General features: G+C 52.8%; 107 protein-coding genes and 2 riboswitches (2 of these 109 running past the window's edge). Of the genes, 28 read left to right on the top strand and 79 right to left on the bottom strand.

From position 1 onward, the window contains the following. From B212_RS0102775 to B212_RS0102760, 4 genes are all read right to left on the bottom strand, one after another. Positions 1–411, bottom strand: partial view of a hypothetical protein gene (locus B212_RS0102775; RefSeq protein ID WP_019908817.1) — the 5' portion only. 618 nt of this gene lie to the left of the window's left edge; only the first 411 of its 1,029 coding nucleotides appear in the window; its start codon is at positions 409–411; its stop codon lies off the left edge, out of view. Between the two features lie 173 nt (positions 412–584). Next, positions 585–1,700: a DUF4367 domain-containing protein gene (locus B212_RS0102770; protein ID WP_019908816.1), complete on the bottom strand. Its 1,116-nt coding sequence runs from the start codon at positions 1,698–1,700 to the stop codon at positions 585–587. Then, complete coding sequence (locus tag B212_RS0102765) at positions 1,682–2,239, bottom strand: RNA polymerase sigma factor (RefSeq protein WP_156830056.1); 558 nt, start codon at positions 2,237–2,239, stop codon at positions 1,682–1,684. The genes B212_RS0102770 and B212_RS0102765 overlap by 19 nt, the downstream gene beginning before the upstream one ends. A gap of 408 nt (positions 2,240–2,647) precedes the next feature. Further along, complete coding sequence (locus tag B212_RS0102760) at positions 2,648–2,872, bottom strand: helix-turn-helix domain-containing protein (RefSeq protein ID WP_019908812.1); 225 nt, start codon at positions 2,870–2,872, stop codon at positions 2,648–2,650. 364 nt (positions 2,873–3,236) lie between these two features. On the opposite strand from B212_RS0102760, the gene B212_RS0102750 reads away from it, so the two are divergent. The 8 genes from B212_RS0102750 to nagA all read left to right on the top strand — a co-directional run bounded on the left by B212_RS0102750 (position 3,237) and on the right by nagA (position 13,252). After that, complete coding sequence (locus B212_RS0102750) at positions 3,237–4,214, top strand: LacI family DNA-binding transcriptional regulator (RefSeq protein ID WP_019908810.1); 978 nt, start codon at positions 3,237–3,239, stop codon at positions 4,212–4,214. Between the two features lie 282 nt (positions 4,215–4,496). Then, on the top strand, positions 4,497–5,384 hold the full coding sequence (efeO, locus tag B212_RS0102745) for an iron uptake system protein EfeO (protein WP_019908809.1): 888 nt from the start codon (positions 4,497–4,499) through the stop codon (positions 5,382–5,384). 5 nt (positions 5,385–5,389) lie between these two features. Then, complete coding sequence (gene efeB / locus B212_RS0102740) at positions 5,390–6,679, top strand: iron uptake transporter deferrochelatase/peroxidase subunit (protein WP_019908808.1); 1,290 nt, start codon at positions 5,390–5,392, stop codon at positions 6,677–6,679. 246 nt (positions 6,680–6,925) lie between these two features. After that, positions 6,926–7,339: a hypothetical protein gene (locus tag B212_RS0102735; RefSeq protein ID WP_019908806.1), complete on the top strand. Its 414-nt coding sequence runs from the start codon at positions 6,926–6,928 to the stop codon at positions 7,337–7,339. 161 nt (positions 7,340–7,500) lie between these two features. Further along, complete coding sequence (locus B212_RS30615; RefSeq protein ID WP_019908805.1) at positions 7,501–9,744, top strand: FTR1 family iron permease; 2,244 nt, start codon at positions 7,501–7,503, stop codon at positions 9,742–9,744. Positions 9,745–10,452: 708 nt separating this feature from the next. Next, positions 10,453–11,328, top strand: a complete 876-nt coding sequence (locus B212_RS0102725; RefSeq protein WP_028530574.1) for a MurR/RpiR family transcriptional regulator — start codon at positions 10,453–10,455, stop codon at positions 11,326–11,328. 2 nt (positions 11,329–11,330) lie between these two features. After that, entirely contained in the window at positions 11,331–12,059 is a 729-nt protein-coding gene (gene nagB / locus B212_RS0102720) for a glucosamine-6-phosphate deaminase (protein WP_019908803.1), read from the top strand. After that, positions 12,047–13,252, top strand: a complete 1,206-nt coding sequence (nagA, locus tag B212_RS0102715) for an N-acetylglucosamine-6-phosphate deacetylase (protein ID WP_019908802.1) — start codon at positions 12,047–12,049, stop codon at positions 13,250–13,252. The genes nagB and nagA overlap by 13 nt, the downstream gene beginning before the upstream one ends. Positions 13,253–13,378: 126 nt before the next feature. Here nagA and B212_RS32935 read toward each other — a convergent pair whose 3' ends face one another. After that, positions 13,379–14,320 (bottom strand): YhcN/YlaJ family sporulation lipoprotein, encoded by a 942-nt coding sequence (locus tag B212_RS32935; RefSeq protein ID WP_019908798.1) that lies wholly within the window; start codon positions 14,318–14,320, stop codon positions 13,379–13,381. Positions 14,321–14,528: 208 nt separating this feature from the next. Between B212_RS32935 and B212_RS0102705 the strand changes: the two genes are divergently transcribed. Then, positions 14,529–15,599, top strand: a complete 1,071-nt coding sequence (locus tag B212_RS0102705) for a glycosyltransferase family 4 protein (RefSeq protein ID WP_019908797.1) — start codon at positions 14,529–14,531, stop codon at positions 15,597–15,599. 141 nt (positions 15,600–15,740) lie between these two features. Here the strand turns inward: B212_RS0102705 and B212_RS0102700 are convergent, their stop codons facing one another. The 8 genes from B212_RS0102700 to B212_RS0102660 all read right to left on the bottom strand — a co-directional run bounded on the left by B212_RS0102700 (position 15,741) and on the right by B212_RS0102660 (position 24,961). After that, complete coding sequence (locus B212_RS0102700) at positions 15,741–16,457, bottom strand: glycosyltransferase family 2 protein (RefSeq protein WP_019908796.1); 717 nt, start codon at positions 16,455–16,457, stop codon at positions 15,741–15,743. A gap of 12 nt (positions 16,458–16,469) precedes the next feature. Next, entirely contained in the window at positions 16,470–17,459 is a 990-nt protein-coding gene (locus B212_RS0102695; protein WP_019908794.1) for an NAD-dependent epimerase/dehydratase family protein, read from the bottom strand. Beyond that, a complete protein-coding gene (locus B212_RS0102690) occupies positions 17,456–18,295 on the bottom strand; it encodes a dTDP-4-dehydrorhamnose reductase family protein (protein WP_019908793.1) in 840 nt (279 codons plus the stop codon). The genes B212_RS0102695 and B212_RS0102690 overlap by 4 nt, the downstream gene beginning before the upstream one ends. Further along, on the bottom strand, positions 18,292–19,278 hold the full coding sequence (locus B212_RS0102685; protein WP_019908791.1) for a polysaccharide biosynthesis protein: 987 nt from the start codon (positions 19,276–19,278) through the stop codon (positions 18,292–18,294). The genes B212_RS0102690 and B212_RS0102685 overlap by 4 nt, the downstream gene beginning before the upstream one ends. Next, the gene (gene wecB, locus B212_RS0102680; protein WP_019908789.1) at positions 19,268–20,362 is read right to left on the bottom strand and encodes a non-hydrolyzing UDP-N-acetylglucosamine 2-epimerase; all 1,095 of its coding nucleotides are present in this window, start codon (positions 20,360–20,362) and stop codon (positions 19,268–19,270) included. The genes B212_RS0102685 and wecB overlap by 11 nt, the downstream gene beginning before the upstream one ends. Before the next feature lie 419 nt (positions 20,363–20,781). Beyond that, positions 20,782–22,329 (bottom strand): glycosyltransferase family 4 protein, encoded by a 1,548-nt coding sequence (locus tag B212_RS30605; protein ID WP_019908787.1) that lies wholly within the window; start codon positions 22,327–22,329, stop codon positions 20,782–20,784. Between the two features lie 369 nt (positions 22,330–22,698). Then, on the bottom strand, positions 22,699–23,832 hold the full coding sequence (locus B212_RS0102665; RefSeq protein WP_019908786.1) for a glycosyltransferase family protein: 1,134 nt from the start codon (positions 23,830–23,832) through the stop codon (positions 22,699–22,701). A gap of 31 nt (positions 23,833–23,863) precedes the next feature. Beyond that, a complete protein-coding gene (locus B212_RS0102660; protein ID WP_442950094.1) occupies positions 23,864–24,961 on the bottom strand; it encodes a CgeB family protein in 1,098 nt (365 codons plus the stop codon). 270 nt (positions 24,962–25,231) lie between these two features. Here B212_RS0102660 and B212_RS0102655 point away from each other — a divergent pair, with 270 nt between their 5' ends. Then, entirely contained in the window at positions 25,232–25,996 is a 765-nt protein-coding gene (locus B212_RS0102655; RefSeq protein WP_019908783.1) for an AAA family ATPase, read from the top strand. Between the two features lie 66 nt (positions 25,997–26,062). Here the strand turns inward: B212_RS0102655 and wsfD are convergent, their stop codons facing one another. The 13 genes from wsfD to B212_RS0102590 all read right to left on the bottom strand — a co-directional run bounded on the left by wsfD (position 26,063) and on the right by B212_RS0102590 (position 38,140). Then, positions 26,063–27,487 carry a glycan biosynthesis hexose transferase WsfD gene (wsfD, locus tag B212_RS0102650; RefSeq protein WP_028530570.1) on the bottom strand — a complete coding sequence of 475 codons (1,425 nt, stop codon included), beginning with the start codon at positions 27,485–27,487 and terminating at the stop codon, positions 26,063–26,065. A gap of 9 nt (positions 27,488–27,496) precedes the next feature. Then, complete coding sequence (locus B212_RS0102645) at positions 27,497–29,395, bottom strand: LTA synthase family protein (protein WP_019908780.1); 1,899 nt, start codon at positions 29,393–29,395, stop codon at positions 27,497–27,499. Between the two features lie 167 nt (positions 29,396–29,562). After that, positions 29,563–30,735 (bottom strand): hypothetical protein, encoded by a 1,173-nt coding sequence (locus B212_RS0102640; RefSeq protein ID WP_019908779.1) that lies wholly within the window; start codon positions 30,733–30,735, stop codon positions 29,563–29,565. Further along, positions 30,732–31,304, bottom strand: coding sequence for an RNA polymerase sigma factor (locus B212_RS0102635; protein ID WP_442950093.1), 573 nt, complete (start codon positions 31,302–31,304; stop codon positions 30,732–30,734). Before B212_RS0102635 ends, B212_RS0102640 begins: the two co-directional genes overlap by 4 nt. A gap of 121 nt (positions 31,305–31,425) precedes the next feature. Continuing rightward, positions 31,426–31,989, bottom strand: a complete 564-nt coding sequence (locus tag B212_RS0102630) for a maltose acetyltransferase domain-containing protein (protein WP_019908777.1) — start codon at positions 31,987–31,989, stop codon at positions 31,426–31,428. A 15-nt stretch (positions 31,990–32,004) separates the two neighbouring features. Further along, positions 32,005–33,204, bottom strand: coding sequence for an MFS transporter (locus B212_RS0102625; RefSeq protein ID WP_051128233.1), 1,200 nt, complete (start codon positions 33,202–33,204; stop codon positions 32,005–32,007). A 57-nt stretch (positions 33,205–33,261) separates the two neighbouring features. Further along, a complete protein-coding gene (locus B212_RS0102620) occupies positions 33,262–34,296 on the bottom strand; it encodes an ROK family protein (protein ID WP_028530567.1) in 1,035 nt (344 codons plus the stop codon). A 116-nt stretch (positions 34,297–34,412) separates the two neighbouring features. After that, positions 34,413–35,750, bottom strand: a complete 1,338-nt coding sequence (locus B212_RS0102615; RefSeq protein ID WP_019908774.1) for a 5'-deoxyadenosine deaminase — start codon at positions 35,748–35,750, stop codon at positions 34,413–34,415. 63 nt (positions 35,751–35,813) lie between these two features. Beyond that, positions 35,814–35,912: riboswitch (purine riboswitch) on the bottom strand. 159 nt (positions 35,913–36,071) lie between these two features. After that, the gene (locus B212_RS0102610) at positions 36,072–36,596 is read right to left on the bottom strand and encodes a GNAT family N-acetyltransferase (RefSeq protein WP_232231460.1); all 525 of its coding nucleotides are present in this window, start codon (positions 36,594–36,596) and stop codon (positions 36,072–36,074) included. A gap of 159 nt (positions 36,597–36,755) precedes the next feature. Continuing rightward, positions 36,756–37,187, bottom strand: a complete 432-nt coding sequence (locus B212_RS0102605) for a hypothetical protein (protein WP_019908772.1) — start codon at positions 37,185–37,187, stop codon at positions 36,756–36,758. Continuing rightward, positions 37,184–37,492 (bottom strand): hypothetical protein, encoded by a 309-nt coding sequence (locus B212_RS0102600; protein ID WP_019908771.1) that lies wholly within the window; start codon positions 37,490–37,492, stop codon positions 37,184–37,186. The genes B212_RS0102605 and B212_RS0102600 overlap by 4 nt, the downstream gene beginning before the upstream one ends. After that, positions 37,489–37,827, bottom strand: coding sequence for a hypothetical protein (locus B212_RS0102595; protein ID WP_019908770.1), 339 nt, complete (start codon positions 37,825–37,827; stop codon positions 37,489–37,491). The genes B212_RS0102600 and B212_RS0102595 overlap by 4 nt, the downstream gene beginning before the upstream one ends. A 25-nt stretch (positions 37,828–37,852) precedes the next feature. Then, positions 37,853–38,140, bottom strand: a complete 288-nt coding sequence (locus B212_RS0102590) for a hypothetical protein (RefSeq protein ID WP_028530565.1) — start codon at positions 38,138–38,140, stop codon at positions 37,853–37,855. 243 nt (positions 38,141–38,383) lie between these two features. Here B212_RS0102590 and B212_RS34900 point away from each other — a divergent pair, with 243 nt between their 5' ends. Then, positions 38,384–38,896: a GNAT family N-acetyltransferase gene (locus tag B212_RS34900; protein WP_198015823.1), complete on the top strand. Its 513-nt coding sequence runs from the start codon at positions 38,384–38,386 to the stop codon at positions 38,894–38,896. 63 nt (positions 38,897–38,959) lie between these two features. Here the strand turns inward: B212_RS34900 and B212_RS0102580 are convergent, their stop codons facing one another. The 5 genes from B212_RS0102580 to B212_RS0102560 form a co-directional block, all read right to left on the bottom strand. Further along, entirely contained in the window at positions 38,960–39,691 is a 732-nt protein-coding gene (locus B212_RS0102580) for a sugar phosphate nucleotidyltransferase (RefSeq protein ID WP_019908765.1), read from the bottom strand. A gap of 47 nt (positions 39,692–39,738) precedes the next feature. Then, a complete protein-coding gene (locus B212_RS0102575) occupies positions 39,739–40,476 on the bottom strand; it encodes a glycosyltransferase family 2 protein (RefSeq protein ID WP_019908764.1) in 738 nt (245 codons plus the stop codon). Beyond that, complete coding sequence (locus tag B212_RS30595) at positions 40,473–41,522, bottom strand: glycosyltransferase family 2 protein (RefSeq protein WP_019908763.1); 1,050 nt, start codon at positions 41,520–41,522, stop codon at positions 40,473–40,475. The genes B212_RS0102575 and B212_RS30595 overlap by 4 nt, the downstream gene beginning before the upstream one ends. Next, entirely contained in the window at positions 41,519–42,367 is an 849-nt protein-coding gene (locus tag B212_RS0102565; protein ID WP_019908761.1) for a glycosyltransferase family 2 protein, read from the bottom strand. The genes B212_RS30595 and B212_RS0102565 overlap by 4 nt, the downstream gene beginning before the upstream one ends. A gap of 398 nt (positions 42,368–42,765) precedes the next feature. After that, positions 42,766–48,885 (bottom strand): WIAG-tail domain, encoded by a 6,120-nt coding sequence (locus tag B212_RS0102560; RefSeq protein ID WP_019908759.1) that lies wholly within the window; start codon positions 48,883–48,885, stop codon positions 42,766–42,768. Between the two features lie 304 nt (positions 48,886–49,189). On the opposite strand from B212_RS0102560, the gene B212_RS0102555 reads away from it, so the two are divergent. Together B212_RS0102555 and asd are read left to right on the top strand one after the other, a co-directional pair. Then, positions 49,190–50,284, top strand: coding sequence for a YheC/YheD family endospore coat-associated protein (locus B212_RS0102555; protein WP_019908757.1), 1,095 nt, complete (start codon positions 49,190–49,192; stop codon positions 50,282–50,284). Positions 50,285–50,374: 90 nt separating this feature from the next. Next, positions 50,375–51,166 carry an archaetidylserine decarboxylase gene (gene asd / locus B212_RS0102550; RefSeq protein ID WP_019908756.1) on the top strand — a complete coding sequence of 264 codons (792 nt, stop codon included), beginning with the start codon at positions 50,375–50,377 and terminating at the stop codon, positions 51,164–51,166. Between the two features lie 447 nt (positions 51,167–51,613). On the opposite strand, the gene B212_RS0102545 is transcribed toward asd, so the two are convergent. Further along, positions 51,614–53,482, bottom strand: a complete 1,869-nt coding sequence (locus B212_RS0102545) for an FAD-dependent oxidoreductase (protein ID WP_019908755.1) — start codon at positions 53,480–53,482, stop codon at positions 51,614–51,616. A gap of 66 nt (positions 53,483–53,548) precedes the next feature. On the opposite strand from B212_RS0102545, the gene B212_RS30590 reads away from it, so the two are divergent. Next, complete coding sequence (locus tag B212_RS30590; RefSeq protein ID WP_019908754.1) at positions 53,549–54,475, top strand: LysR family transcriptional regulator; 927 nt, start codon at positions 53,549–53,551, stop codon at positions 54,473–54,475. Between the two features lie 170 nt (positions 54,476–54,645). Here B212_RS30590 and gpmA read toward each other — a convergent pair whose 3' ends face one another. The 3 genes from gpmA to B212_RS30585 form a co-directional block, all read right to left on the bottom strand. Next, positions 54,646–55,395, bottom strand: coding sequence for a 2,3-diphosphoglycerate-dependent phosphoglycerate mutase (gene gpmA, locus B212_RS0102530; protein ID WP_019908752.1), 750 nt, complete (start codon positions 55,393–55,395; stop codon positions 54,646–54,648). A gap of 67 nt (positions 55,396–55,462) precedes the next feature. Then, positions 55,463–56,248: a helix-turn-helix domain-containing protein gene (locus B212_RS0102525; protein WP_019908751.1), complete on the bottom strand. Its 786-nt coding sequence runs from the start codon at positions 56,246–56,248 to the stop codon at positions 55,463–55,465. A 524-nt stretch (positions 56,249–56,772) separates the two neighbouring features. Beyond that, positions 56,773–58,392 (bottom strand): aminotransferase-like domain-containing protein, encoded by a 1,620-nt coding sequence (locus B212_RS30585; protein ID WP_019908750.1) that lies wholly within the window; start codon positions 58,390–58,392, stop codon positions 56,773–56,775. 146 nt (positions 58,393–58,538) lie between these two features. Between B212_RS30585 and B212_RS0102515 the strand changes: the two genes are divergently transcribed. From B212_RS0102515 to B212_RS35190, 4 genes are all read left to right on the top strand, one after another. After that, the gene (locus tag B212_RS0102515; protein WP_019908747.1) at positions 58,539–59,156 is read left to right on the top strand and encodes a pyridoxamine 5'-phosphate oxidase family protein; all 618 of its coding nucleotides are present in this window, start codon (positions 58,539–58,541) and stop codon (positions 59,154–59,156) included. An 81-nt stretch (positions 59,157–59,237) separates the two neighbouring features. Further along, the gene (locus B212_RS0102510; protein WP_019908746.1) at positions 59,238–59,762 is read left to right on the top strand and encodes a hypothetical protein; all 525 of its coding nucleotides are present in this window, start codon (positions 59,238–59,240) and stop codon (positions 59,760–59,762) included. A gap of 108 nt (positions 59,763–59,870) precedes the next feature. Then, complete coding sequence (locus B212_RS0102505; protein ID WP_019908745.1) at positions 59,871–61,172, top strand: aminotransferase class I/II-fold pyridoxal phosphate-dependent enzyme; 1,302 nt, start codon at positions 59,871–59,873, stop codon at positions 61,170–61,172. Between the two features lie 154 nt (positions 61,173–61,326). Next, the gene (locus B212_RS35190) at positions 61,327–61,437 is read left to right on the top strand and encodes a hypothetical protein (RefSeq protein WP_019908744.1); all 111 of its coding nucleotides are present in this window, start codon (positions 61,327–61,329) and stop codon (positions 61,435–61,437) included. Between the two features lie 199 nt (positions 61,438–61,636). On the opposite strand, the gene B212_RS0102495 is transcribed toward B212_RS35190, so the two are convergent. From B212_RS0102495 to B212_RS0102475, 5 genes are all read right to left on the bottom strand, one after another. Next, complete coding sequence (locus tag B212_RS0102495) at positions 61,637–62,854, bottom strand: ABC transporter permease (RefSeq protein WP_019908743.1); 1,218 nt, start codon at positions 62,852–62,854, stop codon at positions 61,637–61,639. Position 62,855: 1 nt separating this feature from the next. After that, positions 62,856–63,602, bottom strand: a complete 747-nt coding sequence (locus B212_RS0102490; RefSeq protein ID WP_019908742.1) for an ABC transporter ATP-binding protein — start codon at positions 63,600–63,602, stop codon at positions 62,856–62,858. Then, positions 63,599–65,068: a DEAD/DEAH box helicase gene (locus B212_RS0102485; RefSeq protein ID WP_019908740.1), complete on the bottom strand. Its 1,470-nt coding sequence runs from the start codon at positions 65,066–65,068 to the stop codon at positions 63,599–63,601. The genes B212_RS0102490 and B212_RS0102485 overlap by 4 nt, the downstream gene beginning before the upstream one ends. A 98-nt stretch (positions 65,069–65,166) precedes the next feature. After that, positions 65,167–65,943, bottom strand: a complete 777-nt coding sequence (locus B212_RS0102480; protein ID WP_019908739.1) for an SDR family NAD(P)-dependent oxidoreductase — start codon at positions 65,941–65,943, stop codon at positions 65,167–65,169. Positions 65,944–65,971: 28 nt separating this feature from the next. After that, positions 65,972–66,427 (bottom strand): chemotaxis protein CheX, encoded by a 456-nt coding sequence (locus tag B212_RS0102475; protein ID WP_019908737.1) that lies wholly within the window; start codon positions 66,425–66,427, stop codon positions 65,972–65,974. A 414-nt stretch (positions 66,428–66,841) separates the two neighbouring features. Between B212_RS0102475 and B212_RS0102470 the strand changes: the two genes are divergently transcribed. Continuing rightward, complete coding sequence (locus B212_RS0102470; RefSeq protein WP_019908736.1) at positions 66,842–67,744, top strand: LysR family transcriptional regulator; 903 nt, start codon at positions 66,842–66,844, stop codon at positions 67,742–67,744. Between the two features lie 64 nt (positions 67,745–67,808). Then, a complete protein-coding gene (locus B212_RS0102465; protein WP_019908735.1) occupies positions 67,809–68,618 on the top strand; it encodes a histidinol-phosphatase in 810 nt (269 codons plus the stop codon). Positions 68,619–68,716: 98 nt separating this feature from the next. Here the strand turns inward: B212_RS0102465 and B212_RS0102460 are convergent, their stop codons facing one another. The 7 genes from B212_RS0102460 to B212_RS0102430 form a co-directional block, all read right to left on the bottom strand. Then, positions 68,717–69,454 carry an NADPH-dependent oxidoreductase gene (locus tag B212_RS0102460; protein ID WP_232231526.1) on the bottom strand — a complete coding sequence of 246 codons (738 nt, stop codon included), beginning with the start codon at positions 69,452–69,454 and terminating at the stop codon, positions 68,717–68,719. A gap of 273 nt (positions 69,455–69,727) precedes the next feature. After that, positions 69,728–70,270: a GNAT family N-acetyltransferase gene (locus B212_RS32930; protein ID WP_019908732.1), complete on the bottom strand. Its 543-nt coding sequence runs from the start codon at positions 70,268–70,270 to the stop codon at positions 69,728–69,730. Positions 70,271–70,355: 85 nt separating this feature from the next. Further along, a complete protein-coding gene (locus B212_RS0102450; RefSeq protein WP_019908731.1) occupies positions 70,356–71,291 on the bottom strand; it encodes a metallophosphoesterase in 936 nt (311 codons plus the stop codon). Between the two features lie 192 nt (positions 71,292–71,483). Continuing rightward, positions 71,484–72,275: a DUF3891 family protein gene (locus B212_RS0102445; protein WP_019908729.1), complete on the bottom strand. Its 792-nt coding sequence runs from the start codon at positions 72,273–72,275 to the stop codon at positions 71,484–71,486. Positions 72,276–72,467: 192 nt separating this feature from the next. Further along, positions 72,468–73,232 carry a succinate dehydrogenase iron-sulfur subunit gene (gene sdhB / locus B212_RS0102440; RefSeq protein WP_019908727.1) on the bottom strand — a complete coding sequence of 255 codons (765 nt, stop codon included), beginning with the start codon at positions 73,230–73,232 and terminating at the stop codon, positions 72,468–72,470. 466 nt (positions 73,233–73,698) lie between these two features. After that, positions 73,699–75,441 carry a succinate dehydrogenase flavoprotein subunit gene (gene sdhA / locus B212_RS0102435; RefSeq protein WP_019908726.1) on the bottom strand — a complete coding sequence of 581 codons (1,743 nt, stop codon included), beginning with the start codon at positions 75,439–75,441 and terminating at the stop codon, positions 73,699–73,701. Between the two features lie 64 nt (positions 75,442–75,505). Next, positions 75,506–76,171, bottom strand: coding sequence for a succinate dehydrogenase cytochrome b558 subunit (locus B212_RS0102430; protein WP_019908723.1), 666 nt, complete (start codon positions 76,169–76,171; stop codon positions 75,506–75,508). Positions 76,172–76,603: 432 nt separating this feature from the next. On the opposite strand from B212_RS0102430, the gene B212_RS0102420 reads away from it, so the two are divergent. After that, on the top strand, positions 76,604–77,503 hold the full coding sequence (locus tag B212_RS0102420) for a LysR family transcriptional regulator (protein WP_019908719.1): 900 nt from the start codon (positions 76,604–76,606) through the stop codon (positions 77,501–77,503). A 123-nt stretch (positions 77,504–77,626) separates the two neighbouring features. On the opposite strand, the gene B212_RS0102415 is transcribed toward B212_RS0102420, so the two are convergent. Both B212_RS0102415 and B212_RS0102410 read right to left on the bottom strand, forming a co-directional pair. After that, positions 77,627–78,295, bottom strand: coding sequence for a potassium channel family protein (locus tag B212_RS0102415; RefSeq protein WP_019908718.1), 669 nt, complete (start codon positions 78,293–78,295; stop codon positions 77,627–77,629). A gap of 15 nt (positions 78,296–78,310) precedes the next feature. Continuing rightward, positions 78,311–79,678 (bottom strand): TrkH family potassium uptake protein, encoded by a 1,368-nt coding sequence (locus B212_RS0102410; protein WP_051128152.1) that lies wholly within the window; start codon positions 79,676–79,678, stop codon positions 78,311–78,313. Between the two features lie 177 nt (positions 79,679–79,855). On the opposite strand from B212_RS0102410, the gene B212_RS0102405 reads away from it, so the two are divergent. Then, positions 79,856–81,547: a CPBP family intramembrane glutamic endopeptidase gene (locus B212_RS0102405; protein ID WP_019908716.1), complete on the top strand. Its 1,692-nt coding sequence runs from the start codon at positions 79,856–79,858 to the stop codon at positions 81,545–81,547. Positions 81,548–81,649: 102 nt separating this feature from the next. Here the strand turns inward: B212_RS0102405 and uvrC are convergent, their stop codons facing one another. Both uvrC and trxA read right to left on the bottom strand, forming a co-directional pair. Further along, positions 81,650–83,653, bottom strand: a complete 2,004-nt coding sequence (gene uvrC, locus B212_RS0102400; protein WP_019908715.1) for an excinuclease ABC subunit UvrC — start codon at positions 83,651–83,653, stop codon at positions 81,650–81,652. Positions 83,654–83,826: 173 nt separating this feature from the next. After that, positions 83,827–84,144: a thioredoxin gene (gene trxA / locus B212_RS0102395; protein WP_019908714.1), complete on the bottom strand. Its 318-nt coding sequence runs from the start codon at positions 84,142–84,144 to the stop codon at positions 83,827–83,829. 350 nt (positions 84,145–84,494) lie between these two features. Here trxA and B212_RS34275 point away from each other — a divergent pair, with 350 nt between their 5' ends. Further along, on the top strand, positions 84,495–84,650 hold the full coding sequence (locus tag B212_RS34275) for a hypothetical protein (protein WP_019908712.1): 156 nt from the start codon (positions 84,495–84,497) through the stop codon (positions 84,648–84,650). Positions 84,651–84,727: 77 nt separating this feature from the next. On the opposite strand, the gene dnaI is transcribed toward B212_RS34275, so the two are convergent. The 3 genes from dnaI to B212_RS0102375 all read right to left on the bottom strand — a co-directional run bounded on the left by dnaI (position 84,728) and on the right by B212_RS0102375 (position 87,725). Continuing rightward, positions 84,728–85,684, bottom strand: a complete 957-nt coding sequence (dnaI, locus tag B212_RS0102385; RefSeq protein ID WP_019908711.1) for a primosomal protein DnaI — start codon at positions 85,682–85,684, stop codon at positions 84,728–84,730. Between the two features lie 19 nt (positions 85,685–85,703). Then, positions 85,704–87,248: a DnaD domain protein gene (locus B212_RS0102380; RefSeq protein ID WP_019908710.1), complete on the bottom strand. Its 1,545-nt coding sequence runs from the start codon at positions 87,246–87,248 to the stop codon at positions 85,704–85,706. Between the two features lie 180 nt (positions 87,249–87,428). Beyond that, positions 87,429–87,725: a YuiB family protein gene (locus B212_RS0102375; RefSeq protein ID WP_019908709.1), complete on the bottom strand. Its 297-nt coding sequence runs from the start codon at positions 87,723–87,725 to the stop codon at positions 87,429–87,431. Between the two features lie 206 nt (positions 87,726–87,931). Between B212_RS0102375 and hemQ the strand changes: the two genes are divergently transcribed. Beyond that, positions 87,932–88,687 carry a hydrogen peroxide-dependent heme synthase gene (gene hemQ, locus B212_RS0102370; protein ID WP_019908708.1) on the top strand — a complete coding sequence of 252 codons (756 nt, stop codon included), beginning with the start codon at positions 87,932–87,934 and terminating at the stop codon, positions 88,685–88,687. A gap of 93 nt (positions 88,688–88,780) precedes the next feature. Here hemQ and B212_RS0102365 read toward each other — a convergent pair whose 3' ends face one another. Together B212_RS0102365 and B212_RS0102360 are read right to left on the bottom strand one after the other, a co-directional pair. Continuing rightward, on the bottom strand, positions 88,781–89,044 hold the full coding sequence (locus B212_RS0102365) for a hypothetical protein (RefSeq protein WP_019908707.1): 264 nt from the start codon (positions 89,042–89,044) through the stop codon (positions 88,781–88,783). Between the two features lies 1 nt (position 89,045). Next, positions 89,046–90,239 (bottom strand): NAD(P)/FAD-dependent oxidoreductase, encoded by a 1,194-nt coding sequence (locus tag B212_RS0102360; RefSeq protein ID WP_019908705.1) that lies wholly within the window; start codon positions 90,237–90,239, stop codon positions 89,046–89,048. Between the two features lie 324 nt (positions 90,240–90,563). Here B212_RS0102360 and B212_RS0102355 point away from each other — a divergent pair, with 324 nt between their 5' ends. Then, positions 90,564–91,538, top strand: coding sequence for an NAD(P)/FAD-dependent oxidoreductase (locus tag B212_RS0102355; protein ID WP_036668776.1), 975 nt, complete (start codon positions 90,564–90,566; stop codon positions 91,536–91,538). A 127-nt stretch (positions 91,539–91,665) separates the two neighbouring features. Here the strand turns inward: B212_RS0102355 and B212_RS33600 are convergent, their stop codons facing one another. The 10 genes from B212_RS33600 to B212_RS0102315 all read right to left on the bottom strand — a co-directional run bounded on the left by B212_RS33600 (position 91,666) and on the right by B212_RS0102315 (position 97,295). Further along, a complete protein-coding gene (locus B212_RS33600) occupies positions 91,666–91,809 on the bottom strand; it encodes a sporulation histidine kinase inhibitor Sda (RefSeq protein WP_042217282.1) in 144 nt (47 codons plus the stop codon). Between the two features lie 325 nt (positions 91,810–92,134). Further along, positions 92,135–92,797 carry a YheC/YheD family protein gene (locus tag B212_RS0102350; protein ID WP_019908703.1) on the bottom strand — a complete coding sequence of 221 codons (663 nt, stop codon included), beginning with the start codon at positions 92,795–92,797 and terminating at the stop codon, positions 92,135–92,137. A 280-nt stretch (positions 92,798–93,077) separates the two neighbouring features. Then, positions 93,078–93,281, bottom strand: a complete 204-nt coding sequence (locus B212_RS0102345) for a hypothetical protein (RefSeq protein WP_019908702.1) — start codon at positions 93,279–93,281, stop codon at positions 93,078–93,080. A 23-nt stretch (positions 93,282–93,304) separates the two neighbouring features. Next, entirely contained in the window at positions 93,305–93,514 is a 210-nt protein-coding gene (locus B212_RS34270; protein WP_156830054.1) for a hypothetical protein, read from the bottom strand. Between the two features lie 16 nt (positions 93,515–93,530). Continuing rightward, positions 93,531–93,953 carry a macro domain-containing protein gene (locus B212_RS0102340; RefSeq protein ID WP_019908700.1) on the bottom strand — a complete coding sequence of 141 codons (423 nt, stop codon included), beginning with the start codon at positions 93,951–93,953 and terminating at the stop codon, positions 93,531–93,533. Positions 93,954–93,985: 32 nt separating this feature from the next. Then, positions 93,986–94,528, bottom strand: coding sequence for a DMP19 family protein (locus B212_RS0102335; protein WP_019908699.1), 543 nt, complete (start codon positions 94,526–94,528; stop codon positions 93,986–93,988). A 15-nt stretch (positions 94,529–94,543) separates the two neighbouring features. Then, complete coding sequence (locus B212_RS34895) at positions 94,544–95,167, bottom strand: hypothetical protein (RefSeq protein WP_019908696.1); 624 nt, start codon at positions 95,165–95,167, stop codon at positions 94,544–94,546. Between the two features lie 12 nt (positions 95,168–95,179). Beyond that, a complete protein-coding gene (locus B212_RS0102325; protein ID WP_019908695.1) occupies positions 95,180–95,611 on the bottom strand; it encodes a GNAT family N-acetyltransferase in 432 nt (143 codons plus the stop codon). A 405-nt stretch (positions 95,612–96,016) separates the two neighbouring features. Beyond that, positions 96,017–96,457: an HTH domain-containing protein gene (locus tag B212_RS0102320; protein ID WP_019908694.1), complete on the bottom strand. Its 441-nt coding sequence runs from the start codon at positions 96,455–96,457 to the stop codon at positions 96,017–96,019. A gap of 478 nt (positions 96,458–96,935) precedes the next feature. Then, positions 96,936–97,295: a HesB/IscA family protein gene (locus B212_RS0102315; RefSeq protein WP_019908693.1), complete on the bottom strand. Its 360-nt coding sequence runs from the start codon at positions 97,293–97,295 to the stop codon at positions 96,936–96,938. Between the two features lie 370 nt (positions 97,296–97,665). Here B212_RS0102315 and mqnE point away from each other — a divergent pair, with 370 nt between their 5' ends. Further along, positions 97,666–98,772, top strand: a complete 1,107-nt coding sequence (gene mqnE, locus B212_RS0102310) for an aminofutalosine synthase MqnE (RefSeq protein WP_019908692.1) — start codon at positions 97,666–97,668, stop codon at positions 98,770–98,772. Positions 98,773–98,843: 71 nt separating this feature from the next. Next, complete coding sequence (locus tag B212_RS0102305) at positions 98,844–99,905, top strand: NAD(P)/FAD-dependent oxidoreductase (RefSeq protein ID WP_019908690.1); 1,062 nt, start codon at positions 98,844–98,846, stop codon at positions 99,903–99,905. A 16-nt stretch (positions 99,906–99,921) separates the two neighbouring features. On the opposite strand, the gene B212_RS0102300 is transcribed toward B212_RS0102305, so the two are convergent. Continuing rightward, the gene (locus B212_RS0102300; protein ID WP_019908689.1) at positions 99,922–100,176 is read right to left on the bottom strand and encodes a YuzB family protein; all 255 of its coding nucleotides are present in this window, start codon (positions 100,174–100,176) and stop codon (positions 99,922–99,924) included. Positions 100,177–100,259: 83 nt separating this feature from the next. On the opposite strand from B212_RS0102300, the gene B212_RS0102295 reads away from it, so the two are divergent. Further along, positions 100,260–100,508, top strand: coding sequence for a NifU family protein (locus B212_RS0102295; RefSeq protein ID WP_019908688.1), 249 nt, complete (start codon positions 100,260–100,262; stop codon positions 100,506–100,508). Between the two features lie 182 nt (positions 100,509–100,690). Here B212_RS0102295 and B212_RS0102290 read toward each other — a convergent pair whose 3' ends face one another. The 12 genes from B212_RS0102290 to B212_RS0102230 form a co-directional block, all read right to left on the bottom strand. Continuing rightward, entirely contained in the window at positions 100,691–101,566 is an 876-nt protein-coding gene (locus B212_RS0102290; protein WP_019908687.1) for a MetQ/NlpA family ABC transporter substrate-binding protein, read from the bottom strand. 57 nt (positions 101,567–101,623) lie between these two features. Next, positions 101,624–102,292, bottom strand: coding sequence for a methionine ABC transporter permease (locus B212_RS0102285; protein WP_019908686.1), 669 nt, complete (start codon positions 102,290–102,292; stop codon positions 101,624–101,626). Further along, positions 102,292–103,308, bottom strand: a complete 1,017-nt coding sequence (locus B212_RS0102280; protein WP_019908685.1) for a methionine ABC transporter ATP-binding protein — start codon at positions 103,306–103,308, stop codon at positions 102,292–102,294. Before B212_RS0102280 ends, B212_RS0102285 begins: the two co-directional genes overlap by 1 nt. A gap of 98 nt (positions 103,309–103,406) precedes the next feature. Continuing rightward, positions 103,407–103,548: riboswitch (SAM riboswitch) on the bottom strand. Positions 103,549–103,659: 111 nt separating this feature from the next. After that, positions 103,660–104,379 carry a Cthe_2314 family HEPN domain-containing protein gene (locus B212_RS0102270; RefSeq protein WP_019908683.1) on the bottom strand — a complete coding sequence of 240 codons (720 nt, stop codon included), beginning with the start codon at positions 104,377–104,379 and terminating at the stop codon, positions 103,660–103,662. A gap of 12 nt (positions 104,380–104,391) precedes the next feature. After that, complete coding sequence (locus B212_RS0102265; protein WP_019908682.1) at positions 104,392–106,113, bottom strand: UbiD family decarboxylase; 1,722 nt, start codon at positions 106,111–106,113, stop codon at positions 104,392–104,394. Positions 106,114–106,408: 295 nt separating this feature from the next. Continuing rightward, on the bottom strand, positions 106,409–106,753 hold the full coding sequence (locus B212_RS0102260; protein WP_019908680.1) for a thioredoxin family protein: 345 nt from the start codon (positions 106,751–106,753) through the stop codon (positions 106,409–106,411). A gap of 114 nt (positions 106,754–106,867) precedes the next feature. After that, a complete protein-coding gene (locus B212_RS0102255; RefSeq protein WP_019908678.1) occupies positions 106,868–108,496 on the bottom strand; it encodes a putative polysaccharide biosynthesis protein in 1,629 nt (542 codons plus the stop codon). Between the two features lie 26 nt (positions 108,497–108,522). Then, a complete protein-coding gene (locus tag B212_RS0102250) occupies positions 108,523–109,008 on the bottom strand; it encodes a DUF456 domain-containing protein (RefSeq protein WP_019908676.1) in 486 nt (161 codons plus the stop codon). A gap of 12 nt (positions 109,009–109,020) precedes the next feature. After that, positions 109,021–109,800: a Cof-type HAD-IIB family hydrolase gene (locus B212_RS0102245; protein WP_019908675.1), complete on the bottom strand. Its 780-nt coding sequence runs from the start codon at positions 109,798–109,800 to the stop codon at positions 109,021–109,023. A gap of 30 nt (positions 109,801–109,830) precedes the next feature. Then, the gene (locus B212_RS0102240; protein ID WP_019908673.1) at positions 109,831–111,945 is read right to left on the bottom strand and encodes a peptidoglycan D,D-transpeptidase FtsI family protein; all 2,115 of its coding nucleotides are present in this window, start codon (positions 111,943–111,945) and stop codon (positions 109,831–109,833) included. Positions 111,946–111,983: 38 nt separating this feature from the next. Then, complete coding sequence (locus B212_RS0102235) at positions 111,984–114,053, bottom strand: peptidoglycan D,D-transpeptidase FtsI family protein (RefSeq protein WP_019908672.1); 2,070 nt, start codon at positions 114,051–114,053, stop codon at positions 111,984–111,986. 147 nt (positions 114,054–114,200) lie between these two features. Beyond that, positions 114,201–115,343: the 3' portion of a transglutaminase-like domain-containing protein gene (locus tag B212_RS0102230; protein WP_019908670.1), read on the bottom strand. Its footprint extends 3 nt past the window's final position; the window shows 1,143 of its 1,146 coding nt (coding positions 4–1,146); the start codon falls outside the window, past its right edge — the gene reads right to left on this strand; the stop codon is at positions 114,201–114,203.

Here is a 115,343-nt window from a genome sequence, read left to right as displayed (position 1 = left end):
AGTTATAATTTTTTTTGTTTTGTCACAGTAAACATTAATAAATCTTGTTCCATCCGTGATTCTGAAATCCCAATATCCATTTTTCTCGGAGAGACTGTACAGAAAATCCGAGCTGTCTGCTGAGATTCCCTCAAGGGATTTCACAATGAATGTTGGGTAAGTTTTATTATTTGTCAATTCCACTCTTACTAACGTTACATGATTTTTCTTGAATACCTCTTTGACCGGATGTTTCCATTTCGCTAAATCTGTAATGATGACTTTCGGATCTGTATTATTTATTTTATTTAGGGAAGCCACAGTATCAGTGTCGATCTTTCCTAGACTATGTACAACTGCCGTGTCAAAAGTACATCCCATAATACCGTTAATAACCAGTGCTAACATTCCGACAGCTATTATCTTCTTCATCTGGTCCCCCAAAAAATCATCTTCTATATTACCCTATTACCCTTTTTTTCCTAAAATTATATATTCGACGTTTTTCAAACCTTCTCCTCCAATTTTCCCTTTTAGGGATTAGAATGAGGGCTGTCCTGCTATCTATCATAGCGGGGCAGCCCTCAGCGTAATGTCTAGTTCATTCAATTCATCATACTGGCGGCAATGCGGATGACCTCATCCTTGGTCAACTCCGATTTCTCCTGGCGAACCGTTACATGATAAATGATGTGCGCTTCCAGGTCAGGCCAGATCAGGTTATACGTATACCCCAAGTCAATCTTCTCGTTGCTGGAGGGTTCGAGATAAATGAGCTGCTTGCCGCCAATCTCAATATTCTCCACCTTTGTCGTTTTGGTCCACGACAGGCTTTCTGCCGGTTTAGCTTCGTCATCAACACGTGAGGCACCGATTCTCACCTGAACGTCCCCCTTCTTGTACACCAGTGAAGAAAAAAGATAGGCAATATTCTCCGTCTTCTCCACTCTCCAGGTCAGCCGGAAGTTATCTCCCAGGTCTCTCTCGCTTCCGCCTCCAAGCTCCTTCTCATCTGGAACCTTTATGAAAGAAGGCTTGATGATCGCCTGGTCCAAGGCATACCCTTCCGGCATATACCCCGGCTGCTTCACTATCGGAGCGTTGTACTTCTCTACACTGGTCTTATAGGCGGCATAGTCCTTGAACGTGATCGGCGGGCGGTACATGCCAAGATAAGGTTCTTCTTTCCCGCGTGTGATGAAATAGGTGGCATACTCTCCAGGAAGCAGCAGCTTCTCAAGGGTGTTGTAGCCCTTTGAATTTTTCATACTGTAGATTTTATTCTCTTTGCTCGGCTGTACCTGGGCCGGCAAGAGAGTCAAGGGTTCTTTCGCCTTCTCTATCATACCGCCTGATTTCGTTGCCTGAAGCGGCTTATAGGGCAGCACCTTATACTGAAATTGGGCCCCCTGCCGGAGTTCACCGGAAAACTGGGTATAGCCGCCGCCCAGCAGAACAATAACAAGGAGTGCCGCCGCCCATACTCGCAAAGAAACCCGTCGCTTCCGGCTCCGCCCCATTCCGGCCTCGGTCTCCATTCTGCGCATAATATCGGGCGCCATCCTGTCTTGCTGAGGTGACTGCGCTTCTGCAGCAGGGAAGGTCCCGCCAAGCCCGAGCGTTTGCATCACCGGGTCATGAACATCAACGGTGATGAAAGCGGCAGACCGGTCTCCCTCCTTCAAGAACTGCTCCTCCGGTGTCAATTCACTCTTGCCCATAATTGCTTCTCCCTTCTCTCTATCACTTTTTTTAGCTTGCTTCTGGTGCGTTCATACCTTTTGCGCACCGTAACCGTGCTGACTCCCAGAATCTCACCGATCTCCGCAAACGATTTATCCTCATAAATACGCAGAAACAACAAGTTCCGGTCCTCCACATTCAGCTTCTCCAGAGCAGCCGCGACCGGCTCGCTGAACAGCCGGTCCGCAACAATTTGTTCAGCGCTGTTCACCGCCACCTCTTGCCGGAGCAGCTTGCGGAGCTGGAGCTGAAATTTCTGCCGCCGCAACTGATTCAGGCAGTGGTGGTAAGCAATCTTGTAGAGCCATGAGCTGAAATTCGCCTGCGGTTTGAATTGCCCGATGTTCTGATACGCCTTGATCAGGACATCCTGCACGGCATCCTTCGCCTCTTCCTCGCTGCTCAGCAGCCGGAAGCAATAGAGGTAGATACGTTGCTGGTACAATCTGATCACATCCGAGAACAGGTAGGCCTCTCCGGCCTGTATTCTTCTAATCTTGTCTTCAATAGAATCCACGTTGATCTCCTTTCTGCAATTCATATAGATATAACACATGAGGAGATTGCGATGTGACATTTATTTCAGTCTCCACAGCAAAGAGACCAACGGATAAATCCCTGTTGATCTCCCGTGCGGTATCTGCTTGCAGAACCTTTTCTGTTAAAGGGGATGACACGTTTTTTCCTCCATTTGAAGCTAGGCCTTACTAACCACACTGTACCATATAATGGCAATCACCGTACTCACTTCCATTATTCTTAAGCATATTGTTTTTATGATAAGAGCCATATGTAAGGTGAACTTCGATACCATGACAATTCAACATAAAAATTAGACGTTTAAAATTTTTCCCCGCAACAAAAAACCTCCCCTCGCCCCAAGGGGCAAAAGAAGGCTTAAACGCGTCACTCCGAAGCACGGCAGCTAAATTTTCAGCTCCCCAAGCTTAATCAGCTCGACAACCGCTTGCGAACGGCCTTTTACGTTTAATTTTTGCATGACGTTGGAGATGTGGTTGCGGACGGTTTTTTCACTGATGAATAACAATCCGGCAATATCCCGTGTTGTTTTGTCCTGTACAAGAAGCTCGAATACTTCGCGCTCGCGATGCGTCAACAGGAATTTGCTGTGATGTTCGTTCCCCTTCAATGGTGTCACCCCTCCTTGCCCTGGGTTTGTTTGGTATAACAAGGTAAAGGGATACAGTCAAATCATACTATGTAGAGGGAATGTCAATGGTGCGGTCACCGCATGAAAATGGGCGGAGGCTGGAGGCGGAGCATTTCATCAGGCATATACAGCAAAAAAACCGCCTTCCGGCGGTATTCAAGCGCAGCTTACCGGTCCGTCACGCCCTTCTCGGTTACGCCGGTTTAGTCCGGTAATGCTGCTGCACCTTCAGTGTATTTTATGAAATGGATTCCATAGCAAGCTTTTTATTGTGAGAGTTTCCCAAAGGGCAGTGTGGTAAAATAAAGCCATATCATTACTGCACCAGGAGGCGCCGCCGCCGATGGCCAACATTAAAGAAATCGCCCGCATTGCCGGGGTTTCCGTAACCACCGTATCACGCGTGCTGAATAACCATCCTTATGTCAGCAGCAACAAAAGGGCCGTTGTCCTAGAAACTATAGAACAATTGAAGTATACGCGCAACATGAACGCCGTTCATCTGATCACTGGCCGCACCGGAGCGGTTGCGGTGATTCTTCCCTATATCAATTCTTTTTACTTCTCGATTGTGATGGAAGGGCTGGCCCATGAGGCGCTGATTGCCCAGTACCGGCTGATTGTGTGCCAGACGAACTATTCCCGCGAAGAGGAGCTTAAGGTGCTGGACATGCTGCGCAACAAGGAGATTGACGGTGTGGTCATCGTCTCAACAGCGCTAACGCCTGAGATCATCGCAGAATATACTGTTTACGGGCCGATTGTGACCTGCCAAAATAGCGGAAAACACGGCTACTCTTCCGTATATACTGAGCATTATGCCGCTTTCCGTCATGGCCTGCAGTATTTGTACGACAAGGGACACCGCAAAATTGGCTACTGTGACGGCAGACAGAACGGCAGCAGCTCTTCTTTTCGCCAGTCCGCTTATCATGAGTTCCTTGCTGAAAAACGTCTGCCCTTCCATGAAGAATGGATGATCTTTGACTGTGTGAATGAGGAGAGCGGAGCGGCAATAGCACAGCAGTTGCTAACAATGCCTGAACGGCCGGAGGCGATGATGGTTGCCGGCGACCATATCGCCGCAGGTCTTATCATTGAAGCCCGCAAGCACGGCATGAGCATCCCGGGGGATCTGGCGGTGATGGGTATCGACAACCAGCCGATCGGACGGCTGCTGGAAATCACTACGATTGACAATCAGCTCTATGAGATGGGGGCGGCTGCCTTCCGCATGTTCCATGAGCAGATTAACGGCGGCAGCCATTGCCCGGTATACCGTAAGCTGGAGCATCGGATCATCGAGCGGTCTACAGTTTAAGCGGATGAATTACACCGTTGCCGTAAACCCCGGCACTGCCTGCCGGTAATGGCTGCTCATGCCATTGAATGCCAGAGTATGATCAAATTCAGCTAGTTTTTCAGCTAAGCAGCGGTATCAGTTGTGATGCAGCCTCCCGATTATGGGAGGTTTTTTGTTGCGCCGGTATAGCTATGATATAAATCACATTTTTGTGTTGACAGCCTATGTACGGGCATTTATGATAAATCCTATAATTGATAACGATTATCATTTACATACACAAAAAAGGGGTGTTTTTTAGTGAAATTTAGTTATGCTGTTCCTGCCGGTCTGCTTGCGGCTTCGATTCTGTTCACCGGATGTGCGGGCAATACCAACAATAAAGGTGGCAACTCAGAAAGTGCCGGTGCCGTGACGAGTGCTCCGGTTGCTACCGAGGGCAGTGCCAATACCGCTCCCGCCGCTGACTTCACAGCCGCAATCGAACAATACCGCGCCTATGCCACCCAGCAAAGCGACGAGTTCGTCAAACAAACCGAAGCCTTCACCACTGCTGTAAAAGCAGGCAAGCTTGATGAAGCCAAGGCACTCTATGCCCCGGCCCGCATGCACTATGAACGGATTGAACCCATTGCCGAAGCGCTTGGAGATCTGGACCCCAATATTGATGCCCGCGAAAATGATGTAGATCCGGCCGAATGGCGCGGCTTCCATAAGATTGAACAGGCGCTGTGGCAAAACAACACTACAGAAGGCATGTCCGATGTAGCGGATAAGCTGCTGAAGGATGCACAACTGCTGCGGGCCAAGGTGGAGACTGTGGAAATTGACGCCAGCCTGCTCGTTACTGGTGCAGTAGAGCTGCTGAACGAGGTCTCTTCCTCCAAAGTAACCGGTGAGGAAGAACGTTACTCTCATACGGACCTGTATGATTTTGTGGCCAATGTGGAAGGGGCGCAAAAAATTTATGAGCTGCTGAAGCCTGAACTGGCAAAAAAAGATCCCGAGCTGGAAAAGACCATCGGGGAACGGTTCGATGCGCTGCTGACTGAGCTGGCCCCATTTAAATCCGGGGATGGTTATGTGTCCTATGAAACGCTGAAGGAAGACCAAGTGCGTACATTAAGCCAGAATCTGGATGCTTTGGCTGAGCCGTTGTCCAATATGGGGACTATTCTAGGAGTGTGACCGGGATGAAAAAGAAGCCTCTTCTTAAGGACGACAACAAGAGCACTGGAATCTTTGATCACAAACTAAGCCGCCGCGAGATGCTGCGGCTTACCGGCGCCTCAGGCCTCGGGCTGCTGCTGGGCGGCGGAAGCGTGGGCGGTATTCTGGCGGCAGGACAGGCGGCAGCGCCTCCGCAAGCTTCGGGTGCTGACAGCCTTCCGTTCTACGGCACTCATCAGGCGGGTATTCTGACACCCGCACAAAATTTTCTCTGCTTCGCAGCGTTTGACCTCACTGCAACGAAGCTGGCAGATGTGAAAAAGCTGCTGCAAGCATGGACTACAGCCGCCGCAGCTTTAACCTCCGGCAGCCTGATCGGCAGCGTCAACGATAACCCTAATCTCCCTCCTTCGGACACAGGGGAAGCGGATGGACTTACCCCGTCCAAGTGCACGCTGACCTTTGGGGTGGGGCCAGGTTTTTTTGACGGACGGTTCGGGCTGGCTTCGCAGCGTCCGTCCACACTTTCCGATCTCCCGGCATTCGCGGGAGACAGCCTGGAGCCGCAGTGGTCCGGCGGCGATCTCTGTGTGCAGGCCTGCGCCGATGATCTGCAGGTGGCATTCCATGCCATCCGCAATCTCGCCCGCATCGCCCGCGGCACAGCCGTGCTGCGCTGGACGCAGGAAGGCTTCCAGCGTACAGGCGCTGCCGACCCTAAAGGGGCCACGCCGCGCAATCTGCTTGGCTTCAAGGACGGCACAGGCAACCCGGACGTCACGGACGATGCCGAGATGCGCAAGGTTGTCTGGAGCGGGAGCGAAGGCCCCGCCTGGATGAACGGCGGCACTTACATGGCCGTGCGCCGCGTGCGGCTGCGCATTGAGGTGTGGGACCGGTCCACATTGAGCGATCAGGAATCCACCTTCGGGCGGCACCGGCAGAGCGGCGCTCCCATTGGAGCTACCGACGAATTCGCCAAGCTGAACCTGGAGGCAGCAGACTCAGCAGGCAAACCGGTCATCCCACCCGACTCCCATTCCGCCCTCGCACATGGCGACGGTACGGTAAAAATACTCCGCCGCTCCTACTCCTATTCCAGCGGAATGGACCTGACCACAGGACAACTGGATGCAGGTCTCTTGTTCATCAGCTTCCAGAAGGATCTAGTGAAGCAGTTCGTAAGTATCCAGCAGCGGCTCGCCAAGAACGACCGGCTGAACGAATATATGGTCCACACCGGCAGCGCGGTGTTTGCCTGCTTCCCCGGCGTCCGCGAAGGCGGCTATATCGGGGAGGGGCTGCTGGGCTGAGAAGCGGTGGGGAAACGGCGCGGGGTTTGTTGAGCGCGTGGGCTTAGACAACGGCATTTTTGCCGTTGTTGCGGGGTCAGACGGGCTTGGGGGCTCGGACAACGGCATTTTTGCCGTTGTTGCGGGGTTAGACGGGCGCGCGGGCTTGGACAACGGCATTTTGCCGTTGTTGCGGGGTCAGACGGGCTTGGGGGCTCGGACAACGGCATTTTTGCCGTTGTTGCGGGGTTAGACGGGCGCGCGGGCTTGGACAACGGCATTTTTGCCGTTGTTGCGGGGTCAGACGGGCTTGGGGGCTCGGACAACGGCATTTTTGCCGTTGTTGCGGGGCTAGACGGGCGCGCGGGCTTGGACAACGGCATTTTTGCCGTTGTTGCGGGGTTGGACGGGCTCGGGGGCTCGGACAACGGCATTTTTGCCGTTGTTGCGGGGTTAGACGGGCGCGCGGGCTTGGACAACGGCATTTTTGCCGTTGTTGCAGGGTCAGACGGGCGCGCGGGCTCGGACAACGGCATTTTTGCCGTTGTTGCGGGGTTAGACGGGCTCGGGGGCTTGGACAACGGCATTTTTGCCGTTGTTGCGGGGTTGGACGGGCGCGAGGGCTTGGACAACGGCATTTTTGCCGTTGTTTCCGGGCAATTTCGTCCTTCAGCGGATTAACTTTGGGCTTCTTTTTCCTAGTTGTGTGTACACCTTACTTCATTACAAAAAGAAAAATCATTATTTTCTAAATACGAAAAAGCGGGCAAGTAAGGAAATAATAGATCATTTAGGAACAATCCGTGATCGGCTGCCTGGCTATAGTTAAAAGGAGGTCCCCGATGTTATTATTTTTGCAGTTCAAGGAACGTAAGGCGCAAGCTGCTCCGGATTGCAGCGGGCAACGTAAGCGTATGGAGTTGGTTGAGCGTACAATGATGCGAACTGCGGATTGCGGCGCGCCGTTTAAACATTTAGAGTTGGATGAGCATTCAGCAATGGGGACGGCGGATTGCGGCGCGCCGCTTAAGCATTTAGAGCCGGATGAGCATTCAGCAATGCGAACTGCGGATTGCGGCGCGCCGCTTAAGCATTTAGAGTTGGATGAGCATTCAGCAATGGGGACGGCGGATTGCGGCTCGCCGCTTAAGCGTATAGAGCCGGATGAGCATTCAGCAATGGGGACGGCGGATTGCGGCGCGCCGCTTAAGCTTTTAGAGCCGGATGAGCATTCAGCAATGGGGACGGCGGATTGCGGCACGCCGGAGCAGGGGGCGGTGCGGCATCCCCGGCTGGCGAAGCGCCGGGGCTTGCAGGCAGCCGTACTCTTCGGCTGCCTGTTCCTGCTGCTGCTCTGCAGGCCAGCAGCTATCGCGGCGGCGGAAGGGCCGCCGCATGACGAGCTGCTGCCGCCGGTCGGCAGCGCGCTCGTCGAAGCCGGCCAGGGCCGCTGGGACGCGGCCGCCGCCGATGTGGAATCGTTCGCGGCGCTGTGGCGCACCGCGAACGAAGGCACGCCGGACCCGGCACTCGCCGGTCCGGCTGCCAAAGTCGACGCCGCGCTCGCAGACGCGGCGAAGACCCTGGCGGCGGGCGGCGGCACGCCCGCCAAAACCGCGCTGTCCACGCTCGCCAGAAGCGTGGACGCGTATGTGAACGCCGCCTCCGGCACGGGCGGCGTGGATACAGCCGCCGCCGGGCGGAACGCGGCGGCGAAGCTGCTGCCCGCTGCGCAGCGCGTGCGGGATGCGGCGCGCAGCGCCGAGTGGACAACGGCGGCGGCAGCGTACCGCGCCGTTGTCAGCGGATGGAAGCCGGTAGAGCGCGGCATCCGGGGGGACAATCCGGCAGTCTACGGACTGCTGGAGACGAAGATGAGCCTGCTGCGCATCGCATTGCAGGCCGAGCCTCGGCGCGAGGATGCGGCGCTGGCGGAAGCGGAAGCGCTGTATACACTGCTGGCGGATTACAGCGCAGGCAAAGCGGTTGATACCGCGAACGTGTCAACTGAACCTGCAACCATCGAGGGACTCATCGGCTACCTGAACAAAGCCTTGGCGGCCGCAAAGGCCGGTGACAGCGCCGGGGCGGCCGGAATTATGGAGCAATTCATCTCCGTCTGGCCTTCGGCCGAGGGACAGGTACAGATTGCTTCGCCCAAGGTTTATGCCAATATTGAGAATGAAAGCGCAGCGGTAACGGGAGACCTCCTCTCCAATCCGCCTAAGCTTGAACAGGCGCTCTCGGCCATGGACAATATGCTGGCCGAGCTGACACCGCTGGCCGGGGATACAACTTATACGGCCTGGGATGCCGCACTGATCCTGCTCCGTGAGGGACTGGAAGCTATCCTTGTACTCGCTGCCCTGCTGGCCTATCTTAAACGAGACGGCACACCCAAAACACAGCGCTGGGTCTGGTCCGGTGCAGCAGCCGGTCTTGCCGGCAGCATCGGGCTAGCTGTCCTGCTGAGCCTTACGCTCTCCAAAGCGGCTTCCGGTGGAGCACGCGAGCTGATTGAAGGCATTGCCGGGCTTGTTGCCGTGGTGATGATGCTGACCATCGGCCGCTGGCTGCATGGCAAGTCGAGCACTGCCGCCTGGAATAATTATGTGGGCAGACAGGTCGATGGCGCTTTGGCTGGAGGTAATCTGTGGTCGCTGTTCTTCATAGCTCTGATTGCGATTCTGCGTGAAGGGGCGGAAACAACGATTTTCTATGTAGGGATGGCTCCTTCAATTGCAGTCTCTCAGCTCCTGCTCGGGATCGGCGGCGCGCTAGTGGTGCTCATCATCCTGGCTTACGCCATTATCGCCCTAAGTGCAAGATTGCCGATTTCCGCCTTCTTCCGTACAGCAACCGTGCTGATTTATTATCTGGTGTTCCGCTTCCTTGGCGAGAGTATCCACGCGCTTCAGGTGGCGGGCAAGCTGCCTGCACATTCCGAGAGAGGACTGCCAGCCGTAGGCTGGCTGGGCTTGTATCCGACCTGGGAAACACTGGTGCCACAGCTTCTTATCCTGATCTTTATTCTCTGGGAGCTGCTGCGCGGCAGAGCATCCGGCAAATCGCGTACAACCGGATAAGCCTGTTTTTCAGGCGGAACATCTGGATTCCCCCTTTTTATTTAATAGTACAGCATCCGTTCTAAATCTGTGGCTTAGGACGGCCCTTTGTTGGTTCGGAGAGAGGGATTAGTTGTATCAATCCTCCTGTTCCTTGCGGACCGTAAAGCCCTTATTTTCCCCAAAGAGATACATTTAGCCAAGGGAACGGACCGTAACGCGCTTATCGCCTCTTTGTAAGGTGTTTTTTTGGTAAATGTACACCTCTAAAGGCTCTTGAGTCCGTTCACTTGCGGAAAAATGACTTCCAGTGGAAATAAGAGCGACTCAGTCCTTTACACATGGGCAGACCCTTCCGATCAGGAGATAATTCTGTTCATGGGGCCTGATACGCCCGCGGCGTGATCTCTTAACCCTGATCCATTTGGCGGAGAATCGTTTGAACTCCAATATTTAAAGTCTGGCGATCTACTAGTAAAGCTAACCAGCCTCCTTCAGGCTTGCGGACCACAGTTCCGCTGCTAGCTGAAGGAGGCTTTTTTTGCTGCAAGGACTATTGTTCCCCTACCCTGAGAAATACCGGTCTCACATTCCCAGCTTTCTCGTAAAAGTCCCTCTTGCAAGCTCCAGTGTTTTGTTTTATTCTGATTATGAAAATAATTTTCTTTTATATTGTATTATTTGTAAAAATAATTTTACTTCATATTTGGAGAAAAGAAGGTGGGGCTTTTGTCTCCTATCCTGCATGCTCTAGAGCATGACAAGTCCAAGCTCTCGCAAATGGAACGCAAGCTCGCGGAGCGTATTCTGGCCTCTCCCGGGGAAATCGTCCATATGGGCATTACCGAGCTGGCGGAGCAGTGCGGAGTCAGCCCAGCTACGATCACACGTTTTTGCAAGGTTCTGCATTTCAAAGGGTTCCCGGATTTCAAGGTCAAGCTGGCGGCGGAAATCGCCCATGGTGATAGTTCTCCGCAGGCTGGCGGCTCCTCTTACCAGGATATTGTCGCAGGCAATCCGCTCTCAGTCATTGTCGAGGCCATGCAGGCGAATCATCTGGCTTCGATCCGCGACACAACCTCGCTGCTTGACCTTGACCGGCTGCAGAGCGCCATTGATGTATTGTGCCGGGCGCGGCGGGTCGATCTGTACGGGATGGCGACCTCTTCCATCGTAGCCCAGGATTTCTATCAGAAGCTGGTCCGCATCGGCGTGAACTGTACTGCCTTTGCCGATTCCCACATGCAGATCACCTCCGCTTCTTCGCTTACTAAAGGCGACGTTGCGTTCGCGGTCTCTTATTCCGGGGAAACCCCCGAAACGATTGATGCCCTGAGCTGTGCCGCAGCCAGCGGGGCGTCCACCATCTCGCTGACCTCCTATGGCAGCAGCTCGCTGTCCACACTGGCGGACCTTCCGCTGTTCTCCTCCTCACTGGAGCAGGGCATGCGGCGGGGCGATATGGCTTCACGGATTGCACAGCTCCACATTATTGATATTTTGTTCACCGGAATGGTCAGCACGCGGTTTGGAGATTTTATCCCTAAGCTGGAGCAGTCTTACTTGAATGTCCAACATTATCGGCATAAACGGGGAGGTCAATAATAATGAATATTTTAAAATTTAAAAACGATGAGGATTTCGCACAGACCGGAGCAAATCTGATTGTCAGTCTGCTGCAGAGCAATCCTAAAGCGGTTCTCGGCCTGGCTACAGGAAGCTCGCCAATCGGTGTATACGCCAAGCTGGTGGAGATGCACCGCAAGGGCATTGTCAGCTTTGCCAAAGCCTCTTCCTTTAATCTCGACGAATATGTGGGCTTGCCCGTGGATCATCCGCAGAGCTACCGCAGCTTCATGAATGAGCAGCTATTTAACCATATTGATATTGAGCTGGCGAAGACGCATGTCCCTAACGGAAATGCGGCCGATCTGGACGCTGAGTGTCTGGCTTATGATAAGCTGCTGGAGGAAGGCGGTCCGGTGGACCTGCAGCTTCTCGGCATTGGCAGCAATGGCCATATCGGCTTCAATGAGCCGGATGCCAGCCTTAGCAGCGGCACACACGTCGTTGATCTGCTGCAAGAAACGCTGGATGCGAACGCCCGCTTCTTCGACAGCCAGGAGGATGTGCCCCGCAAGGCGGTAACGATGGGCATCGGCGGTATTCTTAAGGCCCGGCAGATTGTACTGTTAGTGCGCGGCGAAGAGAAGGCTGAGGCAGTTAAGAATGCGCTGGAGGGACCGATCACGACACAGTGTCCCGCCTCTCTGCTGCAGAGCCATCCGAATGTCGTTGTGCTCCTGGATGAAGGTGCGGCAAAATGGCTGAAGTAAACAACACGAACAGCACCGCTGGCGAGCTGCTGTTCGGAAAGATCCTGACCCCCGCCGGCTGGATTGAACAAGGGGTTGTCGCACTGTCGGAAGAGGCCATTCATTATGCCGGAGAAGCCGCCTGGCTCCCTGAAGCCTATGCCCACTGGCCTGTAGGCGAAGCAGCGAACAACGGCGGCCTGCTGATCCCGGGATTTATTGACGTGCATGTGCATGGCGGAGCCGGCCATGACTTCATGTACGCAGATGCAGAAGCCCTGGAGAGCATTACTCGGTTTCACGCTTCCCAGGGGACAACAACGATGCTGGCTACCACAATGACCGCGGACAAAAAGTCTATCGACCGCGTTATCGCTGAAGTAGATGCTTTCCGCACCGCCGGGATGCCTTATGCCCAGCTCGCAGGGCTGCATCTGGAAGGCCCGTTCATTAGCCCGAAATGGTCGGGTGCGCAGAACCCGGAACATATTGTTCCCGCCAATATCGGTTGGCTGGAGCAATGGGAGGAGCAGTACCCCGGAATCATCCGTCAGGTTACACTGGCCCCGGAATGTGAAGGCGCGCTGGAAGCTGTTCTATGGCTGCGCAAGCATGGAATTACGGCGGCTCTCGGACATACGAATGCTACCTTTGAAGAGGTTATTGCCGCAGCCGATGCCGGACTGAATCAGGCCGTCCATATGTTCAACGCCATGACCCCGCTCCATCACCGTAAACCGGGCGCAGCAGGTGCCATTATGTTCGATCCGCGTATCCGTGCAGAGATTATTGCCGACGGCATTCATGTGCATCCGGCAGCAATCACTGTGCTGTCCCGGCTCAAAAACGCCAATAATCTCATACTGATTACAGACGCTATGTCAGCAACCGGACTAAGCGATGGTGAATACACCATCGGCGATCTTCCGGTATTGGTCCAGGGCGGTGTTGCCAGACTGAAGGAGAACCCGGAAGCTCTGGCAGGAAGCACGCTTACGATGATTCGCGGCTACCGTTATCTGGTGCAGGAGGTTGGCCTTAGTCTGGAGGAAGCCTCCCGTGCCGCCAGCCTGACGCCGGCAATCTCGCTTGGCATGGAGCGGACCACCGGTTCTTTGGAAGCCGGAAAACGCGGAGATGTCCTGCTGCTGGATGACGCACTTGAATTGCGCGGAGTCTGGATAGGCGGGCGTAAAATTGCTGAACCCTCTTAATAACAAACCCTATGCCAGAACTTAAAAACGCAGCCATCCTTTGCCGGTTATCCCGGAAGGGCGGCTGCGTTTTTGAGAATAAAACCAAACTTTCTCAGGAATACTATCCCAGGTCAAGGTCAGCGGTTAATACCCGCTGCGCGTAGGGAAAATACGCTCCACCATGATGCGGAATTCATTGGCAAAGCCCTTCAGCGGATGTCCGGCACGGACTTCATCGGCATAGAAGTTGGCCCGCTGCACGAAATCGGGATTCGCCGACACGTAGACATTGTCGATGCCCTTGTGATGTTTTTTCACTTCATCAGCAATCTTGTTCTTCAATTCAGTGGTAACCCGATCGTTGTGCGTCACGTTATTGGTACTGTATGGAGCAATGGTATTATTAGGTGTAATGGTACGAGTTCCGGCCGCGGTCCCCATGTTTACGTCAAGATCATGCTTCAAATGGCGGCCATCGACGGTATTATTCCCCACATAGGTTCCAGGGGTTGGGGTAACCATTCCTGTTCCACCAACTGTTCCTCTACCGGTATACTGTCCGGGAACTCCCGTCATTGAACCTCCCATACCGGTCATTCCAGGTGTTCCCGTCACTGTCCCTCTTGTGCCCGGCAGCATGCCGGAAGGGTTGCCCATACCGGTTACTCCCGGTGTTGTCGCTGTTCCTCTTGTACCCGGCAGGATTCCAGAAGGTCTGCCCATTCCGGTATAGTTGTTCAGGTGCGAAGGGCGGCCGGTGATGCTTGTCGCATGCGTCCCTGCTGAGGCTTCATTGAGGGCTACAGCTACATAGGCGCTTTTTCCGGCCAGCATTACATGCGCAGAACGGATCTCCGGCATTGCCGCAATCCGGTTAGCCAGATCCTGGCTCATCTCCATAGAATCGAAGTTGTTTACATTCGTCCCCGGTACGGCTTTTACATTCAGACGCCCGTCATGCATCCCCCGTACACTTTTGGTCTGAACATTCCCCATTGCTGTGTTATTGGCACCGCAGCCTGTAATAGTTACCATACCCAAAAGCAGCGCGGCAGAGACCGACAGGCTGATCTTCGATCGCAACATGTTTCATCCTCCATCTCTAAAGTTGTAATGTGTAGAGCGTAACAGTCATTAGGATGGCCTCCATCCCATTAGGCTATGCTGAAAGGATTTGGTACCGGCGCCTGTTATCGTCACGGATAAGAGGATTTCGCCGTATCCTATAAACATCAGACCGTATTCTGCAAGGAGCACCGGTGTTTCTCCAAAGGGGAAATCAGGAGGGATGAGCATGAGGGTTTTGTTTACGTTTTATGTAGCGAGCGGCGGGGTAGAAACGCTGAACAAGCTGCGGTGCGAGAAGCTTCAGCGCAGCGGTATTGAGTGTCATGTTCTTTATATTATGCCGGGTTCCGCCATGCAGCACGAGCCTGCTTTTCCGGTGTTTATTGCTCCCGGGGATGATGATATCAAAGCAGTACTCGATATGCACAGGTATGATGCCATTATTGTTACCTCGGATTTCCTGATGCTCGAACGTCTACGCCGGCTGGGATTCGCCGGTCCACTGATTTACGAAGCCCAGGGCCTTGGAATCCGCAGTGCGGCACAAGATTTGGTCCTGGAAGCCCTACCCTTCTTGCGCAATTACAGCAATGCGGTACTGATTCCGCCCACAAATCATTTGCTGGAGCTGTTTACAAGCTTTTGTCCTTGGCTGCAGCGTTTTGTCATTCCTAATATTGTAGATGTTGAGTCATTTCAGCTAACTCACGTCGATCACCCTTGTGATCCCGTTATTGCCTGGATAGGCCGCTTGGAGCCTAATAAAAATTGGAGTGAATACCTGAAAATCGCCCATCAGCTTCTCTATACTAAGCCGAATCTGCAACTGTGGATGTTCCATGATCCGGAGCTTGCCGCAGAGGAGCAGAAACAGCAATTCGATGCCGAACTTACGCACCTGGGATTGCAAGACCGGCTGAAGGTTTTTACCAATCTTCCCAATCACCTGATGCCCGAGTATTACTCAGCCATAGCATGTTCGGGCGGATTCCTGCTATCCTCCTCGATTACGGAAGGGTTTGGGTATGCGGTTGCTGAAGCCGTCTGCTGTACCTGTCCTGTACTCAGCACCGATTCCGACGGTGTAAGGGCCTTTATTATTCATAATGTTACCGGTAAGTTCTATCCGCTGGGCGATGTTAATGCTGCTGTAAGTGAAGCGCTGGAGCTGATGGATAATACAGATCTGCGCAATGCCCTCCGGGAGCAGGGCCGCAGCCATATGGTGTCCCAGTTCGGTGCAGGGCAATATGCGGACGCTTTTCGTCAGATGATGAATTATTTTTCTATATACTAAATGTGTAACAAGCAGCAACGGCTACGCCGTTCTCTGGCAGAGGCGGCAGCCGGTTCAGCGAGAAATCGAAGGATAAACAAAGAACCTTCAGCTTCCGGAGAACGTCAAGCTGAAGGTTCTTTTAATGGTGCCTGATTACGCTCAGCCTCCCATTGAGGCAATCAAGGACTGGAGCATAGGTCTGTAGCGGGCATTGGTTGCCGCTGCTTCAGCCTGAATGGCTTCTTGATGCTTAATCGTTCCCATACCCTCATGCCGCCGGTAGGCGGTCAAGGTCTGATTCAGCAGAATCGGCGGATACCCGTTCAGAACGGCACGGAACCACAGATCATAATCATGAGTATAAGGCAGTCCCTCGTCGAACATCCCGATCGCGCTGAGCAGCTCCCGCTTGAACATTACGGTACAGCCATTAATCGGATTGCCGTTCAAATAGCTGTGCAAATAGTGTAGATGGCTTGGAAATGGCGTGACCACATTCATCTGGGTCAATTGAGAATGCCCGTTAATATAGTTGAAATTGGTATAAGAAATCAGCAGCCGGTTGTGTTCCATGAACATCGCCTGGTTGTTGATCTTGTCGTGATAGAACATATCATCCGAGCTTAGCCAGGCTACATAATCGCCCGTCGAATACCTGATGCCGTGATTCAGTGCGGAGGCGGTGCCGCCGTTGCTTTTTCCCAGATAATGGATTCGCGGCAGATATGGCGTTATCCGTTCCGTATGCATGGTAGAACCGTCATCAACCACGATGATTTCATGAGGCTCCAGGGATTGGGCCACGGCGCTTTGCAGCGCCTGTTCAATATAAGGGCAATTGTAAAAAGGAATAATAATTGACACTTTGGGCTTCATAAAGCACCTCCTTTACTGCTTACTCCCGGCCCGGTAATAGTCCACGATATCCGCAAGCGAGCGGGAAAGACCGATTTGGGGACTCCAGCTTAAGGTTCTGGCATCGTCTTCACGGGATGCGGCTAATCCTTCATTTGCAGCAGATAATGTTTGCTGTGTGTCTGAAACGGTAGCTGCCGGATGAACGGCTGCAGGCTGTTCATCCCCTTTCGGGCCCCAGTCCATCCCGACCTTCACCGCTGCATGGGCAAGCAGTTGCTCCGCGATCTCTCCTAAGCCCCGCTGTGTTCCCGAATCAATCCGGTACACCCTTCCGGTCTCTCCTGCACGCAGGATGTAATCATATGCTCTCACCGCATCGCGCACATCCAGAAAATCCCGCAGGGTATGCCGTGAGGAAAGCTTGAATGGCGGCGGAGCCGGAGTGACGCCTGCCGCAGCTTCACTCCGCACAATATGCTGCGCCAGCAAGGAGCAGAAACCGGTAGATGGGCCAGGCCCAATCAGATTGCAGGGCTCCGCCAGCAGTACAGGCTGCTTGAACAGCGTACACCAGGCGAGCGATACCAGTTCCTCCAAGGTTTTGCTCAGACTGTAGGGATGAGGCGGCCCTGCTGATAGGCCCGGGCGGAATTTGAGCCCGGAACCGGCCACCAGGATACGGCTGACCGGCTGGCTGCGCAGCGCATCAAGCAAATATAGTGTAGCCATGACATTCGTCTCCATATAGAGCAAAGGGTCACGCCAGGATTCCGGCACCGAGTTCTTACCTGCCAGATGCAGCACTTCATCCGGCTGAACCTCTTCAATCATGAATTTGACCGCCTTCCGGTCACTCAAATCGCATACGTGCTGCTTCACATCAGCGGGAAAAAGGGCTGAGTCCGCTGCCGGCTGGCGGATCACCGCAGTTACTTCAGCTCCCTCCTCCCTGAAATAAGCTACGGCATGCCTTCCGGTAAATCCGGCAGCGCCGGTAATAAGCACTCTCCGGGCTGTCATGTGGGCATTCCCGGCTGGCTCATCCAGGCCGCAAGCTCCGCCAGCATAATAGGATAGGAAGGAAGCCGCACTTGTACGTCTGCTCTAGTGCTGACCAGCGTGCGGTCCTGAACAGGCGTTGCCTCGGGGATGACCTCTACATCTTTTTTCCCAAACGCTGCCTGCATATGCAGGAGCAGCTCATATTTGCTAAGCGGCTCCGGGTGAGCCAGATGGATCAGGCCGGAAACATCCGAATCCAGCAGGGAATCTACGGCTTTGGCCAGCTCCAGGGTGGTGACACCATTCCACATGACCCGCTGATAGCCGGAGACCCGGCCCTTTTGCGAGAGAAACCACTGCATCAGGCCGATGCCGCCGGAGCGGATCTCCGGGCCGATAATGGAGGTGCGGATGGTCAAATGTCCGGGCTCCCGCACCTCTCCAAGACTTTTGGTTATGGCATAGACGGAGGTTCCGTCAGGTTTATCGTCCTCCGTATAACCGCCGCGTGTCCCTTCAAAAACGCAGTCGGTGCTGATGTGGATGAGCCGTGCGCGGACATTGTCCGCCGCACGCCGCAGCCGGTGGGGAAGGAACCCGTTGACGTGGTACGCGCTGATTTTGTCACGTTCGGCAAATTGGTTCAGCACACCAAGCGCATTGATAATGCAATGGGGCGAGACAATTTCGACCAGTTTCTCTACTCCGGCAATATCATCGGCATCGACATACAGCCCGCCAAGATCGCTTTTATCCCGGGTTGTATAGAAGACATGATGTTTGCCCTGACGGCGGAAATAATCCGCCAGCATATGACCCGCCATACCGTTTCCACCGAGGATAAGCAGCTTCACTCTAGGAACCCTCCCCGGATCAGGATATTTGTGATTTCCTCCTGGTCCATCAGGTTGTTCTCCGAGCTGAAGCTGCTGAAGGATACATGCGGATACACGCTGTAATGGGCTTTCAGCTCAGGCATATCCAGCGTAGGCAGAATGACCAGGTACTGCTCATCGTAGACGACTGTCGTCTGGCTCTCGAAATCGCTCATGAGGATTTCATGGATTTTTTCCCCCGGACGAATACCCGCTTCGATGATGCTCACATCCGGTTTGCCCGAAGCCTTGATCAGCACCTCCGCCAGATCCACAATCCGGCAGGTCGGCATGGTCATCACAAATATTTCCCCGCCGATGCTCACCTCAGTAGCTTTGAACAGCAGGGTAATCGCATCGCGCAGGGTGAAGAAGAACCGGGTCATTTTCATATCGGTAATGCGCACCTGTCCCTTGTCCTTGATCTGCTTCATGAACAGATGGACCACGCTGCCGTTCGTACCGAGCACATTGCCGCCGCGCACAGTTACAAACTGGGTATTCGAGCCAAGCAGGTTGGCATAGACGAACAGCTTCTCGCCTATCGCCTTAGTCATGCCGTAGAAGTTAGAGGGATTGGCGGCTTTATCGGTGGAGATGTAAATCGCTTTTTCCACATGATTAGCAGTAGCAGCTTCAATGACATTCTGGGTGCCGACCACATTCGTCTTAAGCGCTTCATACGGCTGGTCTTCGCAGACCGGAACATGCTTGAGCGCCGCCAGATGGAAAATATAATCGACACCCCGGCAGGCTGCCATAAGCGCATCCTTGTCCCTTATATCACCAATGACGAAGCTGAGGCGGGAATCTTCATATTCGCGGCTCATCGCCACTTGCGCAGACTCGCTGCGGGAGAAAATCACAATTTCCTTCGGATTCTGAGGCAAAAGCTGCCGGATGAGTTCGTGTCCCCAGGAACCCGTTCCGCCGGTGACCAAAATCCTTTTACTATTGAACATGCAGGTTCCCTCCAAGCAGAAATTTGACTACTTTAACTGAGACATCCGGGGTCAAATAACCCTCCGGCGCCTCCCATTTCGGACTCAGCGAAGTCATAAGACGGGTGCAGCGCAAGATGCTGTCACGCTCCACTCCGGATACTACATTGCTGCCGCAGTCAACGGTTTCCGGCCGTTCTGTGGTTCTGCGGATCGTTACAGTCGGCACTCCCATCAGGCAGCATTCCTCCTGAACCGTTCCGCTGTCGGTGATCGCACACCGGGCATACCGCTCCAAATGGACAAAATCGAAAAAGCCGAAAGGTTCATGAAATTCAACCAGCGGGTTCATTACCAGCCCCTCTTGCCCGGCAAGCTTCGAGCGGGTACGCGGATGGATGCTGCAAATCAGGCGAAGGCCAAAATGCTCTGCCACCAGGTTCAGGCCTGACATAATCTGCTGCAGCGACCCGGGATCATCCACATTCTCCGCCCGGTGGGCAGTGACCAGAAAATATTCGCCTGCCGTCAGATTCAGCCGGGCCAGAATATCGCTGCTTCCAATCTGCTGTTCGTAATGTGTGATGACCTCATGGATCGGATTGCCGGTTAATACAATGCGGCGGCTGGGAAACCCTTCGCTTAGCAGATGTTTTTTGCTCTGCTCTGTATAAGGCATATTAATGGTAGAGACGGCATCTATGACACGGCGGTTCTTCTCCTCAGGCACTTTCAGATCGTAGCAGCGGTTACCCGCCTCCATATGCACTACCGGAATGCCCATCCGCTCGGCAAGGATGGCGCAGAGCGCGCTGTTCGTATCCCCGAGCAGCAGAATCCGGTCCGGCTGCTCTTTCAGCAGGATGCTCTCCAGGCTGCCGAACATGGCGGCGAGCTGCCCTCCCAGTCCCGCTTGCTTATCCTGCAGTACGTAATCCGGTGCCCGCAGCCCCATCTCCTCGAAGAAAATCCCGCTGAGACTGACTGCGAAATTCTGTCCTGTATGCACCAGTACATGCTGCTCCGCGTGCTCATCGAGCAGCGGAATAATCACACTAAGCCGGATGATTTCGGGCCGTGTGCCCAAAATCGTCATGATCTTCATGGCTTCACTCCCCTTTGATTAGCTGCAGCCCTGCCGCTGGGCGGGCGCGCTTGGCTCGGGTGCGGCGAATTTAAACGGCAGTTTTGCCGTTGTTAGGCGCACTAGGCGCGGGTGCGGCGATTTCAACGGCAGTTTTGCCGTTGTTGGGCGCGCCTTGCGCGGGTGCGGCGATTTCAACGGCAATTTTGCCGTTGTTGGGCGCGCTAGGCGCGGGTGCGGCGATTTCAACGGCAGTTTTGCCGTTGTTGGGTGCACTGGGCGCGGGTGCGGCGATTTCAACGGCAGTTTTGCCGTTGTTGGGCGCGCTGGGCGCGGGTGCGGCGATTTCAACGGCAGTTTTGCCGTTGTTGGGCGCGCCTTGCGCGGGTGCGGCGGTACGCCTGCCGCACCTTATCCGGCCAGCGGTTCCCCCGCTGGCCTCAGGCCGCTTTGCGCCGCCGCTTCGCCGCCGGGCGGCGCGCACGATGCCCCGCGCGGCGAAGCTTCGCGCGGCGGCCCTTCCGGCGCGCGGCTGGCGCGGCGCGCCGTTTGCGTTCCGGGCGCGAGCGGCCTCGCGCCCGAGATTTGCCGCGCCGCAGCTTGCCGCGCCGGAGCTTGCCCTTGCCCCGGCGCAGCCTGGCTGCACGGCGCGGGGGGCTCTCACGCCGCAGCGGCGGCTCTGCCGCTGCGGGCGGCTCTGCTGCTGCGGGCGGCTCTGCTGCTGCGGACGGCTCTGCCACTGCGGGCGGCTCTACCGCTGCGGGCAGCTCCTGCACGACGGGGGCTTCCGGCCGCGGCGTAAGACAATAGCGGAGATTCCACCTCTCCGCAAGCCCCAGCAGGCGGGCGCGGTAAGCCGCCGGACCGTAGACGGCCTCGACGCGTTCCCGCACCTGACTGCCCAGCGCTGCCGCCAGCCCGGGCTCAGCCAGTAGTCTGTTCACGCGTTCGGCCAAACCACCAAAGTCCCCGGCAGCCACAAGCTGCTCCCCGCAGTGGGCAGATTGCAAAATTTCCTGCAGCCCGCCGGAATCATAAGCGACCACCGGCTTGCCGAACACCATTGCTTCCAGCGCGGTCATGCCGAAGCCCTCGCGGATCAGGCTGGGAACAACCAGCACATCCAGTGCACAATAGACCTCGGAGAGATGTTCCTCGTAACCGACAAACTTGAAGTGGGAGGCCAACCCTTCCAGCTTCACCTTACGTACACAACGGTCATAGTAGCCTTTATCTCCGGGGGTGCCGACAACCATATATTTGGCATTCGGATGCTGCGCGGAGACTTCGATGGCCATTTTGACGAAATGCTCCAAGCCCTTTTCCTTATTAATGAAGGAAGACACATAACCTATTAGCGGCTCCTCCGGTGCCACCTTCAATTCACGCCGCCGCTCACCCCGCAGCTTGCTCCAGGCCGCAGACATGATCTCCGTTTCATTCCAGGACGGCGGAAGCTGAATCACCTTGGTCTGCCGGATATCCTCGGGAAAACTGCCAACCGACGTATGTGAAATTGCCAGAATTTCATCACTGTTCTTCTGTATGAGATCTACACTGACCGAGGTGAAATCATTGACCGTTATCGTCTCCGAGATTTTCCACACTACCGGAATACCCAGCGATTTCGCCGCGAGCGCCGGCAAAGCATGAACACAAGTACTGGTGATGACAAAAGCCGGATGCAGCGCAGCAAGCCAGTTTCTCAGCTCATGGTACTCCCGGCTCTCCTGGAATTTGCGGATATCCGCTTCCAGCCCGGCATAGGGTGTGTAGACTCCATAGACCAGAGGGATCGGCAAAAGCTGCACATTCAGACCGTAATTCCGTGCCTGGCGTGTCAGCTTGCCTTCGTGGGGCGCTACCAGAATACAATTAAAATAGAGGGAGAGCTCCCGGCTGAAGAGCAGCAGCAGCCTCTCGGCCCCCGTTATACTGCGTGTATTGGATACATGGGAAAAGAGTACGATTGTCGCTTTGTCGGCCATGGTGTTTCGGCGCTCCCTGGCAGGTATGGAGCCGCCATTCACCTCCTAAAAGTTTTACGGAGCAACGCTTCCTGAACTCTCTTCATAGTAAAACTCACTTCGTAAGCATCCACTTAGTTTTACGGAGCAACGCTACTTGAACTCTCTTCATAGTAAAACTCGCTTCGTAAGCATCCGCTTAGTTTTACGGAGCAACGCTTCCTGAACTCTCTTCATAGTAAAACTCACTTCGTAAGCCTCCAATTTACTGCTTGCAGGCAAGTGCCGAAGCCCGGTGCTCCAGTATATTGAGGGGGCACAGATGCCGGCACGACACCTGTCCCCTGATATACGCACATTTTCACCGGCCTGCTCTCCGCTCCGTTACAGTCAGCCATAAATGACAGTTAACAGCTTATTCAGGCGTTTGGTGTACGTGTGATCCTTGAGCGTCCGTTCAAAGGCCCGCAGCACCATTTCCCGGCGTTCTTCCTCATGGGTCAGGTAATAACGGATTTTGTCCATCATTTCCTGAGGGGTTGTGAACGTGTCGATTTCTTCTCCTATCTTGTAAAATGAGCCCAGATCATCCCTGGCATCGCACAGTTGCAGGGAACCGCTGGCTGCGATCTCAAAGGTGCGGGGATTCGGCGAAGCCGCAGGAATGAGCAGCTTATTGTTATTGACTATATCGTCAACGTGTGAGCGGTGGAGGTTAATGACGATTTTGGAGCCGCTATAGGTGAGCGCCGTTTCCTGCGGCGACATCCATTTGCCGATTTCAATGCGGTCCCCATAGAGCGGGGCCTCAGGCAGACGGTCCCACCAAATGCCGTTGATAATCGTGTTGTAGCTCATCAGCTCAGGCATAATTTCACGGAAAAAGCTGATCCGGTTCCAATAGGCAGAGCCGATGAAGCTGATATCCCGGCTAACCGGTGAACGTCCAGTCGTTGGGCGGTAATGCTCTCTGTGGGCGGCAAACGGCAGATTGTGCACCTCTTTGCAGCCCAGACCACGATAGATTTCCACACAATTTAGCTCCAGTGTGAACACATAGTCGTAATGCGCTACAATCCGCATCGTGAAATCCGTATAGTAAGGATCATCCGTCAGCCAAATCGCCGTCTTGATACCCCGTGCGCGCAGAGTCGCAATCTGCTCCAGCGGCAAATCCATCCCATCCAGCACCAGCATCAGATCGGGCCGCTGCGCATCCGCAAGCTCTACCAGATTCTGCCGGACATCGGTGATCGTGACCTGGGTGACCAGCTTCTGCAACCCGCTCAGAACCGCATCATCCAGCGGGGAATAAGGGTAGCCTTTTCCAGAAGCCACGTACATAATATGGATGTTGCGGACAGCAATCGGCTCCTCCGGCCGGCCGTCCAGAATAGCGAGTCTTCCCCGCAGATAGCCTTCATCGTACCCGATCTTAAAACCGCTCAGCCGTCCGCGCAGCTTCTCTTCTTCGGCAGGCGTCCGTGGAAAGGGCGGTGCGGGCATAATAAAATCATTGTTCATGAGTATTCGCTCCTTTAATCCTTAATGGATTTCACGCTTGTGCAGTAAGAACATCCAGCAAACGAGGCAGACGCGCTGTAAACGTATGATGGCGAAGTGTCGTATGCAGCCCCTGGAGGGCAAGCTTCCTGCGTTCCTTCTCATGCTTCAGGTAGTAATCAATCTTAAGCTTCAGTTCTTCAGGATTAGAAAAAATATCCAAATCCTTGCCCGGACGATAGTGGCTGCCGAGATCGTCCCGGACATCTGTTAGCTGCAGCGTCCCGCAGGCGCTGATCTCATAGGTTCGGGGATTGATGGAGCGGGAGGGGAGCTGATAGCTGTTCCGGTTGTCCTGCCCGCCCTCCCACGGACGGTGGATGTTAATGACCAGCTTTGCCCCGCTGTAATAATTCGCCGTTTCCTCCGGAGGGATGAAGCCGTCCTTGATATAAGGCGACAGCTCTTCAAAAGCAGTCAGCCGTTCCCAGAAGCCTCCGGCAATCAGCACCTTCTTACCGTGAAGAAACGGAGCCAGCTCGTCAAACAGCTCTGTCCGGTTGCGGAAAGCATTGCCGATAAAGACAACATCGTATTGATACTGCGGACCGGTGCGGCGCGGATAGAACATTTGCGGATTGACACACAGCGGAAGGTAATGAACAGAGTTCACTCCCAGCGACCGGTAGAAGTCCACACAGCCGAGTTCATGCGTAAATACATGGTCGTAATGGTGGCAAATAACCGAAGTATCCTTCGTAAAATAAGGATCATCTACAAACCAGATCGCCGTAGGAATACCCAATTTTCGTATTTCTGCAATCTGCTCCAGATGATTCTCGGGGAACACGTGCAGCCCGTTCATTACAAGCACGGCTCCCGGCAGCTCATGAGCCGCCATCTCCAGCATGGTCTCCGGCGAGCCGATCAGAAGCTCGCTTACAAGCTGCTGCAAGGCATCTGTTACTCCTGTATCAATGGCTTGAAAGCCCTGGGGGATATACATCAGCTTGAGCGGCCGGCATGCTCCCGCTACCGGCGGATTCAGGCGCATCACAGCTTCGCACAAGCCGAGCCGGTATCCTTCCTCGTAACCGTCGCGGTAATCCCGCGGACGCATGTTTCTCGTTTTTGCTTTCACGGCTTTCACCCTGCCCCGTCATATTCTCAAGACAATATAACTATATGCGGAGTCAGCATCCGCCTCATGGACATATGTCTGTATCCCGCCGAAATTGGCAAATGCCCCCTGTCTTTCACCCGGCTTGCCCGAACCTTTGCAGATTATTTCCACGCAAGCTACACTTATGAATAAGTTGAACTATAGATTTTCATATTGGGGTCTGGTCGTAACTGCGGGGAATGTTTGGACTTTCGGCCGCCGCCCATGAGTCTATTAGAAGATTAGGAGCGTGAGATAATGTATGCAATGGACAACGCAATGTTATATATCCGCCAAGCAGAGCTGCTCCGCGAACGGGTTCCCTCCTTTCAGAGCTACCCGTTTGATCTGCCGGTGATCCGCAGCTTTGAACGGCTTGCTTTTCAGAACCGGGTTACCTTTCTTGTCGGTGAGAACGGGACGGGGAAATCCACACTGCTGGAGGGTATTGCTGCAGCCTGGGGGTTCAACCCGGAAGGGGGGACGCTGAATTTCTCCTTCAATACCCGTTCCTCACACTCCAGCCTGCATGACTATCTGCGGCTTGTTAAAGGGGTGAAACGTCCGAGGGACGGCTTCTTTCTGCGCGCGGAGAGCTACTATAATGTGGCATCCTATATTGATCAATTGGATGAGGAGCCGGGGAGCGGAGGCATGATTAAAAATTCCTACGGGGGCAAATCTCTGCATGAGCAGTCACACGGGGAATCGTTCTTCGCCGCCTTTGTCCACCGCTTTGGCGGACAAGGCCTTTATATTCTCGACGAGCCGGAAGCGGCGCTCTCTCCGCTGCGGCAGATGTCGCTGCTGGTACGGATGCACGAGCTGGTGGAGCAGCATTCGCAGTTCATTATCGCCACCCACTCGCCGATTCTGATGTCTTACCCCGGTTCTGACATTTACCTGCTGGAAGGCGGAGGCATCCGGCCCACCATGCTGGAAGACACGGAACACTACTCCGTCACCAAAGCTTTTATGAATGACCGCCAGGGGATGCTGCGGGAGCTGCTGGGGGATGACTGAAGGAAACACAAAAAGACACTTGCACGGATCCATCCAGCTTCCGCATAAGTGTCTTTACGTATTTTTTTATCTAGCAATGATTTTTACAACCTTAATGATCTTATGGACAAGCCAGCCGAACATCGTCACAGCCATCATATCAAAGCTGACATTGAACAGAAACAAATGCTTCCCGATATCAGCCCGGCCATCCCCGAGAATCGGGACCAGGAAGGAGAACAGCCCAATCAGGCCAAGCAGCATCAGCAGCTCTGCGGCAATCCGTTCGCTCCGCTTCCGGCTGTGGAAATGCTCGTGCAGCACCCCTGCATAATAGACGAGATAGAAGATTAAGAGGAAGCCGAGCGTATGCGGCAAGTACTCTTTTTTCAGTTGGCTCCAGAGATTGTAGGTATAGGATAACGCCCCTTCGGGCTTGCCTTCCGATTTCTCATAGTTCCCCAGATAATAGGGACGGATGTCCATACTGTTACTGGCGGCATATTTCATGCCCTCCAGAAGGCGCGAAGGATGCTTAATATAGAAGAAAAGCACGTCCTTGTGAGATACCCGGTCATAGAAATCCGCCTGGAGCGACGGATCATCCTGCTTAATGGCTGTATCCGTCTGAAAATAGTTCGTCCCCGCCAGCACCTCCAGCCTCTGCGGAAGCCCCAGCTCACGCAAATCCCCCTGCACATCCGGCGACTCGTTCAATATCCCGTAGAATACCGTCTGATAGAGATTGATATGCTTCAGCTCTTTGGGAGCAGCGACGTACATAATGACGGAGATAAGGGACACCGCCACCGCAAACCGCAGAGCCAGCTTCCGCCAGTTCCCCGTGCCGTCCAGCGTCATCAGCCGCAGGAAGATCAGCGAGAAAGCAAGTCCAACCGGCGCATTCTGAATTTTGGAGCAGATTAGAAACAGCACGGCGATGAAGAACAGTGTCAAGCCTTTGGTGGTCGGCCGTTCCTGCAACGCCAGTCTCAGCCCCAGCGCAAAGGTAAGCAGCATGGCTACCATCGACACCGGTTCACCGAACAGTGAATTGAAGTAGGCTAAATAGCCGATGTCATAAAATACGACCAGCATTGCCGCACCCAGCAGCAGTCCCGCAATCCAGGAGCCGCGCGCGCCCGTCTTGACGATCAGCCAAGTTGCCGCAAGCAGCAGCAGGGCATACACCGCCGCAAGCAGACGAATATCGAAATAGCTGCCATGCACCAGCCCCGCCAGCAGCCTTGGCACCAGCACCAGCAAAATTTGCGAGGACGGATAAAAGCCCTTGAACAAATTCTCATAAGAGAATCTTGCATGGCTGAAGCTGAAGAAGCGGTCGGCATAGCCTTCCGCGGCATCATAGTAATTCAGCCCGACCGTATTCATCATCCGCAAGAAATCGCCATTGTCGGCAACGCCGACAAACGGCTGCAGAAACAGCAGATAGATGATCAGCCCGCAGCCGCCGAGCACAGCGAGATTTTCCGCCTTGAACAATCGTTTCATGAGTTCTCCTTACCGCTGCGGAAGCAGCTTCACATATTCATCCGACAAACTCATCAGCTTCAGCACATAGTCATAGTCGCTCTGGTATTTGCTGAAATCAGCGACCGGCTGGAGCGTGTCCAGCGACACTGCTTCACCGTCCGTGAAGCCTTTGCCCGGCACAAACATAATCTCATCATTAAAAAAGGTCCCTGTCGGCGAATAATACCGCATGCCAACCACATTGCGGTCAATGTTCAGCAGATCGTGACCAAAGGCAGTGAACCCTTCCTGCTTCAGCGACACACCCAGCAGATTGGCAAGGGTCGGCAGAATATCCAGTTGCCCCCCGGTCCGGTTCACAACCTGCCCGGCTGCCATCCCCGGCGCATGCACAATCAGCGGAATATTGAAGCGGCTGACCCGCGAATCATAAGGAATTCCAAGTGCATCCTGCACCTGCTCCGGCGGCACATCCTGCGGCTGAAGGCCGAAGTGGTCGCCGTACAGCACCAGCACGGTGTTGTCCCATAGCCCGCTTTGCTTCAGCCCTTCAATCAGCGTGCCAATGGCATAGTCCGTGTAATTGATCGCGGTCAGATAATCGCCAAGCATCGTATTCTTCAGCTTGTCCGGCAGTGTGATTCTTTTGAAGGCATCCGGGATTTTGAACGGATGATGGCTTGACGCCGTTACCAGTTGCGCATAGAAGGGAGTCCCTTTCTTCTTCAGCTCTGTCAGCTTCTCTACAGCAGTGATGTAGAGCTGCTCGTCGGAGGCGCCGAAGGAATTGAAGTGGTCATTATGGAAATAATTCTTGTCATAATAGCCGCTGAAGCCCAGCGCAGGATACAGCTCATTGCGGTTCCAGAAGCCGACCTTGTTCACATGAAAGGTGTAGGCTTCATACCCTTTGGCTTCCAGCAGACGCGGCAGGCTCGGCAGCACCCGGTCCCCGAAGCCCGTTGACATCGCGAGCGAGGCAATCGGATAAATGGAGGTATTGCTCATAAACTCGGCATCCGAGGTATTGCCCGCGCCGATCTGCTGATAGACATGCGGGAAATAATAGCCTTCCCCGGCCAAGCGGTTCAGCACCGGTGTCAGCTCCTGCCCCTCCAGCGACTGATGCAGCGGAAAGTTCTGAAAGGCCTCCATCTGAACCACAATTACATTTTTGCCCTTTTGCGAACCAAAGTAATCCGGTACGGTTCCCGCAGGCTTGCTGCTGTAAGAATAAGAAGCCTCTAGAGTGTCCACCTTGGCGATGGTTTCCTTGATGTCTCCGGTGCCGATGAGGCCATTATCCTCCTGCGCTTTAATAGCCGCGAACACCTCATAGTTCAGGAACCCGGCGCTCTCGGCCTGCACCAGCTCATTCGTAATGCCGCGTGCTGCATGAATAGAGTAAGCGGACAGCGAGCCGCCGCCGACAATCGCCGTCAGAATGACGATCCACTGGACGCTCCGCGCTGCCGGCGACACATGGCGCCGCAGGGGGAGCGCCGGCCCCCTTTTCCATCTGCGGAATAGACTGTAAGCAATCATAACCACAAGATCCGCGAAAAACAGATAATCAATAATCTGGATGGTCGATTTTACACTCTCTTTCACCTGAAATACCTGATGAAGCTCATAGAAAGCCAGATACGTCGGCACCGAACCGAAATGATTGAAATAGACACTGGACGCAAACAGAATCAGCGACAATAAGCCGTTGAAGCTCCAGTAGACCGCAGTCTTCATCCTCGCAGGAATCACAAATGCTAGAATCCCCATTAGCAGCAGCACAGGAGCCAGATCCGCCGCGATCCATTCCCAGGCAATCCGTTCAAAAAACAACCCTCTCAGCAGCAGCAGCTTCAGCCAGATCAGCCCTGCAACGATATAGAAATGCGCCCCCACCCGCACATGCTTGCTCTCATTCATTGCTTCCCCTCTTAACTTGTATATTAATTTTGTAAACCTAGTTCTCTTTTTCTGTAAAATATCACATTTAACTAGTATAGCAATACTTGAAATGGTTATCAAAAAAAGACGCAGCCCTGTACAGGCATACGTCCCTAATAAAAACTATTTGTTACCGCATCATTTCATCATTCAGGAGTGGTGTTCTGCCGTCCCATGCTGTAAAATGCCCCTTCATAATTAAATGCGGCATTGATACGAGACTCTCCTCCAGGGCTCTCAAACAAAATATTACCCGGCGTTTTACTGACAATAGTGTAGTCCCCCAGATGAATGCCAAACAGTTCATCTGCAAGAACGGCAGCCGACCTTTGCAGCTTGGCGTTATCCATTGCCAGCAGCTTTGTGTCCTGCTCCCCACGAATCCCGGAATCGTATGAACCCTCAATGTAAAGTGAGTTGTCCTCAACCTGCAGGAGTTCATGCGTGGCATAATCCATGATAACTGTAGAAGCCCCATTTTCATTCTCTCCGTATATTAAAGTGATTACATCCCACTTCGGAGCCAGACCCCGGGTGATTTGGTACAAATGATCTGCCCCATGGTCTCTAAGAAGTTTGAGCGCCGTTTCAGCTTTCCGCTTCACGTCCTCACTTACCTTATCCGCGTCCAGATTGAGAGTCGCCCCGGCATATATGCCGTTCGCATAGTCTATCCGCCCCTCCTTCCCGAAGAGAATGTCATGGGTCTCGACGCCTCGGTCTGCTTCAGGAAAGTAATATGTTAAATGTTTAAGCCCGGTAACTGTAAAATCCCCCTCATACCCATTGTCCCGCAGCTTCACGGCAGCATCACTGATAAGCTTGGACTCGATTTCCCCAAGGCTATAAAATGCGCTCATACTCCACTCCGTCACTTCTCCGGTCTCTGTATTGATTCTGATGGTACTGGTGAATTCTCCTGTGCCAAAAACGATCCTTGCCTGATGAATGGGCTCCATCCGCTCCAGACTCGCAAAAGGAAGCTTCTTCCCAAGCTGCTGCTCCATCGTTCGTTCAGCTATCTTGCGGATTCCCATATCGGTAAGGTCGGGTGTTCTCGCCTCCTGGTAAAAGAAGCCCGCCTGTCTGCCTTCTCCCAGAAGACCTTTCTGTTGTAAAAAGGCTCCCGCTCCGGCCAGCAGGAAAAGGATCGCTGCCGCGATGAAGCTTAAGCGCAGTCTTTTCCCAGCCCGTTCCCTGTCTGAAGGGGGGGTCCGCAGGCGCATAGTAACATTGTCGGCTAACTTATCCGTAAACCCCGCTTCCCGGAATGGCCCTTTCCGCGCCTCTTCATACCACTTCGGTTCCCGCTCCTTCATGACTCCATCCCCCTTAATTTCTCCTGGACTTTCTGACGCGCACGGTGCAGCCTGGATTTGACGGTTCCGGGGGACAGCCGGGTCAGTTCAGCGATTTCTTTAATGGTCAGCTCCGCTTTCAAATCCAGCACCAGCACCTCGCGGAATTTGTCCGGAAGCTTCATAATGACGCTCCAGATTTCGTCAACCCGGCGGTTTCCCAGATACTCCATCTCTGCTGAGCGGGCCGTTCCAGACAGTTCATCAGATAAGCTGTAGTTGAGCGGGTTAAGACCCGACCGAAAGAACTTTGATTTGCGATAGGAGAACACCGTATTTCTCGCTATGGTGAACAGCCAGGCCTTAAGGGACGAGGAGCCCTGGTAGGTCCCGATCCGGTAAAAGCATTTAATGAACACCTCCTGCGCCAGATCATCCGCAATATCGGCACTTTTGGTGAGGTAATAGATATAATTCCATATATCATCGCCGTACAGGTCCATAATTCGCCTCAGTTGCTCTTCATTCATCGCCTGAGCACGCTTCAGACCATCCAGTTCCAGTTCCACACCCAAATCCAATGTCTTCACCTCACTACATATGACCACAAAACTGGCCGATAAGTTCCCTGTATTGCTAAAAAGCAAAAAAAGGCAGAGGGTACCTCCCCTCCGCCGGTTACAGCATTAGTTGATATCAGCGTATTCACCGTCATCCAATTTCTTTAATGAACTTAGCCGGGTTACCGCCCACTACAACGTTATCAGGAACATCCTTGGTAACCACTGAGCCGGAAGCGATAACTGCATTGTTGCCTATTGTCACACCGGGGTTAATCACCGAACGTCCGCCAATCCACACGTTATGACCAATCGTGACCGGCTTGCCAAACTCCGCTCCGCTGATTCTCTCCCGGGCCTCCAAGGGGTGCGTCGCAGTGTAAATGTGTACTCCCGGAGCCAAAAAGCAATTATCGCCTATACGGATCTCGCACACGTCAAGAAATACACAATCAAAATTGGCATAGAAATTCTCGCCGACATGGATATTATAACCATAATCGCAACGGAACGAGGGTTCGACGGAAAAATTACTGCCGGTTGATCCGAACAGTTCCCTTAGAAGCTCTATTCTTTGGGTATCATCTGTTTCCGTGGATTGATTAAACCCTCTTGTCAGCCTCCGGGCGTTCAAACGCTCCTTCACCAGCTCCGGGTCAGCGGCAGAATACAGCTCTCCATCTATCATTTTTTCTTTTTCGGTTTTCGGTTGCATAACTATATTCCTCTCTTATATGATCTCTTTGCGTTTGTATAGATAAGAATATAAAAGCAAACCGCTGACCGCACTCAGCGCCGCGCATAAGCCTATAATTCCGTAGCCTGCCTGAAGTCCGCGAAGCAGCCCTAGCTGTGAATCTGCACCGAACAGCTTTTTGACAGCTTCGATAACCCCGCCGACGGCATAATTGCCAATCACACTGCCCAGCCCCATCAGCGTAACAGTAACCGTAATCGCCGTATCGCTTTCCTTGGGATATCTTCGGGCAATCAGCGCCATAACCGTCGGATAGATCATTGCAATCCCTGCGCCGGAAGCGGCAAACAGGAAGGCCAAGCCTTCCCCGCCCAAGATCGCCACAAACGTGCAGAGAGCCGAAAAGCCTGAAAATATAATCAACGATAACGTAAACCCGATTTTATCCGTCAACGGACCGAGCAGCAGCCGCGCAAGCGCGAAGCATAAGAAAAAGGCGGACAGCAGCCCCGAAGCCGTAATTGTATCCCATCTGTACGCTTTTTCCAGAAAGTTCACAAGCCATCCGCCCACAGCCAGCTCAGACGTCACGCCAAAGGAGAGTATGAGCACCATCAGCCATAGAACGGGGTCCTTCAGCAAGCTTCGTAAAGAGATGCGCTCCTCATGCTGAACGTTATCTCCCGGAAAAGTACTGAACATCGCAAAAATTATCGGCACCACGGACAATAAAAGCATAATCAGATACATTCCGCGCCAGTCCAGCGTATATCCGTTGATTGTGACCTTCATCAGACCTGTCGCAATCAGCGGGGCAACCGTGGAGCTAAGCCCGTAGAAGCCGTGGGATAGATTCATCATCGTTCCCGTGTTTTTTACAAATATGCGTGCGCCCAGCACGGCCAGGCCGATCTCCAGCATGCCGTTCCCGATGTACATCAGGAAATATGAAGCTGAGAACAAGGGATAACTGTGCGAAAAGTAAATGAGTATGCCGGAGACAGCCATCGTTCCCAGGGCCGTGACCGTTACGGTCTTGATTCCCCATATTCTAGTTAAATACGCTGTAAAGGAACATGCGATCAAATAACCAAGAGCGTTCAGGGACAATAGTGTCCCGAGCTGCGATTCATTCAGCATAAAATCAAATTGAATGCGCGGGATCGCGGGCCCCTTAATATTTTCCGAAAATCCAAAAATAACGAATCCCAAAAAAATGGTAGCCAACTGCATGGCATAAGTTTTGTTGAATTTGCTATCACGCTTGCCCACTGTATTCCTTCTTCCTGATTATTGTCTTTGTTCAATCCATTGCGCTGGGGAATTCAAGATTTCCAAAGTCGTCATGACCACCCCTTTCATATATTCACGATTGGTATCGTTTTGAACGAAAAGCAGCGGCATATGCTCTTCCGGTATGTTCTTTCGGCAGCCCTCATGAAAATCGTCAAGCTGCGCTTGCTGCGGCAGTTCCCCTGTAATTGCAATGGTGACCGGATTAATGACGGCGATGATGGAGGTCAGTACTTGAACAGCCAGGCGGACAAAACCTTCGGCGGTATGAAGCTGCCGGAGCTGCTCCTCACGGGTCATGCCGAAAGGCAAAAAGGATACTTCCCCGCCGAATTTCGTATTCCCTGACAATATCCGTCCATCCACGATAAACCCTGCACCTGGAAATTGATTCTCCGGAAAGGTCACGACAGCAAATGTTTTTTCTTCTTCAAAATGCTGCAAATGATAAAAGCCATAGACGGTCATGTTCATATCGTTTTCTACCGTGACAGGCATTTCATATTTTTCTTCCAAATAAGGTCCTAACGCCTTGCCGACAAGATCAGGAACATCGCAGACCCCAATTACACCGCCGGAGACGACACCGGGTATGCCAATGCCCAGCGCCATAACATGGTTGCTCTCGCCGGCGAGCCGTCCGATAAGCTGATCAATGACGTCCATATCTACATGCTTCAGATCTTCAAGCGTTTCCGCTTTAACAATGTCTCCAACCAAATTTACGATGCTGCACTCAATGGAGTACAGGTCTCCACTTGTCTTGACAAGCAAACAAACGGCACAGCCAAAGTCGGCGTTGTACTTGTATTTTTTGGCGGGTCTTCCACCACTTGATTCATTCGGTCCCAGCTCTATTACTTCGCCGGTAGCGACAAGTTCATTTAATATCGTGTTGCAAGTGGCTATGCTCAGGCTGGTTTGGCCGGCAAGCTCTGCTTTCGTTCCAGACTCCTGTGTCTTTAAGGCCTGTTTGACCAGCCCAATATTCATTTGTTTAATTTGTAACGTACTGTATGTCACAGGGGATATGCCCACATCCTTTTAAATTACTTTTTATTAGATTAATAATAAGTGTACAGCAGTGTTCCATTATCTTCAAGATAATGTTTTGGGGCATTGAAACAATGCCCCAACGATCAGGGAAATTAACCAAGGGGGGTGTATGACAGCAGCCTCTTGATGGAACGGTTGGCCTCATGCAGCACGGTATCCTTGTCCACTGTCCTCATCACCCCTTTGTCCATCAGGATTTCTCCATCGACGATTGTAGTCTCCACATCAGCGCGGGTAGCGGAATAGACAATGCGGGAGATCGGGTCTACATCGAAGGAGGGGAAGGTGTGAAAATTGTAGAGATTCAGAATGGCCAGGTCGGCTTTTTTGCCTGTTTCGATGCTGCCGATTTGATCCTCCATGCCTACCGCTCTGGCCCCGCCAATGGTTGCCATGCGGAAGACGCTTCTCGCATCCATCGTAGTCGGCCCGTGATGCGGCTTCTGGATAATGGCGGCCAGGCGCATTTCATTGAACATATCCAGGTTGTTGTTGCACGGCGCACCGTCTGCCCCAAGGCTGAGATGAATATGATCGTGCAGCATGCCCGGCGTGTCGGCAATACCGGAGGCCAGCTTCAGATTAGAACCGGGGCAGTGGCTGACATGGACCCTGCGGTCGCGGAGAATCCGCCGCTCCTCCTCATCCAGCCACACGCAGTGTGCCAGAATCAGGCGTTCATTCGCCAGCCCCAGATGATCCAGATAGACCACGTTGCGCATACCGGTCATCGCCTGGACAATCTCAATCTCCCCCTGGTTCTCCGAAGCATGGGTGTGTACCTTGACCCCGTACCGCTCGGACAGGTCACGCACCTCTTTCAGCAATGGCTCGGTGCAGGAAATTACAAACCGCGGCGAGAACGCGTACTGAATCCGGCCATCCCCGTAGCCGTTCCATTTCTCCAGCAGATCGACGCTCTCCTGCAGCGAAGCAGCCGTCTCCTCCTGCAGCGCCGCTGGCGCATCCGCGTTCTTCTGATCCATCATCACCTTGCCGGACAATGCCCGGATACCGCTCTTCGCAATGGCCTGAAAAGCAAAATCCGTATGGTTCACCGTCTCCATATCGACAATCGTTGTCGTGCCGCTGGAGATCAGCTCTCCGATTCCCAGCATGGCGGAATAGTAGAGCGATTCCTCATCATGCGCCGCTTCCAGCGGCCAAATCCGCTTGCGCAGCCAGTCCATCAGCTCCAGATCATCGCCCTTGCCCCGGAAGAGCGTCTGGCAAAGATGAATATGGGTCTGTACAAAACCGGGGATGACAGTGCGGCCCGTTGCGTCAATTACGGTCTCATCCCCTTGAGGGACAAGGCCGCTGCCGACCTCGGCAATCCTGTTGCCCTTAATGCGGATATCTCCGTGGATGATTTCCTCCTGCTTGTTCATCGTGATAATCTCTGCGTTCTTGATCAGAATGCTCGCCATCTTCATCTTCCCCCTTGTCTTCTGCAGCCCTAGCCGCTTTTGTAACACAAAAAGGCCACAAAAATATGCTGGGCATATTTTCGTAGCCAGAAATTTACGGTTCCCGGTAGAGACCCTTAAACCAATTATTAAGGATATACGAAAAAAAGGATTATTCAATTGCTTGCTGAATAATCCCATCATAGAATAAAGACAACTTTATTGTCAACACAGGTTAGATAAAATAACATAAATTAATTTTTTGATTCATTTTACTTATTTTATCGCAAAACCCTTTATTAAGCGTCATATTATCTGACAAAAATCTCGAATGCTTGTCCATTATTCCGCTTCGCTTGTCAGCACTTTCTCAAATACCGGGAAGTTCGCTGTCCGCCCCGGAAAATCCACTTCGCCTCTGCGTTCATAGCCAAGAGAAGGATACAGTGCCAGCGCCCTTGTATTCTTGGCATAGGTGTCCAGCCGGATGCTGCTATAGCCGCCGCTGCGGGCCAATTCCTCGGCAAAAGCAACCAGCTTGCGGGCGATGCCCTTGCCCTGCACCTCAGGATGAACGGCCAGCCGGTGCATAATCAAATGCGCCCCTTGCTCCTGCGACCAGCGGATAGCTTCATACTGCTCCGCCTGGTCCTCGTCCAGCACCATGATGCCGGATATGGCTGCCTGCTCTTCATAGACAAATAACGTGCCCTTGTCCAAATCCTGCGTGATGATCTCTCTGTTCGGGTATTTGTCATCCCATTGGTCGCTCCCGCCGTCCTGCATAACCTGCACACATTTGGCAATCAGCGCCATGATCTCCCCGATATCCGCTCTTCGCGCCTTGCGAATCTTACTCCCACTCATATCCATCCCTGCTTTCCCGTCGGCATTGGAACCGATATAGATTCTGTAAAGAAGTCTACCATATCCGGCAAGCAGAAACGATCCTCCGTTAGCCTGCCTATGGAGGCGGCTTCTTTCATCCGCCTCCATAGAGCGCCTCTTCCTGTGACTCTTGGCGCATCAGCCCAGCTCCAGCTTATGCCCGTCCTCGAAGCCCTTGGCGAAACCTGCGTCGAATCCCACGTTGTATGCTTCGGTGTAGCCCTGCTGAAAGGCGTCTCCCGGGGGCGTTTCCGGAGAGACGCCCAGGTCCGGGGGGAGCGGAACCACCTGCGGCGCGGGCGGCGCTTCGACGGTTGCCACGGCCGGTACGGCCGGCACGACCTGCACCGGCGGCTGAACCACCTGAATTTTCTGGACAACAATCCGGCGGCGGAGCCTTCTTTTTCTGCGTTGCAGAGGGCTTCTCTTGGTCTTGCCTATCCGGGGGACAAGTCTTCTGCGTAATTTACGAGCAGTGCCTTTGCGAACCCTTGCCTTCCGGGACAACAGCAGTGTACGTCTGCGGGTTCTGGCGCCTGAACGCAGCTTTCCGAGTTTTTTTCTTATCATCGTTCTCCTCCTGTACTCCATGTACTCTGGAGGTTCCGGACTGCACCGGCAGTGTTCAGCCAAGGCGCAGCAGGAATTCCCAGTTTGGGCTGATGCAGCGAAATACCGGACATCATCCGGCACATCGAGCTTTGATATTGGCTTAAGATTCGGATATTGTCGCTAAGCTTGCGGGCCGTCAGCTCCGATTGCCCTGTAATTTCCGCAATACTCTCCAAAATGTCCGCAAGTGCGGCCTGGCTCCGGGCGATGGAGCGGATCATCTCCAGCTTGACGGCATGTTCGGAGAGAAGCCCGCCGCTCATTTGCTGTCCTCTCCGAAATCGAAGCCTTCGCTGGCCAAAGCGCCTAAACCTCCGCTGTCTTCTTCACCGCTGCCCAGCACTGCTTTTAGATTGCTGTACAACCCGTTTTCCAATTTGGTCAAACCCTCCAGCAGCTCTACGACCACCTCATGTATAGAGATGGATTGCTTCAACTGGTCTTCATGGGATTCGAACGCTCTAGCGTGGATATGATGCTGGGTCCACTGCTTTACTTTTTCCGCTTCCACCGCTTTGGCTTCGAGAATCATCGCAATGTTCCACTGGATAGTAGCGGTGGACTCCAGCATTTGCAGATAAGCCTTTTCTCTGCTCATCTTTCGCCTCCTGCTCTTTTTAACGCTACTCTTCTTCCGGACCGTTCAATTCCTTGATGACTCTTCCTACCCCTTCAGCCATCGCCTCTTCCAGATCGGCAAGTGCGTTCAAGTATGCAATAATGTTCTTGTTCACCTGACCTGTGCTTTCCACCAGCTCGCTGAATCCGCCGAAATCCGGCTCGGCATCCGGCAGATCATGGACTATTTGCGACATACGGACGGCCACATGGCGTTCGGCATCGAGAATCCGCGCCATTTGTTCGTGCGTATGGGCCATGTGCTGCAGGACCTTTGTTATTTTACTCTGCACCTTCATGTCTCCTTTGCTCAAACGCCCTGCTACAGCATATGCGGCTATAGCCTTGGCGGTGCGGGGCTTTCCTGTAAGTTGCGAGGGGGTAGCCTGGAATTTGTGACGCATAAATTTGGCGGTCATCAGGGAGGGGCGGAGGATTTGACAGCGGGCAGAGACCGGGATTATGCTGGGGATGGATTAGAATTTTTTTCCACAAATGAAGTTACATACGGCGCTATTGGAACTGGAGGTATTCTATTGAAATTGGTAAGCAAGCGCTTGGAGCTGCGGCCTTTAACACTGGCGGAGTTATCCTTAGCTGGAGTAAATTTCGCCGGACTGGAGCAGAGGCTCGGCCTGAAGCCCAGCGGAACTGTGCTGGATGATGAAATGCAATACGCCATGCAGGTCAGACATTCCAAGGTACTTCAGGACCCCTTGAATTATCCCTGGCTGACCAACTGGGCGATTATTCAGCAGGAGGAGCAGCGTCTGATCGGATTCATCATTCTTAAGGGCCGCCCGAACGCACAAGGCGAAGTTATCCTTGGATATGTGATTGACGAGAGCCACCGGAAGAGGGGCTACGCCACCGAGGCAGTGCGGCGCATTAGCGAATGGATCTTCAGCGATCCCCAGGCCTTGTGGACCATCGCCGATACCGAGAAAGACAATACCGCCTCACACAAAGTTCTTGAGCACCTGGGCGCACAAAAGTACCGCGAGACTGAAGACCTTATCTGGTGGCGGATTGCCAGGCCGAAGCTGTAATCGGCTAGGGGCGGGGAAGGACGCAGCAGCAGAGTTCAACTGCAAAGCAAAAAAACACGCGCCTTAAGGCAACGTGTCTTTCAGCTTTTCCCCCGCTTCATGCAGCGACTGGAACGTTCCCGCATCACTCCACCATTCCTGAAGCACATCGTAGCTGAGCTTGCGGTCAGCGGCATAAAGGTTGTTCACATCGGTAATTTCCAGCTCTCCCCTTTTGGAAGGGGATACCCGCTGGATAATATCGAACACGGCTTCGTCATACATATAAATTCCGGTCACGCAGTATTCCGTCTTCGGATGCTCCGGCTTCTCTTCGATATAGGAGATCCAGGCGGAATCCTGAGCGTCAAATACCGGAACCCCGTATCTCCGCGGATCGTCCACCGGCTTCAGCAGCACTTTTGCCGTTCCCTGAGGCTGACGCAGATACTTCTCCACATAAGGCGTCAGATCATCCATAAAAAGATTGTCACCAAGCAGCACAACAAACCGTTCACCCGGAAGAATGAAGCCCTTCGCCAGATCCAGCGCTTCCGCAATGCCTCCGGCAGCCTCCTGGATTTTATAAGTCAGCGAGACGCCGAACTCCACGCCGCTGCCCAAAAAATCCGTATACTGCCCTGCAGACTGCTTGCTGATGACCAGGAGAATATCGGTTATTCCTCCGCGGCGCAGTCGCTCTATACCGTAGCACACCATAGGATATTTGCCGACCGGAAGCAAATGTTTGTTCATAAGCCGGGTCAGCGGATATAGTCTTGATCCTGTTCCGCCCGCCAGTATGACTCCTTTCACTTACTTTCCTCCTTCTTATCTGTGTCTTTGGCCTTCAGGTCAACATTTCAGATGAACTGTGCCGGGTCCACATGCCATTTATCCATAAAAATTTTGCGGTTGCGCAGCACCAGCTCCTGAATCTCGGAGGAGTATACCTCCTTGAAGCTGGCGCTTCCTTCATGATGCACCAGGCAATTCCCGGCAATCAGCAGCCTGTAGCCCCGCATCCGGGCACGATAACAGTAATCATCGTCCTCAAAATGACCGGGGGAATACCGTTCATCCAGGAGGCCGATGGCATCCATCAGCTCTCTTTTGAATAAAAAACACAAGCCCACCAGACGCCGGATCTCGATCCATCCCGCAGCACCCTGTGCATGTACCGCCATTGCTTCGGCATGATAGCCCGAAATATCCGTATAGGCAGTTTCCACCCGCTGCCGCCCGCTGGCATAGTTCGTCACGGGACCTACGATGCCGACATCCGGCGCACTGTACAAGGCATTCTTCAGGTTATCGAGCCAGTTATGCGAGACAACAACATCATTGTTCAGCAGCAGCAGCTCATCACCCGAGGCGAGCTGAAGCCCCAAATTGCAGGCAACGGGGAACCCCCGGTTCTCGGGAAGTGAGATAAAAGCCAGCTTATTGTCGCGGCAATACTCGTCCGTACCGTCCTGTGAACCATTGTCGACCACGATAATTTCATATGGCGTCCCGGTGTAGGCCCTGATTGATTCGATGCAGGGCCGCAGCAGCCTGAGCCCATTGAAGGTCGGGATAATAATACTGGTCAGCGTCATATTCTGTTCCTCCACGCAGCCATTTGCCTCCGCTGCTCCAGCAGACTCTCTCCGGTCACAAGCCCGTCTGCCTCCCGCTGCATAAGAACCTTGCGCAGCGCTTCGGCATGATCGCCGGCAATCAGTTGCTCCATGGCATTACCCGCGCCTGTATTCCCTTGGCGAATCCGGTTATTCGTGATGACATTTACCGTCCCCGCCTTCTCCACCCGCAGCTTCTCCATAATTGAAATGGCCTGCGCTTTGGGGGGAACCATCAATTCACGGTATCCGATTCTCTCCAGCGCATGGCGGGACAACGCATGAGGGACTGCGGTCATGGAGCTGACGCCGAGATCACTCCGGCCCAGCACGGCATTGAGGTACATTTTGCAGCGGGTGACATCATCGCTTAATTCGAACGAAGGCAGCAGTGCATCCAGATCATTTAGCGCCACATCGACACCGTCATCTACTGCGGCGGCAAAAGAGACCAACTGTGATGCGGGAATGGTCATATCACCGTCCAGAAACAGCAGAATATCCCCCCGGCTAAGCTTGGCTCCAAGCGCCCGCCCCACATCATGCCCGGCGGATTCCGGGCAATGTATGACCGTGGCTATCTTGCACAGCCTGGAGTGCTGAAAGCTGTTGTCGGTGCAGCCGTTCAGCACCACGATGATCTCGGCCGGATTCAGGCGCATCACCTGCTTCAGCAGGGGGGGCAGCGTTTGCTCCTCGTTGCGCGCCGAGATAATCACTGATAGAGTGCCGCGCAGACTTGGCAGACTCTTCTCCTCCCGGCGGGGAACATGAGCATTGCCGGCGTCCGTTGCTCCGGCGGCTGCCCTGCGCCGGACGGCAGATTTGAGGGCGGCGGCTCCCGCGTTGGCCCGGCCGGCAGGACGGATAGCCGCAGCTTGCGCCGCCTTCCGGCGGCCGGCAGCCTTGGCTCCGGTACGGCTCCGCCGGGAGGGTGCCGCACCGGCACGGCGGACGGGAGATTTGGCTGTCACGAATGCCTTCGGCTGCGGGCCGGATGTTGTCTTGAGCGCAGTTGCCATCATCTCACCATCTCCCTCCGCCGGCTTCCGTCACTGAAGCCCGCTCTGTCTCCTGTGCGCTCAAGCAGCAGGCCGACAGCATCCGTATGGTCCCTGAGAATCACCTCCCGCAAGGGGTCGGTGCCTCCTCTCTTACGGCGAACGGCGTTCAGTTTCCCGACAGGAACATTGTGCACTGCCTTTACAAGCAGCCCGTCAAGCACGGCCTGGGCGTAGGCCAGCGGCGGACGGGATAACAAAGAGGCTCCTAGTGTATTAAGCGCTCTGCGGCTAATCGCATGGGGAACCGCCGTCAGCGAACAGCCTTGTAAATCCGGGCGGCCAAGCATGATGTTCAGCGCATATTTGGAGAGCACCACAGGATGGGGGAACTTGCTGCGCACCGGTCCGGAATAATCATTTAATGCCACGTCTACTCCCCGTTTGACTGCAGCCACGAACGGGCGCAACTGGGAAGCGGAAATGGGAAGATCTCCGTCCGTGAAGAGCAGGACTTCACCCTTCGCTTCCTCCGCGCCGAGACTGCGGCCGACATCGTGTCCAAGCGGCTGCTCGAAGCTGATGACGCGTGCTCCCAGGGACAATGCAATCTCTGCCGTATGATCGGCAGAGCCGTTAACAATCACAATAACCTCACAGCGGGGATGGACTCTCCTCGCCCCGGCAATCACCTTGGCAATCGTTCCCGCTTCATTCATCGCCGGAATAATTACCGACACATAAGGCTCGGGATGATTCCCCACAGGGAGCGGTGCGGCTGGCCGCATCGGCCGGGAAGTCCGCCGTGTTGTTTGCGAAGCCCGCCGCCCCATGCGGCGGGCAGAGGTTCGTTTGTTCTTCAAGCTCATCCACCTTCCTTGCAGGGCATAGCCTCCGGGCTGAGGGTTACATCACAGTCTATGTAATCGGCTGGTCCGGGTAACGGCCAATGTCTCACTCCGTACAGAAATTTGGACAATTGCCTGTTCTTTGGCGAACCCCCAAGCAGGCCGGCCTTTGGCGGAAACAACTGACAGCATGAAGGTGCGGCTGCACACCATACTTGATGAAGGGCGGCACCTGCTTCAGCTAGAAACAAAGGCGGATTTATAGCCAGTACTTGTCAGGAACTTTATGTGTGCAGCAGGTAAAGTTTATTGTGACAACAAAAAGAGCGCAGCCAATGGCTGCGCCGATATCACAATAGGAACGGATGCGTCGTTCCTTGAAACTATACCTCTTTCAGCTTGTTCTCTGCTCCAGACGCTTAATCGAACGCCCGGTGATTCACGGCTGGCTTCACTGACGGGGAACCAAGAGCAATCCAGGATAATACGCCATAGAAATACATGGTCTCACGCAGCCGAACTACCTGAATTACCGCCTCTCCGGCCGATCTGCTCTTCAGTGAAGCATGGAAGAACGGCTGATTGGTCATGGCGACGAGCACATAGCCGGTATGACCATAGCTCTCGTCAAAAGTAACCGCCACCTCTACGCTCTCCTCGTCACCGTTGAACATGAACGCCGTCATGCCGAACTGCTGCAGCACCTCGCGGTTTCCTGCACTCTGCACCGGGCTGAAGGACAGATGCTCCGCGTTCACCGAACCAGGCGCCAAATGATCCCCGGTCACCGCGCCGGGAGCAATATGGTAGCTCTGCACGCTCTCTTCTTCCAGATGGCGGGATTGAACGGCGAATGAAGCTATTTTGGAGGCTTCCACCGCTTCATCCTGAAGCTCTGCGCTTCCCACCGCTCCTTCCGCGAGCTTGCCGGTTCCAATACTGCCAAGGGCCAGCTTATCCCCGGTAATGCTGCCATCCGGCAGTTCAGAGGTCAACGTCCCCTCGGCCAGATGCTCCAGCTTGATGATGCCGGGGCTCAAATGGCGCTCTTCCAGGACGCCGTCCGTGAGATGTTCGCCGTATATGCTCAATGGCTGCAAATGCACCGAGTTAACCGAGCCTATCGCCAGCTTATCGCTGCCGATGCTGCCATCCGGCAGCTCGGAGGCCAACGTCCCCTCGGCCAGATGCTCCAGATGAATGCTGCCCGGGCGAATATGGCGGCTGTCCACTGCTGCCGAAGTCAAATGGCCTCCATATATGCTGCCCGGGGCCAGTTGAAAAGAGCTTACCGAACCAGGCGCAAGCTTGCTTCCGGCAACACTGCCATCCGGCAGCTCCGCAGTGCGGACCTCATCCGCCAGATGCTGCAGCTTGATCATGCCAGGGCTCAAATGACGCTCCTCTAGCACTCCATCCACAAGATGCTCGCCTTGGATGCTCCTCTGCTGCACATGCACCGAGCTTACTGAGCCTTCCGCCAGCTTATCGCTGCCGATGCTGCCATCCGGCAGCTCGGAGGCCAACGTCCCCTCGGCCAGATGCTCCAGATGAATGCTGCCCGGGCGAATATGGCGGCTGTCCACTGCTGCCGAAGTCAAATGGCCTCCATATATGCTGCCCGGGGCCAGTTGGAAAGAGCTTACCGAACCAGGCGCAAGCTTGCTTCCGGCAACACTGCCATCCGGTAGCTCCGCAGTGCGGACCTCATCCGCCAGATGCTCCAGCTTGATCATGCCAGGGCTCAAATGACGCTCTTCTAGCACTCCATCCACAAGATGCTCGCCTTGGATGCTCTTTTGCTGCACATGCACCGAGCTTACTGAGCCTTCCGCCAGCTTGCCGCTGCCGATGCTGCCGTCCGGCAGCAAATCTGCGGTGCAGGTTTCATCCGCCAGATGCTCCAGCTTGATCATGCCGGGACTTAAATGGCGCTCCTCTAGCACTCCATCCACAAGATGCTCACCCTGGATGCTCTTTTGCTGCACATGCACCGAGCTTACTGAGCCTTCCGCCAGCTTCTCGCTGCTGATGCTGCCGTCCGGCAGCAGTTCGGCGGTCAGCGTATCCTCCGCCAGATGCTCCAAATGGATGATGCCGGGGCTCAAATGGCGCTCCTCTAGCACTCCATCCACAAGATGCTCGCCTTGGATGCTCTTTTGCTGCACATGCACCGAGCTTACTGAGCCTTCCGCCAGCTTCTCGCTCCCGATGCTGCCATCCGGCAGCAGTTCGGAGGTCAGCGTATCCTCCGCCAGATGCTCCAAATGGATGCTGCCCGGGCGAATATGGCGGCTATCCACCGCTGCCGGTGTCAAATGGCCTCCATATATGCTGCCCGTAGCCAGATGATAAGAGCCCACCGAACCTGATGCCAGCTTAATGCCGCCAATACTGCCGTCCGGCAGCAGCTCCGCGCTGCGGACCTCATCCGCCAGATGGGCGAGCTTGATTACGCCGGAGTTCAAATGCCGCTCTTCTAGCACTCCATCTGTAAGATGCTCGCCTTGGATGCTCCTCTGCTGCAAGTGCACCGAACCTACCGAGCCTTCCGCCAGCTTCTCACTGCCAATACTGCCGTCCGGCAGCAGTTCCGCGCTGTGGACCTCATCCGCCAGATGGGCGAGCTTGATCACGCCGGAGCTCAAATGACGCTCCTCTAGCACTCCATCCGCGAGATGCTCGCCTTGGATGCTCCTCTGCTGCACATGCACCGAACCTACCGAGCCGTCCGCCAGCTTCTCACTGCCAATACTGCCGTCCGGCAGCAGCTCTGCACTGCGGACCTCATCCGCCAGATGGGCGAGCTTGATCACGCCGGAGCTCAAATGACGCTCCTCTAGCACTCCATCCGCGAGATGCTCGCCTTGGATGATCTCCCACTGCAAATGTGCCGAACTCACCGAGCCTACCGCAAGTTTGCCGCTGCCAATACTGCCGTCCGGCAGCAGTTCTACGCTGCGGACCTCATCCGCCAGATGGGCGAGCTTGATCACGCCGGAGCTCAAATGACGCCCTTCAAGTGCTCCATCCGCGAGATGCTCGCCTTGGATGCTCCTCTGCTGCACATGCACCGAGCCTACCGAGCCTTCCGCCAGCTTCTTACTGCCGATACTGCCGTCCGGCAGCAGTTCTGCACTGCGGACCTCATCCGCCAGATGGGCGAGCTTGATCACGCCGGAGTTCAAATGACGCTCCTCAAGTGCTCCATCCGCGAGATGCTCGCCTTGGATGCTCCTCTGCTGCACATGCACCGAACTTACCGAGCCTTCCGCCAGCTTCTCACTGCCAATACTGCCGTCCGGCAGCAGCTCTGCACTGCGGACCTCATCCGCCAGATGGGCGAGCTTGATCACGCCGGAGTTCAAATGACGCTCCTCTAGCACTCCATCCGCGAGATGCTCGCCTTGGATGCTACTCTGCTGCACATGCACCGAACCTACAGAGCCTTCCGCCAGCTTCTCGCTGCCAATACTGCCGTCCGGCAGCAGCTCCGCGCTGCGGACCTCATCTGCCAGATGGGCAAGCTTGATCACGCCGGAGCTCAAATGACGCTCCTCTAGCACTCCATCTGTAAGATGCTCGCCTTGGATGCTCCTCTGCTGCACATGCACCGAACTTACCGAGCCTTCCGCCAGCTTATTGCTGCCGATACTGCCGTCCGGCAGCAGCTCCGCGCTGCGGACCTCATCCGCCAGATGGGCGAGCTTGATCACGCCTGGCCGCAAGTGCCGCTCCTGCAGTATTCCGTCTATCAAATGCTCCCCGTAAATGCTCTCCTGCTGCACATGCAGGGAATTTATCGCCCCTGCTGCCAGCTTCCCGCCGTCGATGCTGCCCTCCGGCAGCAGCTCAGAGGTCAGTGTCTCCTTAGCCAGATGCGCAAGCGTAATGCTGCCGGAACGAATATGGCGGCTCTCCACTGCATCCTCAGCCAAGTGACTTCCATTTATGCTGCCAGGAACGAGGTGGGATGTGCCTACCGCTCCTTCCGTCAGCTTATTTCCACCGATGCTGCCATCCGGCAGCAGCTCTGCGCTGCGGACCTCATCCGCCAAATGCTCAAGCTTGATTTCGCCTGCACGGATATGATGGCCCTCGACCGCTTCCACCGCCAAATGTTCTGTGTGTACACTGCCTTGAGCAATGTGGAAGGCTTGAATCGACCCATCCAGCAGCTTTTCCCCGCCGATGCTGCTGTCCGGCAAGATGTTACCACTGCGGACCTCTTCGGCCAGATGAGCCAGCGTCACCTCGCCTTGCCCGATATGCCGGCCTTCAACCAAAGCCTCCGCCAAATGCTTGCTCTCAACGCTTCCGGGGGAGAGATGGCGGGAAGCGACAGCCCCCTCTGTCAGCTTCGAACCCGTGATGCTCGCATCCTGTATTTGGATCGACGAGATAGAGCTCGGGTTAATATGACCATTTCCGATAGACATTGGACGTATATGCGCTCCGCTGACACTTCCCGGGGCAAGATGTCTGCCCTGCACCGCTGAGTCGCTGATCGAACTCGGGCCGACCGCACCTACAGACAAGTGCTCTGCCTGAACTGCCGACTCCGCGAGCTTAGCGGCCTCTACACTGCTGTCGGCCAGCTTGAGAGAGGTTACCGATAAATCCCCCAGCTTATCGGTTGAAACACTTTCCGGCGACAGCTTTAGTGCAGTAACTGCATAATCAGCCAGATGATGCGGCTGCACCACACCGGCGGAGAGATGTATTTCCTTAACGGCACCAGTGGCCAGCTTCTCGCCCGATACCGCCCCGTGCTGGAGCGCAGATGAGGTTACACTGTTCTCGCCAAGATGTCTGCGTTCTACCGCCCCCGGTGCCAAATGCTCAGCATCCACTACTGCGCCCTGCAGCACCCGTCCGCTGACACTGCCATCCGCCAGATGCTTCTCCTCTACCGCACAATAAGCAACATGCTCTCCGCTAACCGCTTCCCGGGCCAGAGCAGCTCCATTAACCGAGCCCTGGGCCAGCTTGGCGGCAGTGATACTGCCATCTGCCAGCTTGGCAGAGGTCACGCTTTGCGGGCGAAGATGCTCTGCCGCCACGGACTCGGACGCCAGTTGTTCTCCCGTAACCGCGCCGCTCGCCAGATGGCTGGTAAGCACAGCCTCCTCCTGAAGCTGCACGGAGCCAACCGATTGGGCCGCCAGATGAGAATAATCCACGGACTCACGCTGCAAGTGGGCTGAGGCGATCGCCTGCATGGCGATCTGCGGGCCGCGTACAGCCGACCTGGCGATATGCCGTGTTGCCACCGATTCATCCGCCAGCTTATGGCCCAGAATGCTCTGATCGGCGATTTTGGAGGAGGTGACCGCTTGCTCTACAAGCTGCGCCGTACCTACCGCGCCTTCCGCCAGCTTCACAAAAGAGATACTCCGGTCCGCCAAATGACGGCTGCTGATTTCACCGTCACCAATATGACTGCCGTTCACGCTTTCCGGGCTCAGATGCTGTCCTCGAATGGCTTCCTTGCCGATCTGGCGCGAGCCCACAGCTCCTTCAGCGATATGGCCGCTTTCAATGACGCCGCTCTGAAGCTGTTCCTTCCCAATGAGACGGCCGGCTAGCTGCTCTGGACCTATCGCACCAGGGGCCAGATGCTTCGCTGTGATTGCGCCGTCACTGACATGGCGGCTCTCGATAACGGCATCGCCCAGCTTGGAGCCGCTGATTTCGCCGTCGGCAATTTTGTCGCCGGACACCGCTTCATCAGCCAGCTTGGAATGGTCAATGCTGCCATTCGCCAGATGGCGGCTGACAATGCTGCTGCTCATAATTTTCTCGCCGGTTACTGCCCCGTCCTCCAGCAGCTCCGAGGTGATGATACAATCGCTAAGATGGCGGCTGGTAATCGCCTGATCGGCAATTTGCCCGCCTCCAATGATCCTGTCAGCCAGCTTTTCAGGGCCAATACTGCCATTCTTCAGCTTCTCGCCGCCAATGGAATGATCCAGCAGCTTGCCTCCGCTAACGCTCCCTTCCGCCAAATGCTCACCCGAAACCGATTCAGGGGCCAGCTTAGAAGACGTTATTGCCTTGTCCGCGATGTTGATGCTTTGTACCGCATAATCCTGGAGCCAAGGCGTGCCGATAATGCCAAATTTGAGCTTGGAGCCGTCAATGGTCCGTGGAGCAATCTTCCGGCCGGTAACCGCCCCGTCGGATAAATCATCGGTATACACCGGATGCAGGCGTTCTTTTTCAGGTAAGGGACGAGGCTCCTCTACGATCAAAGGTGCTGCAACCGCCTCAACGGAGCCTATCTCTACTGCCGGTTCCTGAAGCGCCTCCTGAACAAGCAACCCTGGCTGAGCTAATTCCTGGGCGTCGAGCGTACCTACCCCGCTTACCTGCAATAAATCAATTTCTGAATCCTGTGCTTCAGTATTGGCAGTCAACGAAAATTCCTGCACCCTGGGACTGCTATTCAGCATACTAAGTTCTCTTTTATTGGGATCATCCACAAAATATAGCCGTTTCTTCGAATTGCGGTTCTGATTCCTTCTTGAGCCCTTCACAAGCAGTCTCCTCCTTCCATCTGTCTTTTCTAGGCATAATATGCAGCACGGTGGGCGAATGACACCCATTACCTCCAAGGCTGACAAATGTACCTTAGCTTTGCTGAACCCGGGATAACAGATTCATCAAGTGGTTCAGCGGGCAATAGAAGGATAAGTTTAGCGTAAGCCATATAAATTCTATATTTTGAAAAAAGGGCTTCCGCCGCCGCGCATTCGTCCATCCTAAAGGGCGGGTAACCACATACAATGACAGGAGGAAAGGGGATAGCCGAAAACACAGAAGATAACAGGAGGAACAAATATGGGGCAAAAGCTCGTTGGAATACTGCTAAATGCCGCTATGCACCGGGGCGTTCCCCGGTTAAAAACGGGACAGGAGTCGCTGGAGAGCTACGAGGAAGCCGCCGCCGCATACGGATTGATCCCTTGCTTTCTGAAGCTGCCCGACATAGATACGGAATCCGGCTTCAGCATCGCCTATATTAAGGGTCCTCAGGGCTACCGGAGAACTGTCATTCCAACGCCGGACGTGATTCACAACCGGGCCATCTACGATCCAGGCTACCGGGGAGTTGACAGGCTGCTTCGCAGCGGTGTCCTGGTGTACAATACATGCAACCGCTACGGCAAAGATCAAATTCATGGACTGCTTGAGCAAAATGCCATGCTCCGCGGCCTGCTGCCGGATACTTCAGCCGGATTTTCCGGACTCAAGGAAATGATGGGCAGCTATCCGGATCTCATCCTCAAGCCAAGCCGCGGGAGTATCGGCAAAGGCATCATGCGCCTGTCCAGGAGCAGCACAAGCCGCTGGATCTTGAGCTATCTGCCGGACGGCTCAAGCCGCTGGGCCAGTGCAGATGTGAACCCGGAGGCTCTGCCAAGGGCGCTGCGGGCACGATTTGCCGCGATGCCGTATCTTGTGCAGGAGCGCATCCCGCTTGTGGAGATTGACCGGCGGCCTTTTGATCTCCGGGTTACCGTCCAGCGCGGCTGGGGCGGAGATTGGCAGGTAACCGGACTGTTCGCCAAACGGGCCGGTCCCGGCGGCTTCGTGTCCAACATCGCCCGGGGCGGGGAAGCGCTGAATGCATCGCAAGCGCTGGAGCAGGTATTCTCCAGCGAGGTGGCTGCAGGAATCCGCATGTCCGTCCAGACGATCAGCCTCAGCATCGCCCGAGAGCTGGAGCACAGCCTGCCCGGACTTGCCGACATCGGCCTGGATATCGGAATCACCGCAAATGGCCGGATCTATTTCATTGAATGCAACGGACGCGACCAGCGCTATGGCTTCCGCAGAGCCGGGCTGAACGCAGCCTGGAAAGACAGCTACCGGAAGCCAATGGAGTATGCGCGTTTCCTGCTTGACAATCCTTCGCGGTATAACAGTTATTGATTTGTCTTCTATTCTATGTCAATATAATGCAGAGCGGAAACGGTCCCGGCACCCGGGTCCGTACCGCTGCAAGATGGAAGGGAGATGGGCATGGTAAAACAATTGCTGCGGCTGATGACCGAGCTGTCCTCACACAGATGGCTTTCCCGGTTAATGGGGACTTTTTCCCACAGCAGACTCAGCCGTTTTTTAATCCCGGCATTTATTCGGACTTATCATATTCCCGCAGCCGAAGCGGAGAAGCATTCCGGGGAGTACCGGACGCTGAATGAATTTTTCAGCCGCCGCCTGAAATCCGGCATGCGGCCTGTCACCGGCAGCGAGAACGCTGTAGCCAGCCCGGTGGATGCCCTGATTACAGCCATGGGCGAGATTCATTCCGGAACGATTATGAATGTTAAAGGACAGGATTATGAGCTGGAAGAGCTGCTGAACCACTCTCCGCATCTGGAGCTGTACAAAAAAGGATTTTACTTCGTATTGTATCTGAGCCCTACCGATTATCACCGAATTCACTCGCCGATTAGCGGACGCAAGGTGGAGAGTGAGCATATCCGCGGACGGGCCTACCCTGTCAATGAGTTTGGCATGAGACATATGAAGGGTGTGCTGAGCCGCAACGAAAGGCTCATTACTTATATCGCCGGAGCAGGCGGGGAAGCCGCTGTGGTGAAGGTTGGGGCAATGAACGTCAGCAGCATCCGCTATTCCAATGAAGAGGCTGACCATTGGCAGATCGGCGACGATCTGGCCTATTTCGAATTTGGCTCAACCGTGGTGCTGCTCCTGGAGAACGGCAGCTTTACGCCGCGCCCCGGACTCGCAAGCGAGACCAAGGTGAAGATGGGCGAGCTGCTGGGCACATTGCGGCGTCCTACTTAAAGGCTTGACCTTGATAGGCAAAGAAGAGATGACTCAACAAACAAAGCCCCATCCAAAGGTACGCAAGCGAGCCTTGGACGAGGCTTTGTTTTTTTACGTTTACCGCACAAATGTATTGCGTACCCGCTCCGATTTCAGAAAATTCTCTTGAAAGCAGTATATTTAGCGGAAAATATACCCTTCGCCTCTTTCCATTTCTATCTTAGAAACAAGTGGAAACGGCTATGCCGTCCTTAAGAGGACGGTATCCCTTTCAGCGAGAAATAGAAGGGTAATTTATAGCGTGGAACATATAAATTCTGCCCTGAAATTAAAGTTGCTCTTAATCAGTATTAACATTATTTTCAATCCTCAGTGATGCCGAGCAGCGGGTGGAGGTCTTATATTTCAAAAAAACACACGTCCACTCAAGGACGTGTGCTACTGTTAATGCTTAAGCATCTATACTTATTTCAGCTTAGTGGCTACTTCATCTGCAGACAGTTTCCCTGAAGTCAGTGCCCAGGCATTGTTAGCTCCAGACGGAGAGTCATCTCCCATTACCCCGCCAACCACTTCACCTGCTGCATACAGACCAGAGATCACCTTGCTGCTTGTATCCAGGACTTGAAACTGCTTATTCACCACCAGGCCGCCCATTGTTGTAGCAAACCTTGGCTTCTGTTCCACCAGATAATACGGACCTGCACCGATTGCCTCTGTCATGAACTCCGCAGAACGACCGAATTCGGTATCTTTCCCCGCCTTAACGAAACCATTGTAACTGTTAACTGTATTCTTCAGTGTTGCTGGGTCCATTCCGGCTACAGTAGCAAGCGCCTCCACTGTGTCTGCATGGAAGAAATACGGTGTGGTTGAACCGTTGTTCTTAAGCCAGCTTTCCATATCTCCCGCCGAAATTCCGGCTTCAGCCACAGCCGGCTTGAAGACCTCAAAGGTTGCCTGGTCCATCAGCAGGTACAGCATCTTTTTCTGCTGGTCCAATTCTACTTCAAGGATGTTCCGGTTGCTGGATTTTTCATTAACAACCCGCTTCCCGGCTGTATTCACAAGAATCGCGCTCTTTTTGAAGGCAACGATATTTCCTGCAATTGTTGATTTGGCAATACCTTCAGATACTTCCACACCATTCGGATACCGTTTTCCATATTCCATCAGACGGGTTGCTGCATCAATCCCTTTCGAAGTTGCCATAACGATACCATCGCCCGTTGAAGACGTTGGTCCATAATACAGAGCAGCCTTCAGGTCATCAGACAGCAAATCCTTGTTGTTGCCGTAGCCGCCGGTAGCCATGATTACAGCTTTGGTCTTAATATTGTATGTCTTGCCTGTGCTATCCTTCGCAACAACACCAGTAACAGCACCCTTGTCATCTGTAATCAGCTTCTCCGCCCGGGTCTCCATATGCAGGTCAATACCGGACTCTTCCACCTTCTGGCGGGCCTGCTTGGCAAAGCCTTGGCCTCCTCCATCATAAGCAAGCTCACGGTTATGGCTATACTCTGCTAATTTGTGAAGACCGCCTGCCATATCATATTGGATTCCTACATATTGATTAAGCCAATCGGTAGTTGCTCCAACATTCTCTGCGAACAGTCCCAGAAGCTCCTTAACGTTTTTATTGCCCCCATTGACCAGGAAATCCTTCTCAATGCTTTCAGCGCTATCATCGGTAACCCCGGCTTCCTTCTGAAGCTTAGAGAGACCTACAACCTGATTTCCCCCGCTGATTGAGATTGCCCCGCCGATATAAGTCATCTTCTCCAGCAAAATCGTCTTAATTCCAAGCTCATCTGCACGCAGGGAAGCAGCCATACCGGCCGCCCCGCCGCCGATGACAACCAGATCTGCAGTTAGATCTTCAACCTCTGTAGATACTTCCTTTTTCACTTCCTTATTCAGAAGCAGCGGATCTACACCTGCTTGCTTTACACAATCGGTCACTGCCTCCAGAATGGCTTTACTTGTGATACTAGCCCCGGAAACTGCATCTATCTTCAAAGACTGATTAGTAACGATAGCTGCCGGAATCTGTTTTACAGACGCATCGCTAACTCCCTTTGTTTCATTAAAATTTACAACCTTTACATTATCAATACTATGTTCTGAGAAAGTCACTTCAACCTGAACGTCACCGTTTTTTCCTTCGGCAGTTCCTGTATATGTTCCTGCTTTATAGGTAATAGCTTGGGCATTCCCGCTTGCCTTCTCGTTCGCCTTCTCCTTGGTTGTGCCTGAACAGCCTGCGAGTTGTAAGACCATAACCAACATCAGAAATATTGAAAATAATTTTTTCACACTGTTTTCACTCATTTTCTTCCCCTTTTTTTGTTTTCATCTGATAAAATAAGCCTACTATCTAAAGTCAGGATGACAACTATGAACATTTTACAACTGCATTATTTCTTAACCATTCGAAAGTATTTGAGCTTTTCTAACGCGGCAGATGAGTTGTCGATTACCCAGTCCGCGTTGTCCAAACAGATTAAATCGCTGGAAGGTGAACTGAACACCCTTCTGTTCAACCGGAAAACGAGGACAATCAGTCTTACGGCTGCCGGAGAAGAATTCTCCGTATATGCGGACAAGCTAATTGCAAATTACACTGAAATGATGGCCAATATGAAGAAACACGAGCAGTTGGAAAAGGGACATTTATCAATTGCCACCATACCTGTCATGTCCCAATATGGGGTGACCTCCAAATTTGCCAGTTTTGCATGTAAATACCCGAAAATTAAATTAAATCTGGTAGAGAAGGAAAATGACATCATTATCTCTATGCTCCGCAATGGTGAGGTAGATGTGGCCTTCTTGCGTACCAATTATATTCCCGACGGGTTCGCCGATGTCTATCCTCTTGCAAACGATTTCCTGGTGCTTGTTGTTTCTAACGTTCATCCTCTGGCCAATCTGGAAGCTGTCGATCTGGCGCAAACCCAATACGAGAAATTCATTCTTCTTAACTCTACTTCCGGCATTTTCACCACCTGTATAGAGGAATGCCGCAAGTCTGGCTTTACGCCTGATGTCCTTTTCACTAACAGCCGGGTTGAGACGATTTTGGGACTCGTTGCCGAGGGCCTTGGTGTAACTCTGCTGATGAATCAGGTCGCACGCCACTTTGATTACCCGCAGCTTAGTATCGTACCGCTGCTTCATCCGGTCACAAGTTGTCTTGCTGTTGTCAAACCAAAAAATAAACCAAATACAGAAAGTATCAAAACCTTTATCCAGTACATGTTAAATCCATTTGTGATCTATTTCACGTTATCCTTTATGTTTCTTGACTACCTACAGCGCTGAGGTATACCTTTATTCTAGCCATAGAGCAACTCCCCATACAATTCCAATATCGAAAGCATGTATTCCGGATCAGCAACTGTAAGGTGAACGCCGAAATGCTCAAGCACCTTGATGTTTTCTGGAATAACCATCCAGACATTATTACACCTACGGTTACTATATCAGGCATACTACTCCGTCACCTTGCTCTGATTCGCCACCTCACGGGCTTTGGCCTGAACCTCTTCCGGCTCTCCGAGATAGAAGCGGTTAATCGGCTTGACATCATCGTCCAGCTTGTAGACTAGAGGAACCCCAGTCGGGATGTTTAGATCCAGCAGCGTCGGCTCATCGAGATCCTCCATGAATTTGATCAGCGCCCGCAGCGTATTGCCATGCGCCGAGATCAGCACCCGCTCCTTCTTGCGGATCAGCGGCACAATGCGGTTGCCCCAGAAATCACCGACACGGTGCACCGTATCCTCAAGGCTCTCGCCGCGCGGAATTTCGCCGGAGCGGACCTCCTTGTAGCGGATATCGTTCCGTGCATAACGGGGATCATCCGGCTCCAGCAAAGGCGGACGGACAGACAGGCTGCGCCGCCAGATGTGGAGCTGCTCTTCGCCGTATTTTACCGCAGTTTCACTCTTGCTCAGCCCCTGCAGCGCACCGTAATGCCGCTCGTTCAGCTTCCACGATTTCTGTACAGGAATCCATAGCAGGTCCATCTCATCCAGCACATAGTTCAGCGTCTTGATCGAACGCTTCAGCACGGAGGCAAAGGCAAGATCGAACGTATAGCCCGCCTCCTTCAGCAGCTTGCCCGCCGCTTTGGCCTCCTCCACACCTTTTTCCGTCAAATCGGGGTCGCTCCAGCCGGTGAACAGATTCTGGCGGTTATACTCGCTTTCTCCATGACGTATCAATACGATTTCGTACATAATTTCTCCTCCTACCTATAGTTGGATCGTGACTGCCGCTTGCGGCTTATATGATTTCTATCTGAAATCAGCGAATTTCCGACGGGCTTTTTCCAGTGTGCTGCTTGAATTGGCGGCTGAAAAAGAAAATATCGCGGTACCCCAGCGCATCCGCCACCTCAGTTACATTCATTCCGGCATACAGCAGCAAATGCTGGGCCCGCTCGATTCGGGCGCGGATGACGTAGGACTGGACGGAAGAGCCGGTAATCTCCTTGAACTTGATTGAAAAATACCGCGGTGACAGCCCCGCCCGGGCCGCCAAATCCTCTACCCGGTGTGAGGCCCCCGGATGCTGGCTTACATAATTGGCTACCTCGTGGATAACCTCTGCCAACTGGTTGCTGATATGCCGCTCCACAGGCATCACCTGATCCTCCCGCAGCAGATGGATCATCAGTTGCTTCAGAATAAGCTGCCCTTCCACCTCGGCGGCGAAGGTCTTCACCAGGAACAGGCGGACATATCTGGCAAGCAGATGCTCAAATTCCACCGTTTCCGTCAGCTCGCGATAAGAGTCTGGAACCTCCCGCACCTCTTCGGTAATATCAAAATGAATATATGTAAGCACAAGCGGTTTTTGCGGATTATGAGAAGCGCTTGTATGATCGCCCGGCCGGAACAGAAAGCAGCTTCCTTTACCCACCTGAAACGGCACACCATTCTGCACAACCGTGCCTTCTCCGCTCCAGACATAAAATAAATCGTAATTTTGCAGCGGCTTCTCTCTTTTTTGCCACTTCCAGCCCGGTTCGCAGACGATTTTCGCCAAGGCCGGCAGGATGACAAAAGAGGTCGGCGATGCATGCAGCATAATGTTCCCTCCTCAAAGTTTTGTTAGCGTTACTGCAATGAATTATCTTCGTACAAAACTCGCTTCGAAAGCATACGCCTAAGTTTTGCGGAAATTTGGCTTCTTCGATATTACTTTGCAGCAAAACTCGCTTCGGAAGCATCCGCTTAAGTTTTGTTAGCAGACGCTTCCATGAACTTGCTTCGTACAAAACTCGTTTCAGAAGCATATTCTTAAGTTTTGCGGAAACTTGACTTCTCCGGGTCCGCTTAGCAGCAGTACTCTCTGCGTATCTATTCGCAGACCATCCTCCCGCAAGCTTCTGCTGCACTTTCTGCAATAGAATAGCGGGATGAGCGTAGAATTTTCAATTCTGTTGTACTTTGTGCAATCCCGAAGCTCAAATCCGCCGATTTTCTGCAGACAAGCACAAATCTGTTGCACAGAGCGCAGCAGAATTCATTTTCAGAGCACAATCAGGCAATTTGGCTGTAGCAAATACAACAGAATTCAGTTTCAGCATTCATTCAGCGTACATTCCCAAGTCATCCCTTATTTCTCATAATACCTTGTCCCGCTCCATTTTGCACATCGTCCCAGGCCAGAAGCAGGCGGTTAACCCCTTCCTCCAGCCCGGCAGCCTCCAAATGGGAAAAGGAAAAGCAGGCCGCCGGCTCGCCCGGCGTGGCCCTGTACAGCGCCGCGTCCCGGAAGTCCGTGCCGCGCCGGACCGCCGCCGCACGGAAGGCGGCGAATTCCGCTGCGCTGCGCAGCCAGCGCGCGTAGATATGCAAGCCCGCATCCCCGGGCAGCGGCTCAAACAGCATCCCCAGCCGCTCCGCGATCAGCGAGCGGAACAGGCGGGCACGCTCGCCGTAGAGTCGTGTCATCCGCCGCAGATGGCGGCTGTAGGCGCCGGTCTGCATGAAGCGGGCCAACGCCCGCTGCTCCAGCCGCCCTCCCGGAAGCGGCTCATACAGCGCCTTGGCAGCGGTCACCGGCTGAACCAGCGAGGGAGGAAGCAGCGCATAGCCCAGCCGCAGCCCGGAGAACATGCTGTTCGTGAAGGAGCCGACATACACGACCCGCTCCTCACGGTCGAGCGCTTTCAGCGGTTCTATGGGCCGGCCGCCCCAGCGGAACTCGCTGTCGTAATCATCCTCCACAATTACCGCCGCCTGCCGCCGCGCCCATTCCAGCAGATGCCGCCTCCGGTCAAGCGGCAGCACCGCACCGGTTGGGAATTGACGGCTTGGCGTAACAAACAGCAGCTTGGCTGCCCACTCCTGCGGCACAAGTCCGCTTCCATCCACCTTTCCAGGCAGCGGCCTCCCGCCGCAAATCTCCACCGCCTTACGGACACCGTGAAATCCGGGGTCCTCCACAACGGCGGGGCTGCCGGGCGCAAGCAGAAGCTGCGTCAGAATGACAATGCCCTGCATAGAGCCGCTGAACAGCACGAGATGCTCCGCCTCCGCCCGGATTCCACGCGTCACCCGCAGATGAGAAGCAATAGCCCGGCGCAGGTTTTCCTCACCTTGGGGCGGGCAATAGCCTTCCAGCCGTCCGCCGTTTTTGCCTCCGGCATAATTCAGCGCACTCCGCCATTCAGCGTAAGGGAAATGCTTGATCGGCATCCCCTGGCTGCAGAAGCTGACAATCTCCTCCCCCCTCTGCTCGTAGATAGATCCGTGATGCTGCATGAGCCGCTCTCCCCAACTGGAGAGCGGAATCGCTGCCGGTGCTGCTGGCCGGCTGCCTGCCGCATTCCCCGCCACAGCCCCGTTCCTTCCATGAGCAGGGGCAACTTGTCCTCCGTGCGGCACAGGGACAGCAGCTACGGCCTGCATATCAGCGGCTGCGCTTGCATCAGCAGCATCACCTTCAGCCCTCCCCGCAGGAAGGGCGGCGAAGCCGCCATCCGCGACAAAAGTGCCCCGGCCCGTCTCTGCCTTGATATAGCCGTCGGCCAGCAGCATATCATAGACCTGCGCCGCCGAGCCGCGCGACAACTGGTACAGCTCCGCCAGCTTCCGGGTTGACGGCAGCCTGGTCCCTCCCGGCAGCGTGCCGTCGAGAATCGCCGCGCGGAGCGCGTGGTACAGGGCCAAATACTTATAGCGATGAATAGCCAAATATTGGTCATAAGGCAGTGTGAAATTCATTTTCCCATCCTCCATGCTCCAAAGTGGACTATTAAAATTAATGTAAATCGGTCCTTTTTTATTGTCAATTCTTGCTCTATGCTAATTAAACCGCTTGACCCTGGAGCATGACGCTCCGCCACTAATTCAGAAGAGGAAGTGCAACAATGCGCAGAACAGAATTCCAAGTAGAGCAGGAAGAAGAACTCACCGAATTTCTGAACGGGATGAGCTTTGGTTTTCTCGGCACCAGCGACGGAGAGGGACAGCCGAGAGTTACACCGGTGAATTTTGTGTATAGTGAAGGCAACTTCTACTTCCACGGCAGCCATGCCGGAGGCAAAATGACGAGCATCCTCCAGAATCCGCAGGTCTGCTTCACCGTTGCCGACGAATATGCGCTGATTCCCTCATATTTCAGTGATCCCGAGCTTGCTTGCCCCGCCACCGCTTTTTTTAAAAGCGTAACCGCCTATGGACAGGCCGAGCCGGTAGAGGACGTTGCCGAGAAGGCAGCCGTACTTACACTTTTTATGCAAAAGCTCCAGCCGGAAGGCGGTTATGCGCCTATTGATGCCGAAGACCCCAGATACCGTTCACGGCTCAAAGGTGTCGCAGTTGTGCGCATCGTTCCCCGGGAGCTGACGGCCAAATTCAAATTCGGCCAAAATCTGAAGGAAGAGGCACGGGCCTCAGTGACTGGGGGCCTTACAGACAGAAACGGGCCGCGCGACGCCGAAACCATAGCGATGATGGAAAAATACTGCCCATACCACAACAACTAACAATTGAAGCTGAATAGGACACAATTCTCATAGCAGTGCTACAATATAGCCTATAAAAGCTATAGATCGGCGGGATGTGCGTTGGAATATTTATACCACTACTATGATGAATCCACCGGGCCTTTTCAAAATTTATCCGATCTAGCACCAGAGGAAGCGGAGGGTGTTCTTGAGGGAATACGCCAGATTGGCAAGGGATTTGCCAGCAAGCGTTCAGCGGATTATCTTGGCATTCGCCGCGGACTGGAGCAGAAAGCCCGGAATGCTTTTATCTCCAAAGGAGGCCGTCCGGTTCGCCAGCACCCCCATTATATGACCCTCGGAAGCTGTCCGTGGCTGCTGGAATGGTATCCCCGCGGCGCTGAACTGCGGATTCCGGCTGCAAGCTTTTCCCCGGAATGCATCAGCTTTACGTATGGCGATTTATTCCCGGCCATGAGGGTTATGGACGGCAAGCCTTACCGGGGGCAGGTGTATACGCTGGAGGAGATTCGGGAGGTCATTTCGCAATTCGGCTGGCCGCAGGAATGGAACCCGAAGGGCGATCAAGGCCCGGAGCGCTACATTGAAGTGCAGGTCTGGGAGAACCCTCCGCTAATAATCTAAAAGTATTTTAAAAATACGTCTTTCGCCAGTGACGGCTGGGAATCACGGTGATATAATGTTAGGCAATGTTAACGTATATCCCAGATGAATACCGGAAGGATGAAACTGATGAATCCACTGGCTGGACAATTGAATGACAGCATCAAATCAGGCAATGAACATGTGTACGAGATGCTCTCCGATCTTGGCAAGGCGATCTATTTTCCCAAAGAGGGTATTCTGAGCCAATCCGCTGAAGCAACCGCTCACGCCAAAAAATATAATGCAACCATCGGGATTGCCACTGAAAAAGGCATGCCTATGCACCTTGGTGTTATTCAGGATAAGCTCTCCGCCTACAGTCCCAAGGATTTGTACGGCTATGCTCCGCCAGCGGGCAAACCGGAGCTGCGCACCGTATGGCGGGAAAAGATGCTGCGCGAGAATCCGTCGCTTGAAGGCAAGTCCTTCGGCAACCCTATCGCTACCAACGCCTTGACCCATGGAATCAGCATCGTTGCCGACCTGTTCGCAAACCCAGGGGACACCATCATCTATCCGGACAAAAACTGGGAGAACTACGAGCTGACCTTCGGCATCCGCCGTCTTAGCAGCATCGTTAACTTTCCGCTGTTTACTGAAGACATGCGCTTTAACAGCGAAGGGCTGCTGACCGCTCTGCTGGCCCAGAAGGACCGCGGCAAAGCGATTGTACTGCTCAACTTCCCGAACAACCCTACAGGCTACACGCCGGGTCTTGAGGAAGGTGAAGCCATCGTAGCCGCTATTCTGCGCGCCGCCGAGGAAGGCATCAATGTCGTGGTGGTCAGCGACGATGCGTATTTTGGGCTCTTTTTCGAGGAATCGCTTAAGGAATCACTGTTCGGCCGTCTGGCCAATCTGCATCCGCGCGTACTCGCCGTGAAGGTGGACGGAGCGACCAAAGAGGAGTTCGTCTGGGGCTTCCGTGTCGGCTTCATCACCTACGCTTCCGAGAGCAGGGAGCTGCTGGCCGCTCTGGAGCAAAAGACAATGGGCATTATCCGGGCCACGATCTCCAGCGGGTCGCATCCGTCGCAGACCTTTGTGCTGGACGCGCTCAAGTCGCCGGAATTCCCCGCCCAGAAGGAAGAGAAGTTCCAGATCATGAAGGGCCGTGCCAACAAAGTGAAGGCACTGCTGGACAGTGGTAAATACGGCAATGACGTATGGACCTATTACCCGTTCAACTCCGGTTACTTCATGTGCCTGAAGCTGCATACCGTTTCTGCTGAAGACCTGCGGGTTCATCTGATCCATAACTATGGCCTGGGCACCATTTCCCTGGGCGAGACCGATCTGCGCATTGCTTTCTCATGTATTGAGGAAGAGCAGCTTGAGGATCTGTTCGACCTGGTCTACGCGGGTATCCGTGATTTGGAAAAAGCCTGATTTTATCGGCCTATCAATAGATGAGTCAACCCCGGCCCAGCCGGGGTTGTTTTTTTGCCGCCTATTATGGCATTGGCCTATACAAGTTCTTCCCGCCGCACATACAATACGGTGTACTCAAGTACAATAATTCAGACGCGAAAGGGGAATGAACATGAGCGAAGAAGTTAGAGGCGGATATGGACACCAAATGTTTACAAGCACAGGTGCAATTCTGGTTCTCTTTATCCTGCTGGTTATCATCAGCCGTTCACTCTTTGTCTAACCGGGAATGATCATCCCGGGAGGGGGCCCCGGCTCTCTCCCACCTTACCCGCGTTTTTTATCATTCCCTGCTCTAAGCTGAAGCTATGACACGACCATATATGCAGCCACGTATGCCTTAGCAGACCAAACAAAGCTGATTCCAAGCGGTAAAAAAAACGCCTTGACAGGAGCGCTTGCTCCATCAAGGCGTTTATTGGTTAGATATCCTCTTCCTTACGCGCTTCCTTGCGGATGGAAGAGCGCCGGAACAGATAGGCCATAAGGCCTCCGGCCAGGAAGGTTCCGATTACAGGCAAAGTCCGGTCAGGGACCGTCGCCAGAAAAGGCAGACCGGTCAGCACAGCCAGCAGAAGCTGGGTGCGGAAGATGAACTGGATGGTGCTGCTTCCCTTGCTGCCCTCCGGCAGCGGGTAGACGGTCAGCCAGAAGGACTCGCTGTGCAGCCTCCGCAGCGCAGACAACTGCACGCCCATAATCAGAAGGAAGAACAGATAAATGCCGCTGCCGATGTAGCTGCCCCGGTTCCACCAGACCAGGAGCAGCGCCAGAATCGCTATCCTGCTAACAATACCGAAGATATCTCCCCGGGCGAAGCTTTTGGTCAGCAGATAGCGGTAAGCGGTATTCCGCCGCCAGGCGAGGCCGCTGCCCCACTTGGACAGGTAGCGCCGTACATAGACACGCTGTTCCCGGCCCGGCACATCCACGAACCAGCCGAGAATCATCAGCGCTATCGCCCCCTGATTCTTCTCGATGGCTATAAGCCTCTCCCAGGGAACAGAATGGCGTCCGGGAACAGTCAGGGCTGCCAGATAGGCCGCCGCCACAATCACCATGAAGAGGAGTGCCCGGAGAGAAGGCTGCCACAGCCATGCGGCAATCATCAAGCCGGCCACTGACCAGCGCAGCAGAGCATAGCTGAACGCAGCCGGACGCGACAGCATGGCAATCTCCCGCCACAGGCCGTAGCTTGCCAGCAGCTTCACCAGAATCAGCACGATGAGTGTTGCAAACAGCATTTTATGAGAATTATCCGTCCGTATGTACAGAGGCCAGAGCGTTACCAATACGAAAGCCAGACGGGCAATCTTCCACACATTCCCGGACACCCAGGCCGGGGCAAAATATTCCTTCATCCGGTGGCCCTGCGGCAGCAGAAAGATCGTGTCCGGGCTCTGCAGGTACGTCCGGAAGCTGCTGTGTACCGCTGCCGGAAGCAGCACTGCAAGCATAATCCAGCGAATCGGAACGCCTTCCGGGATATTACGGAGCAGCGAAGTATACCAGGCTGAGAAGAGAATCAGCACCAGCAACAGCAGCATAGCTACACCACTCTGAATGATATACCCTACATATGGAATCATGCTTCGTGCGAACCGGCTGCGCCGCTGCCGGCGCAGCTCCTTCAAATCCATATCATTTCCCTCCCTGAACCAGCTCGTAGAACAACTGCTCCAAATTCAGGCCCTGCAGTCCGGCGGCTGCGGTCATTTCAGCAAGCGTGCCTTCCGCAATGACCTTGCCGCGATGCAGCACGATGAACCGGTCGCAATAATTCTCAATAGTCGAGAGAATGTGGGAGCTTAACAGAATCGAAGCCCCGGACTTCTTCAAATTCAGCATAAAATCGAGCAAAGAGCGAATCCCCAGCGGATCAAGCCCCAAAAAAGGCTCGTCGATAACATACAGCGCCGGTCGCGCTACAAAGGCGCACATGATCATGACCTTCTGCTTCATGCCCTTGGATAAATGCGAGGACAACGTATCCATCTTGTCTTCCATATTAAAAAGTGCGGCCAGCTCGCGGCTGCGGGATTCATAATCACCGCGCTCCACACCGTAAGCTCTGGCGGTAAATTCCACATGCTCGCGAACCGTCATTTCCTCGTAAAGCAGCGGGGATTCCGGCACAAATGACAATGCGCTGTGGTATGCTTCCGGGTCGCTGCTCCGCGTCTTGCCCTGAACGGCAATCTCGCCTTTATGCGGCGACATCAGGCCCAGAATATGCTTCATTGTCGTGCTTTTGCCTGCTCCGTTCAGTCCGATCAGCCCAACCATTTCTCCGGGCTTCACCTGAAGGCCGATGTCATGAAGCACCGGCTTGTTCAGGCTGTAACCTCCGCTTAAGCCCGTAATTTCCAATACGGGGGCAGTATTCATTGACCGTCACCTCTCGTGGTTTTGTCTTTCAACCATCTTGGCGCTCCCTTGTTCTTGCGGTTCTTCTCGCGCTCCGCACTGCTGCGCCCCTTGCCTGCGGGAGCCGCTCCGCCGCGTGTCCCTGCGGCGGAACCCGGACTGCGGCGCTGCTGCTGCCCGCGCCGCTCTTCTGCAGCCGCTCCCTGCGGGTGCGGCGCAGTAGTACCGGCGGCGCCTGAGCCAGCCGCCGCCGAAGTGCGCACCTGCGGCTTGCCGCTGCGTGGCGCAGAGCCGCCCGCGTGCGGGCCGCTGCTGTCCCGGCGGCCCGCACCGGAGCTGCTTCGGGCTTCACCCTCAGCCAGCACCTTGCCGCCCACCATTTCCCGTTCCGTGAGCTGGATATCCAGCTCCTTGGCAAATTTGCGCATGATGAACGTCTGCTGCTCCGTGACGATGGTCACGGACAGGCCGCGCCGTCCCATGCGGCCCGTGCGTCCGGCCCGGTGCACGTAATGCTCGGAATCGAACGCGGGATCGTAGCTTACGACCAGCGTCAGATTCTCAATGTCGAGACCCCGGGCCGCCACATCGCTGGCTACCAGCACACGGAACTTGCCGTCGCGGAAGCGGGCAAGCACATTGCTGCGCGTGACCTTGTCAGCGTCGCCGTACAGTGCCGCTGCCGTAAGCCCCAGGTAGTTCAGCTTGGCCGTCACTTCGGCGATATCCTCAGTCGCATTAACAAATACGATGGCCCGCTCAGGGTTGTAATGGCGGATGACCCGGCGGAGCATATCCACCTTGTTCCGCTCCTCCGCCACCACATAATAGTGCTCCAAGGTCTGGGCCGTCATTACACCCGGCTCGATGCCGACTTCAGCGGGATTCTTCATCTCCCGTGCCGCAAGCGCCTTCGTCTCCGGCCCGATGGTCGCTGACAGCATGACCAACTGCCGTGTGCGCAGGGCGCTGCTGACGACCTTGGCTACCTCCCCTGCGCCGCTGAGCTGGAACATCTGGTCAGCCTCGTCAATGACAATCGTGCTGACCTCATGCATCTTCAGCTTACGCAGCCCGATTAGCTCCCGGATGCGTCCGGGAGTTCCGACAACAAGCTGCGGATGCTCGCGCAGCTTGTCAATCTGGCGCTTAATCGCCGCGCCGCCGATAAGTCCCATCACCTTGATGCCGCGGTGGGCACCGTAACGCTCTGCCTCGCGGAGAATCTGCATCGCCAGCTCCTGGGTAGGTGCCAGCACCAGCTTCTGCACCACTCTCTGCTCCGGGTTGATTCCTTGAAGCAGCGGCAGCAGGTATGCCAGCGTTTTGCCGGTTCCTGTCTGGGAAGCGGCAATCACGTCTCTTCCCGCAAGCAGCAGCGGAATCGTCTGCTCCTGTACGGGAGAGGGGGCCTGAATGCCGAATTCCGACAATCGGTTAGCGAGGTCCTCCTGAATGCCGATGGCCGCAAAAGAAGCTTTATTCATAGTAGGTATTCATCCTTTTCGTTTAAGATAATAATTTCATTATATGCCAAAAAGGCCTCTCCACCAAATGGGAGGCCGCTTGATCCATTCGAAAAAGTCTATTTCCGGTTCAGCATATTATAGGTAATCCTGTCCGCAAGCCGGGGGAATAGACCATAGAACCGCATGCCGACCGCTGCGAAGCCGGGAAGATCAATTTCCTCCTTACCCTTCTCGATCAGCTTAACGATCTTCATGGACACATGCTCCGGTGTCATCATAATCCGCGCGACGCTTTTTTCATAGCTGCCTGAAGGGTCGGCTGTTTGGAAGAACTCCGTGGCAATCGGTCCCGGATTCACCGCCGAGACGATAATCCCGCTCTTGCGCAGCTCCTGGCGGAGCGCATTCGTGAAGCCCAGAACAGCGTGTTTGGTTGCGGTATAGGCAACGGACCGTGCTGTGCCGATTTTGCCGGCGATGGAAGCCACATTGACAATCTGCCCGCTGCCCCGTTCCAGCATATGCGGAACTACAATCTTCGTGCACCGGACAATTCCCATATAGTTAACATCCATCATATCATCGAATTCCCGGGGCTCCATCTCGGTAAAAGCAGCAAATTTGCCGTATCCGGCATTATTGAGCAGTACATCAATTCTTCCATATACAGCAAGGATTTCTGCAAAGGTCCGCTCGACTTCCGCCTCATTTGTAACATCACAGGTGTACAATCCAAAAACGCCCGGTATACCGGCCGCCGTTTCCTTGAGCTTGCTTTCGGAACGGGCCAGCAGAATGGGGATCGCCCCACGTTTGCTGAGCATCTGCGCCGTAAGTTTACCGATTCCGCTCGAAGCTCCGGTTATTACAATCACTTTGTCCTGTAGTCTCATGGAATAAATATCAGCTCCCGATTATCGACTAAGAGATCATTACCTGTATATCAAGCTCTCCGATTCCATCCATTAAAAGCGGAATACTCAGCGCCTTGCGCGGCAATACCGACATGGTTTCCGTCTTCATCAGCTTCGGCGGGGTGATATCCACGGTTACTCCCTGATTGGAGAGTATGGTGCTCGCGTTGCCGCTGATCATATTGCCCAGCTCCGAAATCGCGCTCTGGCCCATCTCGTCCATCTCCGTAATGGCATAGCCGCCCATCATAGCCGACACAATCTTCAGCGCTACCTGCTCGGCAATTCCAAAAATAATATCTCCGCTCAATTGACCTGTCATCCCCACTTGAATCCATATATGATTATCAATCAGCTCAATATCCTTTACCCCGAGATTACCGGTGGATGGCGAGACTTGTACCACCTGCTCAATTACAATGCGTGCAGACTCTAAGAATGGATTGATTACTTCTGCTTTCATAAAAGTGCTGTCCCTCCTCTACCAGGCTTTAGTCATATACCAAAAGTCCCAAGCAATGATGATTTATTATACTTCATATATCGGTATTATTCACCAAAAATTAATGGTCTCTTCGAAGGAATTCGCAGGAATTCTCAAGATAGTTTTGGCACAACGTTGCCCTGCCGGGTGTTATCTCCTATAATCTAATCAAATGCCAACATCCGGCGTAAGATATATCAAGCAGAAACGGCTCCACCGTGCATAACCAAAGACAATATCGTCCCGGCGGGAAAATAAAGCTGTCAGCCCACAAGGTTCGCCCTACCTCCGATGCCCATTCCAGATACATTGCGGAACCAGAGACACACATACAACCTTGGTGATCAGACATAAATGGCGGCGGCATTCAGCAGGCCAAAAGGGGGTACGTCCATGAACATCAGCCAGCTTGAGACGCTGATTACAATCTCCAAAACCATGAGCTTTCGCAAGGCGGGCGAACTGCTCAATCTAACCCAGCCGGCAGTGTCGGCACAGATCAAAAGCCTTGAGGAAGAGTTCAAAACCCAGCTCGTTGACCGGAACCAGCCAGTCACACTGACGGACAGAGGCAAGGTATTTCTGACGCATGCAGAGCAAATTGTGGGTATCGTCGATGAGCTTAAGCAGCGTCTTGCGGATCTCGATGAGAATCCGCAGGGGCATATTATACTTGGTACGACCACCTCCATTGCAATTCAGATTTTGCCGCGTGTCCTTTCATATTTCCAGAACCAGTTCCCGCATATCAAAACTTCGATTTCCTCGATGTCCTCATCCCAGATTTACCAGCATGTCGAAAACGGTCTGGTCGATGTCGGCATCGGCTACTTAATCGGGCGCAGCCCGGGCATGACGACCTCCGTGCTGTATTATGACACCTTCGAGCTGGTGGTTTCGCCCCGCCATCCCCTCGCGCAGGTCAAAGCCGCAGGAATCGAAGCGCTCGCCACCATCCCGCTCATCCTGCTCTCGCCGGATACCGTCGGCCGCAGATTCGCCGATGAGGTATTCGCCAAGCATGGCATTCACCCGCAGGTGATTATGGAGCTGACCAGCAGTGAGGAGGTCAAGCGGATGGTGGAGCTGGATCTCGGCGCGGCGGTGATCTCCAAGCAGTCGGTGGCCTCCGAAGTGAGAAGCGGTACGCTTCGAATCGTCCCGATTATTGAGCTTGAGGTCACCCATCCGGTAGGCGTCATCACCAAGTCAGGCAAATACGTCAACTCGGCCATGCGGCAGTTTCTGAGCGATCTCAAGGGCATGCCCGAGACCCAATTCATCGGCTCCGAGTAACATGAATGCTTTGGGGATACCCCGGGAGCATTGCGAAAAATTGGCCTAAGGAGATGTTCTACCCATGAAATTTGACCTGCATACCCATCATTTCCGCTGCGGCCATGCTGACGGAACAATCAGGGATTATATTGAAGCCGGCATAACCTCCGGCCTGGATGTGATCGGCATCTCCGATCATACGCCTTACTTCGGGAGTCCGTCCGAGCAGGCATTTCCCCATATTGCCATGGCCAAATCCGAGCTTGCCCGCTACGTCGATGAAGTGCTGTCCCTGCAAAAAGAATACGCCGGTAAAATTGACGTTCTGCTCGGCATTGAATCCGACTACTTCCCCGAGCATGCGGAGCTGTACCGTAAAACATTGTCGGCCTACCCTTTTGACTACATCATCGGCTCAGTGCATAACGTGGGTGGTGCCAGCATCTTCAATAAAAACCGCTGGAGGGGGCTTGGCCCCCAAGAGAAGCTCGCCAGCAAAGTCGAATACTACCGGCTGATCACTGAATCCGCCCGCAGCGGCATGTTCCAGATTCTCGGCCACATTGACGCCATGAAGGGCAATTACCCGCAGTTCTCGGAAATTTCCGCCCCGGCGGAAATTGATGAGTGTCTGCGCGTCATCAGCGACTGCGGCGTAGCCATCGAGATTAACACCTCCGGCAGCACCAAGCTGAGCGGCGGCTGGTATCCTTCAGATGATATTTTGGAGCGGGCGCTGCATTACGGTGTAGAGGTTACCTTCGGCTCCGATGCCCATCTTACTTCACGGGTCGCCGATCAGCACGAGGCCGTAGTAGCCAGGCTTAAGGAAATCGGCTTCACGCAGTGGGTGTACTTCAAGCAAAAAGAGAAAAAAACAGTAAAGCTATAGTATGACATTGCAAAAAACCTCAATCTTCAGTTTAAGGACTGTGGATTGAGGTTTTTGTTTCCTGGGAATATTCCCGTGAAACACTGCGGTGCTTGTTGTTATTTCAGCAGATTATCGCAAGTGAAGCCCTGCTGCTTCAATGTAATCTGCGCATCTCCATATTGCGGGTTAACCGAATAGAAGTGGGCAATCGTGCTGCTCCAATCTCTTTCTGTCAGGCCTTGAGCCTTCAGATATTCGCGAAAGGCCTCATTATATTCTTTAATCAAGCCCTCCACCTCGGGATTGTACCGCTCCTCATGAAGAACCGCCTGCACCGGAAGCCTCGGCTTCTTCGGCAGCTCCTCTGCAGGATATCCGACGCACAGACCCACAACCGGGAAGACATATTCCGGCAATTGCAGAAGCTCGATGACCTTTGCCGTATTGCGGCGCACTCCTCCTATTGGGATAACGCCCAGCCCCAGCGACTCTGCGGCAGCGATGGCATTCGATAAGGCGATTCCCACATCTGTAGCGCCAACCAGCAGCGCATCCACATCCTTCGCCGCCTCGAAGAGCTGATCTTCTAATTCACTTGCGGCTTTGGCCCGGTAAAAATCCATGCAAAATACCAAAAACACAGGTGCGGCAGCCACATGCTTCTGATTTCCGCAGAGGACTGAAAGCTGCTGTCTGCGTTCTTCACTCCGCACGGCAATGATGGACACCTGCTGTCCGTTAACCCATGACGGCGCCGCCTGGGCGGCTTCGATTATCGTCCGCAGCTTCTCCGGCTCAACGATCTGCTCCAGATATTGCCGGTAGGAACGGTGATTGGTTAATGTTCTGACCACTTCATTCAAAGGGTGATGACCTCCTCGCGTCTTGCGGCTATGTATTGTCCTGCATTACAACCATCATATCCCAATCACCAGGGAAACCGCCAGTCTCGCACAGTGCCTGATCTTCTTGCCCGGGAGCACAACACAGTCAGGTACTTGAGATATCCCCGTGGAAACAAAAAAAATGGACCCGAAGCATCGGGTCCCAACAGCAGTTATATTTTCAAAAGGGGGTCATGTACTTAGTTTAACCGGACACTGTTAGAGTTTCATAACGGCATTATTTCATTTGTGTAACAATGTGAATACTTTCATTACACCGCCCGAGCTGCCCGGCATCGGCTGGATGCGCTCCAGGGTCAGCCCGTTCTTCAGCATGACGCGCTCGGACCTAAGATTGTCGCCGCGGCAGCGGCCTTCAACCTTCCTAAGGCCCAGCTCCAGAAGTCCGTAATCCAGCAGCAGTCCCACAGCTTCCGTTGCCAGCCCCCGCCCCCACCATAACGGATTCAGCAAATATCCAAGCACAGCTTTGCCCTCATGGCGGTTCCAGTTCTGCAGCGAGGCAGTCCCGATCAGTTCATGCTGATCTCTAAGATAAATCCCCGTATGCAATGCGCAAGGATCGGAGGCGTACAGCATCCGGGGCACCATTTTATCCAAATAGCCATGCGGTGATCCGGTTCCCTGACGAAGCAGTATATGCGGCTGCACTTCCGGATGAGCGAGCAGCGCTTTCAGCGCCATGGACTCCCCGGGATGCATCGTCCTCAGCTCAACCGCCGCTCCTTGCCGCATCATGCTTAATACCGTATCGTATGTGCGCATACGCTTCTCCTTTTCACTTGCAGCCTGTTATGGGAACTATAACGTTATCGCTAGCTGTTCTGCCAGTGTAGATTATCCCCGTTTGTTATGCCCGGCGCAGGGTGATAATCGTAAGCTCCGGTCTGCATAAGAAGCGGAAAGGCATAAACGTCTCGCCGAATCCTCTGTTGACGTACACCGGCATCGCTTTTTTCTCTGTGTAGTACAAGCCGCTTATGTATTTATCCGAACCGTATGGAGTGTACGCCGCACCTACAAAGGGCAGACGGATTTGTCCGCCGTGGCTGTGTCCCGACAACTGAAGATGGAAGGGATAGGCTTCCGCGATGTCGGCATAATCCGGCTCATGCATCATTAGCAGCGTGAATGTACCCTCAGGGACGCCTTGGAGTGCTGCCTGCGGATCAGGTTTCCCGTGCAGCAGGTCGTCAAGTCCGGCTACCGCAAGGGTTGCGCCGCCCTGCTTGATCAAATAAGACTGATTGCGCAGCACACGGAAGCCGGCGGAGGTAAGCAGGCGGGTAAGCAGCTCCGTGTTCTTGTAATCATGGTTGCCGAGTATCGCATATTTGCCCAGCGGCGCACTCAGCTCCGCTAATATGGTCACGGAATCCTCCAGATCCTCGGCGAAGCTGTCTACAATGTCTCCGGTGAAGCAAATGATGTCCGGCTTGGCCTCCTTAATATGGGCCACCAGCCGCGCCAGATCCTTGGCATCCTTATTGAAGCCGAGATGCACATCGCTGAAGTGGACCAACCGGCTGCCGGCAAATGCAGAGGGCAGGTCCTTCAACGCAAGCTCCATCCGGGTAATATCAAGCCAGTTCGGCTCTCCCTTCCAGGCGTAACCGCTCGTAAGCAGACCTGCACTAAATACGGCAGCGGCTCCCCGGGTCAGGAATTGGCGGCGGGTGAGCTTGCGGCCGCCGCTGTTCGTCGCGGGCGGAACGCTGGGTCCGCCGCCGATCTCTGCCCTAGCTAACGCGGGTTCGGGAGAAGCCCCGGAGGATTTTTTAGTCATAGGGAGATTCTCCTTCCTCGCTTAGTGATATAAGCTGAATATTAGTTGTACTGAATCGGCTTTGGTCATAACTGCGGGGAATGTTTGGACTTCCGGCCGCTGTTGTTCACAGATTTCTTGAGTTGAGACCGCTGGCAAATATAGATTGCTTATTATAACACTTTATTCTTAGATCGCGCTTATGTAGACTGCTTATTCCGGCCGGCTGGACAAGGTGATCCGGCATTCTTCCTCTGGGGTCTCGCGGTATGCGCGGACGATGCCTTTGCGCTTTGCTTCGGCTTTTGGGAACCGGCGTTGCTTGAATGCGATTTCGACATTCCGGGTGAACGGAAAGGGATCGAGCAGCAAGTTAGATTTATCCTGCCATTCCGCCGTAATCACACGCCCGGAGGTGAAGCTGAAATCCCCGCTTCCCGAGAATCCTTGACGAAACCAGGGATGGTCTTCCGATTTTGGGGTTCCCGGCTCACTTAACGCAAGATACAGCGAGAGATCATCGCAGAATTGCAGCAGTCTGGCATCACTATGCAGCTCGCCTTCAGCGAGCGGCTCACTTGCCTCCAATTGGCGAAGTATGCGGGCCCGGCGTTCCTCTTCAGCCTTCAGATAGGCAGTCAGCTCCGCACACGCCTCTCCCGATATCTTGATCAGCCGTTCAAAATGCAAGCTGCACAGCAGCGCACCGTACGGAGTTTTCGCTTCAATCTCGTCCAATCCGCGTTTGTAGAACGTAAGCTTCGGCACCAGCGGAAAATCAATAAAGCTGTACGGCGAATTCGCCGCATCGTTCCAGAAAGGCGTCTCGTCGAGATCAATCCAGCCCCGGTCATGGTTGCTAATCGCCCAGAGCAGCCCCGTCCGGCGTCCTTCCCCCGACCCATGCCCATCCTGCTTAAAATGGTCAGCGAATCGGCCGGCTAACAGCCCGTGCTCATGCTGCTTGACCATTACCAAATCCCCGTCCTGTTCACGACAAATCAATGTCATTCCTCCTTGGCTATCCCCTGTCTGAATATTGCATCGACTATGGAGATTATATCATAACCACCTTTATAGGTTGGAGTTCAGGCGGCCTGCAAGTATAAACGGCTGCGCCAAAAAAAAGAAAGTGTCCCTCAGCCATTCGGCTTTGGAGACACTCCCTTCGGTATGATGAGCGTTTAAGGCGGCCGGCTACACGCCAAGCCAGCGCTTGAACATATGCTTAGTGGTCTGCTTGTTAATCTCGGCGATGGAGGTAGTGAGCGGAATGCCTTTCGGACAGGCGCGCACGCAGTTCTGCGAGTTGCCGCAGCCGTCGATGCCCCCGTCTTCCATCAAGGCCTCCAGCCGCTCATCGGCGTTCATTTCGCCCGTAGGGTGGGCGTTGAACAGACGCACCTGTGAGATCGCCGCCGGACCAATGAAATCGGTCTTCTCGTTGACATTCGGACAGGCCTCCAGGCAAACGCCACAGGTCATGCATTTGGACAGCTCATACGCCCATTGGCGTTTTTTCTCTGCCATCCGTGGCCCCGGACCTAGATCATAGGTGCCGTCAATCGGAATCCACGCTTTGACACGCTTAAGGGCATTGAACATCCGGCTGCGGTCAATCACCAGATCACGCACCACTGGGAACGTCTTCATCGGCTCAATGCGCACCGGCTGCTCCAGATTATCAATCAGCGCCGCACAGGCCTGGCGCGGCTTCCCGTTGATCACCATCGAGCAGGCGCCGCACACTTCCTCCAGACAGTTGGATTCCCAGCAGACCGGAACCGTGCTGTCGCCCTTGGCGTTGACCGGGTTGCGCTGAATTTCCATCAAAGCGCTGATCACATTCATCCCCGGGCGGTACGCAAGCTCGAACTCCTCTGTATAAGGGGCCGTTTCCGGCTCGTCCTGGCGGGTAATGATAAACTTTACGTTTTTGCGGGCTGCAGCAGTTTCCGCCATATCAGTTACCTCCTATAAGTTTTGTGAGCAACGCTTCCTGAATCCCTTCGTACCAAACCCGCTTCGGAAGCATCTGGGTAAATTTGTAGGCATATGCTTCGTGTAATAGCTTCGAACAAAAATCGCTTTAGCAGCATTTAGCCTTCTCAAGCGCGGCTGCCTACGGTGCTTCGTAATAAGCCCAGCTTCAAGCCTTGCCCTGTCTGCTATCGAATTTCGGCAGCTATTATCCTCAGATGGATTCTATTGCATTTCATACAATCAAATCGGGAGAATTTCGCTGGAATTCATATTCTGCTGCATCCAATACAATAGATTTCTGGATTTAGTCCGTTTTTGGGACCTGTCTCGCTATTCTATTGCACAGAATACATTAGACAGCCAAATAGTAGCCGCTCAGGCGAATTCTAATGTACAAAATACAGTCACTCCGCCTACTACCTCATCCACTAGCCCCAATTTGCAATCAATCCTTCGAGTAATCCCGTACCCGTGGAGGAATCAGCGATACATCCACCGCTTCGTAGGAGATTTGCGGGCCTTCCGGTGTCCAGCTCGCCTTGGTAGTTTTCAGGAATTCCTCGTCATTGCGGTGCGGGAATTCCGGCTTATAGTGCGCGCCCCGGCTCTCGTTGCGCAGCAGCGCGCCAAGAGTCATCGCCTCGGACAGCTCCAGCATGTTCCAAAGCTGGCGGGTAAAGGCCACGCCCTGATTGTTCCAGCGCGAGGTATCGTTCATGTTGATGCTGCGGTAACGCTCCTTAAGCTCTTTGATTTTGCCGATGGTGGCTGTAAGCTTGCCGTTGTCGCGCACCACCGTCATATTGGCGGTCATCCACTCGCCCAGCTCCTTATGGATGGCATAGGCGTTCTCCGTACCGGACATAGCCAGCAAAGATTCATATTTATCCGTCTGAGTCTTGTGGAAGCTGTCGAACACGGCGGAGGAAATGTCCTGAACCGATTTCTTCAGCCCTTTAATATATTCAACAGCCTTCGGTCCCGAGACCATGCCGCCGTAGATCGCCGATACCAGCGAGTTCGCGCCGAGCCGGTTCGCGCCGTGATATTGGTATTCACACTCCCCTGCTGCGAACAGCCCGGGAATATTGGTCATTTGGTTATAATCGACCCACATGCCGCCCATAGAGTAATGCACAGCCGGGAAGATTTTCATCGGAATTTTGCGGGGATCATCGCCCATGAACTTCTCATAGATTTCAATGATGCCGCCCAGCTTGACGTCCAGCTCCTTCGGGTCCTTGTGGGACAGATCCAGGTACACCATGTTCTCGCCATTGATGCCCAGCCCCTGATCCACACATACGCTAAAAATCTCCCGGGTAGCAATATCGCGCGGCACCAGGTTTCCGTAAGAAGGATATTTCTCCTCCAGGAAGTACCACGGCTTGCCGTCCTTGTAGGTCCAGATGCGCCCGCCTTCGCCGCGCGCCGATTCCGACATCAGCCGCAGCTTATCGTCGCCGGGAATGGCAGTCGGATGAATCTGAATAAATTCGCCGTTGGCATAATGTACACCCTGCTGGTATACGGCGCTCGCAGCCGTTCCGGTGTTAATGACCGAGTTCGTTGTTTTGCCGAAAATAATCCCCGGACCGCCGCTCGCCAGAATCACTGCATCCGCCGGGAAGGTCTGAATCTCCATCGTCTTGAGATTCTGGGCGCTGATGCCGCGGCATACTCGCTCGTCGTCAAGGATCACCGAGAGGAATTCCCAGTTCTCGCTTTTGGTAACCAGCCCTTCCGACTCCCAGCGGCGCACTTGCTCATCGAGCGCATACAGAAGCTGCTGACCGGTTGTCGCCCCGGCAAAAGCCGTCCGGTGCCGCTTCGTCCCGCCGAACCGGCGGAAATCAAGCAGCCCCTCCGGAGTGCGGTTGAACATCACGCCCATCCGGTCCATCAGATGGATAATCCCCGGCGCAGCTTCGCACATCGCCTTGACCGGAGGCTGGTTGGCGAGGAAGTCGCCCCCGTATACCGTGTCGTCGAAATGCTCCCAGGGCGAGTCGCCCTCGCCTTTGGTGTTGACCGCGCCGTTAATGCCGCCTTGCGCGCAGACCGAATGCGATCTTTTGACAGGAACAAGGGAGAATAAATGCACATGCGCGCCGGATTCCGCCGCCTTAATGGTAGCCATCAGGCCGGCCAGCCCCCCGCCCACGATAATGATATCGGCTGCTGCCATGATTGTTCCCTCCTAGACTTTTTAATATAGATTAACCCGAAATTGGACACGCTTTCTCAAATTATTAGACGAAGTTCCGCAAGGACTGCACAGCCGCAGCCGCAGCCTGGAATTCATTGTCGCGAAAGGTCACCAGCGAGAGCAGGAACATGAAGCTGACAATAACGAACAGGCCCAGACAGAGCACAGAGGACACTCTTTGCGAGCGCGGGCCCACGGTAATGCCCCAACTGATCAGGAACGACCAGAGACCGTTCGAGAAGTGGAAGCAGGCCGCCAGAATACCGATAATATATACTGTCAGCAAAAGCGGCTGCGTCACGATGTTATGCATAACACCGCCCAGCTCTTCGTGCTCCACATTGCCGACCGCCACCTGGAACCGGGTTTCGTACAGATGCCAGATGATGAAGACAAAGGTGATGACTCCGCTGATCCGCTGCAGCGTATAACGCCAGTTTCTTTCCAGATTGAAGCGGTTCAGGTTTGGCTTAGACTGATAGGCGATGTATAGCCCATAGACCCCGTGATACAGCAGCGGTAGCCATATGCCGAACAATTCCAGGAAGAAGACAAGCGGCAGGCTGTTCAGCCACAGCACACTGTCATTGAAGCCGGAAGCGCCACCCTCCACTGCCGAGAAATTCGTCAGCATATGCTCCAGGAAGAAGAACCCGAGCGGGATAACGCCGAGCAAGGAATGAATCTTTCTGGAATAAAATCCTCTCATGCAAAGTGTCCCCTTTCCGATTAAAACAGCGTTTTCATTAATAAGCGTCACCGCCGGGAGTACTGCTGAAACCGAAGAGCGGAAGCTCCTGCAGACCGTTAAAGGTCAATTTCTGCCGCTATTCATTGTTTGCCCGGACTTTGCTCTAATATTCACAATATGTGAATATCTTGTGTCACTTTTCATGTTACTCTTTTTTCTCTTATAAGGGAATTGCAATCTAATTATTAATCGTTATACAATAAACGCATAAGAATATTTTTAATGTGATAATCATTCTCATTTATAAGGCACTAATTATATATACTGTGCTGAATCCCCTTATTAACAAAGGGTATATCATCTTCACCGCTATGCCATTTATCACTTTCATTATGACCTGCTCGAAATGGGAATGCTGTAACCATAGATTATATCAAAGGAGACTGTCCTATGTTTGACGATTTGGACATTTTTGCCGCCGTTGTGGAGCACTCCAGCCTGAACCGGGCCTCGCGCCAGCTCAATCTCTCCCAGCCCGCCCTCTCCCGCAAAATCTCCAAGCTGGAGGAACGGCTTGACGTTCCCCTGTTCAACCGTTTCGGCAAGCGGCTGGAGCTGACAGAGGCCGGACGCCTGACCTACACCTATGCGCTGGAGCAGCGGCAGCAGCGTTCCAGATTTCTGGAAGCTCTGTCCAAATTCAAGGAAGGCGAGCCTCAGCTTGTCACCCTGGGGGCCAGCCTTACCACACTCCAGACAACCCTGCCGCCGCTCGTTAACGCTTACATGGAAAAGTATCCGGCTGCCGAGCTGAAGCTGATCACCGGGAAGACGCATGAGATTGTCTCCTCGGTCAGCGAAGGCAAATCCGATGTCGGCATCATCGCCTCTGCCACCCAGGAGCCGGGCCTGCGCTGTATTCCGCTGTTCGAGGATCAGCTCCGGCTGGTTGTCTCCGAGCAGCATCCGCTAACCCTGGCCGCGAAGCTGACTATGAGCGATCTCTCCCGACTGCCGATGATCCTCTTCTCCAAAGGTACCTGGTACCGCCGCATGACCGACGAGCTGTTCCAGCGCAGCGGCGTTGATCCCGATGTGCGGATGGAGATCGACTCCTTCGAGGCCATCGTCCGGCTGCTGCCGACCATCAAGGCCGCGGCGCTGCTGCCCAAGTCCTACCTGCGTCCCGAGCTGCTGAACGGCGGGGGGCTGGTTTCGCTGCATATCAAGGAGCTGGAGCAGACCCAGCGGACCACCTGCCTGATCTATCAGAGCAGCGGCGGGCTCAGCACAGCGGCACGCTGCCTGGTGCAGGTGACAGAGGAAGTGTTCCTGCCGGGACGGGAGTAGCGGCCCTGTACAGGAGCCGTAGACAACGTGCTAAGCACATCCCCTTTTCAGATCAATCATAGTATGTAATCATCCGGGCATTTTTGAATCCGTCTATTTTTACGCCGATGGGCCTAGTAGCACCTACTCCACATTCAGCGCCTTACTCTCAAACTCCACAATGCTCTCATTCGAGCCGATGACCACCATAATGTCTCCTTGACGCACATAATCATGCGCCGTTGGAGCAACAATAATTCCCTCTTCACGGTTCAGGGCTATAATGCTGCAGCCGTATTTGGCCCGCGTGTTCAGCTCGGAGAGGCTTTTGCCGTCCATGCAGGCGGGCACGGTCAGCTCAACCACCATGTAATCCTTGGATAGCTCGATGTAATCCAGCAGGTTGGGTGTGGTCAACTGATGGGCTACACGAATGCCCATATCCCGCTCGGGGAAAATCACCCGGTCCACGCCCAGCTTGGAGAGCGCCCGCCCGTGAAGAATTGAAATCGCCTTGGCCACCACCTGCTTGACCCCCAGCTCCTTCAGGAGAATGGCCGCCAGAATGCTTCGCTCCATGTTATCGCCGATCGCCACAATGCCGCAATCGAAATTGCGCACACCCAGTGAACGCATAATGCCCTCATCCGTGGCATCCGCCATCACTGCATGCGTAAGCTGGCTGCTCATCTCATCTACCCGCTCCTCAATATGGTCAATGCCAAGCACCTCATAGCCCATAGCCATCAGTTCAAGCGCAAGGCTTGACCCGAAGCGGCCGAGACCGATTACGACAAATTGCTGATCCTTCATAATATCTGCTTCTCCTTATCCTATGATCATTTTGCCTTCGGGGAACCGGTACAATGGCTTGCCCTTCTTCGGACCAATCGCATACGCCAGCGTCAGCAGCCCAAGCCTGCCTGCGAACATCGTCAGACAGATCAGGATTTTGCCGACAGGGGTCAGCTCCGGCGTCAGCCCCATGCTTAAGCCCACAGTGGCAAAAGCGGAGGTGGTCTCAAAGAGAATCATCAGAAATGGGCGCTCTTCTGTCGTGGACAGAACCATCGACACAGAAACCACCAGCAGCAGCGCCAGCACAGCAATCGTCAGTGCCTTGAACACGCGCTCCTGCGCCAGCCGATAGCGGAACAGCACAATGTCCTCGCGGCCGCGCAGCATCGAAATCACCGCACCGACCATCAGGGTGAAGGTGGTTGTCTTGATTCCCCCGCCGGTAGACCCGGGAGAAGCACCGATAAACATCAGTATGACTATAAAAAATTGCGAGGCCTGACGAAGCCCGGCAATATCCAGTGTATTCGCCCCGGCAGTACGGGGAGTGACCGATTGAAAGAAAGCAGCCAACACTTTCCCGCCAAAGCTGAGCGGACTCAGCGTACGGGAATTGCTGAATTCAAAAATAAAAATGACCACGGTTCCGAGCACAATAAGCGCAGCGGTCATCGACAGAACCACCTTGCTGTGCAGCGACAGCCTGCGCGAGCGGCGGTATTCCATGAGATCCGACATCACAATGAACCCGATGCCGCCGGAAACGATGAGGAACATAACCACAATGTTTACCACAGGATCACTGACATATCCGGTCAGACTCCGGTACCCGCCAAAGATATCAAATCCTGCATTGTTGAACATGGATACCGCATGGAATATCCCGAAGTAGAGCGCACGGCCAAAAGGCATATCAAATGCCCAGCGGATCGCAAGCACCGCAGCCGCAGCCGCTTCGATAACGAGTGAGTAGATCAGAACCTTACGGATTAGGCGCACTATGCCTTCCATAGAGCCTTGATTCATCGCTTCCTGAAGGATCAGCCGGTCACGCAGCGAAATTTTGCGTTTGAATACCAGTGCGAATAAGGTAGCCATCGTCATAAAACCAAGGCCGCCGACTTGAATAAGCAGAAGAATAACAACTTGTCCGAACGTGCTGAAATACGTCCCTGTGTCCACCACAACAAGCCCGGTCACACAGGTCGCTGAGGTTGCCGTGAACAGTGCATCAATAAATTTTAGCGAATGCCCCGATGCACTAGATACGGGAAGCATCAGCAGCAGGGTTCCGGTCAGAATGACGGCGGCAAAGCCGAGGACCAGAATCTGGGGCGGAGCCAGCTTCAGAAATCGGAATCTAGTATTCTTGGGAATCGGTGAAGCCAAACCTCTCATCCTCTCGTGTGCAGCCCTATAACCATACAAATTATAATTGGTATTGCCCGAGCAAAACAAGCATAAGCCCGGCCCGATTAACGTAAAAGGATAATACGGAAATTTTTTGTATCTGCACAGCCAGTAATACTATAATGGAAAATAACAGGATTATTTCATCACACAAGGAGGCGTTTCATGAATTCCGTCGGCCAGCCCCTACAGCAGCGGCCCCTTTCCACCAGGCTCATCCTTGCAGGTATTATCGGTCTTATTGTGTTCATTATGTTCCAGATCGCTCCCCAGCTCGTTTCAGGTGGAGATACCGCAGCCATCAGCAAGAGTGAAGCCCGTGAGAAAGCCGCCGCATTCGCAGATCAGCAGCTTGGCCATCAAGAGACCGCTCAGGAGAAGTGGTCCATCAGTTACCGGTCGGATTCTTCTTTCTACGGCTATATGTCCCGGGAGAAGCTTCTGGATCAATACTCCAAAAAAAAGCTCGATCAGCGTTACCCGTTTGATGTCTTTCATGCCGTGCTTTATACTTCCGGTGAAGCAATCCCTATCCTGTCGGTTGATCTGAATATGAACACCGGCAAGGTCGTGGGCTTTGGACGCGGAGTGGACTCAAGCCTAAGCGTGGAAGCCAAGAAGAACTCTGCCAGTCTTTCCGCTGTATCCGGTGCCGCCGGCGCAGCAAGCGAGCCTGATCTGTCGCTGGAGCAGAAGGAGAACCTCGCCCGTCCGTGGCTGCAACTGTGGGGAGCCAATCCTGCCAAGCTGCAAATCCAGGCGGACACTGAAGGTTACGGACTGGTCTATACCGACAGCTCGGTCAAGGTTGGAGAATCGCTGCTGCAATATCATTTCAAATTCCAGCAGGATGATGTCTCTTATTTCCGGGCCGGCTTCACCGCTCCGGCCTGGCATGTCAGCTACGTTGAAGATCAGACCTCGCTAGCCACATGGCTGACCGGACTCGGCTATGGTCTGCCAACGCTGGCGCTGGGTATCTTGGCGCTGATCTATAGTATTTTGCGCAGAGGACATACCTCCTTCAAACGGGGGATCTTCCTCAGCTCAGTACACTTCGTAATCATGATGGTCAGCTCCTACAATGTGATTTCGGAGACCGGCGGAGACAGCCTGGAGAGCCGCATCACCAGCGTGGTCATGCTCATCTTCTATTTCATCTATAGTCTGCTGATGTCCTCCATGCTCTACTTCTCGCTGGTTGGAGGCAACGGCCTCTGGCGCAAGGAGGAAGGGCTGAACCCTTGGCCGCGCGCCAAGGAGCCGGGATACGGCAAATATGTGTTGGACAGCATGCGTGCCGGCTATATCTGGGCTTTTATTCTGCTTGGCGTGCAGACACTCATGTTCATCATTCTGTCGTTTACGCTGCATAACTGGTCCACCACCGACGCCAGCCAATCTCCCTATAACATGAGATATGCCTGGCTGCTGCCTATTGTCGCCTGGCTTGCCGGCTTGTCCGAGGAGGCCATTTACCGCCTGTTCGGTATCCGTATGGTCAAAAAAATGGTGCGCAGCACCTTCCTGGCCTCCCTGATCACCACGCTGATCTGGGCCTTCGGCCATACGCTGTATCCGATCTACCCGATCAGCTCGCGTCCGATTGAGCTGACCGTAATCGGCCTCCTGTTCAGTTATATTTTCCTGCGCTACGGCTTTATCGCCACCATGTTCAGCCACGTCGTATTTGACAGCATCCTGATGGGCGCTACGCTGATCTTCATGAAGGAGCCTATCAATATCGGCGCTGGGATCGTGACCATCGTCCTGCCGTTTGTGGTAGGTTATATCGTGTACCTGTTCAATCCTCCGCGCAAGCCGGAGCAAGTTGAGCCGGTCCCTCCCATAACATAAAAGCAAGCAGCAAGTAAAAACGGCTGAGCTCCTTATCCAAGGAACGCTCAGCCGTTGCTGTGTTTATATGTCCGTCAGCCCTGGCTTCCGGCAACCATTCGCTTATGATGACGGTTCTTCGTCCTTCAGCGCCTCCAGAATCTGACCCGCCAGCTTCTCGCCGATAGACAGCGGACGGAAATCCTCAATGGACGCTTCTTTAATTTTCTTCAGTGATCCAAAATGCTTCAGCAGCAGCTTCCGGCGTTTCTCGCCAATGCCCGGAATGGAGTCCAGCTTCGAGGTCACCATAGATTTGCCGCGCTGCTCGCGGTGGAACGTAATCGCAAAACGGTGAACCTCATCCTGAATGCGCTGCAGCAGGTAGAATTCCTGGCTGTCCCGCGCAAGCAACATCGGTTCGGCTGAATCACCGACCAGCAGTTGGGCGGTTCTGTGCTTGTCATCCTTGACCAGACCGCAGACCGGAATGTACAACCCCAGCTCATTCTGCAAAATATCAATGGCCGAGGAGATTTGTCCCTTCCCGCCATCGACTACAATCAGATCGGGCAGCGGCAGATTTTCCTTCAGCACCCGTTCATAACGCCGCCGGATCACCTCGCGCATTGTTTCATAATCATCCGGCCCCTGCACAGTGCGGACCTTGTATTTGCGGTATTCCTTGCGTGCAGGCTTGCCGTCTATGAAGACAACCATCGCGGATACCGGGTTGGTCCCCTGAATGTTCGAGTTGTCAAAAGCCTCAATCCGGCTGAGCGAAGGGAGCCCCAGGCTCTGGCCGAGGCTGCTTGCTGCGCCGGAGGTACGCTCTTCGTCGCGTTCGATGAGCCGGAACTTCTCGTCCAGCGCGACCCGGCCGTTCTGGCAGGCCATGCCGACCATCTGCTTCTTCAGCCCGCGCTGCGGCACAAGCACCTTGACGCCCAGCCATTCCTGCAGGGCAGCCGCGCCTCCGGCCGCATCGACGGTTCCTTCTGCGGCAGGCTCAGCCACCGCAGCCTCACTAGACTCACCTGCCGGCTCCGCCGCATCCCCTGGCACCGCAGCCTCACCCGCCTCCCCAGCCAGCTCTGCCGCAGTGCCGTCCGCCTTTTCAGCGCCGGACTCCTCAGCTCCGCCGCTCACTGCCATTTGCGGCTTGCCTGATTTATCGGTTCCTTCAAGCACCGTATCCGGCAGCAGAATTTCCTGCGGCAGCGCCGGATTATCGCTGTAGTACTGCGTCACGTAAGAAATGAAATCGCTGTATGCCTCTCCGTAGAAAGGGAATACGGAGGAGTGCCGCTGAATCATTTTCCCCTGCCGCATGTACAAAATCTGCACACACATCCAGCCCTTATCCACGGCATAGCCGAACACATCGCGGTCTCTGGTATCGGTAGTATTAATCTTCTGCTTCTCCATCAAAGCGTCAATGTGAATGATCTGGTCGCGCAGCTCCTTGGCCCGCTCGAAATACAGCTCCTCCGCGGCCTCCTGCATCTTTTGCCGCAGATCCTTTTTAACTGCCTCATGCCCGCCTCCAAGAAATCCGGAGATACTCTGCGTGATTTCCTCATAAGCGGATTTTGGCACTTCCTTCTCACAGGGGGCCAGACATTGCCCGATGTGATAATACAGGCAGACCTCCTTGGGCATCACACCGCATTTGCGCAGCGGATACATCCGGTCAAGCAGCTTCTTGGTCTGTTGGGCCGCGTAGCCATTCGGATACGGACCGAAATATTTGGCTTTATCCTTAAGCACCCGGCGCGTAACCTCCAGGCGCGGGTGCGCTTCGTTCGTGATTTTAATATATGGAAACGTCTTGTCGTCCTTCAAAAGCACGTTGTAGCGCGGCATATGCTTCTTGATCAGATTGCACTCCAGAATGAGCGCTTCCATATTACTGGATGTAACGATATATTCAAAATCGGCAATGTTGGCAACAAGCCGCTGGGTTTTCCCATTATGACTGCCTGTAAAATAAGAGCGGACCCGGTTCTTCAGCACCTTGGCCTTGCCCACATAAATAATGGTGCCCTCTTCGTTCTTCATCAGATAACACCCGGGCAGGTCGGGCAGCAGCGCCAGCTTGTTGCGGATATTCTCCATATGATCCATGATTTCTCCCCCACCTATACTACACCTTGATAAGCTAAGTTTATAAGATAAAGCTCCCCAGGTTCAACTCCTAAAATCCGCCGGCACTCCTTGTGTTCGACGCACAAAGCGCCTCCGGTTAATCCGAAGGCGCTTTGGCGGCGGGGCAGATGCCCCGGGGAAGACAGCACATTTTATTGGTGTTTTGCTACGATATTCTTCAGGGAATCCTTGGAGTTCAGACCTACAACTTTATCAACCGGCTGTCCGTCTTTGAAGAAGATCAGCGTAGGAATGCTCATTACGCCAAAACGGGAAGCAGTTTCCGGATTCTCATCCACATTCAATTTAGCAATTTTTACATCGTCTCCCAGCTCAGTGGACAATTCCTCCAAGATAGGGGCAAGCATTTTGCAAGGGCCGCACCAAGGTGCCCAGAAATCTACTACTACAGTCCCTTGACCTTCCACTTCGTTGCCGAAGGATTGGTCAGACACGTTCACGATAGCCATGATATTGTTCCTCCTTTAGGTTGTACGAAGCCATATCCGCTTCTATAACAGTTAAGTCTAGTGTGGCGAATTCACTCCGAAATTATATTGGAATAAATTGTTTCATGTAATATGATAACCAGATTATCATTTACCGACACACCCACAGTATAACATATTTACAATGACTTTGTGTAATGTTTTATAAAATTTAATTGTATAAAATCAATTAATTCAGCAGCACTTTCTTCTTCACAACGTATCACGGAGTTCGCATACTTGAAGAAAGCGCATTAATTGTCAATGACTTCTCTCACACATCTAACTGTAACCCACTTATTGCAGTCCTGCAACTGCAAGGAGGAAAAAAGATGGATGCCAACGCGCAAGCACGGGACCCCAGAGAACCTGTCAACGAGGAGCCCCGCAATGATCCGGGCGATGTAATGACCGGTTTTTCCGGAATGACGGGGGTTATGACAGCGGTTTTTTTCGGGATGGTTAATATTAAGCTTTTATCGGAGTAAAGTATGTTCGATTTGCATAAAATCCGGCGCTTCCATAAGGAAGACACCGGATTTTTGCTGTTTCCCAGTCCGCTAAGCTATCTGCCTGTTCCCCGCTGATTCTCCCCATGCAAAGGAATGACCTCTACAAACGGGGCTATCCGGTCCATCAGCCGCTTCCCCTTGTAGACCTCTTCGCCGTCCTTGCTCGTGAAGCTGAGATGCTTCTCCAGACCGTCCAGCGGATAGTTGGAGGTGTAGAAGGTTGGCTTGCGGTTCATACGGTAGTTGAGGATCGCTCCCAGTACATGATCGCGGGCCCACGGATTCAGATTCTCCGCACCGATATCGTCAAAAATCAGCAAATCGCAATTTTTCAGCGTATCGACGGTTTCCTTCAGCTTCTGGGCATCCATCATGATCGACTTAAGATCCTCAATGAAATCCGGCATGTACACAATTACGCCGCTGTGCCCGGCTACCGCCAGCTCGTGGAGCAGATAGCACATCAGGAAGGTTTTGCCCGTTCCAAAGCTGCCATGCAGATAAATTCCCCGGGCGCTCAGTCCCTCTTCCTTGACTCCGGTAATATAATCAAATATTTGGTTCACGGCAGATACCCGTCGGGGGTCCTTACCCATAATATCAATCTCGTCATAACCGCCGTTCAGTACCCGTTCATCCACATAGAAGCTGCGGATGCGCTTGCGGATGCTGTCCTGATTATCCTGAGCGACCTTAAGCTTGCAGGCGGTCTTGCGTTCATATAGATCGGCTGTACCGTTCACCGTCTCCACCGTAAGCTTGCTGTAATGTCCCGGGAAGTCATTCGGACAATTCTCAAGACCCGGACAGCTCGCGCAGTGGCGGCTCTCTTCCACATATTGGTACAGACGGCTTAAGTGAAGCTTCAGCCGCGACTCGTCCAGCTCAGGATGCTCCGCCTGAAGCTGCTTCACCAAAGGGTGGTTCAGCAGGTTCTGCTCAAGATCACGGGAACGCTGGCGCAGCGTGGAATTGTTCATTGAACGCAGCACTTCACCCATAGATTCCATAGCTGCACCTCGCTTTCATTTACGGCGTTTTGGATACGCCCTTTTTCTTGCTGGCCTTGATATCAGCCGCCTTCCTCATCGCTGCCGCGAACTCCTCATCCGATACGGTTCCGGCGCTGCCGTCATCCAGCACAATTGGAATCTCCGGCTTGGCGGACCGCCCCCCGCTCTTGGTGTAAGAACGCTGGCGGGCCCCGGTTGAACCGGCAGCCCCGGATGCTGTCCCCTTACCCTTGACCTTGGTCTGGTCACGGATATAACGCACGGCCTTCTCGTAAGTATTCACCTGCTTCACCAGCATATTGCTGGCAATGGCCTCGACGAAATTACGGTTCATCCGCTGATCGCCGCCCGAAGCCACCATGGTCATCACATAGTGGATCAGCACATTGATGACCTCTCCGCTCAGCTTATAGTTAAGATCAATCTTCTCGAAGGTATCCATTAATTGGGATGGCACTGAACCAGGAAAGAACGTCTGCAGCAGCCGTGTATAAGGCTCATTGCGCAGCATCATATTATATTGGTGAATATCGCACTTGGACAAAAATTGCGGAGGTACCTCCACATAATACTCCATCTCGACGGATTGCTCCGGCGGAGCAATCGAATCATCGCCTTCCTCAGCAGACGCCGAGCGCAGGGAGATCACCTTGGCTGCGGCGATTTCCCGCTTCTCCTGGCGCTTCAGGTCCTGGCGGAAATGCTGGCTCGCCTTGTATTGCAGCGCATCCAGAATCACTTCGCCATCCGGGGTGAACACCCCGTCCTCATCCAGCAGGCGGGACAGGTCCTGGGGACTGAGCTCATATTTGTGGGCCACGTAATTGATCAGCCCCATCTGGGTATGGTCAAAGCGCAGCTTCTCAACATGAACCCGGTTGACGGACTCGCGCGGAAAGCGCAGGATGATATCGCTGTATCCAATGGCTGGTTCTCCGGCTTCACGCATACCGGGCTGCCGTACCGAAGCTACCTCGGCCAGCGCCTGCTCCAGCTCATAATCAATCACGTGCGTATTGAGTTGAAAAATATCGTAAAAGGGCAGGGAAATATTCTCTTTACCGATGGACCGGCGGCTCCACTCCTCCGGTTCCCGGTTCCAGAACTGCTCGCGCAGCGACAACACGGCAAATTTGCCGATCTTGTCCCGCAGCAGCAGCGTTAAATGCTGGGTTGCAAAAAAATCAGCCGGCGACAACGGCGGCAGCAGCTCATATTCGTACATATAATCATCGGTTTCCGCCACATAAATGCGGCAGGTCTGCATAAGCCCCACCGCCTCCAGCCGGGAAGCCTGATCCACCAAATATTTACGGCCTTTTTCATTCGGTTCTACACCCAGTGTCATGAACAGCCGGCGCTGCTGCTCTACCGGAGAGTAGCCGATGGCTTCAGCCGGAATATGCTCGAACAGCAGCCGGTACAGGCTGACGGCAAAAGCGCCGACCATCGGCTGATACACCGAGCTCAGCATACGTCCATCCACACTGCTTAGACCGAATTCGCGGGAAACGCAGTACCGATGATGTTCGGTGAAATGATGCAGGTGACTCATGCGCATCTGCGGATTACCTCCCTCTTTTTCTACACGAATCCGTATAGATTTCTATTCTATCACAAAACACCCGGCCGGAAATGTAAAAAAAAGTCCAAATATATCCTATCAAAATGTAGAAAAACGGCCTCGCCAGCCTCTAACAAGGGCAGCAGCCGTTTGCGGGTATGTATTGCAATGCTTCGCTTAGAACATTGTGTAGCCGCCCAGCCGCAGCTTCTGAATCGTCCAGCCGCTGAGCACCGCGCCGGCAAGTCCGGCAATTCCGGTGAGATAGTCCACCACATGAAAGGTTGACAGATGCTTCCAGAGAGTCATAGTACTCTGATCCCAAATGGAATATACGATAACAGGCAAAATCACGATTACGAACAGATAGGCGGGGAACCAGGTAGTCTTCATTAGCATGTTAAGAATAAAACCAATGCCGAACATCATAACAAAGAACAAAACGGCCAGTACAAACACAGGAATAAATCCCATCTTACCGCCATCCCCTCTCTCTATAAAGAACCGCACAGCAACCCTTTTGTAATTGTAAGTTTACTAGAAAAAATGTAACGAAGCAATGAACATTAGCGTCCTGCAAAAGCCAATTGCTGCGAAATACCGCGTCAGCGTTTGATCTTGGCCTCCCGCATGCGCTACAATGCAAATAGATCATTTGGAACTTTACGAGGAGTGAGAACATGAACGAAGCCGCGTTGACGCTGGAAGGCTGGTATGCCCTGCATGACTTCCGCTCTCTGAACTGGACGGCCTGGACGGCCGCCGATGATGAAGAACGCGCCGTTGCCCTGGAAGAGCTGCATGCCTTTATGGAGGAATGGGGACCGGTGGAGGAGGCCAAGGAAGGAAGCTCCACAGTGTATTCCATTGTCGGCCAGAAGGCTGATTTCGTGATGATGTTTCTGCGGGAAAGCCTGGAAGCGCTGAATGCGCTTGAGACTGCCTTCAACAAAATCGCCTTTGCCCAATATACCACCAAGTCCTATTCCTATGTCAGTATCGTTGAGCTCAGTAATTATGCTGCAGGAGGAAACGCCGACGGCAGCGATCCGATGCTGAATCCGCATGTTGCTGCCCGGCTTAAGCCCATCCTACCGCAAGCGAAGCATATCTGCTTCTACCCGATGAACAAGAAACGCGAGCTTGCCGACAACTGGTACATGCTGGATATGGAGAAGCGCCGCGAGCTGATGCATTCGCACGGATTAATCGGACGCGGGTATGCCGGAAAAGTGAAGCAGATTATCACCGGCTCTGTCGGCTTCGATGACTGGGAATGGGGAGTAACCCTGTTCGCCGAAGATGCGCTCCAGTTCAAGAAGCTCGTATACGAAATGCGTTTTGACGAAGTGAGCGCCCGCTACGGCGAATTTGGCCCCTTCTATGTCGGCAACCTTCTGACTCCCGAAACGTTTGAGGACATGCTGAAGCTGTAAGATTGTCTCTAACTAATCGCAAAAGGGTGTGCCTCCTTCATGGAGACACACCCTTTAATCATGCAGCCAAGATGACGGAGCTTGCCACCGTCTTTATTCGTTGTCCTCTTCGCTGTCTGCATCCTCATCCTGCAAGCTCTCCAGATATTTCGCTGTCGCCCGGTCACGGGCCCGGCTCTTATCCTTCAGGCGTTCAATCGCCGGGAGAATGAGAATGTCGATTTCCTTCTGCACAGTGTAAGCGAGGTCGTAGCGGCTCTGATCCTCCAGATAAGAACCCACCTCAATCAGACCATTATATCTATCCAGCTCTTCACGCGTCAGCAGTCCGCGTACTTGCACGCTACAGTGGCGCATCTTAGAGGAATCTTCCTTTTTTGAGCACCAGCGGAATGCCGCCGATAATGAACAAATAACGCATATCCACAACCTTTTTCAGTTGCGCCGCTGTCCAGCCCTTGTATTTCTTGTCACCGACCACGGCGATGCCCTGGCCTTTGCCAAGCGAAGCTACAGTTCCCTTGTTGCTGAAGGCGAACTTCTTCGGCTGCTGGCTGCGGATGGCTGCCACAAGATTATGCGCACAGCACTCGCCCTGCTGCATCGCAATTTGCGCTGTCGGCGGATAAGGGCGTCCTTCGGGATTAATCATCAGGGAGCCGTCGCCGATAATAAAGATATTCTCATGTCCCGGCGCACGCAAGTACTCGTCCACCTTCACGCGTCCGCGCATCGCTTCGAAGCCGGCGGCTTCAATCAGACGGTTACCGCGGATTCCGCCGGTCCAGACGATGGTCGAGGCTTTGATCTCTTCGCCTGTTGCGAGGATAACACCGCCCGGCAGGCATTCCTTGATTGCTACGCCGATCTTGAAGGTTATGCCCTTCTTCGTGAGCACAGTCATTGCATGCTCCACCAGCTCCGGGGCAAATCCCGGCAGCGCTGTAGGTGCGGCCTCCACATTGTAGACATTAACCATGCTTGGATCAACATCATATTCCTTGCACAGAGCCGGGATGCGGTCCGCCAGCTCGGCCACAAATTCAATGCCGCTGAAGCCAGCGCCACCCACAACGAAATTGATATGCTCTTGTGCATTATTCTCATTCTTGTATTTGGCAAATTGATATTCGATATGCTCGCGGATCAGACGCACAGAATTTATGCTGCGGATCGTCAGCGCATATTTGTCGAGTCCCGGAATTCCGAACGTTTCCGGCTCGCCGCCGAGGGCGATTACGAGATAGTCATAGGAAAGCGTGCCATCCTCCAGAATGACTTTTTTCTGCTGGGTGCGAATTTCCTGTACGGAAGATTTTACGAGATCAATTTTGAATTCATCAATTAATTTAGAAATAGATACGCGCGAATGCTCAATGCTATCCGTTCCCGCAGCAGGCATATGAAGATGGGTTGTAAAATAGTGATACTCATGACGGTTTACGAGTGTCACATCCGCTTCATTGTAGTTCAAAGCTTTCTGCAGCCGCTGCGCGGTCAAAATACCTCCATATCCCGCGCCTAGAATAACGATTTTGGGAATACTGCTCATGTTCCGGCTCCTTCCAACAGGTGAATCTGTCTATGTGTTATTTTTTGTCAAAAATTTCAGGTTCTTTTGTGAATTTATACACTTAAATTCAGAAGAATTTCCAATAAAACTTAAAGGATTTCTAAAATAACCATATCCATTGTAAACCTTAGTATCGTTTTAATCAAATATAATCATACAACAAAAAGCCACAATTTTCGGGGCAAATCAAGCCTTTGCAGGTCGGTCCCACAATGTTTATAATGAGTAAGTAAACCAGTATGGCAATTTGAAACTATCAACTCGGAGGTGTAATATTTCGTGACACTAGAGCAATCCGTTCCTATGAGCGATCTTCTAATCATAGGCGGGGGCCCAGCCGGTATGTTTGCCGCTTTTTACGGCGGGATGCGCCAGGCATCGGTAACCCTTATTGAAAGTATGCCCCAATTGGGAGGGCAGCTTGCTGCTCTTTATCCTGAAAAATATATTTACGACGTGGCCGGTTTTCCCAAAGTAACTGCCCAAGAGTTGGTAAATAACCTTTCCCGGCAGATGGAAATGTTTCAGTCCAATATCCGTCTGGAAGAGAAGGTCGTCTCGCTTACCAAGCAGGACGAGCGCCATTTCATCGTCACTACCGATAAGGCGGAATATCACAGCAGAGCGGTAATCATTACCGCAGGCGTAGGCGCCTTTGAACCACGTCGTCTGGAGCTTCCGGAAGCAGCACGTTTTGAGAAAGCAAACCTGCATTATTTCGTAAGTGATTTGAACGCATTCAAAGGCAAGAAGGTACTGATCAGCGGCGGCGGCGACTCCGCAGTAGACTGGGCGCTAATGCTGGAGCCGATCGCCGAGCAGGTAACTCTGATTCACCGCCGCGATAAATTCCGCGCACATGAGCACAGCGTAGAGAATCTGATGGCCTCCAAGGTAAACGTAGTTACCCCTTCAGAGATCACCGAGCTGCATGGCGAAGAGTTCATCACCAAGGTCACCCTATCCAACATCAAAACCAAAGAAACGCAGGAGATTGAAGTAGACAGCGTAATCGTCAATTTCGGCTTCGTGTCCTCCCTTGGGCCGATTGCGGAATGGGGGATTGAGATCGAGAACAACTCGATTCCGGTCGACTCCCGTATGGAAACAAGCATCCCGGGAATCTTCGCTGCCGGGGATATTACAACCTATCCGGGCAAGCTGAAGCTAATTGCTGTTGGGTTCGGAGAAGCTCCTACTGCTGTGAATAATGCCAAGGTATACATTGATCCTGAGGCAAAGCTGTCCCCGGGACATAGCAGCAACCTCAAGCTTTAATCTCCCCTACTTGAGTACAATAAAAGGGTATCCTTTCAGGTTGATAGCATTTCAACTTGAAAAGATACCCTATTTTGTGCCGCGTGCGGTTTGAATGATTGTGCTGCTGAAAGGTATGCTCCGAGCTTTAATGAAGAACCGCATGTACTGGAGAGTGTAAGTTCCGTTTGCGAATTTCAGCGAGCAGCAGAGCGATGAAATCATGCTCTAATTGCAGCTCTATTGCTCTATGGTAAGAGTCCAAGAGCATTTCATCCGACAATTCAACCATAACGTTCACCTACCTTTCCTTTATTTGGATCTGAATCTATCATAGCAAACTATTATTTTTCGAACAAGCGTTCTCATTATCCACAGCCAATTGTGGAGATCCTGTGCATAATATGTTAGTAAAGCCTCTGGAGTCATTAACTGCATAGTGGAATATGGGGATAACAGTTATACACAGGAGCCATACCCTATGAATTGCGGCGATAATTTTTTTAAAATGTTCATAATTACGTGGAATTCCTTCCATACATTCCCTTACAATCACACAACTAATCGCAATTCTATCTCATTACTCTATTTATCGTCAATTCTTAAAAATTATTTAATTATTTCGGTCTCGTATTCACTTCCAAAATCCAGATTTTTCCGCGGTGATCCACGGCATAGTCGAATCCAAGCTCACCAACTCCAGGAAAATGCCGCTCCATCAGTTCTATGCAGATTAAGGTCAGCCGGCGCATCTCCGCTTTTTTGGCTGATGCACTCACCTTGGGCAATGATTTTCGCAGCCCTTGGCGGCAGCTTAACATCGTCCCCCCCTTGCACAGGTTGGTTACGAACAGTCCCGGTCTTGCCAGTCTTCCCACCATCGCACGGAATACCCAGTGATCTCCTTCCTTCGCCACTTTTACCCGGTAATCCAGCGGACGCCCAGAAATCCGGGCCAGAGAAATACCCTGTTGGATTAAATATTTCCGTTTGACCTTGAATCTGTCCAAGGCATGTCTCATGGATGAGAAATCACGAAAAGTCCGTGTGCTATGCATATACGTGAAGCCATACCCGCGGCTATCCCGAAATACTTTGATCACCCCGTAGCCGCCACCGCCTACCACAGGCTTGATTACAACATTACTGTATCTCCCCAGCATCGTTAATAATCCGGCAGCACTATATTCCATCGTTCTCGGAATGTAACCGGCAACCCGTGGATCACTAAGCAGCGCCTGAGTTTTCAGCCACTTGCTGGCCAGTTGTCTTCCTGCCATCTTCCTCCCTCTCCTTTCTAATTCCCAGCCTACTCTATACATTACTCAGAAAAGGTCACGCCCTCCTGTATGATTGTCCGTGTAAGCGGGAACGAACGGCAAAAAAGGGCATATGGCAGCAGAGCCTTATGTCCTGGAGCATCGAATATGGAAGACTCGGGGTTGCCGCAGAATCTGACAAGCCCACTACACGGCAATCGACAGCAACCGCCAGGGCAAGGACAAGCGCGGATGATGTCGGAATCTCTGAATTACTAATATAATCTATGAATTAGCTTGTTTATTGGATATTGAAGCTTTTGATGATTTTGTCATATTCTTTGAAGTCACTTTCTTTAAATCTGGTTTTATCAATGAAAAAGTTAATAGTCACAAAATCTGAATCCTTATGAATAATTGCCAGCTTGCCTACGTTTTCACTATTTTTATAGTCAAATACTTTTGCATCAACATTGTTAATTTGGGTATCTACTTCTTTGGTCACTGTAAGATACCTATACTCATTCTTTAATAGGCTCTTCGAATAATCATCCAATTCACACTATCATATTTCAGGGTTGAATTTAGTCCAAAAAAATCAGTCATACTTTTGACCGACAAATAAAGCGAACCTTCATATTTTAATGCTTTTACAGAGTCAGCCTGCTGTCCGTTTAATCCATAACCACGATTCCAATCTTCTTTTTCATTTCGCCTACCTCCGGATTTTATTAACATACATATCCTCAAATAGCTATAATCGGCAGACAACAATATTCACATCGGTATCGTTAAACTCTGCGGCGATGATCTCTCTAACTTTTCCCCACTGCAGTTTGTCTAAGCCGCAACCAATTTCAGGCATTGCAAGGTGAGTAACCGACTCCTGGATGCAGACATCTTTCATTGATCTCAGGGCCAACGTCAGAGTCTCATAAGTAGGCTTCTGCCAATATTTCGGCTTGGTAATCAAGTTGAGCACGCGGCCGACCTTATAACATTTTCCTACAACCAGCTCCTTCCTGCCTGCTGCATCCTGAAGTGAAGAGAGCTTGAATTTTTTCCGGAATTGCACGGCGATCCCCGCCCCCATTTTGGCATCGGCCGAAATACAGTGAGCCAGCAGGTAGTTCTCCGGCATTGAGAACAAGTCCTTTTTTATTTCTTGCATTTCCATAGATGCTCACTCCATCTTCTGTATTTTGCTGATTATTCGCTATATTTCTTAAGCTCTTCATCCACAAGCAGCCTGTTCTGCGACAAATACTCGACCAAGTTATCAAAAATATTACGGTCAGATGTGTTCAAATACAGCCCGTCCGCCACTCTCAGTATTCCATCCAGCACTTCTGCATTCAGTATGTACCGGTCTCGAAAGCTGCTGATTTCATGAAGGGCAGGGGTCTTTTGCCGCTGAGGACGGTTTGCTTCAAGCTGCTGCTTGATATGCTCCAGTATTCTTGCATCTTCGGCTGCGCCTATATGCTTCAAGGCCTCTATGGTTTCCGCCAAATATCTCCCTGATGGATTCTCAAGAAAACCAAGAATGCCATTCATCGTTAATTCAGTGTCCATATCTATCAGCAGCAAAATATCCCGCAGAAATCCCGGTGATTCCAGCACAGCCTCTCTGGCAGCCACATTATCCGGCTCATAAATGGTACTGCATATCGAATCAACAATCTCTTCGGCGGAGAGGTCTTTGTATTCACTTGGCAGACATTTTAACAAATTTGCTTTTTGGTTATTCATTGTGGTTCCTCCTGATTAATGTCCAAACAAAGTAAAATCGGGAAAATGCTCTTTCCAATATTCTTTCATTGTTAAAAGCACTCCGTTTTTCTCCGCCTCAGTCAACCCTGCCAAGCTGAAATCCGCCCCGCACCAATAGGCATAATTCACGAAAATGTGCTGCCAATGCTCCTTAATCTCAGCATGGAAATCCATAGCATTGAATTCAAGAATGTTTTTCCAAATTAAGAATTGTTCCAGGGAATCCAGGCCCTCAAAAACAGGCGCCTCCGGGATTAGCCCGACATAACCGGTACCATAGTAAACATCAACAACCCGTATGGGGCCGACCAGATGATGATTGAATTCATCCATTTCCTCTGCGGGTATCCACAATTCCTTGTGATGGCTCGCCCCTACTACTTGTTCGGCAAAGTGATCTATGTAAGGACTAGAAACAGCAAATTCCGTCACAAATCCAACATAACCGGAAAATGCATCTTTGGTGTTCCATTCTCTCGCAATTTGATCTGCATACGGTTTGTTCAGCACCGGGTAAAAGATCGGCTGCTCCGGTAATCTTGGCGGAAAGCCGCAGAGCTTCAGATCAAGCATCAACTTCATTTCCGCAAGACCGACAGGCCGGTATAGAGTTTTCATGTGTTCCTCCTTTTAGTATAGTTTTTTCGACAGTACGACTTCCTCATCCCTGCTATAGCCAATCTTCTCATAGGTCTGGATGGCAGGATCATTCCTTGATCCGGTCAGGATTTTAACGTTCCGAACACCCCTGGCCCGCAGCTCCGCTTCCAGAAAAGCTACTATTAAAGTTGCGCCCCCGCATCTTCGCGCTTTCTCCCGCACATACATTTCAGTAATCTCGCCATACCCGTCGCCATAACAAAAAGATTTGAAGTACTGTGCGCAAGCAAACCCCACCGGGAAGCCTCCCCTTACTCCTAATGCAACAAGCTCTGTAGACGAAGCCAAACTTTCTTGTACCTCATCGGTTCTCATCAGGACTCCGTTGAACTCATAATTGAGATTGGCCAGAGCTTCGGCATCCGCTTCCGTCGCCAATCTTACTTCAATTCCATCGTTCACCTTGTTCACCTCTTAGAGACTTCAATTCAACCCTGCCACTTCATATCAGTATATCAGCCTCACTAAATACTGGAAACCAGCAGCAGAAAAAAGGACCTTCCAGGTATACCTGAAAGATCCTTATTTATTGCCTATATAATAGGAAAGAATTTCTGGCCTTAAGTATTGCATCTCAATGAAATTGTGGATGATAATAACCGGAATATACCCAAATTAAGAGTCGGTGTAAACTGGCATGCATAATTATATATGAATATCCAAATTGATGCCACTAACCTTTTTTTTAAAAGCTGTGTGTAATTTCCCTATATATGATCATATCACCTCACTTCAAAATAAAAGAACTATGGCGATATCCATAGCCGTTTTTGCATTATGCAACAGAGCTAATTCATATTTCAAATATTAATTATGATCAGGTCGTTTAAATAAGTAATGCAGGAAAAGACTTGTCACTGCTAATTGGTACTTTTCATTGTAAGGAATAGAGTCATAATCTCTAAAAAAAGACAATATATTTTCAGTGCTTAGATTAGCGTACAGTGCTATTGTTTCAATAGTAATTTCATATTCTTGAATCAGAACTTCAATTATCCCTTTTACTCTATCATTTGTATCTACCAACTCCATTCCAATAGATAGCATTATAATAAGTTGATCAAATGCAATATTTGATGTTTTCGAAACATCACTAACCTTATTTTGGGCTAAATCATTAATTTCATTCACATCCAACCCAGTAATCTTACTCAAAGACTGCGGTGATACCCTGTATTTTTCTATGACTATTTTTAATAACTCTTCTGGACCTTTAGCTCCACTTCCTCCAAGCTCCCTGACACTCATGATCCCAGCCCCTTTCAATCTTTTTTTTAAAATGCTTCTTCCGCTACATCAATTTTGTTCATTTATGATACCAACCTTAATTACAAAAAGTTGAAGCTTGTAATATTAATTTACTTCACATAAATAATGTTGGTGGTAAAATCATCGACGAATTGCATTTCGAGATTAGCCATGTATAAAAATATCCAAAGTGCTTATACTCCTCTTGTTCAGGTCTTCTTCCTATAGGCGCTCTTCTATGTTTCTTGGTCAATAAAAAAAACCTCCTAAAAAGTGTAGTATGCACCATACACAATTCAAGAGGTTCGGAAGCCGCAATCCTCGCATCACCATTGCGGTGTGCTTATTTTCCTTAGTAATTCACAATCCACGGTTATATAATCAACATTCTAACTCCAACATATAAAGTCCTCGCATCAGCCTCTATCGCCGTTGCCATCGGTCAGTACAGCGGAGTATAAACATTAATACAACGTAATTAGCAAGGCTCAGCCGCAGGCTTGCCTGCATCGTCCTTCGTACGGAAGCTTGAACCACAGCCGCAGGTTGCCGTGGCGTTCGGGTTGTTGATGGTGAAACCTCCGGTCATGCCGGATTCCTCGAAGTCGATTTCGAGTCCGTCGAGATAACGGATATCGCTTTTGCTTACGACAACCTTCATGCCTTGAACTTCCATGTAAACGTCCTGATCGCTTTCGTTGTCGTCGAAGCCCATAGCGTAGGAGAAGCCGCTGCAGCCGCCCTCCGTTACGCCAAGGCGAAGGAACATATTCGGTAACTCCTGCTCAGCCAGCATAACCTTAAGTTGATCTGCCGCTGTTTCACTGATTGTTATCATGGTCTTTTGCCTCCTAAGAAAGAATATTCTGTATCATATGACCAACCGGCCAAAAGTAACTTTTCAGAATCCTTATATTTCTCGCTGGAACGGATACGACCTTATCAAGACGGGGTAGCCGTTTCCACTTGTATAAAATTAAGTATACTCCACTATCCACCTGCTCTCAAGTCCTAGCTGCACCGAAGCAAAACGTGAATCACCTGCTTATTCCATCTGTTTTCAGCGGTTGCTCCCCCCTTGTGAGAGGTTTATAATAGGAACAGCGATACGCACAAAATTCGGAAAATTGTCACGCGGGTAGCTGTCATCGCAGCATTTTGTAATGGACGGCAGCACTTAGAGTTTATTCCAGAAATGAGGAAATCATATGTCTACCCTTATAACCCCCCACACAGACGCCAGAATGGCAAACATTATTGAGAAGGTTCGCAGCGGCGAACGATTGAATTTGGAAGATGGCGTTTATTTATATGAGAGCAACGATTTACTGACAATCGGTCAGCTCGCCAATGAGGTCAACCAGCGGAAGAACGGAAACAAGGTATATTTTATCGAAAATATGAGTCTTTATTTCACCAATGTTTGCGAATCCCGCTGTGCATTCTGCAATTTCCGCAAGGATGACGGAGAAGAGGGTGCATATACCCTTTCCGGTCAGGATATGGTGAAATATGTCGAGCAGCATATCCATCCCGGGGTACGCGAATTTCATATCGTCGGCGGCCATAATGATAAGGTTCCCTTCCAATACTATGTTGATTCGCTAAAAGCCTTGAACGAAGCGTTCCCGCAGGTTACCTTGAAGGCGTACACTGCGGCTGAAATCGACTTCTTCACCCGAATCAGCGGGCTAAGCATCCGTGAAGTGCTGGAGGAGCTGCGTGCAGCGGGCCTCAAGACACTTACCGGCGGCGGAGCCGAAATTCTATCCGATCAATACCGCAAAAAAATGCGCGTGGACAAAGCCAATGTCGAAGAATATCTGGAGGTCCACCGGACAGCGCACAAGCTGGGAATGAGAACACATACCACTATGCTGTACGGCTCCATCGAATCCCGTGAGGACCGTGTGCGCCATATGCTGCAAATCCGTGATCTGCAGGATGAAACCAACGGCTTCATGGTGTTTATCCCGCTGTCGATGCAGCCGAAGAATAAAAATGCCGGAATCATGCGACGCAACTCTGCTTACGAAGACCTCAAGACGATTGCGGTCAGCCGGTTAATGTTGGACAATTTCGACCATATTAAGGCTTACTTCATTAATATTGGCGCACAATTAACCCAGGTTGCCCTCAGCTTCGGAGCCTCCGATGTGCATGGGACGATTCTGAAGGAACGCATCAGCCACGCTGCCGGAGCGTTGACTCCGGAAGGACTGACACGCGAGGAGCTGATCTGGCTCGTAAAAGGCGCAGGACGGATTCCGGTGGAGCGGGACACCTTTTATAACGAAATCAAAGTATACGAATAACTGTAAGCCGGTGTCTATCCGGTAACTGCTGCAATGCCATTACCAATGTCCTCATTCGAAAGGAAAATGTCATGCGAACATTACTCGTTCTGGGCGGCGGCTACGGCGGACTTGCCCTCATTCAGGAATTGCTGGGCAGTCATCTTCCCCATGATGTAGAAATGGTTTTAATTGACCGGATGCCTTACCAGGGGATAAAGACGGAGTATTATGCGCTTGCAGCAGGTACAGTTACCGATTACCATCTGCGCATCCAGTTCCCGGTTCACCCCCGGCTGACTGTGCGTTACGGTGAGGTTGGCTCCATTGATCTGGAGAGCCGTCTGGTATTCCTGGAGACCGGGGAGCCGGTAGCCTATGATATCCTGGCGATTGCCCTGGGCTGCACGGATAATTATCACAACATTCCGGGCGCAGAGAAGTATACCTGCAGCATCCAGAGCTTCTCGGGAACACGTGAAACGTACCGCCGGCTGAACGATGTGAAGCCTTACGGAAGCGTTAATATTGTAGGCGGCGGATTAAGCGGAGTGGAACTAGCCGCAGAGCTGCGGGAAAGCCGCCCGGATCTGAATATCTCCATTCTGGACCGGGGGGAGCGTGTGCTGTCTTCCTTTCCGGCGAAGCTGTCTCAGTATGTGGAGGAGTGGTTCAAAGTGCACCATGTCGAAACGCTGGGGCAAATCTCCGTATCCCACGTCGAAAAGGATGCCATCTTCAATGGCACCCAGGCTATCCCTGCGGATGTAACGGTATGGACCGGAGGCATTCAGCCGGTAAAGGTGGTGCAGCAGCTTGAGCTGCCCAAGGACCGGGGCGGACGGATTATTGTAGGCTCCCATTACAATGTGACCGATTATCCTGAGGTATATGTCATTGGCGACTGCGCCAGCCTGCCCTTTGCACCCAGTGCGCAGGCTGCAGGAGCACAGGGCGAGCAGGTAGCGAATATTATTCAAGCCTTATGGCGCAACGAGACCCCCAAGCTGCACAAAATCAAGCTGAAAGGAACTCTCGGCTCCCTCGGCAAAAACGCCGGCTTCGGCCTGATGGGCCGCCGGTCTGTCATGGGGCGGGTTCCCCGGCTGCTGAAGAGCGGCGTGCTCTGGATGTCGAAGCGCCATTTCGGCTAGGACCATCGCGGTTGAGCTAGTCAATCTCCAGATTGTCCCAGGCTTCCTGCTCCTTAATCGCAGCCTCAATGGCCGCTTCCAGCTCTTCCGGAGTTTCGGCTTCAATGATCTCGCCGTCAAGCATGGCGAACGGCTGCAGGTAGCATTGGCCGCAGTTATTGAGACATCCATATTCGATCACGTCGTATTCGGGATTCTGTTCAAGCTTGATTTTGAGTTGCTCAGTGCCGTTACTGAGATTGCTGGCACAAAATTCAATAAGTGGTCTCATGTTGTTCTCCTTATTCTGTTACGAACCATTTTATTTTTTAAATTTTTGTACTATAATAAGCATACGAAAGGAGTGATTGAGAAATGAGTGAGAATGCACAAAGCATCACCATGTATGATGAAGTACTGGAAGTGCTTGATAAGCTTCGTCCGTTCCTGCAGCGCGATGGCGGTGACGTGGAACTGGTTGATGTCGAAGACGGCATTGTTAAGCTGAAGCTTATGGGTGCCTGCGGCAGTTGCCCAAGCTCCACGATCACGCTTAAAGCCGGGATCGAACGCGCCCTCTTTGAAGAAGTTGAAGGCGTAGAAGAAGTTGTTCAAGTATTCTAATCCCGTTTCATACCGATCCTGTTCTCTTCCTCTGAAGAGAGCGGGATTTTTTTAAATTTTAAGCATTTTTATTATAACGAACTTCACAACCATGGACAACCCGGCCACATGCAAAACCCCGCAAGCCTAAGGCTATGCGGGGTTTTGCTCTGTTGCTGTTTGAATCAGGCTGGATCAGCAGTTTAGAATGCCGGGATGATCGAGCCTTGGTATTCTTTTTCAATGAAGGCTTTGGCTTCCGGGGAGGTCAGGGCAGCAGCCAGCTTCTGAATGGCGTCGGAGTCCTTGTTGTCAGGACGCGCTACCAGCAGGTTGGCATACGGAGAATCTCCACCTTCGATGAACAAAGCATCCTTGGTTGGAACAAGGCCAGCTTCCAGCGCATAGTTGGTATTGATCAGCGCAAGATCCACTTCATCCAGTTGGCGTGGCAGCATTGCAGCTTCCAGCTCAACAATCTTCAAATTCTTTTTATTTTCAGTAATATCGGCGGTAGTCGAAGTAATATTAGTGTCATCCTTCAGCTTGATCAGACCGTTCTTGGCCAGCAGGATCAGTGCGCGTCCACCGTTGGTAGGATCGTTCGGAATGGCTACCTTTGCACCGTCAGCCAGTTCGTCAATAGATTTGATTTTTTTGGAATAAGCGCCGAATGGTTCTACGTGAACTGCAACTACAGGTACCAGCTCTGTGCCGTTCTTTTTATTCTGGTCATCGAGGTATGGCTTGTGCTGGAAGAAGTTAGCGTCAAGCGCCTTCTCGGCAAGCTGTGTGTTCGGCAGGATATAATCGGTGAATTCTTTGATTTCCAGCTTAATGCCCTGCTTCTCCAGCAGCGGAGCAATCGCCTTCAGAATTTCAGCATGCGGCTTAGGCGATGCGCCAATTACCAGAGTTACCGGCTCCGCAGACGGCTCGGTTGTCGGCTCTGCAGAAGCATCCGCAGCCGGAGCATTCGTGGCAGCGGAGTTCGCCGCATTATTGGCATTGTTATTGCCGCAAGCAGCCAGCACCAATACCAAGGTCAAGCTGAACAATGTAAGCATTACTTTTTTCATCTGTAAATCTCCCCCTCTAATCATTGTTTTGTATGAATAAGGCTATATGGTTGTACCTTATTTCCGGGTAAAATGCTGAACCAGCCTGTCGCCGGCCATTTGCAGAAGCTGAACCAGAATGACCATCAGCACGACAGAGATAATCATAACTTCCTTCTCATAACGGTAATAACCGTAGCGGATGGCTAAGTCCCCCAGACCTCCACCGCCAATCATTCCCGACATTGCTGTGTAAGAAACCAAAGTAACAATCGTAATGGTCACTCCGGCAAGCAACCCTGGACGGGCTTCAGGCAATAGCACACGCCACACGATTTGGCCGGTGGAAGCTCCCATTCCCTGCGCGGCTTCAATTACCCCCCGGTCAACCTCGCGCAGCGCCGTCTCTACAAGTCTGGCAAAAAACGGAGCCGCACCGATCACCAGCGCCGGAATAGTTCCCAGCACACCAATGGAGGTCCCCATAATTGATTTGCTTAAAGGAATTAAAGCCACCATCAGGATGATAAAAGGCACCGAACGCAGAATATTCACGATGAATGATAATACCGAGTAAACAACCCTGATAAAGGCGTTATTTGATCTCCCCCATAAATATAACATAATTCCGAGTGGTAAACCAAGAATAATTGTAAAAATCCCGGAATATGCAATCATTCGAAGTGTGGCTACGGTTGCATCCAGCATTTCTTGCCAGTTAATACTCCTAAAATCCAGGCTCCCCATTATACAAGCACCTCCACATCAAGTCCTTGCGCCGCAAGCTCAGCAAGTGTTGCTTCTACGGCTTGTGAGGAACCCTCAAAGCGGACAATGAGCTGGCCATAAGGCACGTCCTTAAGCGTGGAGATCGTTCCTTGCAGGATAGCAAAGTTAACTCCAGTGCCACGGGCCACCTGGGATAAGGTAGACCCGTAGGTTTTTTGTCCGAGAAAAGTGATTTTAACCGCCTGGGTGTATTCTCCTTGCACCGCATCAAGCGCGGCCCGAAGCGGTCCGTCCTGCTGCGTTTCGCTGCCGATGAACTCCTTCGTCACTTCATGCTGCGGCTTCAGGAATACCTGCGCCACGTTCCCCTGTTCAACAATCCCCCCGCCGTGAATAACGGCGACCCGGTCACAAATACTCTGAATGACATGCATTTCATGAGTAATCAGCACGATGGTCAGATGAAACTTCCGGTTAATGTCGAGCAGCAAGCGCAGAATAGAATCCGTGGTCTGCGGATCAAGCGCTGAAGTCGCTTCGTCGCAGAGCAGCACATCGGGGTCAGACGCCAAAGCCCGGGCTACGCCTACTCGCTGCTTTTGTCCGCCGGATAGCTGGGCAGGATATTTGTTGCGGTGCTCTTCAAGTCCCACCAAGGCCAGAAGATCCTTAACTTTCTTCTCAATCTTTGCTTTGGAAGTACCGGTCAGCCGCAGCGGAAAAGCTATGTTGTCGTACACTGTCGCGGAAGACAGCAGATTGAAATGCTGGAATATCATTCCGATCTTGCGCCGCTGCTCCTGTAGCTGTCTCTGGGGAAGTGCCGTTAACTCCACTCCGTCTACCCAAACCTCGCCTTGCGTGGGACGTTCAAGCAGGTTAATGCAGCGGATCAGCGTGCTTTTGCCAGCCCCGGAGTGGCCGATCACGCCAAAGATCTCACCTTTTTGGATCGACAGGTTGAGCCCGGAGAGTGCCGCTACTGCTTTACTGTCTTTGCCGTACAATTTGGTCAAACCTTTCAGCTCTATCAAGCTTATTGCCCTCCTTCATAGTCTTACTCGCGGATGCTAAAAAAACCTCTTAACGATCATTGCAGATCGCAAGAGGCCTTGAGTTTATATTAAGTGCCTTCTCATCTGCCAACGACCGCAAACCACGCGGCATTGTAGGAATTAGCACCATGACATTTGAATAGAATTCAATTTCCGCATTCCATGCAAACCGGTTGCCGGGCTTCATCGGGCCTATCCCTCCGCCGCTCTCGATAAGATTATGATATGAAATTAGTTGCCGCAGCATGTAAGATGCTAATGCTTGCCTAAGTATAGTAAGTTTCAGGTTTTTTGTCAAAGGGAACTTTTGACTGCTTAAGAGGCTCTGCCTTAGGGTCTGCAGGTGAGCTTATCCCATTGCTTAATGCTGTACCTGAAGGATGCCCCCAGGGTGGTACAAACCATTTCCAGGCATTGCCTCAAATCCTCCAAATGGCTGTCCAGATCCTCCAGATGAATTTTGTCGTGTAAACCCTGATGGCGCTGCCATAGATCATCCTGCATTTCAGCATTCATATAGTGGATTTCAGCATTGCGGCGCTTGCGCAAATTCTCCAGCGGCTCCCGGTAAGAGCTCTTGATTCTCTCCAGCTCGTCAGCCAGCGCCTCATGCTCCTCATGCAGCCGGAACTGGCGCAGTACAGTGAAATAAGAGAAATGAACCTTTACTTTGCTGGTATCCAGATCGTACAGACTGTTCAGCACCGTGCCCAGCTTGTCCAGAAGCGAAAAGACACGGATGAAGCCGTTTTTATAAAAATAAACATAGCGGGAATATTCACCCTGCTCCTGCGGCGACATATCATCCATATAACCGGCCACCACCGATTTCCGGAAAAAAGCAGCCGCGAACCAGCTTTGCTCCAGTTCATCAAGCGATGAGATCAGCCCGCGCGTCCATATCTCCAGCTTGCGGTATTCATGGTGGCGGTCCTCATGCGAATTCATTTCCTTGCGCAGCATGGACGCGAATTTCGCCATATAATTTATGGCCTCGGCCAGCACACCGCTATTCTCGCGGGGCGGTTCTCCCAGTAATATCCGCAGCATACTGCATCCTCCTCATTGTGGGAAATACATCTTCCAGTTGTGGTCAACCTGCTTGACAATATCCTTACAAGGAACCAGCTCGTGGGGATATCCCGGCTTCATCCGGGCATCTATGACGATAGGCAGCTTGTAGCTGATCTGATGCTGTCTGACCTCGGACTCGGCATAAATATCGCTGGCCGGATCAAGCCTTGTGAACACCGTCCATAAGAAGGAAGTCTGTGTGAGCACCGCAGCCTTGGCGTTATCTGTCAAAATGACAAGCGGCCAGGCGGTTTCCCGCTCACGCAGTGCAGCAACCAGACGGGAAGGCAGCTCAGGGTCTTCTTCATAGGATGCACCGGAAACGGCCAGGCATCCTCCACAGTAAGGAATTGCCTCCTGGATTCCCGGAATTAGCCCTTCTGTGTAGGCATGAGGAAGGGCACGCAGTGGGTTACCAACTCCAAGCATAACGCCTCTGCTGCCGCCGAACACATGCAGATCAACTGCAGGATTGAAACGTTCCAGTACGGTTTCCAGCAGCTTCGGGAAATCCGTAAGCTCAACCGGTTCATCCGTCAGCAGCAGAAATTTGCTCAAGGAGAGCTGGCCTTCCCCAAGAATGCGGAAAGCTGAAACCATTCCTTCCCTTGGGTAGCTCTCACGCACAACAGCAGATGCCAATGAGTGCGGGCCGCATTCCGAATACTCCCAGAGCGCTTTGACCGAAGGCATTAGCAGCGGGTAGACAGGAGACAGCAGCCTTTGTATGTATTCCCTGAGATAATAATCCTCCTGGTGCAGCTTCCCAGTAACGGTTGCGGGGTAGATTGCATCCTTGCGGTGCCAAATGCGCTGTACATGCATAACCGGATAATCAATCTGCTTGGAATAATAACCATAGTGCTCGCCGGATGGACCTTCCGGACGCCGTTCCTGCGGGGCAACCCGCCCGCGGATGGCAAATTCGGCTTCGGCAGGAATGCGATGCCCGCCCATCGGATCTTTGACCATTGGCAGCCGTCCGCCCAAGATGAGCGAGGCCAGCAGCAGCTCCGGCATCCGCTCCGGCATCGGAGCTGCTGCCGCAGCAATCAGAGCGGGAGGACCGCCGAGAAACACCGAAACCGGCAGGGTCTCGCCGAGAAGCTCCGCCTCCCGGTAATGAAAGCTGCCGCCCTTATGATTCTTCCAATGTATCCCAGTTGTGTTGTCATCATAAACCTGCATACGGTACATTCCAAGGTTATGATCTTTGGGGTGAGTTATGCTCTCTGTATAGACAAGCGGCAGGGTGATATATGGACCTCCGTCCTCCTGCCAGCTAGTAATGCGCGGCAATTCTTTAAGCGAATCGGTACTGCGGCAGACTCCGAGCACAGGCGCTTCGCCCTGCGGCACATTCCGGGTCCCGACCTTCAGCAGATCAAAAATCAGCCCTTTTTCCTTCCATAACCCGGAGGTTGTAGGCGGCAGCAGCGATTCTGCTGCGTCCATCAGCGTTCTCATTAGCTGCTCGGGACGGGTCCCGAACGCCTCATTGGCTCTGCGGACCGTACCGAACAGATTCGTGGCCACCGGAAAGGGGGTTCCTTTTACATTTGTGAAGAGCAGGGCCGGCCCTTCCTCCTGTACGATGCGCCGATGAATCTCCGCCAGCTCCAGATAAGGGTCCACCGGTGTTTCAATCACAGCCAGATCCTTGTCCTTGCGAAGCTGTTCAATCCATTCGCGCAAATTTGCGTATCCCACTCTATCGTTCCTCCTCAAGCAAGGCTCTATCCCTCATGCCTGTATGACTGACATAAGCTCCAAGATAAACCACCATATAAGAATATAACGCCGTAAACCATGTTAAGTTGCGGAACCCCGCCGCACCCGCTGCTCCCGCGCATGCCGCCAAAAAGCAATCATCGAAGCAAGCGACAACAGACCTGCAAGGCCGCTAAGCAGCATTTTATAGAGGATAATTACGAACCCGATCCTACTTATTACTTTATAAAAAACACCGCTTCTGCTCGGATCAAGCGAAAGCGGTGTTGTCCTCTTACTTGTGTATGCTCTGGTAAACTTCAAACGCCGTGTTCAGAAAGTTCTCAATTTCCTCACGCGATTTGCGCAGCTTGTTAACGAACCTCACCAGCTCACGGCCATCTGCGTAAGCTACAAAGCTGGGAATGCCAAGGATATTCTGCTCCTGGCTGACATCGCCCACAGCATCCACATCCACTTCCACCAGCGTGAGGCGGTCTGTATATTTCTGTTCTACCTCCGGCATGAACGGATCAATGAATTTGCAGTCGGAGCACCAATCGGCTTTGAACACTGCCACAGTCAGGCGGGGCGATTGAACCGCTGCCTGAAACTCCTCAGGAGAATTGATTTTATTCATAAACTGACCAGTCCCTTCCTATTCGTTAAATCAGCTTTGTTGATTTCTTTAAGTGAAGCAAATTGTACTGAATAAGTCAAATCAAAAATCCAAAATAAGACAATTATCACAGCATTATTCGTTCGCGCGCACACGTTCAGGCTGCAGCTTCATCAGCGGGTTCAGCAGCTTCTGCAGGATACGCGGATAACCGGCAATTTCCTGACGGCTCAGCACACCCAGAACGATCAGCAGCACCAGATACACAATGACTACTGCGGCACCCACAGCAAGACAGGTGATCAGAAAAGCCAGCCGGGCAGGCATCATATCTGTAAGCAATATTCCCGCTTCATTCAGACCGTAGCCGATCCCGCCGGAGGCTAGTACCGCAATAGCGAAGCCACCCCAGCGTTTGCCGAGAATCTCGAACGGAATAATGGTCTTGAGTGTTCTCAGGTTAAGCAGTGTGATGACAATGAAGCACAGCGCTGTGGCAGCAATAATGCCGTAAATCCCGAACAAACGGCTGAGCAGGAAGTTGGAGCCGAACTTGACAAGCAGGCCTGCCAGCACAAAATACATCGAAATTCGTGCTTTGCCCATCCCCAGCAGAATGGAGTTGGTGGTCATCATCGTAATCTGGAAAATTGTCCCCAGTGTCAGCATAGCCACGATGCCGCTGCCGTCCAGGCTGCTGAACAGCAGTCCGTTCACGGAATACGCCGCTACCACCAGCGAGAGCACAATCGGTGTTCCTGTCAAAATCGAAATCCGCAGCGCCAGCGTCATCTGGCGTTTCAGATGCACCTCATCGCGTCTTGCATAGGCTGCCGAAATAATCGGAATCAGCGAAGTGCTGAGCGCAATGGACAACACCGGCGGAATACCGGCCACACTCTGTGCTCGGCTGCCAAAGATCCCCAAAGCCTGGGTCGCTGCATCCATACCAATTTGCCCGCTGAGCAGGGGAACAATGAACGAAGTATCAATAAAATTCACTACCGGAACGGTAACGGATGAGAGCACAATCGGGATAGACAGCTTAAAGATGTCCCCGTAGATTTTGAGCAGCGGGATACGGGCTGCGCTTGAATCATACAGAGATTTCTGTTCCTCGCTGCGGCGCATTTTTCTTGCATAATACAGCATTACGGCAAAGGCGCCGATGCTGCCGAGCACGCTCCCGAAGGAAGCGCCCGCCGCCATCCAGGTATTGCTGTAGCCCTGGTGCAGCAGAATAAAGGCCAGCAGAATTGCGGTAGACACCCGGGCAATCTGCTCAATAATCTGCGAGATCCCCCCGGCCATCATGTTGTTGCGCCCCTGGAAGTAACCGCGCATCATCGCGATGGAGGGAAACAGCAGCAGCGCCGGGGCAATGGCGCGAATCGCCAGTGTACTCTCGGGAACCTTGGTATACTCCGCATAGTATGGAGCGGCTATATACAATATTACGCTCATCAGCACACCGACAACCGCGGCAAAAATAAGCGCCGCACGGTACACCTGCTGCGCCTCACCCGGGCGGTTCAAGGCATAACGCTCGGAGACCATTTTGCTGAGCGTGCTTGGAATGCCGGCCGTCGCCAGCGGAAGCAGCATCAGGTACACGTTGTTCGCCTGTGTAAATGACGCATTCCCCACATCATTGAATAAATGCTCCAGCGGCACCCGCTGGGCCAGACCAAGCACGCGGGCCACGAGCGCCGCCGCGGCCAGAATAAGCGTGCCTTTGACAAAAGACTCTTTCTTGGTGGACAAACTATTTCGCCTTCTTCGCTGTTAAATTAATACCGGCCAATCCAGATAAAGAAGAGGACGACCATGGCAATTTGCAGCACGATTTTGACAACCGTGCTGCTGAACAAGCCGAGCAATGAACCGAAGCTGACCTTCAGGGCCTTGCCAGGCTTCGAGCCGGCGATCAATTCACCGGCAAATGCGCCGACAAACGGCCCGATAATGAGGCCAAACGCCGGAATGAGGAACGGGCCGACGATAATGCCAATCGTGCTGCCGATGACCGAGGCGCGGGAGCCCCCGAATTTTTTGACACCCCAGGCCCCCACCACATAATCAGCCACAAACAGCACTACGACGATCAATGTCTGGGTAATCCAGAACCCGGCGCCGAACGGATCGAAGGAGAAGAACCAGCCGTATACGAAAAAGGCCAGATAAATCGCCAGCGCCCCCGGCAGGATCGGATATACCGCCCCGGCCAGACCCACGGCGAACAAAGCAATAATCAAAACCCACCCCAGAATCGCCATATCCGTCAACTCCTAAAGTTTTGATGATGATGGTGTGGCTGAAGCCTCGACCTCTGTCAAAATATACTTTTGAATCACTTCCGCGATGCCGTCATGATTATTCGTCGCTACCACAGCATCCGCTTCCTGCTTCACAACCTCCTGCGCGTTGCCCATCGCTACACCGAACCCGGCCTGCTGTATAGCAGCCAGATCGTTCAGACTGTCACCGACAGCGACAACCTGCGACATCTCAAGGCCCAGCAGCTTGCAGACCTCGCGTATGCCGGAAGCCTTGTTCACGCCCAGCGGATTAATTTCCAGATTATATGGCGTGGAATTGGTAATTTCGAGCCCGCCCAGATCCTGAAGCTGCATCAGCACCTTGTGGCGGATTTCGTCATCCTCTGTGGAATATCCGAACTTGAGCCACTCTCTGCCCTCAATATCGCCATCCCAGGTATCCTTGTTGTAGACCTCCTCCACCGAATAAGCCCAGAACCAAATGCCATGCTCTTCGGCAATCTTATGCATCTTCTTGACCAGCATCATGTCCATCAGCGAACGGCGGTACAGCTCATACGGCGCACGCCATACTTCACTGCCGTTGACCATGATCATCGGAGTCTTAAGCCCAAGCTGCTCTGCGTAAGGCATAGCACTGCGGGAAGAGCGTCCTGTGGACAGGCAGACATGAACGCCCGCATCCATTGCTTTTCGAATCCATTCCACTGTCTTCGGGGTAATTTGCTGCTCATCATTCAGCAGGGTTCCATCCATATCCAATGCCAGCAGGCGGTATTTGGCAGTCATTTGCCACCCCTCCATTCTTGTATGTGTGAATCAGTTGCCCGTTGTACTGCCGGCAGGTGCATTGGTTGCACCACCGTTTGCGGGATCAGCAGTTTTCAAGCTTTTCTTAGGTACGCCATCAAGCCCGTATTCCCAATCATAAGCGTCAAAAATTTTGCGGGCCACCGGCGCGGCGCTGTTAGAGCCGAATCCGCCCTCAGGAATAATTACGGCTACAGCCAGCTTGGGATTCTCGCGCGGAGCAAAGGCAATGAACACCCCGTTATCGCGTAACTCACCTTTGGCTTGCTGCTGTGAGGTTCCTGTCTTGCGGGCAAAATCATACGGAAAATCAGAAAATGCGGACACGTCACTGTTCATCCCTTTTTTGATTTCTCTCCAGAAGGACTTGTCGAACGTGGTGACTTTATCCAGCTCCTCACGGCCGAAGGTCTTCACCACGTTGCCATTTGGATCGGTGATTTTACTGACCAGTTGCGGCTTGATCCGAATGCCTTCATTGGCAAGGGTAGAAGCATACTGTGCAAGCTGCAGCGTTGTGTAGCTTCCCTGTTGACCAAAAGAAGCATAGACCAATGCCGCCTGGGCACTGCCCGCCGCCTTCGTATTGGTGTAGTTGATCTGTCCAAGGAATTCATTCGGCAGGCCGCTTTGTGTAGATACGCCTAGACCAAATTCCTTCATATACTTATCCCAGATCTCAATACCCTTGTTGCCATATTTGTCATACAGCTTCTTGCCCACCATATCGACCATAAAAACATTGGAGGATTTCTCGATTGCTCTCGCCGGGTCCATAGATCCGTACACGTGGCCGGAAGAATTTCTGACCTTAGTTTCATGTCCTGCCTTACCGAACGAGGTGCTGCCTGTGTCGTTGTAAACAGTGGAGGTGCTAAATAAACCCTCATTCAGACCTATCAGCACGCTTAACGGCTTAATCGTTGAACCCATTAGCAGTACCGACCGGAGGCCATTGCCTGAAATCCCCGATGAAATCGGATTAATGGTTCCGTTCTGATAATTATTGATAATTCTGTTCCATACATCAGTTGGCAGTGAGCCTGATGTCCACACATTGGTATCATAGTCCGGCATGCTGGCCATGGCAACGATATTTCCTGTATCCACTTCCATCGCAACGGCGTAGCCGGTGATGGCATTCGGATGGGTTTTGCCCTGTACGGCATGCGAGTGGAGCCAACTAATCTGATCGGTGATAGCCTGCTCGGTCTTCATCTGGATGTTCTTATTAATCGTCATCCAAAGATCATTCCCTTTAACGGGAGGTACGACCTTCTCAACCTTCTCGGCCATATTCTGCGGATTGACGGAAATTACCTGATAGCCGTTTTTGCCGCGCAGCTCTCTCTGGTACTGCAGCTCCAGGCCGTCAAATCCGACAAATTCATCATCCTTATAAGCCAGTCCCGGGTCTGCGTCGATTTTCTTCATCGCATTCTGAATATTCTTATAAATATTCAAGCTGTTCGAGGATTTAAAAGGCTTAATATAGCCAACCGTCTGTACAGCGACCGAGTCCTTGTCATAATGGCGGTTGCTTTCCTCCACCACCTCAAGCCCCGGAAATTCATCCTTGTGCTCCATGAAATAGGCGACCTCTTTCGAGGTAAGCCCCGCTTTGATCCGCCGCGCCATATAGCCGGAATATTTCTTGAAATTCAAATCCATTGAACTGATTACATTATTAACTGTCAGCTTCTCTCCGTTAGGATCGCCGTATTTGTTGAATTGTTCCACCAGCTTAGTCGCAAGCGCGAACGCATTGGCCCTGGCCTCCGGAGTAAGCGAGGTTACCCCTGTAGCCTTATCCGTAACCTTGGCCGTGTATTCCTTGGTAAGCGTAATGTAAAGGGACTGAACCGAAGTCGAATAAGCGATCTCTTCACCGGCAGCCGCATGGATAACCCCCCGCAGTGCTGCGAGCGGAACATTTTTAGTATCACGGCTGGTCTCCACCTCTGTTAAAGTGGGGCCTTCCACAAACTGAACAACGGCAAGACGGACAATGATAACGCAAAAGATAATGAACGTGCTAAAGAAAAACACGTTCAGCCGCAGGCCAAGCGAGCTCTTGCTGTCCGGCTCATCCTGAGGTGAGGCCTGCTTTCGGAAAACACTCACAGTTTTTCACTCCTCTACATCTTAAAATAAACCATTCATTATTGCGTTGACTCCTGAACCGGGGCCAGGGTCTTCTTAGGCACACCGCTTAGCCCGTATTCCCAGTCGTAGGCATCAAATATTTTACGCGCTACCGGGGCGGCGCTGTTCGAGCCAAAACCACCCTCAGGGATAACTACAGCCACAGCCAGCTTGGGATGCTCTCGGGGGGCGTAGGCAATAAATACGCCGTTGTCACGAACGACTCCGTAGGCTTCCATTTCCGAGGTGCCTGTTTTGCGGGCAAAATCATAAGGGAATCCGTCAAATGCTTTGACGGTCGTATTCATTCCTTGCTTGATCTCCTTCCAATAGGAAGGATCAAATGAAATCTTGCTCAGCACTTCACGATGAAACTCCTTGACGGTCTTACCGTCGGCATCGGTAATCTTGCTGACGAGCTGCGGTTTGATCCGCTCTCCCTCATTGGCAAGGGTTGCCGTATACTGGGCTAACTGCAGTGCCGTATATTTCCCCTTCTGCCCGAAGGAAGCATGGACCAGGGCAGCCTGAGCACTGCCGGCCCGCTTCGTATCCTTATAGTCGATAACCCCTGCACTTTCACCCGGCAGACCGCTTTCCGTGGAAACTCCAAGGCCGAAGGCCTTCATATATTTGTCCCAGACCTCAATTCCCTTTTCCGGGTATTTCTTGTACAGCGGGTCGCCAACCATATCAACCATAAAGGCATTTGACGATTCCTGAATCGCCTTCGCCGGGTCCAGCGCTCCCAGCACATGGCCTGAGGAATTGCTTACCGAAGAACTGTCGTCCTTGCCGAAATAAGCAATTCCTGTGTCGTTGTAAGTGTCCGTTGTGGAGAAAAGACCCTCATTCAGACCGATTAACACACTTAACGGTTTGATGGTGGAACCCAGATATATTATGGACTTAAGGCCATTGCCGGAAATTCCGGAAGTGGTATCGGTAATTGTGCCGTTCAGATAGTTATTCTTAATTTGATCATACACCGCAGGGGCCAGTTTATCGGCTGTCCATATATTGGTGTCATAGTCAGGCATGCTGGCTATCGCCACTACATTGCCGGTGTCCACTTCCATTGCAACAGCATAACCGATCAGGGCATCGGGGTGGAGTTTCCCCTGTACCGGATGGGTGTGCAGCCAGCGGATCTGATCCATAATTGCCTGCTCGGTTTTTTGCTGTATGTTCTTGTTGATCGTCATCCAGATGTCGTTCCCCTTGACAGGCGGCACGGATGCGATGACCTCCTCCGCCATATTCTGCGGATTCACCGATAGGGTCTGATAACCATTTTTCCCTCTGAGCTCACGCTGGTACTGTTGTTCCAATCCATAGAAGCCAACAAATTCATCCTCTTTATAGGCTAAGCCGGGATCAGCATTATTTTCCTTCATTGCATTGCGGATGTTCACGTACATTGGCAGAATATTTGAGGATTTAAAAGGCTTGATATAACCAACCGTCTGCACAGCGACCAGGTCCTTGTCGTAATGGCGGGCGACTTCCTCTACAATTGACAGCCCAGGATACTGATCCCTGTGCTCCATGAAATGGGCAACTTCCTTCGTTGTCAGACCTGACTTGATTTTACGCGGATAGAAGCCCAGCGCTTTTTTGAAATCGAGATCAAGCAGGACAGCAATATCATCTTGTGTCAGTTTTTTGCCGGCCGGATCGCCGTATTGCTTGAAGACTGATTCTAATCTTGCTGTCAGAGAAGCGGTGTTCGCTTTGGCTTTTTCCGAAAATTCAAATTCCTTGGTATCTTTATTCTTGATTTTTTCCGTATAGTCTTTGGTTAATGTGATATAGAGTGACTGGGTGGAAGTATTGTAAGCAATGCTCTCCCCGCCGGCGGCATAAATATTCCCCCGGATCGCAGAGAGCGGAACATTCTTCGTTTCCTGGCTCGTTTCCACTTCGGTCAATGCTTCAGCTTCCACAAACTGCAGTGTGGCAAGACGGACAATAATTACGCAAAAAATGAAAAAAGTGCCGAAGAAAAATAGATTTATGCGCAGACTAGGTGTGCTTCGGCCATGATCTCCATCCGGGTATTTTCCCGGCAGGTGAAACCATTTCACGGCGAATTCTCTCCTTATCCTAGCGAACTTTAAATACTGAACGTGTGCGTTCCAGATATAACCTGATCAGACCCAAAACCGCAGTCTTCAAGGCTGCCCGGCATGCCCTGTTATTGTACCATAGATTCCGGGCCTTCCGCTTCCTCCTCACAGCACGTTTTCTTTGATATGGGTTTTGTCAAAATCCTTGGGGTTGAACCAGTCTCCGCTGCGCGCCCAGGTGGAATCCAGCGGAATCCAAGCCTTTCGGTCAGCAAGATAGACCTCATTCCAGGCATGCGACCCGTATCCGCCCTGACCATCGTACCCCTGACCCGTGACCACACGAACCTGAAGCCCCTGCGAGCGGGCCATCACCGCATAGAGGCGGGCGTAATCAATGCAAACTCCAAGCCGGGTATCAAAGGTATCCTGCGGCGTCTGCTCATGCCAGATGCGGTTCTGCTCGTAGTTCTGTGCCTTCCCGTAATCATAGGCAACCCGCGAGCCTACCCAGTCATACAGCAGCTTGGCTTTGTCCTCTTCTCCCTTGGCTTGTCCGGCAATATCTGCGGCAGCCCCCTCAATATCGGGCGAAATTTCGTGGTCAATCACTTCATATTTCCGCCGCAGAATATCGTTCATCTCTGCCGTAACCGCCTTAGTAAGCACAGGCAGCTTGCTCCGCACATCCTCTCCGGCAAGCGGCTCGAACACCGCAGCCGCACTCTGGCTGTAAACAGGCGAGGATTCCACATAACGGCTGAAGCCGCTGTCCGGGTTCAGACCCACAGCAATGTAAAGAATGAGAACAAGGATGAGGCCGCGCGCAAGCCCGATCACACCGCCGATGAGTGCGCCGCTAAGACGGCTGGCTCCCGTAATCCTCCGGTTCGTCCCCCTTGAATGCAGGCGAGGCAGCCGGAACGGCAGCAGCATGAACAGCAGTCCGAGCAGCAGCCGAGTCAGGCTGTAGGAAATTAATAGAAGCAGCAGAAAGCGCACAAGCGGCGATCCGGCCAGGACAGAGACCGCTGTGTAATACAATTGCTGCCATCCGCTAAGCTTAGTGTCCGGCAGCACGATTTCTGAGGCCCAGGCTCCTGCCAGAGGCGACAGATACATTGCCGCAGGAATGGCCATTGCCAGTGCAAGAGCAGCAAGCAGTCCATTCCCGAGCAGGCCGAACAATCCTCCGGCCGCTCTTGCGAAGCCCCGGCTCCAGCCCTGCAGCAGTGAAAAAAGGACAACCAGCAGAAGGAGGATTGAAATCATGTTGGCATCGCTAAGGCTGTTTATCCATCCGTTAAG

Source organism: Paenibacillus sp. HW567, assembly GCF_000374185.1.
Taxonomy (GTDB): Bacteria; Bacillota; Bacilli; order Paenibacillales; family Paenibacillaceae; genus Paenibacillus_AQ.
The sequence above is the reverse complement of the archived record's forward strand: the minus strand, read 5'-3'. Positions and strand labels throughout refer to the sequence as shown.

Excerpts from the sequence above, each read along its gene's own strand:
- B212_RS0102770 (WP_019908816.1), bottom strand. The coding sequence starts at position 1,700 with ATGGGCAAGAGTGAATTGACACCGGAGGAGCAGTTCTTGAAGGAGGGA.
- B212_RS0102750 (WP_019908810.1), top strand. The coding sequence starts at position 3,237 with ATGGCCAACATTAAAGAAATCGCCCGCATTGCCGGGGTTTCCGTAACC.
- efeB (WP_019908808.1), top strand. The coding sequence starts at position 5,390 with ATGAAAAAGAAGCCTCTTCTTAAGGACGACAACAAGAGCACTGGAATC.
- B212_RS30615 (WP_019908805.1), top strand. The coding sequence starts at position 7,501 with ATGTTATTATTTTTGCAGTTCAAGGAACGTAAGGCGCAAGCTGCTCCG.
- nagB (WP_019908803.1), top strand. The coding sequence starts at position 11,331 with ATGAATATTTTAAAATTTAAAAACGATGAGGATTTCGCACAGACCGGA.
- nagA (WP_019908802.1), top strand. The coding sequence starts at position 12,047 with ATGGCTGAAGTAAACAACACGAACAGCACCGCTGGCGAGCTGCTGTTC.
- B212_RS32935 (WP_019908798.1), bottom strand. The coding sequence starts at position 14,320 with ATGTTGCGATCGAAGATCAGCCTGTCGGTCTCTGCCGCGCTGCTTTTG.
- B212_RS0102705 (WP_019908797.1), top strand. The coding sequence starts at position 14,529 with ATGAGGGTTTTGTTTACGTTTTATGTAGCGAGCGGCGGGGTAGAAACG.
- B212_RS0102700 (WP_019908796.1), bottom strand. The coding sequence starts at position 16,457 with ATGAAGCCCAAAGTGTCAATTATTATTCCTTTTTACAATTGCCCTTAT.
- B212_RS0102695 (WP_019908794.1), bottom strand. The coding sequence starts at position 17,459 with ATGACAGCCCGGAGAGTGCTTATTACCGGCGCTGCCGGATTTACCGGA.
- B212_RS0102685 (WP_019908791.1), bottom strand. The coding sequence starts at position 19,278 with ATGTTCAATAGTAAAAGGATTTTGGTCACCGGCGGAACGGGTTCCTGG.
- wecB (WP_019908789.1), bottom strand. The coding sequence starts at position 20,362 with ATGAAGATCATGACGATTTTGGGCACACGGCCCGAAATCATCCGGCTT.
- B212_RS30605 (WP_019908787.1), bottom strand. The coding sequence starts at position 22,329 with ATGGCCGACAAAGCGACAATCGTACTCTTTTCCCATGTATCCAATACA.
- B212_RS0102665 (WP_019908786.1), bottom strand. The coding sequence starts at position 23,832 with ATGAACAATGATTTTATTATGCCCGCACCGCCCTTTCCACGGACGCCT.
- B212_RS0102655 (WP_019908783.1), top strand. The coding sequence starts at position 25,232 with ATGTATGCAATGGACAACGCAATGTTATATATCCGCCAAGCAGAGCTG.
- wsfD (WP_028530570.1), bottom strand. The coding sequence starts at position 27,487 with ATGAAACGATTGTTCAAGGCGGAAAATCTCGCTGTGCTCGGCGGCTGC.
- B212_RS0102645 (WP_019908780.1), bottom strand. The coding sequence starts at position 29,395 with ATGAATGAGAGCAAGCATGTGCGGGTGGGGGCGCATTTCTATATCGTT.
- B212_RS0102640 (WP_019908779.1), bottom strand. The coding sequence starts at position 30,735 with ATGAAGGAGCGGGAACCGAAGTGGTATGAAGAGGCGCGGAAAGGGCCA.
- B212_RS0102630 (WP_019908777.1), bottom strand. The coding sequence starts at position 31,989 with ATGCAACCGAAAACCGAAAAAGAAAAAATGATAGATGGAGAGCTGTAT.
- B212_RS0102625 (WP_051128233.1), bottom strand. The coding sequence starts at position 33,204 with ATGCAGTTGGCTACCATTTTTTTGGGATTCGTTATTTTTGGATTTTCG.
- B212_RS0102615 (WP_019908774.1), bottom strand. The coding sequence starts at position 35,750 with ATGGCGAGCATTCTGATCAAGAACGCAGAGATTATCACGATGAACAAG.
- B212_RS0102610 (WP_232231460.1), bottom strand. The coding sequence starts at position 36,596 with ATGAGTGGGAGTAAGATTCGCAAGGCGCGAAGAGCGGATATCGGGGAG.
- B212_RS0102605 (WP_019908772.1), bottom strand. The coding sequence starts at position 37,187 with ATGATAAGAAAAAAACTCGGAAAGCTGCGTTCAGGCGCCAGAACCCGC.
- B212_RS0102600 (WP_019908771.1), bottom strand. The coding sequence starts at position 37,492 with ATGAGCGGCGGGCTTCTCTCCGAACATGCCGTCAAGCTGGAGATGATC.
- B212_RS0102595 (WP_019908770.1), bottom strand. The coding sequence starts at position 37,827 with ATGAGCAGAGAAAAGGCTTATCTGCAAATGCTGGAGTCCACCGCTACT.
- B212_RS0102575 (WP_019908764.1), bottom strand. The coding sequence starts at position 40,476 with ATGACGCTGACCAGTATTATTATCCCGACCTTCAATGGGCTCAGGCTG.
- B212_RS30595 (WP_019908763.1), bottom strand. The coding sequence starts at position 41,522 with ATGATGGCAACTGCGCTCAAGACAACATCCGGCCCGCAGCCGAAGGCA.
- B212_RS0102565 (WP_019908761.1), bottom strand. The coding sequence starts at position 42,367 with ATGAGCTTGAAGAACAAACGAACCTCTGCCCGCCGCATGGGGCGGCGG.
- B212_RS0102555 (WP_019908757.1), top strand. The coding sequence starts at position 49,190 with ATGGGGCAAAAGCTCGTTGGAATACTGCTAAATGCCGCTATGCACCGG.
- asd (WP_019908756.1), top strand. The coding sequence starts at position 50,375 with ATGGTAAAACAATTGCTGCGGCTGATGACCGAGCTGTCCTCACACAGA.
- B212_RS0102545 (WP_019908755.1), bottom strand. The coding sequence starts at position 53,482 with ATGAGTGAAAACAGTGTGAAAAAATTATTTTCAATATTTCTGATGTTG.
- B212_RS30590 (WP_019908754.1), top strand. The coding sequence starts at position 53,549 with ATGAACATTTTACAACTGCATTATTTCTTAACCATTCGAAAGTATTTG.
- gpmA (WP_019908752.1), bottom strand. The coding sequence starts at position 55,395 with ATGTACGAAATCGTATTGATACGTCATGGAGAAAGCGAGTATAACCGC.
- B212_RS0102525 (WP_019908751.1), bottom strand. The coding sequence starts at position 56,248 with ATGCTGCATGCATCGCCGACCTCTTTTGTCATCCTGCCGGCCTTGGCG.
- B212_RS30585 (WP_019908750.1), bottom strand. The coding sequence starts at position 58,392 with ATGAATTTCACACTGCCTTATGACCAATATTTGGCTATTCATCGCTAT.
- B212_RS0102515 (WP_019908747.1), top strand. The coding sequence starts at position 58,539 with ATGCGCAGAACAGAATTCCAAGTAGAGCAGGAAGAAGAACTCACCGAA.
- B212_RS0102505 (WP_019908745.1), top strand. The coding sequence starts at position 59,871 with ATGAATCCACTGGCTGGACAATTGAATGACAGCATCAAATCAGGCAAT.
- B212_RS35190 (WP_019908744.1), top strand. The coding sequence starts at position 61,327 with ATGAGCGAAGAAGTTAGAGGCGGATATGGACACCAAATGTTTACAAGC.
- B212_RS0102495 (WP_019908743.1), bottom strand. The coding sequence starts at position 62,854 with ATGGATTTGAAGGAGCTGCGCCGGCAGCGGCGCAGCCGGTTCGCACGA.
- B212_RS0102490 (WP_019908742.1), bottom strand. The coding sequence starts at position 63,602 with ATGAATACTGCCCCCGTATTGGAAATTACGGGCTTAAGCGGAGGTTAC.
- B212_RS0102485 (WP_019908740.1), bottom strand. The coding sequence starts at position 65,068 with ATGAATAAAGCTTCTTTTGCGGCCATCGGCATTCAGGAGGACCTCGCT.
- B212_RS0102480 (WP_019908739.1), bottom strand. The coding sequence starts at position 65,943 with ATGAGACTACAGGACAAAGTGATTGTAATAACCGGAGCTTCGAGCGGA.
- B212_RS0102475 (WP_019908737.1), bottom strand. The coding sequence starts at position 66,427 with ATGAAAGCAGAAGTAATCAATCCATTCTTAGAGTCTGCACGCATTGTA.
- B212_RS0102470 (WP_019908736.1), top strand. The coding sequence starts at position 66,842 with ATGAACATCAGCCAGCTTGAGACGCTGATTACAATCTCCAAAACCATG.
- B212_RS0102465 (WP_019908735.1), top strand. The coding sequence starts at position 67,809 with ATGAAATTTGACCTGCATACCCATCATTTCCGCTGCGGCCATGCTGAC.
- B212_RS32930 (WP_019908732.1), bottom strand. The coding sequence starts at position 70,270 with ATGCGCACATACGATACGGTATTAAGCATGATGCGGCAAGGAGCGGCG.
- B212_RS0102450 (WP_019908731.1), bottom strand. The coding sequence starts at position 71,291 with ATGACTAAAAAATCCTCCGGGGCTTCTCCCGAACCCGCGTTAGCTAGG.
- sdhB (WP_019908727.1), bottom strand. The coding sequence starts at position 73,232 with ATGGCGGAAACTGCTGCAGCCCGCAAAAACGTAAAGTTTATCATTACC.
- sdhA (WP_019908726.1), bottom strand. The coding sequence starts at position 75,441 with ATGGCAGCAGCCGATATCATTATCGTGGGCGGGGGGCTGGCCGGCCTG.
- B212_RS0102430 (WP_019908723.1), bottom strand. The coding sequence starts at position 76,171 with ATGAGAGGATTTTATTCCAGAAAGATTCATTCCTTGCTCGGCGTTATC.
- B212_RS0102420 (WP_019908719.1), top strand. The coding sequence starts at position 76,604 with ATGTTTGACGATTTGGACATTTTTGCCGCCGTTGTGGAGCACTCCAGC.
- B212_RS0102415 (WP_019908718.1), bottom strand. The coding sequence starts at position 78,295 with ATGAAGGATCAGCAATTTGTCGTAATCGGTCTCGGCCGCTTCGGGTCA.
- B212_RS0102410 (WP_051128152.1), bottom strand. The coding sequence starts at position 79,678 with ATGAGAGGTTTGGCTTCACCGATTCCCAAGAATACTAGATTCCGATTT.
- B212_RS0102405 (WP_019908716.1), top strand. The coding sequence starts at position 79,856 with ATGAATTCCGTCGGCCAGCCCCTACAGCAGCGGCCCCTTTCCACCAGG.
- uvrC (WP_019908715.1), bottom strand. The coding sequence starts at position 83,653 with ATGGATCATATGGAGAATATCCGCAACAAGCTGGCGCTGCTGCCCGAC.
- trxA (WP_019908714.1), bottom strand. The coding sequence starts at position 84,144 with ATGGCTATCGTGAACGTGTCTGACCAATCCTTCGGCAACGAAGTGGAA.
- B212_RS34275 (WP_019908712.1), top strand. The coding sequence starts at position 84,495 with ATGGATGCCAACGCGCAAGCACGGGACCCCAGAGAACCTGTCAACGAG.
- dnaI (WP_019908711.1), bottom strand. The coding sequence starts at position 85,684 with ATGGAATCTATGGGTGAAGTGCTGCGTTCAATGAACAATTCCACGCTG.
- B212_RS0102380 (WP_019908710.1), bottom strand. The coding sequence starts at position 87,248 with ATGCGCATGAGTCACCTGCATCATTTCACCGAACATCATCGGTACTGC.
- B212_RS0102375 (WP_019908709.1), bottom strand. The coding sequence starts at position 87,725 with ATGGGATTTATTCCTGTGTTTGTACTGGCCGTTTTGTTCTTTGTTATG.
- hemQ (WP_019908708.1), top strand. The coding sequence starts at position 87,932 with ATGAACGAAGCCGCGTTGACGCTGGAAGGCTGGTATGCCCTGCATGAC.
- B212_RS0102365 (WP_019908707.1), bottom strand. The coding sequence starts at position 89,044 with ATGCGCCACTGTAGCGTGCAAGTACGCGGACTGCTGACGCGTGAAGAG.
- B212_RS0102360 (WP_019908705.1), bottom strand. The coding sequence starts at position 90,239 with ATGAGCAGTATTCCCAAAATCGTTATTCTAGGCGCGGGATATGGAGGT.
- B212_RS0102355 (WP_036668776.1), top strand. The coding sequence starts at position 90,564 with ATGAGCGATCTTCTAATCATAGGCGGGGGCCCAGCCGGTATGTTTGCC.
- B212_RS33600 (WP_042217282.1), bottom strand. The coding sequence starts at position 91,809 with ATGGTTGAATTGTCGGATGAAATGCTCTTGGACTCTTACCATAGAGCA.
- B212_RS0102350 (WP_019908703.1), bottom strand. The coding sequence starts at position 92,797 with ATGGCAGGAAGACAACTGGCCAGCAAGTGGCTGAAAACTCAGGCGCTG.
- B212_RS34270 (WP_156830054.1), bottom strand. The coding sequence starts at position 93,514 with ATGTTAATAAAATCCGGAGGTAGGCGAAATGAAAAAGAAGATTGGAAT.
- B212_RS0102340 (WP_019908700.1), bottom strand. The coding sequence starts at position 93,953 with ATGGAAATGCAAGAAATAAAAAAGGACTTGTTCTCAATGCCGGAGAAC.
- B212_RS0102335 (WP_019908699.1), bottom strand. The coding sequence starts at position 94,528 with ATGAATAACCAAAAAGCAAATTTGTTAAAATGTCTGCCAAGTGAATAC.
- B212_RS34895 (WP_019908696.1), bottom strand. The coding sequence starts at position 95,167 with ATGAAAACTCTATACCGGCCTGTCGGTCTTGCGGAAATGAAGTTGATG.
- B212_RS0102320 (WP_019908694.1), bottom strand. The coding sequence starts at position 96,457 with ATGAGTGTCAGGGAGCTTGGAGGAAGTGGAGCTAAAGGTCCAGAAGAG.
- B212_RS0102315 (WP_019908693.1), bottom strand. The coding sequence starts at position 97,295 with ATGATAACAATCAGTGAAACAGCGGCAGATCAACTTAAGGTTATGCTG.
- mqnE (WP_019908692.1), top strand. The coding sequence starts at position 97,666 with ATGTCTACCCTTATAACCCCCCACACAGACGCCAGAATGGCAAACATT.
- B212_RS0102305 (WP_019908690.1), top strand. The coding sequence starts at position 98,844 with ATGCGAACATTACTCGTTCTGGGCGGCGGCTACGGCGGACTTGCCCTC.
- B212_RS0102300 (WP_019908689.1), bottom strand. The coding sequence starts at position 100,176 with ATGAGACCACTTATTGAATTTTGTGCCAGCAATCTCAGTAACGGCACT.
- B212_RS0102295 (WP_019908688.1), top strand. The coding sequence starts at position 100,260 with ATGAGTGAGAATGCACAAAGCATCACCATGTATGATGAAGTACTGGAA.
- B212_RS0102290 (WP_019908687.1), bottom strand. The coding sequence starts at position 101,566 with ATGAAAAAAGTAATGCTTACATTGTTCAGCTTGACCTTGGTATTGGTG.
- B212_RS0102285 (WP_019908686.1), bottom strand. The coding sequence starts at position 102,292 with ATGGGGAGCCTGGATTTTAGGAGTATTAACTGGCAAGAAATGCTGGAT.
- B212_RS0102270 (WP_019908683.1), bottom strand. The coding sequence starts at position 104,379 with ATGCTGCGGATATTACTGGGAGAACCGCCCCGCGAGAATAGCGGTGTG.
- B212_RS0102260 (WP_019908680.1), bottom strand. The coding sequence starts at position 106,753 with ATGAATAAAATCAATTCTCCTGAGGAGTTTCAGGCAGCGGTTCAATCG.
- B212_RS0102250 (WP_019908676.1), bottom strand. The coding sequence starts at position 109,008 with ATGGCGATTCTGGGGTGGGTTTTGATTATTGCTTTGTTCGCCGTGGGT.
- B212_RS0102245 (WP_019908675.1), bottom strand. The coding sequence starts at position 109,800 with ATGACTGCCAAATACCGCCTGCTGGCATTGGATATGGATGGAACCCTG.